The sequence below is a fragment of the Vibrio sp. LaRot3 genome (genome assembly GCF_027587025.1).
GTDB lineage: Bacteria > Pseudomonadota > Gammaproteobacteria > Enterobacterales > Vibrionaceae > Vibrio.
In genome coordinates this window covers 1-115,343 of sequence record NZ_JAPPTI010000006.1, presented here as the reverse complement: position 1 = coordinate 115,343, position 115,343 = coordinate 1, and the positions used below count along the sequence as shown (strand labels likewise).

The 115,343-nt window shown below is 43.8% G+C and carries 103 protein-coding genes, 1 tRNA gene and 1 riboswitch (1 of these 105 running past the window's edge); of the genes, 47 read left to right on the top strand and 57 right to left on the bottom strand.

The window, feature by feature from the left end:
• The 3 genes from OH461_RS13560 to metF form a co-directional block, all read left to right on the top strand.
• Nucleotides 1–590: the 3' portion of an O-succinylhomoserine (thiol)-lyase gene (locus OH461_RS13560; RefSeq protein WP_270021141.1), read on the top strand. 574 nt of this gene lie to the left of the window's left edge; only the last 590 of its 1,164 coding nucleotides appear in the window; its start codon lies off the left edge, out of view; its stop codon occupies nt 588–590.
• Between the two features lie 3 nt (nt 591–593).
• Nucleotides 594–3,005, top strand: coding sequence for a bifunctional aspartate kinase/homoserine dehydrogenase II (locus tag OH461_RS13555; protein WP_270021140.1), 2,412 nt, complete (start codon nt 594–596; stop codon nt 3,003–3,005).
• A 209-nt stretch (nt 3,006–3,214) separates the two neighbouring features.
• A complete protein-coding gene (gene metF / locus OH461_RS13550; protein WP_270021139.1) occupies nt 3,215–4,111 on the top strand; it encodes a methylenetetrahydrofolate reductase in 897 nt (298 codons plus the stop codon).
• A 75-nt stretch (nt 4,112–4,186) separates the two neighbouring features.
• On the opposite strand, the gene zapB is transcribed toward metF, so the two are convergent.
• Nucleotides 4,187–4,429: a cell division protein ZapB gene (gene zapB, locus OH461_RS13545; protein WP_270021138.1), complete on the bottom strand. Its 243-nt coding sequence runs from the start codon at nt 4,427–4,429 to the stop codon at nt 4,187–4,189.
• Between the two features lie 320 nt (nt 4,430–4,749).
• On the opposite strand from zapB, the gene glpX reads away from it, so the two are divergent.
• Nucleotides 4,750–5,757: a class II fructose-bisphosphatase gene (gene glpX, locus OH461_RS13540; protein WP_270021137.1), complete on the top strand. Its 1,008-nt coding sequence runs from the start codon at nt 4,750–4,752 to the stop codon at nt 5,755–5,757.
• 177 nt (nt 5,758–5,934) lie between these two features.
• Here glpX and groL read toward each other — a convergent pair whose 3' ends face one another.
• From groL to murB, 6 genes are all read right to left on the bottom strand, one after another.
• Nucleotides 5,935–7,581 (bottom strand): chaperonin GroEL, encoded by a 1,647-nt coding sequence (gene groL / locus OH461_RS13535; protein ID WP_270021136.1) that lies wholly within the window; start codon nt 7,579–7,581, stop codon nt 5,935–5,937.
• A 70-nt stretch (nt 7,582–7,651) separates the two neighbouring features.
• Nucleotides 7,652–7,942: a co-chaperone GroES gene (locus tag OH461_RS13530; protein WP_270021135.1), complete on the bottom strand. Its 291-nt coding sequence runs from the start codon at nt 7,940–7,942 to the stop codon at nt 7,652–7,654.
• Nucleotides 7,943–8,126: 184 nt separating this feature from the next.
• A complete protein-coding gene (locus OH461_RS13525; RefSeq protein WP_270021134.1) occupies nt 8,127–8,897 on the bottom strand; it encodes a Wzz/FepE/Etk N-terminal domain-containing protein in 771 nt (256 codons plus the stop codon).
• Between the two features lie 76 nt (nt 8,898–8,973).
• Nucleotides 8,974–9,318 (bottom strand): DUF3135 domain-containing protein, encoded by a 345-nt coding sequence (locus OH461_RS13520; RefSeq protein ID WP_270021133.1) that lies wholly within the window; start codon nt 9,316–9,318, stop codon nt 8,974–8,976.
• A 111-nt stretch (nt 9,319–9,429) separates the two neighbouring features.
• Nucleotides 9,430–10,419 (bottom strand): bifunctional biotin--[acetyl-CoA-carboxylase] ligase/biotin operon repressor BirA, encoded by a 990-nt coding sequence (gene birA, locus OH461_RS13515; RefSeq protein ID WP_270021132.1) that lies wholly within the window; start codon nt 10,417–10,419, stop codon nt 9,430–9,432.
• Nucleotides 10,416–11,474, bottom strand: a complete 1,059-nt coding sequence (murB, locus tag OH461_RS13510; RefSeq protein WP_270021131.1) for a UDP-N-acetylmuramate dehydrogenase — start codon at nt 11,472–11,474, stop codon at nt 10,416–10,418. Before murB ends, birA begins: the two co-directional genes overlap by 4 nt.
• Before the next feature lie 88 nt (nt 11,475–11,562).
• Here murB and OH461_RS13505 point away from each other — a divergent pair, with 88 nt between their 5' ends.
• Nucleotides 11,563–11,997, top strand: a complete 435-nt coding sequence (locus tag OH461_RS13505) for a GNAT family N-acetyltransferase (RefSeq protein ID WP_270021130.1) — start codon at nt 11,563–11,565, stop codon at nt 11,995–11,997.
• Nucleotides 11,998–12,114: 117 nt separating this feature from the next.
• Nucleotides 12,115–13,455: a CDP-diacylglycerol--serine O-phosphatidyltransferase gene (gene pssA, locus OH461_RS13500; RefSeq protein ID WP_270021129.1), complete on the top strand. Its 1,341-nt coding sequence runs from the start codon at nt 12,115–12,117 to the stop codon at nt 13,453–13,455.
• A gap of 28 nt (nt 13,456–13,483) precedes the next feature.
• Here the strand turns inward: pssA and OH461_RS13495 are convergent, their stop codons facing one another.
• The 11 genes from OH461_RS13495 to OH461_RS13445 are packed head-to-tail and all read right to left on the bottom strand — an operon-like array spanning nt 13,484 to nt 27,071.
• Complete coding sequence (locus OH461_RS13495; protein WP_270021128.1) at nt 13,484–15,412, bottom strand: polysaccharide biosynthesis protein; 1,929 nt, start codon at nt 15,410–15,412, stop codon at nt 13,484–13,486.
• A 34-nt stretch (nt 15,413–15,446) separates the two neighbouring features.
• Nucleotides 15,447–15,995 (bottom strand): sugar transferase, encoded by a 549-nt coding sequence (locus OH461_RS13490; RefSeq protein ID WP_270021127.1) that lies wholly within the window; start codon nt 15,993–15,995, stop codon nt 15,447–15,449.
• A complete protein-coding gene (locus OH461_RS13485) occupies nt 15,979–16,953 on the bottom strand; it encodes a UDP-glucose 4-epimerase family protein (protein ID WP_270021126.1) in 975 nt (324 codons plus the stop codon). Before OH461_RS13485 ends, OH461_RS13490 begins: the two co-directional genes overlap by 17 nt.
• Nucleotides 16,950–18,077: a glycosyltransferase family 4 protein gene (locus tag OH461_RS13480; RefSeq protein WP_270021125.1), complete on the bottom strand. Its 1,128-nt coding sequence runs from the start codon at nt 18,075–18,077 to the stop codon at nt 16,950–16,952. Before OH461_RS13480 ends, OH461_RS13485 begins: the two co-directional genes overlap by 4 nt.
• The gene (gene asnB / locus OH461_RS13475; RefSeq protein WP_270021124.1) at nt 18,074–19,996 is read right to left on the bottom strand and encodes an asparagine synthase (glutamine-hydrolyzing); all 1,923 of its coding nucleotides are present in this window, start codon (nt 19,994–19,996) and stop codon (nt 18,074–18,076) included. The genes OH461_RS13480 and asnB overlap by 4 nt, the downstream gene beginning before the upstream one ends.
• Nucleotides 19,997–20,002: 6 nt before the next feature.
• A complete protein-coding gene (locus OH461_RS13470) occupies nt 20,003–21,106 on the bottom strand; it encodes a glycosyltransferase (RefSeq protein WP_270021123.1) in 1,104 nt (367 codons plus the stop codon).
• On the bottom strand, nt 21,103–22,254 hold the full coding sequence (locus OH461_RS13465) for a hypothetical protein (protein ID WP_270021122.1): 1,152 nt from the start codon (nt 22,252–22,254) through the stop codon (nt 21,103–21,105). Before OH461_RS13465 ends, OH461_RS13470 begins: the two co-directional genes overlap by 4 nt.
• A gap of 10 nt (nt 22,255–22,264) precedes the next feature.
• A complete protein-coding gene (locus OH461_RS13460) occupies nt 22,265–23,974 on the bottom strand; it encodes a glucosamine inositolphosphorylceramide transferase family protein (RefSeq protein ID WP_270021121.1) in 1,710 nt (569 codons plus the stop codon).
• A complete protein-coding gene (locus tag OH461_RS13455) occupies nt 23,952–25,055 on the bottom strand; it encodes a glycosyltransferase family 4 protein (protein ID WP_270021120.1) in 1,104 nt (367 codons plus the stop codon). Before OH461_RS13455 ends, OH461_RS13460 begins: the two co-directional genes overlap by 23 nt.
• A gap of 1 nt (nt 25,056) precedes the next feature.
• Nucleotides 25,057–26,310, bottom strand: a complete 1,254-nt coding sequence (locus OH461_RS13450; RefSeq protein WP_270021119.1) for a lipid II flippase MurJ — start codon at nt 26,308–26,310, stop codon at nt 25,057–25,059.
• Nucleotides 26,307–27,071 carry a class I SAM-dependent methyltransferase gene (locus OH461_RS13445; RefSeq protein ID WP_270021118.1) on the bottom strand — a complete coding sequence of 255 codons (765 nt, stop codon included), beginning with the start codon at nt 27,069–27,071 and terminating at the stop codon, nt 26,307–26,309. Before OH461_RS13445 ends, OH461_RS13450 begins: the two co-directional genes overlap by 4 nt.
• A 93-nt stretch (nt 27,072–27,164) precedes the next feature.
• On the opposite strand from OH461_RS13445, the gene rfaD reads away from it, so the two are divergent.
• Genes rfaD through OH461_RS13385 form a run of 12 tightly spaced genes read left to right on the top strand, consistent with a single transcriptional unit; the run spans nt 27,165 to nt 40,081 of the window.
• Nucleotides 27,165–28,106 (top strand): ADP-glyceromanno-heptose 6-epimerase, encoded by a 942-nt coding sequence (rfaD, locus tag OH461_RS13440; protein ID WP_270021117.1) that lies wholly within the window; start codon nt 27,165–27,167, stop codon nt 28,104–28,106.
• Between the two features lie 60 nt (nt 28,107–28,166).
• On the top strand, nt 28,167–29,333 hold the full coding sequence (locus tag OH461_RS13435) for a nucleotide sugar dehydrogenase (protein ID WP_270021116.1): 1,167 nt from the start codon (nt 28,167–28,169) through the stop codon (nt 29,331–29,333).
• 9 nt (nt 29,334–29,342) lie between these two features.
• Complete coding sequence (locus OH461_RS13430; protein ID WP_270021115.1) at nt 29,343–30,305, top strand: lipid A biosynthesis (KDO)2-(lauroyl)-lipid IVA acyltransferase; 963 nt, start codon at nt 29,343–29,345, stop codon at nt 30,303–30,305.
• A 9-nt stretch (nt 30,306–30,314) separates the two neighbouring features.
• Nucleotides 30,315–31,355 (top strand): ADP-heptose--LPS heptosyltransferase RfaF, encoded by a 1,041-nt coding sequence (rfaF, locus tag OH461_RS13425; RefSeq protein ID WP_270021114.1) that lies wholly within the window; start codon nt 30,315–30,317, stop codon nt 31,353–31,355.
• Nucleotides 31,352–32,317, top strand: a complete 966-nt coding sequence (gene rfaC / locus OH461_RS13420) for a lipopolysaccharide heptosyltransferase RfaC (RefSeq protein ID WP_270021113.1) — start codon at nt 31,352–31,354, stop codon at nt 32,315–32,317. The genes rfaF and rfaC overlap by 4 nt, the downstream gene beginning before the upstream one ends.
• Nucleotides 32,307–33,428 (top strand): hypothetical protein, encoded by a 1,122-nt coding sequence (locus tag OH461_RS13415; protein ID WP_270021112.1) that lies wholly within the window; start codon nt 32,307–32,309, stop codon nt 33,426–33,428. Before rfaC ends, OH461_RS13415 begins: the two co-directional genes overlap by 11 nt.
• Nucleotides 33,429–33,430: 2 nt before the next feature.
• The gene (gene rfaQ, locus OH461_RS13410) at nt 33,431–34,516 is read left to right on the top strand and encodes a putative lipopolysaccharide heptosyltransferase III (protein WP_270021111.1); all 1,086 of its coding nucleotides are present in this window, start codon (nt 33,431–33,433) and stop codon (nt 34,514–34,516) included.
• The gene (locus OH461_RS13405) at nt 34,482–35,612 is read left to right on the top strand and encodes a glycosyltransferase family 4 protein (protein WP_270021110.1); all 1,131 of its coding nucleotides are present in this window, start codon (nt 34,482–34,484) and stop codon (nt 35,610–35,612) included. Before rfaQ ends, OH461_RS13405 begins: the two co-directional genes overlap by 35 nt.
• Before the next feature lie 14 nt (nt 35,613–35,626).
• Entirely contained in the window at nt 35,627–36,907 is a 1,281-nt protein-coding gene (tviB, locus tag OH461_RS13400) for a Vi polysaccharide biosynthesis UDP-N-acetylglucosamine C-6 dehydrogenase TviB (RefSeq protein WP_270021109.1), read from the top strand.
• Nucleotides 36,907–37,974 (top strand): glycosyltransferase family 9 protein, encoded by a 1,068-nt coding sequence (locus OH461_RS13395; RefSeq protein ID WP_270021108.1) that lies wholly within the window; start codon nt 36,907–36,909, stop codon nt 37,972–37,974. Before tviB ends, OH461_RS13395 begins: the two co-directional genes overlap by 1 nt.
• Nucleotides 37,971–39,005 carry an NAD-dependent epimerase/dehydratase family protein gene (locus tag OH461_RS13390; protein ID WP_270021107.1) on the top strand — a complete coding sequence of 345 codons (1,035 nt, stop codon included), beginning with the start codon at nt 37,971–37,973 and terminating at the stop codon, nt 39,003–39,005. The genes OH461_RS13395 and OH461_RS13390 overlap by 4 nt, the downstream gene beginning before the upstream one ends.
• On the top strand, nt 39,002–40,081 hold the full coding sequence (locus tag OH461_RS13385) for a glycosyltransferase family 4 protein (protein WP_270021106.1): 1,080 nt from the start codon (nt 39,002–39,004) through the stop codon (nt 40,079–40,081). Before OH461_RS13390 ends, OH461_RS13385 begins: the two co-directional genes overlap by 4 nt.
• A gap of 43 nt (nt 40,082–40,124) precedes the next feature.
• Here the strand turns inward: OH461_RS13385 and OH461_RS13380 are convergent, their stop codons facing one another.
• The 3 genes from OH461_RS13380 to OH461_RS13370 are packed head-to-tail and all read right to left on the bottom strand — an operon-like array spanning nt 40,125 to nt 42,996.
• On the bottom strand, nt 40,125–40,685 hold the full coding sequence (locus OH461_RS13380) for an acyltransferase (RefSeq protein WP_270021105.1): 561 nt from the start codon (nt 40,683–40,685) through the stop codon (nt 40,125–40,127).
• A complete protein-coding gene (locus OH461_RS13375; RefSeq protein ID WP_270021104.1) occupies nt 40,682–41,704 on the bottom strand; it encodes a glycosyltransferase family 9 protein in 1,023 nt (340 codons plus the stop codon). Before OH461_RS13375 ends, OH461_RS13380 begins: the two co-directional genes overlap by 4 nt.
• Nucleotides 41,704–42,996: an O-antigen ligase family protein gene (locus tag OH461_RS13370; RefSeq protein WP_270021103.1), complete on the bottom strand. Its 1,293-nt coding sequence runs from the start codon at nt 42,994–42,996 to the stop codon at nt 41,704–41,706. Before OH461_RS13370 ends, OH461_RS13375 begins: the two co-directional genes overlap by 1 nt.
• 18 nt (nt 42,997–43,014) lie before the next feature.
• Between OH461_RS13370 and waaA the strand changes: the two genes are divergently transcribed.
• Genes waaA through coaD form a run of 3 tightly spaced genes read left to right on the top strand, consistent with a single transcriptional unit; the run spans nt 43,015 to nt 45,525 of the window.
• Complete coding sequence (waaA, locus tag OH461_RS13365; RefSeq protein WP_270021102.1) at nt 43,015–44,274, top strand: lipid IV(A) 3-deoxy-D-manno-octulosonic acid transferase; 1,260 nt, start codon at nt 43,015–43,017, stop codon at nt 44,272–44,274.
• Nucleotides 44,275–44,277: 3 nt separating this feature from the next.
• Nucleotides 44,278–45,042 carry a glycosyltransferase family 2 protein gene (locus OH461_RS13360; protein WP_270021101.1) on the top strand — a complete coding sequence of 255 codons (765 nt, stop codon included), beginning with the start codon at nt 44,278–44,280 and terminating at the stop codon, nt 45,040–45,042.
• A 3-nt stretch (nt 45,043–45,045) separates the two neighbouring features.
• On the top strand, nt 45,046–45,525 hold the full coding sequence (coaD, locus tag OH461_RS13355) for a pantetheine-phosphate adenylyltransferase (RefSeq protein WP_270021100.1): 480 nt from the start codon (nt 45,046–45,048) through the stop codon (nt 45,523–45,525).
• A gap of 78 nt (nt 45,526–45,603) precedes the next feature.
• On the opposite strand, the gene OH461_RS13350 is transcribed toward coaD, so the two are convergent.
• The 7 genes from OH461_RS13350 to OH461_RS13320 form a co-directional block, all read right to left on the bottom strand.
• Nucleotides 45,604–46,608, bottom strand: coding sequence for an NAD-dependent epimerase (locus OH461_RS13350; RefSeq protein ID WP_270021099.1), 1,005 nt, complete (start codon nt 46,606–46,608; stop codon nt 45,604–45,606).
• A gap of 103 nt (nt 46,609–46,711) precedes the next feature.
• The gene (gene mutM, locus OH461_RS13345) at nt 46,712–47,518 is read right to left on the bottom strand and encodes a bifunctional DNA-formamidopyrimidine glycosylase/DNA-(apurinic or apyrimidinic site) lyase (RefSeq protein WP_270021098.1); all 807 of its coding nucleotides are present in this window, start codon (nt 47,516–47,518) and stop codon (nt 46,712–46,714) included.
• 1 nt (nt 47,519) lies between these two features.
• Nucleotides 47,520–48,011 (bottom strand): hypothetical protein, encoded by a 492-nt coding sequence (locus OH461_RS13340; RefSeq protein WP_270021097.1) that lies wholly within the window; start codon nt 48,009–48,011, stop codon nt 47,520–47,522.
• 123 nt (nt 48,012–48,134) lie between these two features.
• Nucleotides 48,135–48,305 (bottom strand): 50S ribosomal protein L33, encoded by a 171-nt coding sequence (rpmG, locus tag OH461_RS13335; protein ID WP_260260108.1) that lies wholly within the window; start codon nt 48,303–48,305, stop codon nt 48,135–48,137.
• A 13-nt stretch (nt 48,306–48,318) separates the two neighbouring features.
• Nucleotides 48,319–48,555 (bottom strand): 50S ribosomal protein L28, encoded by a 237-nt coding sequence (gene rpmB / locus OH461_RS13330; RefSeq protein WP_004728407.1) that lies wholly within the window; start codon nt 48,553–48,555, stop codon nt 48,319–48,321.
• A gap of 277 nt (nt 48,556–48,832) precedes the next feature.
• Complete coding sequence (radC, locus tag OH461_RS13325) at nt 48,833–49,507, bottom strand: RadC family protein (RefSeq protein ID WP_270021096.1); 675 nt, start codon at nt 49,505–49,507, stop codon at nt 48,833–48,835.
• Between the two features lie 117 nt (nt 49,508–49,624).
• Complete coding sequence (locus OH461_RS13320; protein WP_270021095.1) at nt 49,625–51,304, bottom strand: methyl-accepting chemotaxis protein; 1,680 nt, start codon at nt 51,302–51,304, stop codon at nt 49,625–49,627.
• Nucleotides 51,305–51,557: 253 nt separating this feature from the next.
• Here OH461_RS13320 and coaBC point away from each other — a divergent pair, with 253 nt between their 5' ends.
• Both coaBC and slmA read left to right on the top strand, forming a co-directional pair.
• Nucleotides 51,558–52,757, top strand: coding sequence for a bifunctional phosphopantothenoylcysteine decarboxylase/phosphopantothenate--cysteine ligase CoaBC (gene coaBC / locus OH461_RS13315; protein WP_270021094.1), 1,200 nt, complete (start codon nt 51,558–51,560; stop codon nt 52,755–52,757).
• 88 nt (nt 52,758–52,845) lie between these two features.
• Entirely contained in the window at nt 52,846–53,436 is a 591-nt protein-coding gene (slmA, locus tag OH461_RS13310) for a nucleoid occlusion factor SlmA (RefSeq protein ID WP_270021093.1), read from the top strand.
• A gap of 116 nt (nt 53,437–53,552) precedes the next feature.
• Here slmA and pyrE read toward each other — a convergent pair whose 3' ends face one another.
• On the bottom strand, nt 53,553–54,194 hold the full coding sequence (gene pyrE / locus OH461_RS13305; RefSeq protein WP_270021092.1) for an orotate phosphoribosyltransferase: 642 nt from the start codon (nt 54,192–54,194) through the stop codon (nt 53,553–53,555).
• 162 nt (nt 54,195–54,356) lie between these two features.
• On the bottom strand, nt 54,357–55,073 hold the full coding sequence (gene rph / locus OH461_RS13300; protein WP_270021091.1) for a ribonuclease PH: 717 nt from the start codon (nt 55,071–55,073) through the stop codon (nt 54,357–54,359).
• 172 nt (nt 55,074–55,245) lie between these two features.
• On the opposite strand from rph, the gene OH461_RS13295 reads away from it, so the two are divergent.
• Nucleotides 55,246–56,112: a YicC/YloC family endoribonuclease gene (locus OH461_RS13295; protein WP_270021090.1), complete on the top strand. Its 867-nt coding sequence runs from the start codon at nt 55,246–55,248 to the stop codon at nt 56,110–56,112.
• A gap of 404 nt (nt 56,113–56,516) precedes the next feature.
• On the top strand, nt 56,517–57,776 hold the full coding sequence (locus OH461_RS13290; protein WP_270021089.1) for a hypothetical protein: 1,260 nt from the start codon (nt 56,517–56,519) through the stop codon (nt 57,774–57,776).
• A 354-nt stretch (nt 57,777–58,130) separates the two neighbouring features.
• Here OH461_RS13290 and OH461_RS13285 read toward each other — a convergent pair whose 3' ends face one another.
• Entirely contained in the window at nt 58,131–59,501 is a 1,371-nt protein-coding gene (locus OH461_RS13285; protein WP_270021088.1) for an NCS2 family permease, read from the bottom strand.
• A gap of 64 nt (nt 59,502–59,565) precedes the next feature.
• Nucleotides 59,566–59,665: riboswitch (purine riboswitch) on the bottom strand.
• A 308-nt stretch (nt 59,666–59,973) separates the two neighbouring features.
• Here OH461_RS13285 and gmk point away from each other — a divergent pair.
• The 5 genes from gmk (at nt 59,974) to recG (ending at nt 66,160) form a co-directional block, all read left to right on the top strand.
• A complete protein-coding gene (gmk, locus tag OH461_RS13280) occupies nt 59,974–60,597 on the top strand; it encodes a guanylate kinase (RefSeq protein WP_270021087.1) in 624 nt (207 codons plus the stop codon).
• Between the two features lie 118 nt (nt 60,598–60,715).
• Nucleotides 60,716–60,988 carry a DNA-directed RNA polymerase subunit omega gene (gene rpoZ, locus OH461_RS13275; protein WP_260260118.1) on the top strand — a complete coding sequence of 91 codons (273 nt, stop codon included), beginning with the start codon at nt 60,716–60,718 and terminating at the stop codon, nt 60,986–60,988.
• Between the two features lie 39 nt (nt 60,989–61,027).
• A complete protein-coding gene (gene spoT / locus OH461_RS13270) occupies nt 61,028–63,151 on the top strand; it encodes a bifunctional GTP diphosphokinase/guanosine-3',5'-bis pyrophosphate 3'-pyrophosphohydrolase (RefSeq protein WP_270021086.1) in 2,124 nt (707 codons plus the stop codon).
• Between the two features lie 85 nt (nt 63,152–63,236).
• Nucleotides 63,237–63,920 carry a tRNA (guanosine(18)-2'-O)-methyltransferase TrmH gene (gene trmH / locus OH461_RS13265; RefSeq protein WP_270021085.1) on the top strand — a complete coding sequence of 228 codons (684 nt, stop codon included), beginning with the start codon at nt 63,237–63,239 and terminating at the stop codon, nt 63,918–63,920.
• 161 nt (nt 63,921–64,081) lie between these two features.
• Nucleotides 64,082–66,160 carry an ATP-dependent DNA helicase RecG gene (gene recG / locus OH461_RS13260; protein WP_270021084.1) on the top strand — a complete coding sequence of 693 codons (2,079 nt, stop codon included), beginning with the start codon at nt 64,082–64,084 and terminating at the stop codon, nt 66,158–66,160.
• A gap of 123 nt (nt 66,161–66,283) precedes the next feature.
• Here recG and OH461_RS13255 read toward each other — a convergent pair whose 3' ends face one another.
• From OH461_RS13255 to OH461_RS13235, 5 genes are all read right to left on the bottom strand, one after another.
• Entirely contained in the window at nt 66,284–68,929 is a 2,646-nt protein-coding gene (locus OH461_RS13255; RefSeq protein ID WP_270021083.1) for a beta-N-acetylhexosaminidase, read from the bottom strand.
• 545 nt (nt 68,930–69,474) lie between these two features.
• Nucleotides 69,475–70,302, bottom strand: a complete 828-nt coding sequence (gene cysQ, locus OH461_RS13250; RefSeq protein WP_270021082.1) for a 3'(2'),5'-bisphosphate nucleotidase CysQ — start codon at nt 70,300–70,302, stop codon at nt 69,475–69,477.
• Between the two features lie 27 nt (nt 70,303–70,329).
• Nucleotides 70,330–70,878, bottom strand: a complete 549-nt coding sequence (nudE, locus tag OH461_RS13245) for an ADP compounds hydrolase NudE (protein WP_270021081.1) — start codon at nt 70,876–70,878, stop codon at nt 70,330–70,332.
• A 140-nt stretch (nt 70,879–71,018) separates the two neighbouring features.
• Complete coding sequence (gene nfuA, locus OH461_RS13240) at nt 71,019–71,606, bottom strand: Fe-S biogenesis protein NfuA (RefSeq protein ID WP_270021080.1); 588 nt, start codon at nt 71,604–71,606, stop codon at nt 71,019–71,021.
• 86 nt (nt 71,607–71,692) lie between these two features.
• Entirely contained in the window at nt 71,693–72,418 is a 726-nt protein-coding gene (locus OH461_RS13235) for a ComF family protein (RefSeq protein WP_270021079.1), read from the bottom strand.
• A gap of 65 nt (nt 72,419–72,483) precedes the next feature.
• Between OH461_RS13235 and bioH the strand changes: the two genes are divergently transcribed.
• A complete protein-coding gene (gene bioH, locus OH461_RS13230) occupies nt 72,484–73,281 on the top strand; it encodes a pimeloyl-ACP methyl ester esterase BioH (RefSeq protein WP_443088462.1) in 798 nt (265 codons plus the stop codon).
• A 108-nt stretch (nt 73,282–73,389) separates the two neighbouring features.
• Entirely contained in the window at nt 73,390–73,860 is a 471-nt protein-coding gene (locus OH461_RS13225) for an ATP-dependent Lon protease (RefSeq protein ID WP_270021078.1), read from the top strand.
• A 114-nt stretch (nt 73,861–73,974) separates the two neighbouring features.
• On the opposite strand, the gene OH461_RS13220 is transcribed toward OH461_RS13225, so the two are convergent.
• Nucleotides 73,975–76,302 carry a Tex family protein gene (locus tag OH461_RS13220; RefSeq protein ID WP_270021077.1) on the bottom strand — a complete coding sequence of 776 codons (2,328 nt, stop codon included), beginning with the start codon at nt 76,300–76,302 and terminating at the stop codon, nt 73,975–73,977.
• Between the two features lie 270 nt (nt 76,303–76,572).
• On the opposite strand from OH461_RS13220, the gene OH461_RS13215 reads away from it, so the two are divergent.
• Entirely contained in the window at nt 76,573–77,124 is a 552-nt protein-coding gene (locus OH461_RS13215; protein ID WP_270021076.1) for an NAD(P)H-dependent oxidoreductase, read from the top strand.
• The gene (locus tag OH461_RS13210) at nt 77,121–78,326 is read left to right on the top strand and encodes a NupC/NupG family nucleoside CNT transporter (RefSeq protein WP_270021075.1); all 1,206 of its coding nucleotides are present in this window, start codon (nt 77,121–77,123) and stop codon (nt 78,324–78,326) included. Before OH461_RS13215 ends, OH461_RS13210 begins: the two co-directional genes overlap by 4 nt.
• A 60-nt stretch (nt 78,327–78,386) precedes the next feature.
• Here OH461_RS13210 and greB read toward each other — a convergent pair whose 3' ends face one another.
• Together greB and OH461_RS13200 are read right to left on the bottom strand one after the other, a co-directional pair.
• Nucleotides 78,387–78,866 carry a transcription elongation factor GreB gene (gene greB / locus OH461_RS13205; RefSeq protein ID WP_270021074.1) on the bottom strand — a complete coding sequence of 160 codons (480 nt, stop codon included), beginning with the start codon at nt 78,864–78,866 and terminating at the stop codon, nt 78,387–78,389.
• A gap of 95 nt (nt 78,867–78,961) precedes the next feature.
• Nucleotides 78,962–80,950: a methyl-accepting chemotaxis protein gene (locus OH461_RS13200; protein WP_270021073.1), complete on the bottom strand. Its 1,989-nt coding sequence runs from the start codon at nt 80,948–80,950 to the stop codon at nt 78,962–78,964.
• Nucleotides 80,951–81,325: 375 nt separating this feature from the next.
• Between OH461_RS13200 and ompR the strand changes: the two genes are divergently transcribed.
• On the top strand, nt 81,326–82,045 hold the full coding sequence (ompR, locus tag OH461_RS13195; protein ID WP_260260134.1) for an osmolarity response regulator transcription factor OmpR: 720 nt from the start codon (nt 81,326–81,328) through the stop codon (nt 82,043–82,045).
• Nucleotides 82,046–82,139: 94 nt separating this feature from the next.
• The gene (gene envZ / locus OH461_RS13190; protein ID WP_270021072.1) at nt 82,140–83,456 is read left to right on the top strand and encodes a two-component system sensor histidine kinase EnvZ; all 1,317 of its coding nucleotides are present in this window, start codon (nt 82,140–82,142) and stop codon (nt 83,454–83,456) included.
• A gap of 31 nt (nt 83,457–83,487) precedes the next feature.
• On the opposite strand, the gene OH461_RS13185 is transcribed toward envZ, so the two are convergent.
• The 12 genes from OH461_RS13185 to gspC all read right to left on the bottom strand — a co-directional run bounded on the left by OH461_RS13185 (nt 83,488) and on the right by gspC (nt 94,764).
• Complete coding sequence (locus tag OH461_RS13185) at nt 83,488–84,249, bottom strand: type II secretion system protein N (protein WP_270021071.1); 762 nt, start codon at nt 84,247–84,249, stop codon at nt 83,488–83,490.
• Between the two features lie 4 nt (nt 84,250–84,253).
• Entirely contained in the window at nt 84,254–84,745 is a 492-nt protein-coding gene (locus tag OH461_RS13180; protein WP_270021070.1) for a type II secretion system protein M, read from the bottom strand.
• A gap of 10 nt (nt 84,746–84,755) precedes the next feature.
• Nucleotides 84,756–85,964 (bottom strand): type II secretion system protein GspL, encoded by a 1,209-nt coding sequence (gspL, locus tag OH461_RS13175; protein ID WP_270021069.1) that lies wholly within the window; start codon nt 85,962–85,964, stop codon nt 84,756–84,758.
• Nucleotides 85,933–86,943: a type II secretion system minor pseudopilin GspK gene (gene gspK / locus OH461_RS13170; protein WP_270021068.1), complete on the bottom strand. Its 1,011-nt coding sequence runs from the start codon at nt 86,941–86,943 to the stop codon at nt 85,933–85,935. Before gspK ends, gspL begins: the two co-directional genes overlap by 32 nt.
• Nucleotides 86,933–87,595 (bottom strand): type II secretion system minor pseudopilin GspJ, encoded by a 663-nt coding sequence (gene gspJ, locus OH461_RS13165; RefSeq protein ID WP_270021067.1) that lies wholly within the window; start codon nt 87,593–87,595, stop codon nt 86,933–86,935. The genes gspK and gspJ overlap by 11 nt, the downstream gene beginning before the upstream one ends.
• Nucleotides 87,582–87,938, bottom strand: coding sequence for a type II secretion system minor pseudopilin GspI (gspI, locus tag OH461_RS13160; RefSeq protein ID WP_270021066.1), 357 nt, complete (start codon nt 87,936–87,938; stop codon nt 87,582–87,584). Before gspI ends, gspJ begins: the two co-directional genes overlap by 14 nt.
• Complete coding sequence (gene gspH, locus OH461_RS13155) at nt 87,925–88,509, bottom strand: type II secretion system minor pseudopilin GspH (RefSeq protein ID WP_270021065.1); 585 nt, start codon at nt 88,507–88,509, stop codon at nt 87,925–87,927. Before gspH ends, gspI begins: the two co-directional genes overlap by 14 nt.
• A 54-nt stretch (nt 88,510–88,563) precedes the next feature.
• Nucleotides 88,564–88,998, bottom strand: coding sequence for a type II secretion system major pseudopilin GspG (gspG, locus tag OH461_RS13150; protein WP_270021216.1), 435 nt, complete (start codon nt 88,996–88,998; stop codon nt 88,564–88,566).
• 76 nt (nt 88,999–89,074) lie between these two features.
• Nucleotides 89,075–90,298, bottom strand: coding sequence for a type II secretion system inner membrane protein GspF (gene gspF, locus OH461_RS13145; protein ID WP_270021064.1), 1,224 nt, complete (start codon nt 90,296–90,298; stop codon nt 89,075–89,077).
• The gene (gene gspE / locus OH461_RS13140) at nt 90,298–91,791 is read right to left on the bottom strand and encodes a type II secretion system ATPase GspE (RefSeq protein ID WP_270021063.1); all 1,494 of its coding nucleotides are present in this window, start codon (nt 91,789–91,791) and stop codon (nt 90,298–90,300) included. Before gspE ends, gspF begins: the two co-directional genes overlap by 1 nt.
• Nucleotides 91,791–93,821: a type II secretion system secretin GspD gene (gene gspD / locus OH461_RS13135; protein ID WP_270021062.1), complete on the bottom strand. Its 2,031-nt coding sequence runs from the start codon at nt 93,819–93,821 to the stop codon at nt 91,791–91,793. Before gspD ends, gspE begins: the two co-directional genes overlap by 1 nt.
• Nucleotides 93,822–93,855: 34 nt before the next feature.
• A complete protein-coding gene (gspC, locus tag OH461_RS13130; protein WP_270021061.1) occupies nt 93,856–94,764 on the bottom strand; it encodes a type II secretion system protein GspC in 909 nt (302 codons plus the stop codon).
• Between the two features lie 244 nt (nt 94,765–95,008).
• Here gspC and hslR point away from each other — a divergent pair, with 244 nt between their 5' ends.
• From hslR to OH461_RS13110, 4 genes are all read left to right on the top strand, one after another.
• On the top strand, nt 95,009–95,395 hold the full coding sequence (gene hslR / locus OH461_RS13125; RefSeq protein WP_260260148.1) for a ribosome-associated heat shock protein Hsp15: 387 nt from the start codon (nt 95,009–95,011) through the stop codon (nt 95,393–95,395).
• Nucleotides 95,396–95,410: 15 nt separating this feature from the next.
• A complete protein-coding gene (gene hslO, locus OH461_RS13120; RefSeq protein ID WP_270021060.1) occupies nt 95,411–96,301 on the top strand; it encodes an Hsp33 family molecular chaperone HslO in 891 nt (296 codons plus the stop codon).
• A 336-nt stretch (nt 96,302–96,637) separates the two neighbouring features.
• On the top strand, nt 96,638–98,266 hold the full coding sequence (gene pckA / locus OH461_RS13115; RefSeq protein WP_270021059.1) for a phosphoenolpyruvate carboxykinase (ATP): 1,629 nt from the start codon (nt 96,638–96,640) through the stop codon (nt 98,264–98,266).
• A gap of 113 nt (nt 98,267–98,379) precedes the next feature.
• Nucleotides 98,380–100,305: an AsmA family protein gene (locus OH461_RS13110; protein WP_270021058.1), complete on the top strand. Its 1,926-nt coding sequence runs from the start codon at nt 98,380–98,382 to the stop codon at nt 100,303–100,305.
• Here OH461_RS13110 and OH461_RS13105 read toward each other — a convergent pair.
• The 3 genes from OH461_RS13105 to OH461_RS13095 form a co-directional block, all read right to left on the bottom strand.
• On the bottom strand, nt 100,269–101,198 hold the full coding sequence (locus OH461_RS13105; RefSeq protein ID WP_270021057.1) for a bifunctional GNAT family N-acetyltransferase/hotdog fold thioesterase: 930 nt from the start codon (nt 101,196–101,198) through the stop codon (nt 100,269–100,271). The genes OH461_RS13110 and OH461_RS13105 overlap by 37 nt on opposite strands.
• A 77-nt stretch (nt 101,199–101,275) precedes the next feature.
• Nucleotides 101,276–101,710 carry a D-aminoacyl-tRNA deacylase gene (gene dtd / locus OH461_RS13100; protein WP_270021056.1) on the bottom strand — a complete coding sequence of 145 codons (435 nt, stop codon included), beginning with the start codon at nt 101,708–101,710 and terminating at the stop codon, nt 101,276–101,278.
• On the bottom strand, nt 101,682–102,611 hold the full coding sequence (locus tag OH461_RS13095) for a virulence factor BrkB family protein (RefSeq protein ID WP_443088461.1): 930 nt from the start codon (nt 102,609–102,611) through the stop codon (nt 101,682–101,684). The genes dtd and OH461_RS13095 overlap by 29 nt, the downstream gene beginning before the upstream one ends.
• Before the next feature lie 46 nt (nt 102,612–102,657).
• On the opposite strand from OH461_RS13095, the gene OH461_RS13090 reads away from it, so the two are divergent.
• The gene (locus tag OH461_RS13090) at nt 102,658–103,299 is read left to right on the top strand and encodes a DUF2959 domain-containing protein (RefSeq protein WP_270021055.1); all 642 of its coding nucleotides are present in this window, start codon (nt 102,658–102,660) and stop codon (nt 103,297–103,299) included.
• A 7-nt stretch (nt 103,300–103,306) separates the two neighbouring features.
• On the opposite strand, the gene OH461_RS13085 is transcribed toward OH461_RS13090, so the two are convergent.
• Nucleotides 103,307–103,834, bottom strand: a complete 528-nt coding sequence (locus OH461_RS13085) for an AAA family ATPase (RefSeq protein ID WP_270021054.1) — start codon at nt 103,832–103,834, stop codon at nt 103,307–103,309.
• 116 nt (nt 103,835–103,950) lie between these two features.
• Nucleotides 103,951–105,780, bottom strand: coding sequence for a translational GTPase TypA (gene typA / locus OH461_RS13080; protein ID WP_270021053.1), 1,830 nt, complete (start codon nt 105,778–105,780; stop codon nt 103,951–103,953).
• Nucleotides 105,781–106,374: 594 nt separating this feature from the next.
• Here typA and glnA point away from each other — a divergent pair.
• The 6 genes from glnA to add all read left to right on the top strand — a co-directional run bounded on the left by glnA (nt 106,375) and on the right by add (nt 114,933).
• The gene (glnA, locus tag OH461_RS13075) at nt 106,375–107,784 is read left to right on the top strand and encodes a glutamate--ammonia ligase (RefSeq protein ID WP_260260158.1); all 1,410 of its coding nucleotides are present in this window, start codon (nt 106,375–106,377) and stop codon (nt 107,782–107,784) included.
• Between the two features lie 113 nt (nt 107,785–107,897).
• Nucleotides 107,898–108,455 (top strand): DUF4124 domain-containing protein, encoded by a 558-nt coding sequence (locus tag OH461_RS13070; RefSeq protein WP_270021052.1) that lies wholly within the window; start codon nt 107,898–107,900, stop codon nt 108,453–108,455.
• Nucleotides 108,456–108,580: 125 nt separating this feature from the next.
• Entirely contained in the window at nt 108,581–109,627 is a 1,047-nt protein-coding gene (gene glnL / locus OH461_RS13065; protein ID WP_270021051.1) for a nitrogen regulation protein NR(II), read from the top strand.
• Nucleotides 109,628–109,662: 35 nt separating this feature from the next.
• Entirely contained in the window at nt 109,663–111,066 is a 1,404-nt protein-coding gene (gene glnG, locus OH461_RS13060; protein WP_270021050.1) for a nitrogen regulation protein NR(I), read from the top strand.
• 223 nt (nt 111,067–111,289) lie between these two features.
• Nucleotides 111,290–113,830, top strand: a complete 2,541-nt coding sequence (locus OH461_RS13055; protein WP_270021049.1) for a bifunctional diguanylate cyclase/phosphodiesterase — start codon at nt 111,290–111,292, stop codon at nt 113,828–113,830.
• Between the two features lie 98 nt (nt 113,831–113,928).
• Nucleotides 113,929–114,933: an adenosine deaminase gene (add, locus tag OH461_RS13050; RefSeq protein ID WP_270021048.1), complete on the top strand. Its 1,005-nt coding sequence runs from the start codon at nt 113,929–113,931 to the stop codon at nt 114,931–114,933.
• Between the two features lie 235 nt (nt 114,934–115,168).
• On the opposite strand, the gene OH461_RS13045 is transcribed toward add, so the two are convergent.
• Nucleotides 115,169–115,259, bottom strand: a tRNA-Ser gene (locus OH461_RS13045).
• Nucleotides 115,260–115,343 lie beyond the last annotated feature (84 nt).

Sequence of the window (115,343 nt, the reverse complement as noted above, 5' to 3'; positions counted from 1 at the left end):
TTGTCATTCACTCAACCACGAAATTTATCAATGGTCACTCTGATGTCATTGGTGGTGTGGTGATTACTAAAACAGAGCAGCACGCTGAAGACTTAGCTTGGTGGGGCAATTGCATCGGTGCAACGGGGACACCATTTGATAGCTACATGACGCTCCGTGGTATTCGCACTTTGGGAGCTCGAATGAAAGTGCATGAAGAAAGCTCTGCTGAAATTCTCGAGTTTTTAAAATCGCATCCTCTAGTCGAAACCATCTATCACCCTAGTCTGCCTGAACATCCTGGCCATAAAATTGCCCTAAAACAGCAAAGTGGATTTGGCTCAATGCTCAGTTTTGAGTTTGCCGGTAGCTTTGAACAGCTAAAGCAATTTGTCACCAACCTAAAGCTCTTCTCTTTGGCAGAATCATTAGGTGGGGTAGAAAGCTTGATATGTCACCCAGCTTCGATGACACACAGAGCAATGGGTGAAGCAGCACTGGCAGAAGCCGGTGTATCGCAACAATTATTGCGCTTATCGGTCGGTCTAGAAGATCCCAAAGACCTGATTGCCGACTTACAACAAGCATTCAGCTCAGTGCAGGAGGGCTAAACCATGACCGTTGAACGTCAACTGCATAAATTTGGCGGCAGCAGCCTAGCTGACCCAGAATGCTATCGCCGCGTCGTGAGTATTCTTAAAGAGTATTCAAATCAGGAAGACCTCATCGTGGTATCCGCCGCCGGAAAAACCACTAACCGCTTAATTGAGTTTCTTGAAGGGCTTAATAAAGATGGTCGATTAGCTCATGAAGCTTTGCAAGATCTGCGTCAGTTTCAATCAGAGCTGATTGAGTCATTAATTGAAGAACCTGTGCAACAAGATCTTTTAGCGCAACTCAATGATGAAATCAGCACATTAGGTGAACTCACTGCTCCACTCGATAATGCCGAGCAAGCAGCTGTACTTGGCCATGGTGAAGTATGGTCTTCTCGCTTGTTAGCCGCGCTACTTAACCAGCATAGTTTGTCCGCAATTGCCCAAGATGCCCGAGCTTTTCTTCGCGCAGAAGCTGGCACACAACCAGAGGTTGACCGTGGTGCTTCTTACCCATTATTAAAGGAAGTATTAGCCCAGCATAGCCATCATCGCGTTGTTATTACCGGGTTTATGGCACAAGACTCACAAGGCTACACTGTCTTGTTAGGCCGTAATGGCTCAGATTACTCAGCGACCGTCATCGGCGCATTGGCACAGGCCTCTCGCGTGACCATTTGGAGTGATGTCGCCGGGGTCTACAGTGCCGACCCTCGCTTAGTCAGCGACGCATGCCTACTGCCATTACTGCGTTTAGATGAAGCCAGTGAGCTAGCCCGGTTAGCTGCGCCAGTTCTACATAGCCGCACACTCCAACCTGTGGCGCAGAGCACGATGGACTTACATCTGCGTTGCAGCTATCAGCCTGAATCTGGCTCGACACGCATCGAGCGTGTATTGGCCTCAGGCCGCGGAGCGAAAATTATCTCTTCACTCGATGAAGTGATGTTGATACAACTGAATTTCTCTTCAGGCCATGATTTTGCTCGCTTACAAAAAGAAACATTAGCCGCTTTAAAGCGAGCCCAGTTAGAACCTTTGGCGTATGAAGTGCAAGACGATAAACACTCACTTCGCCTCGCCTATACCGCTGAAATCGCATCCGGCGCTTTAAGTTATTTACAAGACATCGCGACAGAAGCAGAAATTAAACTCAAAGAAGGCTTCTCGATGGTGGCAGCCGTCGGCGCAGGGGTAACCAAAAACCCAAACCACTGTTACGGCTTCTATCAGCAGCTAAAGCACCTGCCAGTCGAGTTTATTAGTGAATCGCAATCAGGGTTAAGTTTGGTTGCGGTGCTGCGTAGAACTGAAACTGAGAAGCTAGTGAAAGGCATCCATAGCCAGCTGTTCCAAGCGCAAAAGCGCGTTGCAGTGGCGCTATGTGGCAAAGGAAATATAGGCACGAGTTGGTTAGAACTTTTCGCAGAACAAAAAGCTGAGTTAGAAAAGCGCCGCGGCATGAACTTTGAATTAGTCGCTGTAGTCGATAGCCAAACCTATTGGTTTAACCAAGATGGGATTGATGCGTCAACAGTAAGTGCCCACTTTGATGAAGAAGCCTGCGAATACGATGGTAGTGAATGGATTACTCAGCTTGGTTCCATCCAAGGCTATGATGACGTAGTTGTACTCGATGTCACCGCAAGCCAAGAACTCGCTCATCGCTATTTAGACATCGCCGAGCAAGGGATGCACCTTATCTCAGCCAATAAAGTCGCAGGTTCAGCATCAAGTGAGTATTACCACCAAGTGCAAGATGCATTCGCTAAGATTAATCGTCACTGGCTTTACAATGCGACTGTTGGCGCGGGTCTACCGATTAACCACACCGTACGAGACCTGCGTGAGAGTGGTGACGAGATTGTCGCACTCTCGGGGATTTTCTCAGGCACTCTGTCATGGCTTTTCCAGCAATATGACGGTTCAGTGCCATTTGCAGAGTTAGTCGATCTTGCTTGGCAACAAGGCTTAACCGAGCCTGACCCTCGCCACGACCTTGATGGCTCAGACGTGATGCGTAAACTGGTTATCATCGCCCGTGAATCAGGCCTAGCGCTTGAGCCTGAAGCGGTCAAAGTTGAGAGCTTAGTGCCAGAAGAGCTTGCTAACCTACCACTTGATGATTTCTTAGATAAGAGTCAGCTGCTAAGTGAGTTGCTAGCGGAGAGATTAGAAAAAGCACAACGTGAAGACAAAGTACTGCGCTATGTTGCTCGCCTTGAAAAGAACGGCAAGGCTAGCGTTGGTGTTGAGGCGCTACCACGTGAGCATGCACTCGCTAACCTACTCCCTTGTGACAATATCTTTGCTATTGAGAGTAAATGGTACAAAGATAATCCATTAGTTATTCGTGGCCCTGGTGCAGGTAAGGAAGTCACCGCAGGTGCAATTCAATCAGACCTAAACTTGCTTTCTAGCCAACTATAAGCCAAGCACAATGGCCTCACTATTAAGTGAGGCCATTTCATTTCCATTGTTTAAACTTGAACAAAGCTAATTGTGAAGTTGAAAAAAATTCATAATTGTATTGTTGACATTAAACCCCATTCATTACATTCTGTGGACATATAGACGTCTAAACGTCAAAAAGGATTTCAATTTGATAGGGTGGCAAAGGTAGCCACAGGGAGAGCAAGATGGGTTATACGCACGCCAGCCATATAGACGCTTTGAATCAGAACATTGCCGAACTTTCAGGCAATGACAACATCAACGTATCGTTTGAGTTTTTTCCTCCAAGCAGTGAAAAGATGGAAGAAACACTATGGAACTCCGTTCACCGCCTTAAAACCCTTAAGCCTAAGTTTGTTTCTGTTACCTACGGCGCTAACTCTGGTGAGCGTGACCGCACTCACTCCATCATCAAAGAAATTAAATCAGAAACAGGCTTAGTCGCGGCGCCTCACCTCACTTGTATCGACGCAAGCCGTGAAGAGTTAATTCAAATTGCGGATGACTATTGGTCAAACGGCATTGAAAGTATCGTAGCCTTGCGTGGTGATATTCCGCCGGGTGGCGGTGCACCTGATATGTACGCGTCTGACTTGGTTGAACTACTCAAATCTCGCCATGATTTTGATATCTCAGTGGCGGCATTTCCAGAAGTTCACCCAGAGGCGAAAAGTGCTCAAGCAGATTTGCTGAACCTAAAACGTAAGGTAGACGCTGGCGCCAACCGAGCGATCACACAATTTTTCTTTGATGTAGAAAGCTACCTAAGATTCAGAGATCGCTGTGTTGCGGCGGGTATTGATGTGGAAATTGTTCCAGGCATCTTGCCAGTATCTAACTTTAAACAAGCTTCTCGCTTTGCGGCAATGAACAACGTAAAAGTTCCGGGCTGGATGGCCAAACAGTTTGATGGTCTAGAGGATGACCCGACAACACGTCAGCTAGTCGGTGCTAGCCAAGCCATCGACATGGTGCGAATTCTAAGCCGAGAAGGAGTGAAAGACTTTCACTTCTACACCCTAAACCGCGCAGAAATGACTTACGCACTTTGCCATACGCTAGGTGTGCGTCCACAAGTGTAAGCTAGTAAATACCACTTGATAAAAGAAAGGCTGAACATGATGTTCAGCCTTTTCTGTATTCTTAGTTCTGTAGAATTATTCTACTTCATCCATCTTACCTAGTAGGTTACGGATGCGATCTTGCCATGCTGCATGCTCTTGCTGCATTTGCTGAGATTTCTGTTCTAGCTCTTCACGGCTTGAACGCAGTTCGTTCGCTTCCGTTGCTAATTTTTCTTTCTCTTCTTTCAGCTCTTCTACTTCCATTTGTAGAAGTGCGATTGTATCAACTGCAGTTTGAATTTTTGCTTCTAGTTGTTCTAGTACTTCAAAAGACATCGTAGCCTACCTTTTAAATTTAATCGGTTGAGGTGAAGATTGGTTCACACTTCACATATTGCCTTCATTCTACTCAGCGCGAAGAAGATAAACACGCCCTATATTTGATATTTTGCGCTATTCGGCTAAAAAACCGACGCTTATTGACAATCACCTAACGTAACAAGGCTTTGCTCAGGTGAAACGGCGCTTCGTAGTCACTTTACAGTGCTTCATTGATCGAGTTCAATCTCCTGCTGGCAAAAAAGCAAACGTTTCCTTTGCGATATGATAGAATCGCGCCAAATTTTACTCTTCCCTCTTAATTGTTTGGAGTCATCATGAAACGCGATTTAGCAATGGCATTTTCTCGAGTTACAGAAGGTGCTGCATTAGCTGGTTATAAATGGTTAGGCCGTGGCGATAAAAATGCTGCGGATGGTGCTGCTGTTGAAGTTATGCGCACCCTATTGAACAAAACAGAGATCAGCGGTGAAATTGTTATTGGCGAAGGCGAGATTGATGATGCGCCTATGCTTTACATCGGTGAAGAAGTCGGTGTCGGTGGTGACGCTGTTGATATTGCAGTTGACCCTATTGAAGGTACACGCATGACAGCAATGGGCCAATCCAACGCCCTAGCCGTTCTAGCTGCAGGTGAAAAAGGCAGCTTCTTAAAAGCACCTGATATGTACATGGAAAAGCTAGTTGTCGGCCCTGGCGCGAAAGGCTGCATTGACCTAAACAAACCACTTAAAGAGAACTTAGAGAATATTGCTAAGGCGCTCAATAAGCCTTTAGATACTTTGGTTGTTACCACGCTAGCTAAGCCTCGCCACGATAAGGTTATCGCTGAAATGCAAGCGATGGGCGTACGCGTTTACGCAGTGCCAGATGGCGACGTAGCAGCCTCTATCCTTACTTGCATGCCAGATAGCGAAGTAGACGTAATGTACTGCGTTGGCGGCGCTCCTGAAGGTGTCGTTTCTGCTGCTGTTATTCGTGCACTAGATGGCGACATGCACGGCCGCTTACTTCCTCGTCACGAAGTGAAAGGTGAAACTGAAGAGAACCGCATTTACGGCGCTGCTGAGCTAAAACGCTGTGAAGAAATGGGCGTTACAGCAGGTATCGTGCTAAAGATGGATGACATGGCGCGCAGCGATAATGTGGTATTCGCCGCTACAGGCATCACCAAAGGTGACCTACTTGATGGCATCACTCGTAAAGGCAACATCGCAACAACCGAAACGTTACTGATTCGTGGTCGCTGCCGCACGATTCGTCGCATTCGCTCAACTCACTACCTTGAGCGTAAAGACCCAGAAGTACGCGATATTATTCTTTAATCACAATGCTTTAGCTTAAAACAACAAAGGCTTCCTGATGGAAGCCTTTTCTATATCTATCCATTTAGTCTGTAAGCAAAACAAAAAACCAGAGCCTTAGGACTCTGGTTTTTATCAGTATAGATATGGCTCTAGCTATTTTACTTCAGAGTAATTAGCAAAGAGTCAGGAGCATGATTACATCATACCGCCCATGCCACCCATACCGCCCATGCCACCCATATCAGGCATCGCTGGAGCATCTTTAGCTGGTAGATCTGTCACCATTGCTTCAGTTGTGATCATTAAACCTGCAACTGATGCAGCAAATTGTAGTGCGCTACGAGTTACTTTTGTTGGATCTAGGATACCCATAGCAATCATATCGCCGTATTCGCCTGTTGCAGCGTTGTAGCCGTAGCTACCTTCGCCGCCTTTCACGTTGTTAGCAACAACTGACTCTTCGTCACCTGCGTTGCGTGTAATTTGACGAATCGGAGCTTCCATTGCTCGTAATGCAACACGGATACCAACGTTTTGTTCTTCATTGTCACCTTCAAGGTCAACAATCTTAGATGCTGCGCGGATTAGAGCAACACCACCACCAGCAACAACGCCTTCTTCAACCGCTGCGCGAGTTGCGTGTAGAGCATCTTCTACGCGATCTTTTTTCTCTTTCATTTCAACTTCAGTTGCTGCGCCAACTTTGATTACTGCAACACCGCCTGCCAGTTTAGCAACGCGCTCTTGTAGCTTCTCTTTGTCGTAGTCTGAAGTTGCTTCTTCGATTTGCTGACGAATTTGAGCAACGCGACCTTGGATCATCGCTTCTTCACCAATACCATCGATGATGGTCGTGTTTTCTTTAGTAATCGCAATACGCTTAGCTTGACCTAGATCTTCTAGCGTTACTTTTTCAAGCTCTAGACCCACTTCCTCAGAGATAACTGTACCACCAGTTAGAACTGCGATGTCTTGTAGCATAGCCTTACGACGGTCACCAAAGCCAGGCGCTTTCACAGCTGCAACTTTCACGATACCACGCATGTTGTTCACAACTAGCGTTGCAAGCGCTTCACCTTCAACGTCTTCAGCAAGAATAAGTAGTGGACGAGATGCTTTCGCTACAGCTTCGAGAGTTGGTAGAAGTTCACGGATGTTTGATACTTTCTTATCGATAAGAAGAACAAATGGGTTCTCTAGATCAACAGAACCTGCTTCTTGGTTGTTGATGAAGTAAGGAGATAGGTAACCACGGTCGAACTGCATACCTTCAACAACATCTAGCTCATCTTGTAGAGCTTGACCTTCTTCAACAGTGATAACGCCATCACGGCCTACTTTTTCCATTGCTTCTGCAATGATGTTACCTACGCTTGCGTCAGAGTTCGCAGAGATAGTACCAACCTGAGCGATCGCTTTAGTATCTGCACATGGAACAGAAAGCGCTTTTAGCTCTTCCACTGCCGCAACTACTGCTTTGTCGATGCCGCGTTTAAGATCCATTGGATTCATGCCCGCAGCAACTGCTTTAAGGCCTTCGTTAACGATAGCTTGAGCAAGTACTGTTGCTGTTGTCGTACCGTCACCCGCAGCGTCGTTTGCTTGAGACGCGACTTCTTTAACCATTTGCGCGCCCATGTTTTGGAACTTATCTTCAAGTTCAATTTCGCGCGCTACAGATACACCATCTTTAGTGATAGTTGGTGCACCGAAAGATTTATCTAGTACTACGTTACGACCTTTAGGGCCTAATGTTACTTTTACTGCGTCAGCTAGAACGTTTACACCTTCAAGCATTTTTACACGTGCGTCATTACCAAATTTAACGTCTTTAGCAGCCATTTTTTATTTCCTTTCTAAATTCTATTCGATTTCGTTTTATTGAATCAGAGTAAATTACTCAACGATTGCTTTACTCGACGATAGCCATGATGTCGTTTTCAGACATAATTAGAACTTCTTTACCGTCGATTTTCTCAGTTCTCGTGCCGTAGCCTTCTGCGAAAATAACAGTATCACCAACTTTAACGTCCAGTGGCTGTACTGAGCCATTCTCTAGGATGCGGCCTTTACCTACAGCTAGAACCACACCGCGAGTCGATTTTTCCGCAGCAGAACCAGTAAGAACGATGCCACCCGCTGACTTAGATTCAACTTCTTGGCGCTCTACGATAACTCGGTCATGTAATGGACGAATGTTCATTGGTCGTCTCTCCTGAATATTTGTTTTTATGGTAATCCGTTTCAAACTCAACAGAGTTGAAGCCTTATGAACACTATATGAGGGACAACAAAATCAAACCCAAGGGGGCAAAAGGGATTTTTTTGTGAGAAAGGCAACAAAAAGGGCTCAAATCAGAGCCCTTGGTTTTCATAGAAAAGTAATGCTATTCGGTTTCTAGCTCTTCACGGCGGAAAGCAAAACGGATAAGGACGATGGCAATGCCGAACATTGCGCCAAGCATGGTGCCCATAATAACTATTTTAGCCCTCTTCGGCTTAATATGTGTTGTTGGCTTAACAGGGGGGGTTATAACACTAATAAGTTGAGTCTCTGGACTTTCTAAAATTGCTTTTTGAAACAATAATTCAGCATACTTTTCTGCCAACGCATCTCTAATTGAACCAGTTTGTTGTTCAATAATACCTTGGGTTGCTGCTAGGGTGACCTCAATTCTACTTAAGAGTGTTGTTTTCAGTGCATCATTTACTTCTTCAGCATAAACCTGAACGGGATCAAGTGACTTTTCAGGAGAAAGGGATGAATTAGAAATGAATATCTCCCCATTTTTTGACACTGAGATAGACAGGCCGGAGAAAACGACAGTTGAATTATTTGCATTCTTCCTTATCATTTGATAAACATCTTGACCTGTCAGAATGGATTGCAATTGAAAATAACTAGAAATGATTTTTGAGCTTGGAATTCCACCACTGGTTTGAACCACAAACTTTGCATTAGACTGGTAAATATTAGGTTGTTGGTAAGCATATAAAACCGAAGCAGCACCGAACAACATTGTCGCTATGGTAATGATAAATTTACCTTTCCAAAGCGCTACAAATAGTTCTCTGAGGTCAATCTCATAGTCTTGTTTTTGAAAATTAGGAAAAGAATGTTGATTTGATGGGTAGTTTGTTGAATTTGATTGACTCACATTAATCCCTTAAAAACATTAAACTCTGATTTTATGATAAGAGATTATCATACAAACACCCTGCCCTATGCTAACTTTATTTGCTTTTTCTACCAGTACCAAGGTGTAAGAGAACAACATTCTCATCATTTATGTTCGCAGATTCACAGTCATACAAAGTATCTTGAAACTTACCCACTTGCTTAACAAGCTCTTGCATCAGAACGACATTAACGTGATTGGGGTTTTTGCAGTGACCGACAAGCCGATCGATATGGCTTTGTTGTGCCCAGAGTCTATCTCGCATCACGGAAGAAGCCGAGCGAATCATCTCCTCGCATTTTTCTCTTTTTAACTGCTCAAAGGCTGATTCATCCTCTTGCACAAGCTTAACAAGTTCATCAAAACTTGGCAGCTTCTGATTTAATGCTGATTGGCTCATAGTGGCTTCCATATGCTTTATTGCTCAATAATATTGAGCCTAGTTCATATGTTAGCCAGTTGCGTATACTGACAGTCTTATTTTTAAGACAACTTAAGCAAGGAAGCTGAATCAAACAGAAGGACGTAACGAAATTTCACCGCCAATGTAGCTCTCTAACCCCTTCGAAGTTTCAATTAAAATAGCACCTTGCTCATTGATACCTTGCGCAATACCTTTAATCTCTTTGTTACCCATAATTAAACGCACTTCGCGACCGATAAAGTTATCTAAGCGATTCCAACGAGAAACGAAACCTGTCATTCCACAGTCTTCGTACTCTCTTAATGCACTATCGAGCGTATTGATTAACGTCGCTGCAAGCTTATTCCGGTCAATGCTATCCGTTCCAATCGCTTCACTTAAACTTGCCCAAGGCTGCGTAATACCCTGTAAAATAGTGTAATTTGACGACGTCTGCTGATTGTTATGCATCATCAAATTCATGCCCATACCAATCACTAAGTTTGCAGCAGCTCCCGCCTGACCAGACATTTCAACCAAAATGCCGGCTAGCTTTCTGTCTTCAAAATAAAGATCGTTCGGCCATTTAAGCTTAATCCCCTCAACGCCCATTTTTTCCAAAGCTTCGACAATAGCCACCCCAACGACAAGGCTCAGCCCCATGGCAGCGGCCATTCCTGCATCAAGGCGCCAATACATAGACATGTATAAATTAGAACCAAATGGCGAAACCCACTCACGCCCGCGTCTTCCTCGCCCTTTTTCTTGATACTCTGCGATACACACTTGCCCCGATGGCAAGCTATCCGCGCGATCCAACAAATATTGATTGGTAGAATCAATCACCGAAATAAGCTCTACAGGAACATCAACTAGCTCTGACAATCGCTGTTGATCAAGCAACTGCATCGGTACGGCAAGGCGGTAGCCTTTTCTTTGGACGCTAAATACATCCACTCCCCAGCCTTGTATTCCCTTAATATGTTTACTCACTGCAGCTCGCGAGATTCCTAATCGTTCACCCAAATCTTCACCGGAGTGAAATTCACCATCAGATAGACATTTAAGTAGGCTTAATTTAGCGCTGTGCTCTTTCACTCAAGCTCTCCTAACAACTGGTTAAGGTTGGTTTCAGCTGTTTCTCCCATGAATCTCACTTCATGCTCCAACGCAACATGGTATTTTTGCCAAACGGATTGGCGCACAAAGTCAGCCAGGCTAATGACATCCTGAGCTGATGCATTGTCGGCGTTCACCAAAACTAATGCCTGATTAGGATGAACCATTGCGCCACCAATCTGATGCCCTTTAAGGCCACATTGATCAATCAACCACCCAGCGGCAAGCTTTACAGGACTCTCTGCCTCACTACCTACCGAGTAACCAACGATGCTAGGGTATTGCGATTGAAGCTCGGTAAATTGCTGTGCACTGATCACGGGGTTTTTGAAAAAACTACCTGCATTACCAATCTGAGCAGGATCTGGTAGCTTCTCCATTCGCACCTGACAAACTTGGTCAAAGATCTCCTTCGCTGTTACTGTTCTGACCGAAAAGGATTGTAATGGGCCATAAGCTAAATTTGGTTGCCAATCTTTAGCGAGTTTCAAGCCGACGGCGACAATAATGACTTTTTCAAACAACGCATGTTTAAAAATAGAATCTCGATAACCAAACTGACACTCGATTGCAGATAAACGCTTAACCTCAAAAGACTCAAGTTCGAGGACATCGACATATTCACATACATCTTTAAGTTCAAGGCCATAAGCGCCTATATTTTGAATAGGGGCAGAACCAACACAACCGGGGATTAACGCCAGATTTTCTAGACCATTGAACCCTTGCTCGACAGTCCAATGTACTAAACGAGGCCAATCTTCACCTCCAGCAACATGCAAATGCCAATGTTCTTCGCTTTCTCGCACATCAATACCTTTCAATCTATTGATGATAGCGACGCCACGATAAGGAGCAGTAAAAAGCATATTACTGCCACAACCCAACATCAGCTTAGGCAGATCTAACCAATCGGTTTTCGAATAAATCTGTTTAATGTCATCAATAGATTCGACTGTCACAAGTAGTTCACTAGGCTGCTCTATTGCAAAGGTATGGTACTTACGGAGACTGGCATTGGTTTGAATTTGCATGAGTTCGAATTGCACCCGATCGGTTATGTCATTTACACTGCGGCTATTCTACATAGTTCCTAATGCAGATCATACTAAGGCCTAGAAAATGAGCGAGCTGACTATTGCTTCCCTTGAGCCAATTAAAATCCCTCTGATTTCCCGTTTATATAAAGCGCACTACCCATCGGGTAAAGCCAAGAAAAACGAACTCACCATAGTAGGCTACAAGTTAAATAGCATTGCGTGTGTGGTTCGCTTTCGCCCTATAGAGCAATTTCAGTTGCTAACCGGTATGCTAGTTGTTCCAGAGCACAGAGGAGAGGGTTATGCTCATCAATTGATGAGTTACTGTCGTCAACATACATTATCTGAAGTGACATACTGTTTTGCGTATAGCCATTTAGAACCCTTTTATCAAAAACATGGCTTCGCAACTATTGAACAAGAAGCGCTGCCAAACAGCCTAAAATGCCTTTATCAGCGGTATGTTAAGAGTGGGAAAGATCTCATTCCAATGCATTATCTACCAGATTTATCATGAACTCAGCGTGATTTCTGGTAAAGCTAGGTTTAGATTTGGTAATATCCGTCTTCTGCTTAATTGTAGGCTTATGTTTGCCAATGCTAACACTTGCCAATAAAAGGTTTACTAATCGACATGATCGCTAACAGGCACTCTTTCCAGCACCTTCCTACTCTCGCACAAGATCCTTCACAATTTGAAGTGCTCTTTTCAGCAGTAGATTTTAGACATCGTTTAATAAAAGCGATTCAGGAAGCGAGCAAGCGTATCTATATTGTTGCCTTATATTTGGAAGATGATGAGGCAGGACGAGAAATCCTAACTGAGCTGTATGAAGCGAAGCAGCGTAACCCTGGGTTAGACATCAACATCTGTGTCGATTGGCACCGAGCTCAGCGTGGACTGATTGGAGCAGAAGCCACTCAAACCAACGCATCTATGTATCAAGCGTATCATAGTCGCTATGAACATAAAGTCCCGACTTATGGTGTACCTGTTCGTGGCCGTGAAGTCTTTGGCGTTCTTCACCTAAAAGGCTTCATCATCGATGATACGGTAATCTACAGCGGTGCAAGCCTAAACAACATTTACCTTAACTATAAAGATAAATACCGTTTTGATCGTTACCACACGTTGCAAAATAAAGCGCTCGCTGACAGCATGGTGCAATTTGTTCAAGAAGAGATGATCGCTCACCCTGCGGTCAATAATCTTGCTTGCCCAGCTAGACCAGAAACAAAAGAAATCAAAGCCCGAATTCGTCAGCTTCGAGCTTCGCTCGCTAGCTCTAAATACAAGTTCGAACACCAAGAAGCCACTCCTGAGCAAGTCGCTATCACACCGCTTGTCGGAGTGGGTAAGAAACGTAATCGACTGAATCAAAACGTCAATCATCTGCTAGCTCTTGCTAAAGATGAAATCGTGATTTGTACGCCTTACTTCAATTTCCCACGCAGTGTGGCTAAGGAAGTAAAAAAAGCAATCAAACGCGGCGTTAAAGTCACAATTGTTGTTGGCGATAAAACCGCAAATGACTTCTTTATTGCGCCAGACAAAGAGTTTAAAACCATTGGTGGTTTGCCTTACCTATACGAACGTAACTTACGCCAGTTCGCAAAGATTAACGAAGCAAACATCGCAGCACGAAAGCTGTCTATACACTTATGGAAGCATGAGGAAAACAGTTTCCACCTAAAAGGTATTTGGGTGGACAAGCGCTACATGCTACTAACAGGCAATAACTTGAACCCTCGAGCATGGAAACTCGATCTTGAAAATGCACTGCTCATTCAAGATCACTACGATCACCTGACGAATAAGTTCGAAAGTGAAATCGACAACATCCTCCAACATACTCAACTGATCTGTACATACAAGCAATTGGAAAAAGTGGAAGACTACCCAGAAGTAGTACAGAAGCTAATGCGTAAAATTACGAGGGTGAAAGTAGATAAGATTTTGAGACAAATTCTTTAATAAAAAAGCGCCTTTAGGCGCTTTTTTATTAATGGACACTTTGAGCTTCATCCGAATGGTACTGCTTCCAAACTAAATCACCAATGCCGTCTGTGGGACTAAAATCAGTTGGAGCATCTAGAAGCAGCTGACGTATTTTTTCGTGTTCAAAGTTATGACATGCATTGTCCAATGCCGAGAGCAGCACTTGATATTCTTCCATTGGCAAAAAGCGTTCATTCGCAGTTAAGATCCGCTCATGCGCCGTTTTCTCGACATTATCACCAATCAATAATTCTTCGAACAACTTCTCACCAGGGCGTAAGCCTGAGAACTGAATCTCAATATCACCATGTGGATTGGTTTCATCTTTCACATCCAAGCCAGACAGTTGAATGAGGTTGGTGGCCAAATCAGTAATTTTAACAGGTTCGCCCATATCCAAAACGAACACATCACCACCTTTACCCATTGCACCAGCTTGAATTACTAACTGTGCCGCTTCTGGAATAGTCATAAAGTAACGAATAATCTCAGGGTGGGTAACAGTAACAGGCCCTCCAGTCGCAATCTGCTTTTTAAACACAGGTATCACGGAGCCAGAAGAACCTAAAACATTACCAAAACGAACCATACAGAATCGAGTTCCTTTGGACTTAGTATTTTCTTGCTGAGCTAACGCTTGAAGAGCCAACTCTGCAACCCGTTTAGTCGTGCCCATAACATTAGTTGGCCTCACTGCTTTATCTGTAGAGATCAGCACAAACGACTCGACATTCGCTTCGATCGCAGCTTGAGCAGTATAAAAAGTCCCAAATACATTGTTGCGAACGCCTTCCACGACGTTGTATTCCACAAGAGGCACGTGCTTATATGCAGCTGCATGATACACAGTTTGAACAGAAAAGCTTTTCATAACCGTAGCTAAACGATTAATCCGCTGAACTGAACCTAAAAGTGGAACAATCTCTACATCTAACGATTCTCTTTCTACTAAAGCATTTAGCTCTCTATCAATCTGATAAAGACCAAACTCAGAAAGCTCAAACAAAACTAGTTTGGTTGGTTTATTACGTAGAATCTGCCGGCAAAGCTCAGAACCTATAGAGCCCCCAGCTCCCGTGACCATTACCGTCTTTCCTTTAATGTTTGCTTCCATCAATACTTGTTGAGGCGCAACAGCATCACGGCCAAGTAAATCTTCTATTGCGACATCTTTTAGCTCGTCAATCTTAGCTTTTCCATCAACAATGTCCTGCATATCAGGAACGGTTAAAACTTCAGCAGAAAGATGAACTAACGAGCTTAATATTTCTTTACGGCGAGCACGTGAAGCACTCGGAACAGCAAGTAAAATCTGCTCGACATTGTATTTATCAACCAAAAATTGGGCTCGATTAACTTGATGCACAGTTAAGCCCATCAAAACTGTATTCTTTAATGTCTTATCCTCATCAATAAAGGCAACTACCTTGTGAGTCTCGGAATTTCGAAGAGCAAGAGCTAACTGACGACCTGCAGAACCTGCTCCATAGATCAATACGGCTTTGCGCCCTTTCTTGTTTGTTTCAGCAATCAACACCCGAACTATGAGACGTGAACCACCACACAACAGGCAAAGAAATGCACCATAAATTATAGGGATAGATCTAGGAATAGGAGCATCAAAATAAAACGCCAACGTAGCAACTGATATGGCCGATATAACCGTACCAACACTAACGACCGCTAAAGCATGAAATGTAAGATATCGTAATACTGCACGATACAACCCTAACTTTGTAAATATTAGGGTCGTAATTATAACCGTACCACCAAGCACCATACCTACGGAGGGCATGGTAACGATCTCTATAGAGCCAACTCGAGTCCAATAAGCAATATAAAAGGAAGAAATAATAAAAATAGTATCAATTAAGACACTGATTAATCGCTTATGGAGTCGAGATAAGCCCCATATATAATTTAGCCTAGACATAAAAGATCATCATAATTTTTTGAATAAGTAAAAACTACTTCACTGCATCACCGGAACCACTGCCTGTAACGGTCATAACAATATATTTAAAGTAGTTTTCTATTGTCAAAGAATCAATCATTTGTTTGTCAGTTTGAGCCAACAAATCAGGAGTAGACATATCTATATTTTGAACTTGAGCGAGTCCTGTGATACCTGGTAAAACGTCATATATACCCTGCGCTTGACGAGCTGCAATCAACTCTTCTTGATTGAACAAATTTGGACGAGGCCCGACGAGGCTCATTTCCCCTTTCAAAACATTAATTAGCTGCGGTAATTCATCAATCTTTGTTTTACGTAAAAAAGAGCCTAATTTAGTAATAGATGTATTGCTGGCTAGATGGCTCGCAACTGATTTAGTTTCCAACGACATAGTCCTAAACTTAATTAGTTTGAATGGCTTTTTATTGCGCCCTACTCGTTCCTGAACAAAAATCGGCGAGCCTGTATCAAACAAACCGATGACGGTAACGAAGAGTAATACTGGCCATAAAAAAAGCAAACCAACAAAGGCTGCAAGGAAATCAATTAAACGGATCATTTTTACCACAATTTGTTGGTTGTAAGAATGCTTGGGCAGTTTCTTTAAATCCATCTTCTATAGATTGAGATGGAGACCAACCAAGCGTCTCTTTTGTATGGGAAATATCGACTTGAAGTGAACCAACTAAACGATTTACAAGATCCGACTTGCCGAATATTTTTCCAAGGAACTGATAACACCAAACTGGCACCGATAATTGCCAATTTGGTTTACCCAACGCCGCACTCATTTGTCGAATAATTTCATACGTTGATAAATCATAATCATCAGAAACAAGAAACACTTGATTGGTCGCTTTAGGGTGCTCAATGCAAGTAATAATCAAATTAACTAAATTAGTTATAGACACTAAGCTTCTTCGATTATCTTTAATACAACCAAACGGCAAAGGAATCCCTTTGGATACTAAATTCATTAACGAAGCAAAGTTTGCTTTAGCACCAGGCCCATAAACTAATGTAGGCCTAATAATAACAACCTCTAAACCCGTCTCCGCAGCTAACTCTAATAACTTTCCCTCTGCTTCCGCTTTTGACTCAGAATAAGCGTCGTTCGGGTTCAAAGGGCTCTTACAAGTAAAAGGATTTCCATTCTTAGTATTTTCTCCATTAACTTTGATAGAGCTAACAAAAACAAACCTTCGAACACCACACTGCGCGGCCTGTCTAGCTAAATTTAAGGTTCCTAAAACATTTGTTTCTCTATACTCATTCTTTGGGTCTAAACTGTTATCTTTCATGACATGTGCACGGGCAGCACAGTGAACAACAACTTCTTGTTCCAATAACGCCTCTATATATGACTCTTTGCCATTAATTGAACTCACATTATAATGAAAAGCACTCTCGGCAACTAAAGTTCGCCCTAATGTCGAAACTGTGTAGCTTTGTTTCTCCAAAAAACGCATTAAATGAGAGCCAACAAAACCAGTAGCTCCTGTCAAAAGTACTTTCAATGTTTACCTCTCGACATAACGTTTAGATAAATATTTATATGGGTATTAACTACATCACTAATATCAAAACTTGATTCTGCTAACTTCCTGCCTTCTCTAGCCATATCTTTCCTTTGGTCAGAGTTTTTGAGCATCAACATCATTGCATCCACAAGTGGACGAACCTTTTTTACGGGAACTAAACTACCCGTGACTGAAGGCTCGATCGCATCTCTACAACCTGGCACATCCGTTGTAATTACAGCCCTAGCACATGCTGCCGCTTCTATTAAAACTTTAGGTAAACCTTCTCGATATGATGGTAAAACGATGATATTAGACTTTGAAATAGTTTCGGATGGATTAGAAGAGAAACCCCAGTATTCTACTACTCCCTCATTTATCCAAGAATTTAGTTCTGGCTCTGTAACTGAGTTAGGGTTATCTGGGTCAACATTACCCACTAGCACAAACCTAGCACGCTCCTTCATTTTTACCAAGCGAGCAGCTTCAACAAACTCTCTAATACCTTTATCGAGTAATAACCTAGACATGAACATTACTACGGGAGGTCCCTCAGGTTCATCGCACGGAACATAGTCATCGAGACAAATTCCAGAGCCACGAATTAACACTACTTGAGAATCTTTGACTGCAGAAATCCGCCTCAAATCTTCGACATCCGAACTATTTTGGAAAATGACTTTTTCACAGTTGCCTAAAGCGAATTTATAGACCCAACTGACAAGGGATGCAAGCATCCTAGCTTTCCATCCTTGAGAAATATAAACATAACCTAACCCTGAAATCGATGAAACTCTAGGAATACGAAGTATTCTAGATACAAGATTCCCATAGATTACAGGTTTAATTGTAATTGAATGAATAATATTCGGCCGAATCATCTTACAAATGAAAAACAAACGAGTTAAAGTCCGTAGCTCTACTAAGGGATTAGTTCCACTACGCTTTATATCTAAATCATGAAGCGTGATACCTTTTGACTCTATCAAAGCTCGCTTATCTGTAACTTTGCATATTAGGTGTACATCAAACCCATTGCGTTGGGCTTCCAACGCAATGGGTAAACGATGAGACAGGAAAAACCAATCAACGTTGACAATAAATAATAACTTCGTTTTCACTTATGATGACGCTCATACCAAAGTTGAAACATTAAAATATCCCACAATAAATATTGCCAGTTTCTCTTTCCTGATAAGTGCTCTTTCCAATAAGTTCTAACTGTTGAAACATCGAAAAAGCCCTCTTCTGTTAGACGTTCCTCACTCAACAGGTCCTCTGCCCATGCCTTCAAAGGCCCCCTTAACCATTCAGCTAAAGGTACTCCAAAACCAGTTTTAGGTCGTTCAATAAGGTTTTGAGGAACATACTTATAAAGGATCTCTCTCAGGCAGTACTTGGTTGTTGTACCACTTAACTTGAGCCTTTTGGGAATAGACCATGCCATTTCAAAAATTCGGTGATCAAGAAAAGGAACTCTGACCTCTAAAGAATTGGACATCGCAGCCCGATCTACCTTCACTAAAATATCATCCATCATGTATGACATTGTATCTAGTGCCATCATTTTTAAAATAGGGTCATCAAGCGTAGGGTGCTTGTCTCTATCTGAAACAATCGTCTTAGGCTCTTTCGCACCTAAAACAAGGGATTCAGGGTCTTGCCAATGAGAAACTAGAGACAAATATAATGCTTCAATATCACTGCACTCTAGTACTTTTGCAGCTTTATATAATCTATCCCCTAGACTAAAGCCTTTATATTTAGAGGGTAAGAAGGAACCTAGAGAATCCCACGCTGTCACAGGGACAAAAGATATTAATCTTGCTAGAGTTTTACGCAAACTTAAAGGAATACAAGAAAGTTTTTTCCAAAGCTGTTCTGTAAACAAATACCTATTATATCCACAAAATAATTCATCTCCAGCATCCCCGGATAAAGCAACCGTTACATGTCCTTTAGCCAACTTTGAAACTAAAAAAGTTGGGATTTGAGAAGAATCTGCAAATGGCTCATCATAAATATCAGGAAGTAGATGTACTACTTCTAGAGCATCTTCAGCTGAGACATAAAACTCAGTATGATCGGTGCCTAAATGCTCTGCTACCTCTTTGGCAAAGTGAGCCTCGTTAAACTCCTTTTCATTGAAGCCAATAGAAAATGTTTTTACTGGCTTATCACTAATACTTTGCATTAAAGATACTATTAGCGAAGAGTCAATCCCACCAGATAAAAACGCCCCTAAGGGAACATCTGCAAGCATTTGTTTTGATATAGCATCTTTAAGCAGACATTCTAATTCCGATACCTTAAACTCCTCAGATTCTTTCTGTTCATCAAAAGCGTTATAAGGTGACCAGTATTTTTCTATTGATATTCCAGACACACCATAAGTCAAAATACATCCTGGAGAAAGCTTCATCACGCCTTCATAGATCGAGTACGGTGTCGGGATATAGTTATGCCTCATCAAAAGTGATAAAGAATTTCTTGATATCTCGCAACTAAAATCTTTATGTGCACGAAATGACTTTAACTCTGACCCAAATATAAAGAAATCTTTACCCTCTGAATAATAAAGCGGTTTTTCACCAAATCTATCACGAGCTAAATACAGCTTGCTTTCACTAGAGTCCCATAGAGCCAAAGCAAACATTCCGATACATTTTTCTAGGGTTTCTTTAAGTCCCCAATTAACAATCGCAACCAGAAGTGTCTCTGTATCTGATTCGCCATTCCAACAGTAAGGTACATCCGAAAGTTCATTTAACTCCTTGCGAACGTCCAAATGGTTATATATTTCTCCATTAAATACTAAAGTATAGTTGCCACAAGATGACGACATCGGCTGTGCACCAGCGGAAGATAAATCAACTATTGAAAGCCTCTGATGGCAAAGGCCAACACCCTCTTGCTGACTAACCCAAATCCCGTTCGCATCAGGGCCTCTTAAAACGATTGCGTCTGACATCTGCTGCAGTATAGCTTCCGCGCTTTCAGGAGTATTGAAAGGATATTTAAATCCGGCAAATCCACACATATAACCTCAGAAATGTTCTTTTAATATATTATTTACAAATTTATCAACCGTTCTACCCTGAACGTAGGATAGCATTGCTTTTTGCCTTTGATGAGACTCGAGCAACGGTTCTTCAAATGAATCTTTGATAGCTTTCTCTAAACCAACAACATCATCAGGATTACATACCCTTATACCGGGTATGGTCTCTACACCATCCGCACATAATGTGCTGACAACTCTGCGAGATAAACACATCTTTTCTAACAAAGTATTAGGAAACCCTTCTAGCCTAGACGAAACTACGGACAAGTCTGCACGTTTAACAAAAGGGTAAGGGTTACTTATGTACCCTAAAAAAAACACTCTCTCAGCGCAACCTAACTTCTGCGCAAAATCTAATAAAGCCTTCTTTTGGGGTCCATCGCCCAGCACTACCAGGGCAAAGTCATCGTCTAGTCTACTGAAGCTATCTATCAATACGTCGATAGCCTTTTCTTCTACGAGCCTAGCAACAGTAACAATCACCTTATAAGAAGCATCGAAAACAGGAACCTTTTCTTCTATCAGGTCTGATTTCATGGAAGATTTCTCAATAACATCGTTCATATCAACAGGGTTACTGACAACCGAAAGATCATGATGAAGAAATTTAGGTAAGTTAAATAGCAACTCGGATTTCATTCTTTCGGTTTGGCAAATCACGTGTGATTTCGGATGATAAAAACAATAAAGAGCTTTAATTAGCTTCAACTTCCACCCAGAAAACCATGAAAACACATTAGTGGACTCCCTCAAAACTATCTGCTTTGCATTCAAAATTTTTATTCTAGACAATAGAGACACATATGCATTGGTATGCGTATGGCTACAAATTACAGTGCTGCAATGATAATTAGGAAACAAATATAAGAAGAACATTAAAGCACCAACACTCTCCCTACGTGCATTCATATAGACCAAATCCACCCCCTTTAACTCATTCCATATAGACGCACCCTTTGCTCTACGAGACAGAAATACAATTTTAACAGCCTTATTACGCATACTTAAAAATCTAGCTATTTTAAGCAAATTAGCCTCAGCCCCACCCATGAGATCAGAGGGAAGAACAATCAAATATTTATTCATAAAGGGGCCTTAAGAATCTTATACCTTTGATGTATTGAAGCACTATAAATACCAATAAAAAAAGTAACCAGAAACGGAAATTTATACCGGGATGCAGTCCCTTCATTGAAAACAACCAAATCATAGATACCAAGAGAAAAAACTAAATATGCAGTCCAGGCAAGAATCAAAGAAACAGGAACTTTAATGACAAAACTTCTCACTATACAGCCAGCCGCGAACATCGTAATAACCAAGTTCTCAAAAAATTGCACAAACTCAAAAAAAGATTCAATATCATTAGGTAAAGGCTTAAGCAAAAAGTTTAAAGCTCCAAGCGGCAACATTAATATCAAATCAAACAAAGAATCAATTGTTGGTAAATACCCGACTCCACCATCTTCCGCGTACATTGTCTGTCTATAAAAGTTAATCTTATCTATAAAGTAACCTGACTTTAGTGCTAGCATAAAAAAAGCAAGCAGAATAAAAATTTTCAAAACATTATTACCACCTACAGACAAATAATATACAGAAAATAAAAACGACATCATTACAAAATTCTGAGGTTTCAATAAAATAAGAAAAGAACAAAGAACAAAAGCTCTAAAATAATTAGACTCAAGCATCGAAAGCAAAGAGAAAACCATAAAAAACAGAATCAAACCATCCCTCAAAGAGAGCGATGTATACAGTGCTAAACTCGGATACAGGAGATAAAAAATCAATAAATTATTATTAAAAAACGATTTTTTGGTTAGAGCATACAATATAATCAAATATAGTAAAACATTAAAAAAACCCAGACTATTTATAGTAAAAGAAAACGGTAAAGGAAGGATTGATAATAAATAAGACGCAGATAACACTGTATAAGAAGAGTTTGCATAGTTAAAGGTTAAACCACGAATCTCGTTAACATTTTTCCAATATAAAAATTGATCGCTCATATATTCCGGAGAAAATAGGACACCATTAATAAAGAAAGGAAAAGTACAATGAACAATAAGCAAAGAAAAAACAAGTAAACCTACTTTCCTATACTTCCAAAACATTAAAGATGTAATCACAATCAAAATAAAAAAATTGGGAATATCTAATACTCTCCAGTAAAGTAGATTACTATCCCAATTTAAAACGTCAAAAATATCTACAATGTAGCCTGTCATCCTAACCTAACTATTTACTGTTTTTTTCAAGCGTTGCATAGTCCAGAACTTTATAATAATCACTACAATGAAAATGATGTGTGCTAACAATATCTTCTTTGAACTTAGCTTGAACTGAAGTTACTTCTCTCTCCTCGTAAGAATCTTTTGATAAGTTGACAACTTCATTGATCGCAAAAGATTTCCCATAATGCCCGATATCTTGAACCTGATTTACTCGATATATTTTACCTTCGCGCTGAAACAACCCAGCATTTCTCGCCTTTCTCGAATCAAAAACAACAGGATTCCCCGAAGAAATTGGCAACCATTTACCATTAATCAAGTCATTCGAATAATACACATGTAACTCTGCACTCGCATCTCCAATATCAGATGAACATATATTTGTTAACATATACCACATTCCATCCTTTTTCAAAATACAAGTATCAACAGCGGCTACATCGTTTAATATGACCTCTTCTAGTTTCCATTTCATAGGAAAATCTATCGCTTTATAAAGACGAATTTGGCGATTTTCGCTAGACTCAGGAACTAAATAGTGCTCACCCTCACTTTCAAAAACATACGGAAAGGATAAATGGAAAGGCTCATCTAGTATAACGCCAAGAAACTTGTAACTGCCTTTATCAAACTCAAGAACTGATACTTTTCCTTTATGCTCACTGTAAAAGTAGTCTTCAACGAAACAATAATGTTTACTACCGTTCGTAACTAGAAATGGGTCTGCCAAAAAACGTCCCGTTGGATTATCAACACTAGTATAACGAAATAGAGAGTCGTTTAAGTTATTACCTTCTTTAAAAGCAACATGCCACTTTAAATCTTTATAGCCAGAGAAAACACGTCTAAGTCTATTAAATATAGAAGGAGAGTAAACAACAAACATATATTTTAATAACACACTGAAAGAGCCATGTTTATATAAAACATTATCATAAAGGAAAACTTCATTCTCAAACTTTAGGGTTCTGTTCGAGACATCTAGCAAAGCCTTCTTCATAAAGTACTGTGACTTTTCTAACAAGTGTGCGTTATTTAAAAACCAAAACGGTTTTGTTGTTGTATTCCCTCGCATTATAACTCGACCACCATCTAACTCTTCTGTTAGTTGTTGCAAGGTAAAACCGCTACTACTCTCTCTGTTAATAACCTCCCAAAACCCTGAAGGCCCTCCTCGATTAACCCTATTATCACCGTGATGGAAAGAAAACACCCCAAACTTAGAACTTTTAAGTATATCGCCCTTTAAAATTCCACTTCCGCATCGAACGATAACATCTAAATCCAATTCTCTTATCTTTTCAATATCTTCAGATTGAAATCTAACAACCAAACCACTGCTTGACCACTTTCCGCAAACTTCTATTAAATCATATCTATTTCGATCAATAGATACACTTCGACCATACTTGCTGTATTGAAAATTTGCTCTCTTAAACTCTATAACGCTAATTAACTTATAAAGAAAATAGTACAGAACCGTATTTATAGACGATATAACATTCTTGCCTTTGAGAATTTTTTTTAATTTGGAGACAAAGCCTACGCTACCTACCTCTCGCCTATAACCAGTAATTATTACTGGTGAATCAAATTCATTCCTCTCTTCTACAAACTTGATCCAATCATGCGTATATGCACTAACAGAAAGGTCGTCAACTAAAAAACCAACTTTAGCTCTGGCCACCATATTAATAACCTTTATCATAGTCATGAAAACAATCTAACCATTTCTGCATCACTTTATCTTCAGAATATTTAATGCTCGATATAATAGCTTGGTTAGACAACTCTTTTCTTCTTTTTTTACAATTTATTAGTTCAAATATACTTTTTGATAACAAATCTATATCTCCATTTGGAACCAATATACCATTTACGTGTTGTTCAATTATTTCTTTGGGGCCAGTCTGACAATCAAAGCTAATGACTGGTAAACCATGCCCTAAAGCTTCGACCAGTGAATTAGGGAAACCTTCGTTTCTCGAACTCATGACATATATGCTACTTCGATAGTACCACTCAGAAATATTACCAGACTTACCTAGCATTAGAACTCTGTTTTCAATACCTAACTTTTTACTCAATTGAGTCAGTAGCTCTCTATCTTCACCCTCACCCAAAAGAACTAAAACCCAATCATCATTTAACTCGTTCAAAAAATACAAAGCTGCTATTAAACGATCAAATCCTTTATCGTTACATAATCTACCAACACCCAACACGACTTTTGTGTTTTCGCTAAGAGTATCTTTAGGATCCAGCTTAGGACTTCTTATATCTAAAGGCATCTTTAAGGGGTTAGGAACTACTTTAACATTCTTTAACCCTAATTCACTCTGCAACCACTCTTTTCCACGCTTGGTCTGCACAATAACCCCTGTAAGAAAACGATATGAAATAAACCTAAGCATTTTCCAAGGTAAAGAGACCGGACTATTTGGAGGAAAAGTCCTTTCCGCTCCAAATGCACGCACTTTCAAACCTAAGGATGCCATAGCAACAATAACAGCAGACGTTGTAGTCATACCCAACACTACATCTGGAGCCTGTTCTTTTATAATTTTCCGAACTGCAAAAACTCGCCTGAGGTTGCTGCCTGCTATTCCATGATATCTACTATGCATGTGAATACGAACTATAGATTCGTTTACTTCATAGAAATCCTCATCGTCTAAATAGTTGACGATTAAGACTTTCACACCTAACTTGTCTAGGTAGTTAGCTAAGTTTGCCGATACCCTTTCAGCTCCACCAGATGTTATTGAGTGCACTACAATCATTATTTTTTTCAAACTAAACCTTCATTCTAAATAAAAAAAACAAGAAAAATAAAACAAAGTTAGCTGTATACATGACAACTGTTGACCAAGATATAGATAACACCCCATACTCATCAAGATAATAATTATTAAATACAAGTTTAATAAGTAAAGCTAGAAAAGCAGAAATAAGCAAAGGGTAATAATTCTTTTCACTGGAAAAATAGGAGGTAAGAACCAAACCACAAAAATAAAACGGATATTGCATCGAGGAAACTTCAAATATTTCTTGAACAGAAATTACATCATCCAAAGTGAATCCCCCTCTGAAATATACTATTCTCACTATCCATTCTGAACAATAAATTGAGAACATGGATATAACCACCCCAGAAAAGAACATTAAGCCAAGCCATTTCATCAAATCCCTATGTTTTGAATTTGAATTTGAAAACATAGGCAATAACGTCCTAGTTATAGCAACGCCACCTAATGTCAAGACTAAAGAAATAATTTTATTAGAATAGTTAAGTGCAGATAGACTCCCCTGGCTAACAAGCGATGCAAAATATTGATCAAACAGTATCGTTATTGACATTAAAGCTTGAGCAAATGCCAATATACCAATACCATTTAACAATAACTTCCATAGCTTTTCATCATACCTAGATAACGCAACTAAATTTACCTTACCAACATCTAAAGGAATCAAAACAAAAGTATAAAAAGCAAAACCAATTAGTGTCCCATAAACCAAAACTTCTATCGTTGTTTTATCTTTAAACAAAAAAATCGACAACACCAACATTACAGAAGGAACCCATTCAAGAGCTGAATTTCTATAGCCATTTCTAGACATTATAAATGCAGAAAACAAGCTAAACAGCATACCAAAAGGGATTGTTGCTACCATTAAAACTGATAAATAGAACTCGTCACTTACCAAAACAATATTTGATTTTGAAATAAAAACATATGTCACAATACAAACAGGCAATGAAAGAACCAATGTCGATATAATCAGTTGCCATTTGAAAATATTAACATCACTAATACTTTTATTCCCACCAACTAAAGTGGGAATTAATGTCATTGTAATGATTGTGAAGAATATAGAAACAGGTGTATTAACGACATTAAACATGTAGTAATACAAATCAACATCAGGCGATATACCAAATTCCTTTGCAATAATGATATCTTTAAACGCACTCAAAACTTTGGACACGCCTAAAATAAAAACCATAATCACAAATGAATAATATGGATTTCTTTTTATATAACTCATTTTCTTATGACAGAGTATATGTAAGGGGAAAACAGTTTACTCTTAGGTAATGGAAAAACATTATCCTCAAACCACCATAAGCACCTTGAAAACCTCGAAAGTTGCTTGTACAAGAACGTTGAAAAACCATTTTTACTTATAAAGCAGCTAGATAGTATGCAAAAATTATTACTACACAAATAACCAGCCTCAGCAATATTTACACCATCATGTCCAGATAAAAAAGATTTCAAGTCATGCGGATTATGTATATCATATACAGGCCGATTAAAAACCTTCGTTAACCAACCTAAAACCCCAGACATATTGGGTATAAAATTAAATGCAATGCCATCTTTATTTAAAAACTTCGATATAACTTCTAATACAGCTCCCAAATCATCGAAATGTTCAACGACACCTATGCTATATATCACGTCGAAGCGGCCATACAAGTCATCTGCATGAAACATATCCTTGTTAATTACTTTTATATTTTTAACGTTGTTATCATCTATATATTTAATTAGCTTATCACACCCTTCCGTCGAATAATCTAACGCATAGAATTGAGAGTTAGGGTATTTTTCTGCCAAAAACGTAATCCATTTCGAACCGCCACCACCAACTTCTAAAATTTTCTTTCCATCTAATTCCGTTTGGCTCAATATTTTAAAGTGCTGACGATCACAGTAAGAGTAGTTTCCGTCTAGAGATATAGGTACCAGCTCTTCTCTAACCTCATATGTCGTGTCCCAATAATCTTTATTACTTAGTTTCATACTAGACCTATATATTTAAAGAACTTACTTCTTAGCTATTCTACACTTCTACAACTTGTTATACTAAAAAAAAACCACTCGAGATAGATAAAAATGATCATCGTAACCGGTGGCGCTGGCATGATTGGCAGCAACATTATCAAAGCGCTAAATGAAAAAGGCATTAGCGACATCTTAGTCGTCGATAACCTTAAGAATGGCAAGAAATTTCAAAACCTTGTCGATCTAGACATCGCGGACTACATGGACCGTGATGACTTCCTAACACAAATCATGGCTGGCGATGACTTCGGTCCAATCGAGGCTGTATTCCACGAAGGCGCATGCTCTGCGACAACGGAGTGGGATGGTAAGTACATGATGCTCAATAACTATGAGTATTCAAAAGAGCTACTTCATTACTGCTTAGACCGTGAAATTCCATTCCTATATGCATCATCCGCGGCGACCTATGGTGAAACCGACACTTTCATCGAAGCAAAACAGTATGAAGGTGCACTAAACGTTTATGGTTACTCAAAACAGCAATTTGACAACTATGTACGTCGCGTATGGCAAGATGCTGAACAACATGGCGAGAAGCTGTCTCAAGTAACAGGTTTCCGTTATTTCAACGTATACGGTCCTCGGGAACAACATAAAGGCTCAATGGCATCTGTTGCTTTCCATCTAAACAATCAAATGAATGCGGGCGAGAACCCAAAACTTTTTGCGGGTAGCGAAACGTTCAAGCGCGATTTTGTCTATGTGGGTGATGTAGCAGCAGTAAACCTTTGGTTTATGGAAAATGGTGTTTCTGGCATTTTCAACCTAGGTACAGGTAATGCAGAGTCCTTTGAAGAAGTCGCTAAAGCAGTAATTGAATATCATGGTAAAGGCGAAGTGGAGACAATCCCATTCCCTGAGCATTTAAAAGGTGCATACCAAGAGTTTACTCAAGCTGACCTGACTAAACTTCGTGCTTCTGGCTGCGACCATACATTCAAAACCGTAGCACAAGGTGTTTCGGAGTACATGGCTATCATTAACCGATAGGCCTCTCCGTTAGATAACAGCTAAAATAACTTATAATAAATATCGTTTGAGGATCTTACTGTGAAGATTGCAGTCGCAGGTACAGGCTATGTTGGTCTGTCGAATGCCATGTTGTTGGCGCAGAATCATCAAGTAATTGCGCTTGATATCATTGCTGAAAAAGTTGAGATGTTAAACAACAAACAATCTCCAATTGTTGATGCAGAAATTGAACACTTTCTGTCTAACAAAGGACTCAACTTCAAAGCCACAGTTGATAAACACGAAGCCTATAAAGATGCGGACTTCGTTGTGATTGCAACCCCAACTGACTATGATCCTCAAACGAACTACTTCAATACTTCCTCCGTGGAAGCTGTCATTCGTGATGTTAAAGAGTTGAACCCCTCTGCTGTTATGATCATCAAGTCAACTGTTCCTGTTGGCTATACCGAGAACATAAAACAAGAGCTAGATTGCGAGAACATCATTTTTTCTCCCGAGTTCTTACGTGAAGGCAAAGCTCTGTATGATAACCTACACCCATCTCGCATCATTATCGGCGAGCAAAGTGAACGAGCAGAGGCATTCGCAAACCTACTCGTTGAAGGTGCTGAAAAACAAGATATCGATGTACTGTTCACTAATTCAACTGAGGCAGAAGCCGTAAAACTGTTTTCTAACACCTACCTAGCGATGCGTGTCGCTTACTTTAATGAACTGGACTCATATGCTGAAGCTCATGGCCTCAATAGTCGCCAAATCATCCAAGGTGTTGGTCTAGACCCTCGTATTGGTAACCACTACAATAATCCATCGTTTGGCTATGGCGGTTATTGCTTACCAAAAGATACTAAACAACTTCTGGCTAACTACGATAGCGTGCCAAACAACATTATTGGTGCCATTGTTGACGCAAACCGCACTCGTAAAGATTTCATTGCCGATAGCATCCTTAAGCGCTCGCCGAAAGTAGTAGGTATTTACCGCCTTATTATGAAAGCAGGCTCGGACAATTTCCGTGCGTCTTCAATTCAAGGCATTATGAAACGCCTGAAAGCCAAGGGCATCAAAGTTGTCGTATTTGAGCCAGTGCTTGAACAAGAACACTTTTTCCATTCTGAAGTGATCAAAGATATCGAGAAATTTAAGGCGATGTCTGACGTTATCGTATCTAATCGCATGGCAGAAGTATTAGAAGATGTAGCTGAGAAAGTTTATACTCGCGACCTATTTGGTTCAGATTAATACAACTTTATGACGGTAAAACGCAACGACTTTGACCCGCAAATCTACAATCCTCAGTTCCAATGGGTGTTTTTATCACCTAAATATTGGGGTACTTGGCTAGGACTGCTGGTTGGAGTCGTTATATCTTTGCTGCCACATGCAGTTCACAAAGCGATCGCTAATTTTCTTGCACACTTCATAGTCAAAGTGAAAGGCGGCAGCGTTAAGCGTGCTCGCATTAACCTACTACTCTGTTTCCCTAAAAAGTCAGTAGCAGAACGAGAAGAGATTTTAAAAAAGCAATTTACAGTTGCAATCTGTTACTTGCTTAACTTCCCATCCGTAACACTTCGCAGCAAAAACTGGCTAGCTCGCAACGTAGAGTTAATCGGTGATAAGCATCTCCTGCAAGACACTTCGCAAAATACCATCCTGCTAGTCCCGCACACTTGGTGTATTGATATTCCAGCGATCTATCTCGCTTCTACAGGGCTACCGGTTACGGGCTTTGTGAAAACTCAGAGTAATGCACTGTCTGATTGGTTAATGCATAAACAGCGTGTGCAGTATGGTGGTAAGATATACGAACGCAGCCAAGGTATTAAGCCATACATCAAGGCCATTCGTGACGGTTATTTAGGCTATTATCTACCCGATGAAGATTTGGGTGAAAAAAACAGCGTATTTGTTGATTTCTTTGGTACACAAAAAGCGACAATGGCAGGGCTCAACAAGTTTGTCCGTCTTGGCAAAGCTCGTGTTGTGCCATTATTTTCCGTAATAAATATGGAAACGGGAAAATTTGAGATTCACATTGCACCTGAAGTAACGCTGACTGGTGATGAAACGAAAGATGCTCGCACACTCAATGCATACATTGAGAACTGCGTCGGCAACCAGCCAGAACAATACATGTGGATCTTAAAACTACTCAAGACTCAACCACCTGGCATAGAAGAGCCATACGTTTCCGATCAATATAAGTTTTAAGGGTAACTGATGAACATTCTAATTATTGGGCCATCTTGGGTTGGCGATATGGTGATGTCACAGAGCTTGTATCGCACCCTTAAGCACTTACACCCAAACTGCAAAATTGATGTTATGGCACCAGATTGGTGCAGAGCAATTCTGTCCAAAATGCCAGAGATTAATCAAACGATCCCTATGCCTATCGGCCATGGCTCATTGCAATTAGGCTTACGCCGTCAAATGGGTAAGCACCTAGTAGGTCAATATAACCAAGCAATTATATTACCTGGCTCGCTCAAATCCGCATTGATTCCTTGGTTTGCTGGCATTAAGCAGCGCACCGGCTGGCTAGGAGAGATGCGTTATGGGCTACTGAACGATTATCGCAAACTCGACAAACAAGCCTTCCCTCTCATGGTAGAGCGATATGTTGCACTGGCTTATGAAAAACCAAACTCAGCGAATGAACTGCCGAAGCCACTACTTTACCCAAAACTTAGCGTAAACAGTGAAGATACCGCTACAGCTCAGCATAAATTCAATATTGATACCTCTAAGCCGACTCTCGCCATATGTCCGGGAGCGGAGTTTGGCCCTGCAAAACGTTGGCCACATTATCATTACGCAGAATTATGCAAACAGATCATCGCTCGCGGTTGGCAGGTCATTATCTTTGGTTCTGAGAAGGATCATGCTGTTGGTGAAGAGATTCGCCAACAACTTAATCAACAAAATAGTGAGCGATGCTTCAACCTAGCTGGCAAAACTTCATTAGAACAAGCTGTAGATTTAATGGCTGGGTGTCACGCAGCTGTAACAAATGATTCTGGCCTGATGCATGTTGCTGCTGCTGTTGATCTTCCTTTGGTGGCGGTTTATGGACCTTCATCGCCAGATTTTACGCCTCCACTATCCAATAAAGCGAAAGTAATTCGACTTATCGATGGCTATCTTAAAATCCGTAAAGGTGATGGTGAACAAGGTTACCATCAAAGCTTGATCGATATTCAACCAGACATGGTCACTCAGGCCTTGGATGAATTATTAGCCCAAGAGGATGACGAGTGAGAGTTCTAATCGTTAAAACCTCCTCTATGGGAGATGTTATTCACACACTACCGGCACTAACTGATGCGGCCAAAAACAACCCTGACATCATCTTCGATTGGGTGGTTGAAGAAGGTTTCAGTCAAATACCGAGCTGGCACCCAAACGTGGGAACAGTGATTCCGGTTGCAATTAGACGTTGGAGAAAACAGCTTTTTAGCCAACAAACCCGAAAAGAGTGGCAGACATTCAAGCAAGCAGTAACTCAACATAATTACGACCTAGTTATTGATGCTCAAGGATTGATAAAAAGCGCTTTTCTCACTCGCTACTGTCAATCACCAGTACATGGCTATGACAAAGGTTCTGTTCGAGAACCATTAGCCAGCCTGTTCTATCAACACAAACACAGCGTATCGACCCAATTACACGCAGTGGAACGTATACGCCAGCTATTTGCTTTAGCTATCGGCTACCCAATTCCAAGTGATAAAGGGGATTATGCTATTGCTCATCGCTTCTTAACAGACGAAAAGCGAGCAAGCTATTTGGTGTTTCTCCATGCGACAACTCGAGATAGCAAACATTGGCCAGAAACACATTGGCGAGAAGTGATTGCTAAGGTAAAAGAACTCGGTATTGAGGTTCGACTGCCTTGGGGAGCTCCTCATGAAAGAGAGCGTGCTGAAAGGCTTGCAAAAGGATTTGACCACGTTACTGTATTGCCTAAGCTCACCTTAGAGCAAGTAGCGGTTGAGCTAGCGAATGCAAAAGCGGTTATCTCAGTCGATACAGGCCTAAGCCATCTTGCAGCCTCATTAGATAAACCCAACATTACGTTATACGGCCCAACTGACCCTGGCCTAATTGGTGGGTATGGTAAACAACAAAGCTACTTAATTAGCCCAACTAAAAACATAGGTGACAATACGCCTGATTTGGTGATTCAAAAGTTAAAAGAGATTGAGAACAATGGAAAATAAGCCGCGCTTAATACTTGTGACTGATCTTCCCCCTAACTCAGAACACTCAGCCATTGATGGCATATACAAATCATCCCTTAAAGAATGGTACGACGTTTACACGGTCTATTTTGGGAAAGATATCGGCGGGCCTTTGCTAAAAGAAAACAAAGATATTTTTATACCTTATAGAAACCGAAAAAGAGATCTCATCAAATCTTTAGGAGCAATCATAAACCTTGGTTCTATCGATCATTTTGTTGTTAGAAATTTATTCGACTCACTAAAACAAGTTATAAATGCAACCAACTCTTTCAACTTCAAAGTTGGATTTTGGGAGTCCTTCCCTCATAGCTATCGTCGATTACACCAAGCTAATGAAGAACAGAAGTCCATAATACGTAAAACTATTGAATTTGCTTACAAGTCGCGTAGAGAAAACAAATTGATAAATCGATGTGACTACTATTTCCCTATCACTAGTACATTTAAAAAAACATTTAGAGAACTCTGCAATACACCTTGGATGCCAGTGCCTATGGGATTTGACTTTTCTATACCTGTAGACAGAAGCCAAAGCCACGATCATACACCTGTAAAGCTTGTTTATATTGGAACGATAGATCCTCTGAGAAGACTGGATGATGTCATACAGGGCCTCATAGACAGTACTCATAACTTTGAACTGCATGTTTACTCCAAGAGCAAAAATAGAGCAGTTGATGCAATTAAGAAATTCGCAGACCCTAGAGTTATTTTCCATGATGCGCTGCCTCGAAAAGAACTACTTCAACGAATACAAAACTATGACATAGGAGTAAGTATCATACCTAGGGGTAAGCTTTATGATGTCTCTTCTCCAACCAAAACTTTTGAGTATTCAGCTTTAGGTCTTGCGGTTATGATCAACGACTTGCCGGAACATCAAGAAGTTTATGACCAAAGTTCAGCTTTTTTCTGTCCTTTTAATAAGCAAGGGGTCACTAACTGCCTCAACGATATTTTAAACTTAAGCGCCAAGCAAATAGCAAATGTTGGCTACAAGGGACAGAAAAAAGTCCAGCAGAAAAGAAACTATCAAACAACCGGTGAATCAATTCACCAATTCATAAGCAAAATAAGTTGTTCGTAAAGATGAAAAGAGTACTAGTTATCAAGCTACGACATCATGGCGATGTACTTTTAACCAGCCCGGTCTTTAAGTCCATTAAAGCAGCCTTTCCAGACTGTATTGTAGATGCATTGGTTTACCAAGATACAAAACCTATGCTCGATAAAAACCCCTATATCGATAATATCTATACCATTGATAAAAAATGGAAAGCATTAGGGATAAAAACACACCTTAAGTACGAACTGGATTTATTAAAGCAGTTGAAGCTTAACCGCTATGATACCTCTTTGCACCTAACCGAAAGTTATCGTGGTATGTGGATCAATTGGTTCTGTGATATACCACAAGGCGTGACTCCACAACATAGAAAAAGAGATAAAAATAAGTTGTGGAAAAAATTTTTCCAACATAGATACCCTGTGGTTCCATTGCGTCATACAGTAGAAAAGCACTTAGACTCACTTCGCTGTATAGGTATTCAACCGAATCAAGAAGACCGTAAACTCGGGATCTACAACATTGATACCTCTTTCTTGGAAGAATTATATAGCCACGGTCAATTAACTAAAGAAGATGACTATATACTTGTGCACCCTACCTCTCGCTGGCTATTTAAGTGCTGGGACGAAGAGAAAGTAGCTAGGACAATTAATCATCTTGCTAAAGATGGCTACAACATAGTTTTATCTGCTGCTCCAGACAAAAAAGAAATGCAAATGATTGAAAAGATAAAACAACACATTAAATGGCCTATCATCGACGCTTCAGGACAACTAACATTGAGTCAATTAACAGGCCTCATTGCAAATGCTAAGCTTCTATTCGGAGTAGACTCTGTTCCCATGCATATTGCAGCCGCTACACAAACACCGTCTGTCTGTTTATTTGGCCCCAGCGGAGATAAGGAGTGGGGGCCTTGGATGACAAAATCTACCGTCTTAACTTCTCCTTACCATCATTGCCGACCATGTGGGAAAGATGGTTGTGCGGGCTCTAAGATTAGTGACTGTATTACTAGTATTTCTGAACGTACTGTTCTAGAAGCAATCTACAACTATTTGGATATTCAAAATGTCGAAGTTAGCGATTATCCGCCAGCAATATAGGCCTGATGGCGGAGCCGAAAGGTTCATTGAAAGAGCATTAGAGCAGATGGGCCAACAAGATACATTAGATGTATCTATATTAACAAGGCAATGGCCCAAAGAGAAAAAAGCTAGTTTTAACGTTGTAGCAGTTAATCCCCCTAAGATATCACGCATTGGACGAGAAAAACTTTTTGCAAATGAGTGTCAAAAGCATTTTAAGAGCTTCGACCTAATCCAAAGTCACGAAAGAATCCCAGGGTGCCATATTTTCCGTGCAGGCGATGGCGTTCATAGAGTATGGCTAGAACATAAGAAGAGAGTTTCATCAGGATTTCAATCTTGGTTGATTGATCACAGTCGCTACCATAACTATGTTAAACGTGCGGAAGAAAGCATGTTTAACCACCCAAGCTTAAAGAGTGTAATTTGTAACTCACAGATGGTCAAAGACGAAATCACGCAACACTTTAATCTTGAGAGTGATAAAATATCCGTTATTTATAATGGTGTAGACCAAAGTAAATTCTCTCCAAGTAATCGCTCTTTTAGAGAGGAAATTCTCAGGAAACACTGCATTCCTACTGATAGTAATATCTTAATTTATGTAGGCTCTGGATTTGAGAGAAAAGGGTTAAAACAGGCGATTTGTGCCCTTGCGAAAACTTCAAAAGATTGGCATCTATTGATTGTAGGCAAAGATAAATCAGAGAAATACTACCAAACTCTGGCGAGTAAACTAGGAATCGGTAACTATGTACACTTTGTGGGTAAGCAAACTGAAACTCAGCTATACTATGGCTGCGCAGATGTTCTTATTATTCCAACTCTGTACGACCCTTTTCCCAATGTAATACTTGAAGCTATGGCGACCGGACTACCAATCATTACTAGCACATCTTGCGGTGGAAAGGAATTTGTAGAGAAAGCCGACTGCGGTTATGTTTGTGATGCTTTAGATGTTAAAACTATAGCCAGAGCTATCGATAAGTTAGATGACATTAATATACGGAAAGCCATGAGTAAAAATGCACTGACTTACATCAAACCTTTTACTTTAGAAAGAGTAGTGGAACAACTGCTCGCCTTGTATAATCGATTAATAAATAACTCTTAACTCGGAACGAAAATATGTTTCAAATACCTTCAGAATTAAATATAGCCGTTATTGGCTTGGGTTATGTGGGCCTGCCACTTGCAGCAGAGTTCGGTAAAAACCAAAAAGTACTAGGCTTCGATATCAATATCCCTCGAATTGAGGAACTGAAAGAAAACTATGACTCTACATTAGAATGCTCTAAAGAAGAACTAGAAGCAGCCATAAATTTAACATTTACGGCTAACTCCGAAGAACTTAATTCTGCAAACTTTTTCATCGTAACGGTTCCAACACCTATCGATGACAACAAACGCCCTGATCTTTCCCCACTCATTTCAGCATCTAACATGCTGGGTAAAGTACTAAAAGAAGGTGATATTGTTGTCTACGAGTCAACCGTTTACCCAGGAGCGACAGAAGAAGTCTGTATTCCAATTCTAGAAAAAGTTTCAGGACTAACATTCAACAAAGACTTTTACGCAGGCTACAGCCCTGAGCGTATTAATCCTGGCGACAAAGAGCATCGAGTAGCAAACATTGCTAAAGTAACCTCTGGCTCTACACCAGAAGTCGCTGACTATGTCGATAGTGTATATGCCACAATAATCACAGCTGGAACATTTAAAGCTAGCTCAATCAAGGTAGCAGAAGCTGCAAAAGTTATTGAAAACACTCAACGTGATGTAAACATTGCGTTAATCAACGAACTTGCACTGATTTTTGAGAAACTAGACATTGACACTTCGGAGGTACTAAAAGCCGCCGGGACTAAGTGGAACTTTTTACCATTTCGTCCAGGATTAGTTGGTGGACACTGTATTGGTGTTGACCCATATTACTTAACGCACAAAGCACAAGAAATCGGCTACAACCCTGAAATAATTTTGGCTGGGCGCCGTATTAATGACCAGATGGGAAGCCACATTGCAAAGCAAACTATTAAGTTAATGCTTCAACGTAAAATCAATGCCGCGGAAGCAAATGTATTAGTACTTGGTTTCACATTCAAAGAAAACTGTCCAGATATACGCAATACAAAAGTTATCGATGTGATACAAGAGTTTATTGATACTGGAATCAATGTAGATATTGTAGACCCATGGGCTACGCCAGAAGATGCAATGGAAGAGTATGGTATCGCCTTAAAAAATAATTATACGGATAAGAAGTATGATGCCATCATTTTAACTGTGGGACACAATGAATTCAAATCGCTAAGTGTGGAGCAAATACAATCTCTTATGAACGATAATTGTGTCATTTTCGATGTTAAAGGAGCCCTACCAGAAGAGGTGGTAACCAAAAAACTATAATGAAGAAGTTGATAAATAAAATCCTTTATTTTTTTATCACTAAATACTGCGCTTATAATAAGCGCAGTATTTGCTACGACAACAACAAAAAAATAAATAACATCCTAATTTTTAGTAATACTGCGTTAGGCGATTTTCTCTTCAACACTCCAACTATACGCTCTATTCGAAATAAACATCCTGATGCCAAAATTATTTTGGTTGGCAATCCGAAAAATAGCGATTTTATCAAAGATTACCCACATATAAATAAGACTATCTATTGGCGTAACAAGTACAGAAATTTTATCAGTACTTGCACAAAGATCAGAAAAGAGAAAGTTGACATTGCGGTACTACTGCATAGCCACTCACCTCAAGACATCTTCTTAGCCTGGCTTTCTAACTGTCAGTATATCATCAAAGACCGAGCAAACCATGAAGACCTCAGTTTGCTTCATGGCTATAGTCTTCAAAGTGAAAAGCACTGCATACAAAGAAGGCTAGATTTAGCCCATAAGTACTTAGGCGCTAGTCCTACTGAAATCCAAATGGATATTCCATTCAAAACTGAAGCATCAAACGTATTGTTTGGTTCAAACAAGTATAATGTCGCCTTTCAGTTAGGAGCATCAAAAGAGTTTAAGACTTGGCCAGTCGAACTGTTTGTTCAACTAGCAACAGACTTAAGTAAAAAAATACCTAATATTCATTTTTACCTAACAGGAAGCCCGAACGAGTTGGGATTAAGTGACTCATTTTTATCCAAGTACTCTGGAATAAATGTCACTAAAGTTACAGGAAGCCTATCTTTAAGGCAGTTACCAGATTTTATTCAATCGTGTGACTTACTTGTAACTAATGACACAGGGCCCCTTCATATTGCAATAGCGACGAAAACTCCAACTGTAAGTATGTATGGCATGACCAAACCCAATTTAACGGGTCCATATCAAGATAAACATCTACATTCTGTTGTGGTATCAAAAGAACCTGGTGATGAAAACAGCATCAGGAAAATTACCGCAGAGCAAGTGCTTGCAGAATGCTTAAAACAATTTGATACCTACAAAGCGAATCAATTATGAACATTGAAAAACTGAATTTCTCGGAAGTATCCCAGCACCTAAAATCAAACCCACGAACTTGGATGCTAACTGGCTGTGCTGGTTTTATCGGCTCCAATCTACTTGAGTATCTACTTAGCCACGATCAAAAGGTCATTGGTTTAGACAATTTTGCAACAGGACATCAACACAACTTAGATGATGTTCAATCTATAGTTTCTCCAAGTCAGTGGCAAAACTTCGAGTTCATTAAAGGTGATATTCGTGAACCAAATGACTATGCCCACATGCTAGAAAAAGTAGACTACGTACTACATCAAGCTGCACTAGGCTCTGTACCTAGATCTATTAATGATCCCGTGACATCAAACAATGTAAACATTGATGGCTTCCTAAACGTTCTAAATGCAGCTAAAGATGCAAAAGTCAAAAACTTTGTCTACGCCGCTTCTAGCTCCACTTATGGGGATCATCCCGCGCTTCCAAAACTAGAAGAAAATATTGGGAAACCACTATCCCCCTACGCTGTAACAAAGTACGTAAATGAGCTCTATGCTGATGTTTTTTCCAGAACTTACGATTTTAATAGCATTGGGCTGCGCTATTTTAACGTCTTTGGTCCACGCCAAGACCCGAATGGCGCATATGCAGCTGTAATACCCAAATGGGCCGCTGCGATCATTGAAAATGATACGATCTATGTCAACGGTGACGGGGAAACAAGTCGAGATTTTTGCTTCATAAAAAACGTTATTGAAGCCAATATCCGTTGTGCTCTTTCAACACCGGATAGCGCAAAAGTCTATAATGTCGCAGTTGGTGATCGCACTAGTCTCAATACTCTTATTGATATTATGATAAGCGAAGCAAATCAATGTGGTACCACTTACTCTAAAGATCCGGTTCATCGAGATTTTAGGGCTGGAGATGTTAGGCATTCACAAGCTTCAATCGAAAAAATCACAAACGATGTTGGATATAAGGCAAGTTATAGCATCCGACAAGGGCTTGCTATTGCAATGAAATGGTATATTGAAAAGGCTAGAAAATGAGAATCTTACACACGGAATCCTCTTGTGGTTGGGGAGGACAAGAAATACGTATCTTAACCGAGTCACAAGGTCTTATTGAACTTGGCCATAGCGTAGAAATATTATGTGCTGAGAACTCAAAAATTTACGAGGAAGCTTTAAAACGGAAAATACCTGCTTTTAAAACGAACATAAACAAGAAAAGCTTGGCCGCTTACCAAGCCATGTCCAACCACCTTAGAACAAATGAATATGATGTTATCAATACACATAGTTCCACAGACAGCTGGTTGGTATCTCTGTTCTATGCGTTTAAACGCAACCGACCTAGAATCGTCCGCACACGCCACTTATCGACAAAAGTACACAATAACTTAGCTTCAAAATGGCTATATCAAAAAGGTAGTGACTTTATTGTAACGACAGGCGAAAAAGTAAAAGAGCAACTTCATAAAGAAAATGGCGTTTCTCTAAATAAAATGCAATCGGTTGTCACTGGTATCGACGATTCTTTGTTTTATCCTTATAATGATAAAACTAGTACAAAAGAATCATTAGGCATTCCAGAAAACAAATTTATTATAGGAATTGTTGCCACTATCAGGAGTTGGAAAGGACATTTCTTTTTGCTTGAGGCTCTAGCCAAAATTAACAACCCTAACCTACACCTTATTGTTGTAGGAGATGGTCCAAACCGACAGCTTACTGAAGACAAGGTAGAGCAATTAAATTTGACCAACTCAGTTTCATTCGTAGGTAACCAAGACAATGTTCCAGATTGGCTAAATTGCATGGATTTATTTGTATTGCCATCTTATGGAAATGAAGGCGTCCCTCAAGGCCTAATGCAAGCGATGCTTTGTAAAGTACCTGTTATTTCGACCCCAGTTGGTAGTGTTGAAGAAATTGTTATTCACCAGAAAACTGGATTGATAGTACCAACTAAGCAAAGCGACATCTTAAAGCAAGCTATTGAGAGTTTAGTATCCAATCAACGACTGCGCTGTGAATATAAAGAAAACGCATTTAAGCTAGCTAAAGAAAAGTGTACTAAATCTGTTATGTGTCAGAATATGCTAACTATATTTAGTAAATAACATAAATGTAGATATCACCTAGAGTTTCCACTTTCTTTGATATCTACTTTCTATACTTTTTGATTTTTGCCGGAGCCCCAGCTACGACAGCGTTATTAGGGATATCTTTAGTTACGACGGAACCAGCAGCAACAACAACGCCGTCGCCAACGGTCACTCCTGCTAATACGACGCTATTTGCGCCCAACCAGCAACCTTTACCTATAGTGACTTCCTTCGCAATGCTTCCTTGTTCTTTTATAGGACGAGTCACATCGTCAAAATTATGGTTATAGGCAACAATCTTAACTCCTGGACCAATAAGAGTATCTTCTTTTATGGTTACTGGTGCATGCCCATAAATCGCTGTACCATCATTTATTTCGACACCGTCTGCAATCTGAATATGAGATAGTGAACGCTCGGAATAAAGAATAACATTTCGGTTCAGGTGAACTCTGTCTCCGATCGTAATTTTTCCTCTCGAAGCAATAAGGTGACACCCATCTAGTATCTTTGAGCGTGCCCCCAGAGAAATATTTCCAGTATTTTTGAGTTTTACTGTAGGCCAAATTCGTGACTTGTTTTTTAGACGCGCTTTTAACTTAAATAAAAACTTGTTCATTTGTACTCACACTCCATGCTACCTCTCGAAAGTTTCAAATCAGAGGCTTCATACTCCAAGTCCAAAAATCCGTCTACAAATAGGTCATTAAAACACTTAGGGTCATCGCAGCTCTTTCGTAAACAATAAATATTCTGCAACGCTTTATTGTGTATAACCTGAATCTTACTAAAATCTTGGTCAACTACTGATTCGGGTAAACTCCCACCAAACAACGCGATTACTGGTTTATTTATAGCCATAGCGAGATGTAGGGGCCCACTGTCAACGCAGACCATCAGACCGGAGCTTATAGTTAGTTGAGAAAAAGCTTCTGAAGATTGTTCTGTCTTATAAAACTTAAAGAAATCACATGACGCTATCTTATACGCTTCAGTGCTGGCCGCTATCGTTATTGACTCAGGGTTGAACTTCTTTCTCAGCTCGTCTACGACCAAAAATAAAGATTTAGGGTTAACGGTTCTCTTTGTTTCTGATGACTCCGGACAAATTAGTATTCTGGAATAACCTTTATTAGAAAGGACTAAAGAGTTTATTTTCTGTCTACTAAACTCTAAACCAAGATACCTCTTCGCTTTTAAATAGTAATTCTCTAAAAAGTCATACTCTCCCTGCCCAGTAAATGACTTAAAAAAACTGAATTTTTTTGCAAAAGAAATATAGTACTCGCTTTCTTCACTCCAGGAATATGGATTGAAACCTATATCAAAATTATTTCTTTTCAACCAATAAGTCTTATATATCAGATCAATAGGATTACGTTTACTAATTGTTATTGTGTTTGCTTTTGGGAGTACAGTCTTAACGTAGGGCCTAAAGTGTGAGGTTGTCACGATGGTCGGTGTGAGATGTGTATGCTTATCAAGATACTTTCTGATTGTAGCAAGACCTATCAAGCTATCACCAAAACGTCCAAAGAGTGAAAATACTACTGTTTTCGCATTTTCCGCATCACTACTTTTAATGAAATGATCTTCTACCTGACCAAAAGTTCTGCCTCGCATTATCCACTTATGCATTAGCATCGCTCTCCTTTCGCCGTTCTAACCCTACCTACCATGCCTGCCATAAAGAAGAGCGTAAACATAGATTGCTCGAACATATGATCTCTTACTGTAGAATCAAGAATCGAACGCATAAAGATATCGGCTAGTAATAATATAAGAGCATATTTAAAGAATGAACTATTTGCCATTATGGCGGTTCTTCCTAGTGCGACAAACAGGAGAATATATAAAGTCAACCCGACAAAACCTAGCGATAATAGAACATCCATTACACCGCTGTGGCTGTGGCCGCTACCTTGTCCATAGTATTGTTGAAACGCTTGGCCCATTGGACTTTTCGATAACCCAAGCCCCATTGGGTACTCAATAGCCATCTTGCTACTTTCTTTTAGCCAAGCGATTCGTAGATAGTTAGAAGCATTAACCGGTTGTCCGTTTTCTAAACGAGGGTAATCCTTACCATCTAACCACGCTGTGTAAGTTTCCGTATGGAGAGATAAAGGCACACTTTCTGCGAATGTTTTCCAACGAACATCATCTTTCGCCCAATCACCAATTGCGGCAATACTAATAAAAACTATAGCAAGTAAAAGCGCTTTTTGTTTTATGGTTATTTCCTTAAACAAAACCATAGACATCAACACGAACAAAAATACCAGCGTTATCATCCCATTTCGCATATTTTGAGTGATTTCTAAAACCAACAGTACCATCAAAAGGAAAATAAGAACGGCGTTATTAACTTTTAAAAAGCTTCGTTTTTTGAATCTCAATATCACTTCAGCCAGTAAGAAGCACCAAGCAAAATGGTTGATATAATTAAGCTTATCGACGTTTTCTAACATGCCATAATAACGTGTTACTAAAACCCCTCTATCGATATAATTTATTGCAATTTCATATAAGCCAGATGAAGCAATTAGAGCGATAGGGACTAAAAAAATGATCGCAATTACACGAAAGGATGTAGGAAGGAAAATAGCAGCTAAAGCACCAAGGACACCCGCAGCAAATGCCCGACCGGTTAACGAACTAATGTTACTAACAGCAACTTCCGATTCAATAGCGAACAGATAGGAATGCAAGACACTCCAAATGAAAAATAGAGTGAGAGGAACCAATCCTTTAAAATCGAGCTTATTGGTAGATTTGGTATACGCAATAAAAAACGCAAAAAGCAAACCAAATAGTAAAGTATTTCTAATACCTATCGTTCCGCCAATTGGCCAAACAAAGTACAATACTCCCAGAAAAAAAATCGCTAAACTGTAAAGTACAGTTTCTCTGCGTAAATCAAACAACATTAAAAACCTAATTTAACTATGAGAGTAATTTATACTTTTCTTCTAATCATCATTCAGCCTCTTGTCTTAGCAAAACTACTGTACAGAAGCCTTCGTAATCGCTCATATAAAAATCGTATTCTAGAGCGCTATGGTTTTTATCAATTCAATCAGCAAGGTGGAATCTGGCTCCATTCAGTATCGGTCGGAGAAACGATTGCTGCAGTCCCTCTAATCCGAGAGCTACAAAACAAATATCCGCATAAAGCGATTACCATTACTACCATGACACCAACGGGCTCAGCTCAAGTCACCAAAATTTTCGGTGACACAGTTCAGCACTGCTACCTACCTTACGACTTACCTTGCGCGATGCAACGCACAATAAAGCGATTAAAACCTGAACTGGTGATTATAATGGAAACCGAACTCTGGCCCAATATGATTCACCAATTAAAACAAAAGGAAATTCCAACTTTACTCGCCAACGCACGTTTGTCTGCTCGCTCAGCTAAAGGCTATGGTAAAGTCAGTAAGCTCGTCAAACCAATGCTGGGTGAAATGACAGCAATTGCCGCGCAATACCAAGCGGATGGTCAGCGCTTCCTTGACCTTGGCTTACCAGAAAATAAGCTGCATGTGACTGGTAGCGTAAAATTCGATATTGAAGTAACAGAAGCGATCACCACACAAGTAACTGCACTTAAAACGCAGTTAGGTGACCCAAGACCAACTTGGATCGCGGCAAGCACCCACCAAGGTGAAGATGAAATCATTCTTGAAGCGCATAAAGAAATCCTAAAGCAGTATCCAAATGCTTTATTGATTCTTGTGCCTCGCCACCCTGAGCGGTTCAACAAAGTATCGAACCTGATAACTAATCAACAGTTGACCTCGCAGAACAAAAGTGAACTACAATCTCTTTCAGCAGAAACTCAAGTACTCTTAGGCGATACTATGGGGGAAATGATGAGTATGTTTGGCGTGTCCAATGCTGCATTTATTGGGGGTAGTTTAATCGAACGCGGTGGTCATAACCCGTTAGAGCCTGCAGCATTCGGCTTACCTCTCACAATGGGCCCTCATGTGTTCAACTTCGCTTCCGTGTGCGACATGCTAAGTGATAACCAAGCTCTGGCAACCGTAGAAAACTCTCAACAACTTACTGAGCAGATTCTAACTTGGTTCAATGACCCAACTCTTGCTCAACAAGATGGTGAAAAGGCCTTAAATGTATTGAAGCTGAATCAAGGCGCACTAAAAAGACACTTAGATATTATTGATGAGTTGTTAAACTAAATTATGAACACATTATCCATTGTCCTAATTGCAAAAAATTCACAAGAGACCATTACTCAGGCTATTGAATCAGCAGCATGGGCTGATGAAGTCATCCTTCTCGACAGTGGCAGTGATGATGACACCGTCTCGATAGCCCAAAGTTTAGGCGCCAAGTGCTTTACTCATAAAGATTGGCAAGGCTATGGTAAGCAGCGTCAAATCGCCCAATCTTACGCCAGTTGCGATTATGTATTCATGCTAGATACCGATGAGAAAATTACGCCAGAGCTCAAGCAAAGCCTTCAGAAAGTCTTGCAAGAACCACCTAAAGCTAACATTGCGTATCAATGCCCTCGCCGCAATTGGTTTATTGGCCGCTATATGATGAACTGCGGTTGGTATCCAGATAAAGTGATTCGCCTCTACCTAAGAGAAGAGCGTCAATACAATGATAATTTAGTGCATGAAGCGCTTGATACTACTAATGCGGCTATAGAAGATCTTAACGGAGACTTATTACACCGCACTGCGCCGGATTACATTGATTTTCAGTATAAACAACTTAAGTACGCTGATAGCTGGGCAAAACAGCGGTTTGAAAGTGGCAAACGATGCTCTTTATTTAGTGCATTCAGTCATGCAACAGCTGCTTTTCTAAAGAGTTACATACTGAGGAAAGGCTTTTTAGATGGCAGCCATGGCTTGCTTCTTTCACGAGTGATCACTCAATATACATTTAATAAATACGCTGCGCTTTGGGCGCTCGGACAATCAGAAAAGAGTTAATACATGCAGCACGTTCTATACCCAGGTACTTTTGATCCTGTAACCAACGGTCATTTAGATATCATTCATCGCGCAGCTAAAATGTTTGATAACTTAACGGTTGCCGTTGCTGCGAGCCCAAGCAAAAACACCATGTTTAGTCTTGATGAGCGCGTAGACATTCTTCGAGAAACATTAGCAGACTTACCCAATGTTAAAGTGGAAGGCTTCTCTGGATTACTGGTTGATTTTGCGAAACAGCAACAAGCAAACTTGCTAGTGAGAGGTCTACGCACCACTATGGACTTCGAATACGAGTTTGGTTTAACCAGCATGTACCGCAAACTGCTACCCAACCTAGAAAGTGTATTCCTTACACCTGGTGAAGAGTTCGCGTTTTTATCATCGACTATCGTACGCGAAGTTGCTATTCACGGCGGTGACATCTCTCAGTTTGTACCTCAAGCAGTCGCCGATCGCATTCACAAGAAACTCGCACAGTAACTCTAGCGAGTGAATTCATACGAAAAAGGCGAGCTATCATGCTCGCCTTTGTTGTATTAAACTGCGGTTTAGTTAGTGCTAGATGTTGTAGTAACTCTTATACCAATCAACAAAGGCTTTTACGCCTTCACGCACTTTCACTGCTGGTTTGTAACCCGTCGCTTTGAATAAATCTTCCGTATCCGCATAAGTCGCGTACACATCGCCCGGCTGCATTGGCATAAAGTTTTTCTTCGCTTCAATACCTAATGCTTCTTCGAGTGATTCAATAAATTCCATTAGTTTGACCGGGCTACCGTGGCCAATGTTGTACACCTTGTAAGGTGCGGAACTGGTCGCCGGAGAGCCTGACTCAACGGTCCAATCACTGTTTTTCTCAGGGATGACATCCTGAATACGAAGAATACCTTCCACAATATCATCGATATAAGTGAAATCACGACGCATATCGCCGTTGTTATACACGTCAATCGTCTCACCTTTCACAATGGCATTGGTAAATTTAAACAGTGCCATATCTGGACGGCCCCACGGTCCATAAACAGTAAAGAAACGCAGGCCTGTTGTTGGCACACCATAAAGATGAGAATAAGTATGAGCCATCAGCTCATTAGATTTTTTGGTTGCTGCGTAAAGAGAGATTGGATGGTCAACAGAATCAGCCGTGTCAAACGGCATCTTTTGGTTTAGGCCATAAACCGAACTTGAAGAGGCATACACGAGATGTTCAATCTTATGATGACGACAACCTTCAAGGATAGTTAGGTGGCCAACTAAATTACTGTCAGCATAGGCCATTGGGTTATCGATTGAATAACGCACACCCGCTTGAGCAGCTAAGTGAATCACGCGATCAAACTTCTGCTCAGCAAACAGATTCGCGATACCATCTCGATCCGCCAGATCTAACTCAATAAAAGTGAAATTGTCGTGCTCAACTCGCTTTAGACGATCATGCTTTAGCGATACTTGGTAGTAATCATTTAAGTTATCAATACCCACCACTTGGTGGCCTGCTTCGCATAAACGCTCGGATACTGCAGAGCCAATAAAACCAGCAGCACCTGTCACTAAATATTTCATGTCAGATTCTCTTAAAATTCGTTTGTTGCATTGTATGTGATTGCCTAAGGCTTAAGCTAATGCTTTTCTCTAATATATCAGAACAATCCAAAGCACTATGTTTTCATTTTTGGCACTGGGAGCAGAAAAAGGTATTGCGCTGGCCAATTTTGAGCTCTTCAATAAGCTCTCCGCATACTGGGCAAGGCTGATCGGCTTTGCCGTATACTTGTAATTCTTGAGCAAAATAGCCCGGTTTACCATCCGCCTGCGCAAAATCTTTCAATGTGGTACCACCTTGCTTTATTGCGATAGCGAGCACTTGCTTAATTTCATGCACCAAACGTTGCCAATCTCTCGAGCTTAAACTCCCTGCGCTGCGGGTTGGGTGGATGCGTGAACTAAAAAGCGACTCGTTGGCGTAGATGTTCCCCACTCCTACAACCACCTTGTTATCCATAATGAACTGCTTTACCGCAATGCGTTTGTTGAGTGCTTTAGTCTCAATATATTCAGCATTAAATACTTCAGTTAAAGGCTCAGGGCCCATATTACCTAATACTTTATGCTCACCATCTTCAGACCATAGCCATGCACCAAATCGTCGCGGGTCGTTATAGCGTAAGACTTTTCCATTGCTCAGCTTGAGGTCCACATGATCGTGCTTTTGCGGAGCAATATTGGCATCCAATACTCTCAATGAACCTGACATCCCCAAATGTATGATTGCGCAGCCAATATCGGTTTCGATAAGTAAGTATTTCGCTCGGCGTGAAATATTACGTATCACCTGGCCTTCAAGTTGCTTAAGCTCTTGTGGAATATCCCAACGCAGTTTCGGTGTACGAAAAGTCAACTGAGCAATAGTTTGCCCAACTAGGTGAGGGGTGATTCCCATCCGGCTCACTTCTACCTCAGGTAATTCAGGCATACTATTGCTCCTCCTGCGAGTTGAGAAGCAAATACTCAGCCTCAACCGTGACGGCAATCCAACGATCTTGCCAATTTTTTAATAACCAATATTGCGGCATTTGATAAACGGTGATCCTTTGCGGTTCTTCCTGATCGACATACCAAACTTCGAGACTATTTGGATTCCGTAACCTAGGTTTAATCGCAGCATAGGTCTCTTCATCGACCTCTGTGCCTTCAAGTTCTTGCCAACGCTGAGCGAATTCTTCAGGTTCAACACCAAACTGCACACTCAACTGCCAAGTACCATTGATGTTTTCGAGAGACCACTGATTGGAATGAAGAGCTTGTAACTCTAGACTAGGATTGAGTAGTGTAGGAAATTGAGCATCTACTGGTTGCTCAATTAAATAGGATTTGATGATCGTAGGTAGATTGAGTAAGGCCATAAAGGCAACAATACCCAAGATAATAATGTTATTCCAACGACGACGTCTTGAGCGAGTTCGCATGGTAAATACCTAAATTCAAACGATGTCTTTGGAGTATAAGTAAGTTTTAGATAATAAAAAACCCAGCTCGAAAGCTGGGTTTTCTAATTCAGACTTCTGTTAAGAAGCGAGAAACAAAATCAATTACTTGATTTTAGCTTCTTTGTACATAACGTGCTTGCGAACTACAGGATCAAATTTTTTGATCTCGAATTTGCCAGGCATGTTACGCTTGTTCTTATCAGTAGTGTAGAAGTGACCAGTATCAGCAGATGATACTAGACGAATTTTCTCACGTACGCCTTTCTTTGCCATTGTCTATTTCCTCTTAAACGTTTTCGCCGCGTGCACGGATATCAACAAGAACAGCATCGATGCCCTTCTTATCAATGATACGCATACCTTTTGCAGTAAGGCGTAGTTTAACAAAACGTTTTTCGCTCTCTACCCAGAAACGATGAGTTTGTAGGTTCGGCAGAAAACGACGCTTAGTAGCATTTCGTGCGTGTGAACGGTTGTTACCCGTTACTGGACGCTTACCAGTTACTTGGCATACTCGTGACATGAATGTCTTCTCCAAAATCGTTTCAGCTCGATATCAACCTTGGTGGCCGAACCTCTTCTATTTCTAAACAGAAGGATAGAGGTTAAGAGCCGTTATAGAAAATCTATACAAGGCTATCAAAGGTCGCGCATTATACTAACTTGACTAGCATTGCTCAAGACCCGAACAGATCCTTTTTACAGGTTTTCGTGATCTTTTTTTAAGCAGAGCTGAATTTAGTCTAAAAAATGTCGGGGGATTGTAGCAGATTTCGATTAACTCACAACAAAAATGTGATTCAAATCCATCCGCGTTCGGCAAAAGAGACCACTTCGCCGTCTCCAACCACAAAATGGTCCAGAATTCGAATGTCCACCAGCGCAAGCGCATCAACTAAACGGCGCGTAATTCTGCGATCGCATTGACTAGGCTCTGCCACACCCGAAGGATGGTTATGAGCTAAGATTAAAGCCGCGCTATTGTGCTCTAAGGCTCTTTTCACCACTTCTCTGGGGTAAACTGAGGCTGCATCAATTGTCCCCTCAAACATCACCTCACTAGCAATTACACGATGCTGATTGTCGAGAAACAGCACATAGAAAGCCTCTCTTGGCCTGTCTCTTAATAAACTCGATAAATACAGCTTGGTTTGTTGTGGGCTAGTAAGCGCATCACCACGATGCAAAGTTTCAGCTAGATAGCGCTGGGTCATCTCTACAATCGCCTGCAACTGAACATATTTAGCTTCGCCTAATCCTTTATATTGGCAAAACTCTTGCTGACTCATGGCAAACAGTTTTCTCAGCGACCCCAATTCACGTAGAAGGTAGTCAGACAGCTCGAGTACGTTCATCCCTTGCGTACCGGTACGAAGAAAAATAGCCAACAGCTCAGCATCCGTTAATGAATTGGCTCCCTGATTCATCAACTTCTCTCTTGGCATGGATTGAGTGGGAATAGTTTTAATCGCCATCGTAGCTATCCTATTAGCTTGCAGAGACTAACAACAAGACAAAATAAAAAGCGGAAGTCGATACTGACCTCCGCTTTCTTAGCTTCATATAAAACTTAACTGTAACTACGCTGCGAGTTAAAGTTTAAAATTTCCGACTAAATTACGCATTTCTGCACCAGAGGTGGTCAGCTTCGAACTAACAGAATCGGACTGCTGCAGCGTCTGATTGATTTCATTTACGATTTGCTGAATCTCAACCAAATTTTGATTGATGTCTTCAGCAACTACACTCTGCTCTTCGGCAGCCGAAGCCGTTTGAATCCCCATATCACGAATGGTAGAAACCGACTGTTGAATTGAAACCAGCGAATTTTGCACCTGAGCAGACTCCTGCGCGGTTTGCTGGCCACGCTCTTGACTGGTTGCCATCGTCGTTACTGCACGCGCTACGCCATCTCGTAGCTGCTTGAGCATATCGCCAATTTCAAGCGTAGAGTTTTGTGTGCGGCTAGCAAGATTACGCACTTCATCTGCCACAACCGCAAAACCTCGTCCTTGATCACCCGCGCGGGCGGCTTCTATGGCCGCATTTAACGCCAGCAAGTTAGTTTGCTCAGCAATTTCACCAATTACTTCCAGTACTTTGGTTATTTGCTCCGTCTGCAAACTTAAATCCGCCACAGCCTCAGAGGTGGTGTTGACCTCATACACTAACTGCTCAATGCCTGCTATCGCTAGATTCACATCATTTTGCGCATCACTGATTTGATCATTGGCATCATCAATGGCCTGCGCAGTTGCGTTGGTGTTACTTGCCACTTCTTTTGCCGTCATGCTCATTTCTGTCACTGCTGTCACCACTTTATCGGTTTCCAAACAGTGTCGCTGCATTTGCCCGCTAGCTTGACTGGTTTGCTGATCCAAACTTTGCACAGCAGACTCCACCACTTCCGCCGTACCTCGAATTTCTTTGATTAACGGATGCAGCTTATCCATGAAATGGTTGAACGCCTGCGCGACTTCTCCCACTTCATCTTGGCTCTCCACTTTTAGTCGTGCAGTCAGATCGCCATCCCCTTCCGCAACATCTTTGAGTGACTCTGCAATATGCTGCAATGGCTTTATCCCACGGGCAATAATCACGCTCAGTAAAATACTTGTCAGCAGTACACCAATAAAGGAGACACCTATGGCGGAAAGTGTATGGCTATTAAGCTCGCTTTCACGCTTTGCTCGTGTTGCGGTCACTTGAGCATCAACATCGTCAATATAAATGCCAGTGCCTAGCACCCAATCCCACTTTTCAAGATATTCTGCGTAGCCAAGTTTTGGCGCTTGAGCATCTATGGTTGGCTTGTGCCATGAGAAATAGAGAAAGCCATCGCCAGATTTAGAGGCATCAATCAAGCCCGCTATCACTGCCACACCATTTTCATCTTTCATTCCGTAAAGATTTTTTCCCTCCAGTTGAGGCTTAATGGCATGCAGCGTGTTAACCCCTTGACTATCGTAAGCAAAGAAATAACCATCACTCTCAAAGCGCATCGCTTTAAGTATCTCTTTCGCTTGCTGTTTGTTACTACCATTAATGTCAGAGTCATAGAGTGGCTTAACGGCCGTCGCCCCCATCATTAAGTGCGCTTTCAGCTCACTCTTTTTGGTTTCTATTAACTCGTTACGATAATCAACCAGTTCATCCTCTAAACTGCGTAACCCATTAAAATAATAAAGCGCCGTAATCAAAGTGCTGATCGCCACCAAAGGAATTAAGGTCACCAATAACAACTTACTACGACTTTTGAGAGATATTCCCATAAACTCACCTGCATTATTGCTTTCAATATCGGTACATAAAAATGCAAGGCGTTGAAATAACAAAACTTGCACACCTTTATGCATATAATGCTTTGGTATGAAATTATATCTGTGAACTTGGCGGTGATTTTTCGTTCAACAGCATAACTATTCGTTGCTTGTTTGATATAGATTCACATACGTCAAAACAACGGCACGTATTCCGCCAATTCATTGTGGTAATATCAGCCACAGAAATTGGGAGAAACAGATAATGCAGACACTCGCAGGCAAAAAAATTCTACTTGGTATTAGTGGCGGTATCGCGGCTTACAAATGTGCAGACTTAACAAGGCGCTTAATAGAGCGCGGCGCACAAGTACAAGTAGTGATGACCCATGCCGCTAAAGAATTCATTACACCATTAACCATGCAAGCGGTATCGGGCCGCCCTGTATCTGACAGCTTACTCGATCCTGCCGCTGAAGCGTCCATGGGCCATATTGAGCTAGCTAAGTGGGCCGATTTAGTTTTGCTTGCTCCGGCGACAGCCGATCTTATCGCTCGCATGGCAGCAGGAATGGGCAATGACTTACTTACAACTTTAGTGCTAGCGACTGACGCTCCCATTGCAGTTTCTCCGGCAATGAATCAGCAAATGTACCTAAATCAGGCCACGCAAGAGAACATCGCAACACTCTCACGCCGCGGCATGCACATTTGGGGCCCTGCCGCAGGCGAACAAGCCTGTGGTGATGTTGGCCCGGGCCGAATGCTTGAGCCAATGCAGTTGGTGGCACATTGCGAAGAGTTCTGGGGTGATAAACCTTTACTCGGTAAGTCAGTCTTAATCAGTGCTGGCCCGACACGAGAAGCTATTGACCCTGTACGCTACATCAGTAATCACAGCTCAGGGAAGATGGGCTTTGCCCTCGCCAAAGCAGCGCAACAACTTGGCGCAAACGTCACTTTAGTGAGCGGTCCGGTAAGTCTAGCAACGCCGAGCAACGTCTCTCGTATTGATGTTGAAAGCGCAACTCAAATGCACCAAGCGGTATTAGAGAAAGCAATTAACCATAACGTATTCATCAGCTGCGCTGCGGTTGCTGATTATCGCCCTGAAACGGTAGCAGAGAACAAGCTGAAAAAGACTGATGACAACGACCATATGACGGTCAAAATGGTCAAAAACCCTGATATCGTTGCGTCTGTGGCTGCATTAACTAAAAATCGTCCGTTGACTGTCGGCTTTGCCGCAGAGACACAAAACGTTAAGCAATATGCGCTAGGCAAGCTAGAACGCAAGAATCTCGATCTCATCTGTGCGAATGATGTCTCTGTAGAAGGGCAAGGCTTCAATAGTAACGACAACGCCATTACCGTATACTCAAAAGATGGTGAGCAATCACTAACCCTTGCACCAAAACAACAAATTGCAAAACAAATTATTCAGATTATTGCCGACAAGTTGTAATCAATATTTATGAGCTAATCGCTGCCGTGTATTACCTTCACGGCAGCCAGCATTTCTTTGCTAAAAGTGGTAACAAAAGGAATCGTTCATGGCTGGAACAAGAAAAACAAATCGCCGAGAAGAAATCTTACAAGCCCTAGCGCAAATGCTAGAGTCTAACGACGGTGCTTCACGCATCACTACTGCCAAACTGGCAAAACAGGTGGGTGTATCAGAAGCGGCGCTTTATCGTCATTTCCCAAGTAAAGCACGTATGTTTGAAGGGCTGATCGAGTTTATTGAAGAATCATTGATGTCACGCATCAACCGCATTCTTGATGAAGAAAAAGATACGTTAACTCGCCTCCGCTTAGTGCTACAACTCATTCTCGCATTCTCAGAACGTAACCCGGGGCTAACGCGTATTCTTTCTGGCCATGCGTTAATGTTTGAAAACGAACGTCTACGTGAACGTATCAATCAATTATTCGAGCGCATTGAAACCTCAATCCGCCAGATCTTACGTGAGCGTAAACTGCGTGAAGGCAAATCTTTCCCAGTTGATGAGAACATTCTTTCTGCTCAGTTGTTGGGTCAGGTAGAAGGCAGTTTAAATCGCTTTGTTCGTTCTGATTTTAAATATCAGCCAACGGCAAACTTTGAACAATATTGGGAACTGCTCAGCGCGCAAATTCAATAACAGCAACGAATGCAGAATAGGGAATGTTCACATTCAACAAGCGAAAAACAAAACCCCGCTTAAGCAAGCGGGGTTTTCATATCAAACCGAGTATTTTCAATCGCTAGGCGTTGAACTTAGATGCCGTACTGAGCGCGGTACGCTTTCACAGCTTCTAAATGCTCTGTTGAATTACCTTTCTCTTCTAGGTAAGTCACAAGGTCGCCAAGGCTTACAATTGAAATCACAGCGCAGCCAAAGTCACGTTCAACTTCTTGAATCGCAGATAGCTCACCTTTGCCTTTTTCTTGGCGATCAATAGCAACCAACACACCCGCAAGGTCAGCACCATTGGCTTTGATGATTTCCATCGATTCGCGGATTGCTGTACCTGCCGTAATCACATCATCCACCAACATAATGCGGCCTTCTAGTGCGCTACCGACTAGGTTGCCACCTTCACCGTGGTCTTTGGCTTCTTTGCGGTTAAAACAGTAAGGCGTGTCAATGTCATGATGGTCAGCCAACGCAACCGCTGTAGTCGTTGCAATTGGAATGCCTTTGTATGCAGGGCCAAATAGCACGTCAAACTCAATGCCAGAATCTGCCAAAGCTGCAGCATAGAAACGACCCAAACGCGCTAGGTCACGGCCTGTATTGAAAAGACCAGCGTTAAAGAAATACGGGCTCTTACGGCCAGACTTTAAAGTAAACTCACCAAACTTTAGAACTTCTTTCTCAAGTGCAAACTCAATAAACTCACGCTGGTATGCTTTCATTACTCTCTCTCTAAATTAGCTTCTAGTTCCCAATCATGGTTCCTAGAAAAATGACATAAACTCTCGAATATTTCCCTAGATAGACAACCTTTCACTAACAACGCAGTGAAACCCATCTATAAAGAAAATAAAAAAATAGCCCCCAATTGGGAGCTATCAAAATCAACTTTCTAATGCCGCTTTCTGCGCCGCGACAATTTCTGCAATGCCTTTATTTGCCGACTCAAGCAGCTTCAGCAATTCTGCATGGCTAAACGGTTCGCCTTCTGCAGTGCCTTGCACCTCAATCATTCGGCCATCTTCTGTCATGACAACGTTCATGTCGGTGTCTGCTGCGGAGTCTTCTACATACTCAAGGTCACACAGCACATCTTCACCTAGAATACCCACTGACACTGCCGCTACATGGCCTTTCATTGGGTTGCTCTTAAGCTTGCCGTTATCGATGAGATGTTGGAATGCATCCGCCATCGCTACACTCGCACCAGAAATAGAGGCAGTACGCGTACCGCCATCGGCTTGGATTACGTCACAGTCAACCGTAATCATAAACTCACCCATCGCTTTTAAATCCACGACAGCACGCAGACTACGAGCGATCAGGCGTTGAATTTCCATCGTACGGCCGCCTTGCTTACCACTTGCCGCTTCACGACGAGTACGCGAATGGGTTGCACGTGGCAGCATGCCGTATTCAGCCGTCACCCAGCCTTTGCCCTGACCTTTAAGCCAGCGAGGCACATTCTCTTCTACTGTTGCGTTACACAACACCTTGGTATTACCGAACTCAACCAATACAGAACCTTCAGCATATGCTGTGTATTGACGAGTAATTTTGATTGGGCGAACTTGATCCGCCTTGCGATCGTTTGGACGCATGGGCACATACCTTATATAGAAGGGGAGACGTTTTTGGTTGGAGCAGGATTATAGCGGAAAACTCCATCAGTAGCGAGTCGTGTATTTGATCTCAACGGCTGAAAAATCAAAGCTGAACTATGCTACTATCTGCGGGTTAATTTTCAGCAAAGTTAAAAGACAGGAAAATTCGATGATTTATAGTATGACGGCATACGCTCGTAAAGAGATCAAAGCTGATTGGGGCACTGCCGTATGGGAAATTCGCAGCGTTAACCAACGTTACTTAGAAACTTACTTCCGCATGCCAGAGCAATTCCGTGGCTTAGAACCAGTGCTACGCGAGCGTTTTCGCAAGCGTCTAGCACGCGGCAAAGTAGAATGTAACTTACGCTTTGAAGCCAACCCTGCTGCTCAAGGTGACCTTTCAATAAATGAAACCTTAGCAAACCAAGTAATCAATGCCGCTAAACAAGTCATGACGTTAACTGGCGACGAAAATCGCATTAACCCATTCCAAATCATGCAATGGCCTGGTGTGATGGAAACACCAGAACAAGATATGGATGCAATCAACAAAGACCTTCTGGCAGGTTTTGATGCAGCGCTAAGCGAATTCATCGAAGCGCGTGGCCGCGAAGGCGACAACATGAAAGCGCTGATTGAGCAGCGCCTAACAGCGATTACTGAAGAAGTGGTAAAAGTACGCGCTCGTATGCCAGAAATCTTAACGTGGCAACGCGAACGTCTACTAGGTAAGTTTGAAGAAGCGAAAATCGAACTAGATGCTTCACGTGTTGAACAAGAGCTTATCTTACTTGCACAGAAATCAGATGTAGCCGAAGAGTTAGACCGTCTAGACTCTCACGTGAAAGAAGCAACCAACATCCTGAAAAAAGGTGGCGCTGTTGGTCGTCGTCTCGATTTCATGATGCAAGAGTTCAACCGTGAGTCGAACACTCTAGCGTCTAAATCTATCAGCACCGACATCACCGCTTCTGGCGTCGAGCTAAAAGTGCTTATCGAGCAGATGCGCGAACAAATTCAGAACATTGAATGATGTTTCACCCTGTTTCAGGGAAACTCTCCATCAACTCTAAACCCATGTCTAACATGGGTTTTTTATTGCTTGTTATTTATACTTATTCCACTTTGTTTCATCTAGAATCGTGAACATTGATGGCACAATCCAACACTATCAGATTGATATCATAGTCCTTTTTATTTCGAGCACGCTCCCGCATTTTACTCAAACGTTCAGAAAAGAAATGGAAGCGAAGGACTGCTATAACGGTGTTCCTTAGCAATAATCATCAAGACCCATCCGGAGATAGACTATTAAATAATGCGTGAGAAACACGCATTAAACTCTTGAGTTGAATTCATAGCTGAATTAGTGACGAGTGTAGTGTAAATTATGGTTTTCGCACAGGAAATTAAATTTGATTAATTAGGGATATAAGTATGAAACCGAATCGAATAAAAGCTTTATCTACGGTTCCTCTTATCGCAGGAGTTATGTTTTTACTACGCTCAGTAAGTGGTTTCTTTTCATTCTTCAATCGGTTTACAGAGGAAGATTTGGAAATAAAATCGGAAGTTGAAATAACAACACATGATCAACTTGGTAGCGTTGTTGATAAACGAAGAGAAACTAGATACGGAACAGGTCTTCCTGGATTTCTGGCTTTGGCATTCATAGTATTTAGTTTCTTTTTTGGCGGTAAAGTAATAGATATCTCACAATTTATTATATTTGAAACTCCTTATCTAATGCTATCACCAATATTTATTGCTGGGTTTATTGCATCTTTATATAAAAAGGACCTCCAAAGTGCTGATACAGGTCTTTCTTTTGGCGTCAAAGGATACTCTTGGCATTATGTAGTTGGTTTTATTTTATCTTTCCCATTAACTTACTGCCTATGGGTTTTAGATGCGTTTGAAATTGACCCAATTAACGCCTTTACAATTGGTATTTTAGCGTTACCGCTAACATTCTTTGTTTTTGTATCATTCGTAGCACCTCTATCCCTTTGTATAACTGCTATCTTTACCCATTTAAGAATTAAAAAACTAAGAGCCTTATACAGCCCCGTTCTACCGGTTTTTATTCTTTCAGCATACATATTACACACAGGTCACACATCAAAGTTAAACGAACTTGGAGTTGGTAATCTAATAGAGCAAGTTAGGCTTTTTGATTATAGAAATAGCAGACCTTCTTCAATTCCTTTGTGGTCTGAAGAATACAACAGTTATTACGCTGAGCGCGCACTATTTGATGGTACTGGTAATAATTATTCAAAAGCTTTAAAAAATGTCTATGTGGATATAAAAAATAAGTTCATTAAAAAACAGGAATACTTTGAAGTCCTTAATGTTTATAGTGGATATTTAAGTTATGAAATGTTTAAGGAATTCCAATCAACAAATGAATATAAGGTATTCAAAAACCAAACGGCTCTTCCGGAAAACCGTGGCTCTCTTTTTCTTGATATCACTCCTTACACCAATTATTACAGTAGTAGAAGAGTAAAACTTTATTTCGGTAAAGATGGCAAAAGACACAGCATATCATACAAACCCGGCATGCTTTTACCTTCTGGTTACTATAAAATAGTGGCTACTCAGAATGGATATAGAGACACCCGTGAACAAGTATACGTTAAGAACCAGGAAACAATTATTCAGAGTATTCACCTCAGTGAAAGCAGACGGTAACCTTCCTATCTTTCACATTTTTTGAGTGCTTGCAGAGTGAAAGAATTGCTGATATCACACGATCACAGATGTTTTGTGGTTACTTTGGTTACTTAACGAAAGGGGATTGCTAGCGAGCAATCCTCTTGGTGAATCTTTGGTTACTAGGATCACTATCATAGTTTCTTTAAGCTAGTATTTAAGTGGCGTGCGTTCATTGGCATGGCTGATTCTTTAGGGCAACTTAATAATCAACACCAATACGTTCTGGAAGCAGCATGTTCTCGTGAGCAGCCCACATTGAATAATCGCTATTCGGTCATAAAAAATCCCGCTTGAAGCGGGATTTTTTGTATCGAGCAAACCTTAATCTCTTTATAGCAAAACTAAATAGGTCATAAAGATTGCAGACAGCGCGTATATCACTGGGTGTACTTCTTTACCCTTGCCTGCAACAACCATAGAGAAGCTGTAGCTAATAAAGCCCATTGCCATACCGTTCGCTGGCGAGAAACTCAGTACCGTGAACATAATGGTGAAGAAGGCTGCAATGCGAGACTCTTTTTGCTCCCACTGAATCTGACCAAGACGGCCAATCATGTAGATACCAACCACCACCATCGCAGGGGCAACCATTGCCGCAGAGAAGATTGAGAACAGTGGATACAAGAATAGAGAAACAAGGAATAGACCCGCAACCACTACCGCTGCCAAGCCTGTCTTCGCGCCTTGTGAAGAAGCAATGCCCGACTCAGAGAAAGCAGTAATAGAAGTGGTACCTAATACAGAGCCAATCACTGTACCGCCCGCATCAGCAACTAGGGCAGAACGCGCGTTTGGCACTTTGCCATCTTTATCAATGATGCCCGCATCACGACCAACACCGACAATCGTGCTTAAACCATCAAAGAAATCGACGATTAAGAAGATGACAACAATAAACAGTAAGTCAAACATCTTATCAGCCGTAATACCTGATAAATCAAACACGGCACCAAAGCTGCCAGCCATGCTTGGCGGCGCTGAAATAAACTGGTCTGGAATCGGCGCATTGTTTGTGCCCAAGAACATATCCGCTAGGACAGTCAGCACAATCGCAGAAACAAAAGAGATGAACGTCGCCAGCTTAATATCACGAACCATACAGCCAAGCGCAACAAAGATACTGATGTAAGCAATAATCACCTTCGGATCAGCAATGTTACCCATACTGACCAAAATAATTGGGTTAGAAACGATGATGCCCGCGTTCTTCAAACCCAAAAAGGCGATAAACAAACCGAGTGAAACAGTAATCGCTAATTTCAAATCTTCCGGAATCGACTCGATCATCGCTTTACGAATGTTGGTCATTGAGAGAATCAGATACAGCACACCAGAAAGGAAGATACCAAAAAGTGCTTCGTGCCATACTAAAGCCACCGAGCCACTTAGCAGCATGCCTTTAAAGAAGCCGTTCATGCTCATGCCCGGAGCAAGCATCACTGGGTAATTACCCCAAATCCCCATAATCAGCGTCGCAATCGCCGCAGAAATCGCCGTCGCGGTAAACACGGCGCCCTTGTCCATGCCCGGAATGCCACCCAAGATTGCTGGGTTAACGGCCAAAATGTAAGTCATGGCTAGGAAGGTAATAAAGCCAGCATACAATTCAGTACTGACGGTGGTTTTTCGTTCTGAGATCTTAAAGACCGACTCTAGAACGCCAGAAGATTTCTGAGCTTTAAGGGTTGATTCGAGACTCACAATGTAACCTTTACAACTTGATAGGTGGTTGACGGATACACGTGCAGACAGACAAAGAGAAAGGCTCTTAGCAAGAAGTTACTGTAGTCATCAAGATAGGCTTGATGGTAGAAACGACTAGACCATAACTCTAGACATATACAGCACGTAAACGTTTGCGCGGATTGTATAGATCTAGAGTAAAACTTCAACGATTTTCGCTCTCACCCAGTAAAATAAACCTAACTGCACCGAAAAAGCGCCATCTTCAGTTTAATCACATATTCAGCCAGTTACTTATTGCGTATGAAAGCGCCTTACCCGCACGCTCTCATATCGTTTTACTTGTTTAGATCCTTAAGATCGTGATACTCTTCCGCTCCATTTTTCTGACCTAAAAATCACCATTTCGTGTTACTTCTTGGTCAGTGCTATCTTTAAACGGTCGACTCTTCATCTCGGCAACCATCCAACCAAATGTGGAATTGTACATATGGGCAAAGGTACTCTTTATATTGTTTCTGCACCAAGCGGCGCAGGAAAATCTAGTCTGATCTCAGCGATGTTGGAAAAGAACCCAACTTACGCAATGAAGGTATCTGTATCGCACACTACGCGTGGCATGCGCCCAGGTGAGCAAGATGGTGTGCATTACCACTTTGTGCAAAAAGAGCATTTTGAAGAGTTAATTGAGAAAGGTGAATTCCTAGAGTATGCCGAAGTATTCGGTAACTACTACGGCACCTCTCGCGTTTGGATTGAGCAGATGCTTGAAAAAGGCATTGATGTCTTCCTTGATATCGATTGGCAAGGTGCGCGTCAGATCCGCGAACAAATGCCACTAGCCCAAAGCATCTTCATTCTGCCACCGTCAAACGGTGAGCTAGAACGCCGTCTAACCGCTCGTGGTCAAGATAGCGAAACTGTTATTGCTAAACGCATGGCAGAAGCGAAATCAGAAATTTCTCACTATAACGAGTATGACTACGTTATCGTGAACGATGACTTCGATACTGCATTGATGGACTTTAAAGCCATCATTCGTGCAGAAAGATTGAAGCAAGACAAGCAAACTGCTAAATATAAAGGCATGCTTGATGCTCTTTTGGCGGAATAAGGTCTAACCTGAATTTCACCATTACACCGATGAGTGCAGTTCGCCGCTAGTATATAGTGGCCGAAGCCTGTATAATTTCTCGTCATTCAAAATTTTAGTTAACTAATTTGGAGTCCTCATGGCACGCGTAACTGTTCAAGACGCTGTTGAAAAAGTTGGCAACCGTTTCGACCTAGTACTGATTGCGGCTCGCCGCGCACGTCAAATGCAATCTGGCGGTAAAGATTCACTTGTGCCAGAAGAGAACGATAAACCAACGGTTATCGCTCTACGCGAAATCGAAGAAGGTTTGATCACTAAAGAGATCCTTGATGCACGTGAGCGTCAAGAGCAACAAGAGCAAGAAGCAGCAGAGCTAGCAGCAGTAAGCAGCATCGCTCACACTCGCTAATCTGATCTTCTCCACAACAATCTTTTTCGGGCCTAAAGTTTGTATCTATTCGATAGCCTAAAAGACGTTGCCCAAGAATACCTCCCAGAGCCTCAAATTGAGGCTCTGCGTCAATCTTTTGTGGTAGCGAAAGATGCCCATGAAGGGCAAACCCGCTCAAGCGGTGAACCTTATATTATCCACCCTGTAGCTGTTGCTCGTATCTTGGCTGAAATGCGCCTTGATATAGAGACCTTGCAAGCAGCCCTTCTTCACGACGTGATTGAAGACACTGAAGTCACTAAAGAAGAACTCGAAGAACAATTTGGCACAACCGTGGCTGAATTGGTGGATGGTGTATCTAAGCTGGATAAGCTTAAATTTCGTGATCGCAAAGAAGCTCAAGCAGAGAACTTTCGTAAGATGGTCCTTGCCATGGTGCAAGACATCCGCGTTATCCTGATCAAGCTGGCTGACCGAACTCACAACATGCGAACGCTAGGCGCACTTCGCCCAGACAAAAAACGTCGCATTGCCCGTGAAACCCTAGAAATTTACTCTCCTTTGGCACACCGCCTTGGTATCCACAACATCAAAACAGAGCTCGAAGAGCTAGGTTTTGAAGCCTTATATCCAAACCGCTATCGCGTACTAAAAGAAGTAGTACGTGCTGCACGTGGTAATCGTAAAGAGATGATCCAGCGCATTCATAGCGAGATTGAAGGCCGCTTAGAAGAAGTTGGCTTAAAGGCTCGTGTGGTCGGACGCGAAAAGAACCTGTTTTCTATCTACAACAAGATGAAAACCAAGGAACAGCGCTTCCACACCATCATGGATATCTACGCATTCCGTGTCATCGTTGAAGAACCAGATACCTGTTATCGCGTACTTGGCCAAGTTCACAGCTTGTATAAGCCACGTCCGGGCCGAGTAAAAGACTACATTGCGGTACCAAAAGCCAACGGCTACCAATCTATTCACACTTCTATGGTTGGCCCTCACGGCGTACCTGTTGAAGTCCAGATCCGTACAGAAGATATGGATCAAATGGCGGACAAAGGTGTGGCTGCGCATTGGTCTTACAAAGGCAATGGCGAGCGCACAGGTACTACCGCACAAGTAAAAGCTCAGCGTTGGATGCAAAGCCTGCTAGAGCTACAACAAAGTGCCGGTAACTCGTTTGAATTCATTGAAAACGTAAAATCCGATCTGTTCCCAGATGAGATTTACGTCTTCACGCCAAAAGGTCGTATCGTTGAACTGCCAGTGGGCGCTACTGCGGTAGACTTCGCTTACGCCGTTCATACTGACGTTGGTAACACCTGTGTTGGTGCTCGTGTTGATCGTAACCCTTACCCATTAAGTAAGGCGCTGAAAAACGGTCAAACCATCGAGATTATCTCTGCACCCGGCGCTCGACCAAATGCAGCATGGCTAAACTATGTGGTGACTTCTCGCGCACGTACTAAGATTCGTCAAGTACTGAAAACCATGCGCCGTGAAGAGTCGATTACCCTTGGCCGCCGCCTGCTCAACCACGCACTGGGCGATCAGAACCTTGGTGACATCAACCAAGAAAATGTCGACTACGTGCTGAGCGAACTAAAGATCGCAACGGTTGAAGATCTGTTAGCGGATATTGGCCTTGGCGAGCTAATGAGTATCGTCATCGCACGCCGTCTATTAGGTGATGCAGACGAACTGACAGAAGTGACGGAAGCAGAATCAGACAAGCCGAAGAAGAAGCTACCTATCCGTGGTGCGGAAGGTATTTTGCTGACCTTTGCTAACTGTTGTCACCCAATTCCGGATGATCACATCATCGCTCACGTCTCTCCGGGTCGTGGCCTAGTGGTTCACCGTGAAACCTGCCCGAACGTGCGTGGTTATCAGAAAGAACCTGATAAATACATGGCGGTCGAATGGTCAGACGATTACGAACAAGATTTCAGCACCGAGCTGAAAGTCGATGTCCAAAACCGTCAAGGTGCTCTGGCTGAACTGACTAACGTGATTTCTAAGACCGGCTCGAATATTCATGGCCTATCGACAGAAGAGCGCGATGGTCGTTTGTACACAGTGACTGTGCTACTCACAACCAAAGATCGCGTTCATTTAGCTGGCATCATGCGCCGCATCAAAGCGATGCCGCATACCTTGAAAGTTCGCCGTCGTAAGAACTAAGCCAATCCTGAACAAAACTAGCCCTTGAACCCGCTTCAAGGGCTTTTCTTTTTAGCTAGCCTTCAAAGATTAAAGAAAGACACCAATGAATTTAGAACGTTACAATCGCATTCAACAAGTACTGAAAGCGCGCCAAACCGACCTGACTTTTTGTTTAGAAGAAGTTCATAAGCCTAACAACGTTTCTGCGGTTATCCGTACTGCCGATGCGACCGGCATCCATAAAATTCACGCTGTATGGCCAAACGAAATGCGTACTCTAGGCCACACATCCGCAGGCGCTCGCAACTGGGTAGAGGTAGAGACGCACGACACCATTGAAGAAGCGATTGGCGAGCTAAAAGCACAAGGTATGCAGGTTTTAGTGACCAACTTATCGGATACCGCCGTCGACTTTCGCGAGATAGATTACACCAAGCCAACTGCCATCATTCTTGGTAGCGAAAAGATTGGGGCATCTGAAAAAGCGAAGCAACTGGCCGATCAAGACATCATCATTCCTATGATTGGCATGGTGCAATCCTTGAACGTTTCCGTTGCCAGTGCTGTCATCATGTATGAAGCACAGCGCCAGCGCGAAGCGGCGGGCATGTACGACAAAGAAAAGAGCTCGATTCCAGAAGAATCTATTCACCGAGTTTTATTTGAACGAGGCCATCCGGTATTAGCGAAAGTAGCTAAGCGCAAAGGTCTGGCTTACCCTCCACTCGATGAGCAAGGTCAAATCGTTGCAGACGAATCTTGGTGGCAAGAGATGCAAAAGAAATAAGCGTAATTACAAGGGCTAGCATGATGTGCTAGCCCTTTTTTGTCCTTAACCTAACGAAGTTAACCCAAAAGGTTGAATCAACGGAATTTGCTGTACAAAAACACAGCCCAATGGTTAACTATCTAGATTCGAGATAAACCAACATGCTGGGCTAAACCACTATGTCACAACTACTTTCTGCTATTCCTCTCACTTCACTAACTGGCGTTGGTGCAAAAGTCGCAGAAAAACTGGCGAAAGTAGGCCTCAATAACGTCCAAGATTTACTCTTTCACCTTCCGCTGCGCTATGAAGACCGCACACGAATTTACCCTATCGTAAAACTGCATGCTGGTTTATGGGCAGCGGTACAAGGCAAAGTCATGAGCGTTGATACCATTTTCGGTAAACGCAAAATGCTGGCGGTGAAGATCAGTGATGGCAATGGCACCATTACCCTGCGTTTTTTCAACTTTACCGCAGCGATGAAAAACAATTTTGCTCAAGGCAAAACCGTTCATGCCTATGGGGAAATCAAACGCGGTGGTATCGGTTTAGAAATCATTCATCCCGATTACAAGTTTTACTTTCCAGAACAAAAGCCTGATACTGAGCAAACCTTAACGCCGGTGTATCCAACCACCGATGGCCTAAGGCAAATCACCTTACGTAACCTAACCGAGCAAGCACTACAGCTTCTCGATAAGTCGGCAGTGCAAGAGTTATTACCTAGCGGTTTGTACGATCACCAAATTACCCTTGGCCAAGCACTGCACACCATTCATCGCCCACTACCTAGTTTGGATATGGAACAGTTTGATGAAGGCAAGCATCCGGCGCAGATCCGTCTGATCATGGAAGAATTGCTCGCGCAAAACCTGTCAATGTTAGCGGTGCGCAGTAAAGGCCAACTAGACAATGCCTTACCACTGGCAGAAGTAGACTCACTTAAACAGCAACTCTTAGCGCAGCTGCCTTTCTCGCCCACCAATGCACAAGCAAGAGTGGTCAAAGAGATTGAGCAAGACCTTGTAAAGCCTCACCCGATGATGCGTCTAGTGCAGGGAGATGTCGGCTCGGGTAAAACCTTAGTCGCCGCTTTGGCCGCTGTACGCGCCATCGAACATGGCTATCAAGTGGCACTCATGGCCCCCACTGAGTTATTGGCTGAGCAGCACGCCATCAACTTTGCGAACTGGTTTGAGAAAATGGGCATTCAAGTTGGTTGGCTGGCTGGCAAGCTAAAAGGCAAGGCCAAAGAAGCGGAACTGGCGCGTATTGCAAGCGGTGAAGCAAAAATGGTGGTAGGCACCCATGCACTCTTCCAAGAGCATGTTGAATTTCATAATCTCGCCCTTGTGATCATCGATGAACAACACCGCTTTGGTGTCCACCAGCGTTTAGAGCTTCGAGAAAAAGGGGCCAAGCAAGGCGCTTACCCACATCAATTGATCATGACAGCGACACCGATTCCCCGAACTTTAGCCATGACAGCTTATGCCGATTTAGAAACCTCGGTGATTGATGAACTACCACCGGGGCGAACGCCGATTCAAACAGTCGCCATTCCTGATACAAAACGCGATGATATTGTCGAGCGAGTTCGAAATGCCTGCCTCAATGAAGGCAAACAAGCCTACTGGGTGTGTACCTTAATCGATGAATCGGAAGTGCTTGAGGCGCAAGCCGCCGCAGATACCGCCGAAGAGCTGCAACGCATCTTGCCGGATGTGAAAATCGGTTTGGTTCATGGCCGAATGAAGCCGGCAGAGAAACAAGCAGTAATGCAGGATTTCAAAGACAACAAACTGCACTTGTTAGTTGCGACTACCGTAATTGAAGTAGGTGTCGACGTGCCCAATGCCAGTTTAATGATCATTGAAAACCCTGAACGCCTCGGCCTTGCTCAATTACACCAATTAAGAGGCCGTGTAGGCCGTGGTAGCGTCGCAAGTCACTGTGTGTTGCTGTATCACTCTCCATTATCAAAAACCGCTCAGAAGCGCTTAGGCGTATTGCGTGAAAGTAACGATGGCTTCGTGATTGCCCAACGTGACTTAGAAATTCGTGGCCCGGGTGAACTGCTTGGTACTAAGCAAACCGGTATGGCCGACTTTAAGATTGCCGACCTAGTTCGCGATCAGCGCCTTATCCCAGAAGTTCAGCGCATAGCGCGCTACATTCACGACAATTACCCATCCAATGCAGCATCAATTATCGACCGTTGGCTAGGCGAGCGCGACGTTTACTCCAAAGCTTAGTTCAGCGATCAATTCGTGAATCGAACTTCCCGTTCAAAACAGTTCATTCAATCAAAACAAAAAAAGACCCAGCGATTAAGCTGGGTCTTTCGTTTCAATCTTAGCCGTTTGGCAGTGGTAAGATTATTTAACTGATGTTACTCGGCTGGCTTTTTCACCGCTTGCAGAGATAGAGCGAATGAAGACTTCACCAGTCACTGCTGGACGCTGGTCATCCGCATAAGTTAGCCAGTTTTCACCGTCTACTGAGTATTGCAGCTCAACACCTGGGAATGCGCTGTTCATCGCTAGTTGACCATTTTCCACTTTCGCACCCGGTACTGGTAGGCGGTAATCAATACCTGCTTTTTCCAGTTTCGCTAACTCACGTTGACCAAGGACGTTCGCAAAGCGGTTGTAGTCTTGGTTAAGCGCTGCTTTATCGACTAGATTAGTCTCTAGTGAATATTCAACACCTGCTTTGTACTCGTTTTCCCAGCTTGCTTCGTGCCATGCACGCTCTGCCGCTGCTAGCACACGTGGGAATACCATGTATTCATATTGCTCGTCAGTACGAACGGTTTCAGACCAAAGCTGCGCAGACAGACCGTAGAATGGCTTAGCTTCAACTTCGCCTTTACCAGTAAAGCCATTGCCGTCACGGTCTACCGATGTTTCAGCGTTCTGCGGCATGTTTTCCGGTGCAAAGCCAAACATCTTACGCGTATCTGTTGCACGTGTTGCCCAGTAGTAGCCACGCTCTTTCGGGTCAACTTCGTATGGCATGTCCATGTATACGTAATCCGGGTTAGATACCACTACGTCGTAGCCTTTCTTCGCCCACTCGTATACTGAACCTGTACCGCCCCAATAAAGAACATCCCAGAAGTTCACGCGAGTCGCTTCAGAAGCAAATGTTTCTGCACCACCCTCGATGTACTTAAGACCGTCTTGCCATGCTTGGAAGTGAGGAATGCCATTCTTAACCGCAATCTTAGACACTTCTTGAGCAAAGTAACCCGGCAGCTGGCCAAAGTCGTTCACTGTACCGTTAGCCACTAACGCCTGACATTGAGGTGATTTTGCAAATGGCTTGTCTTGTTTGCTTAGGTCGATGTTACCTTTCCACGCCACTGGATCAGCGGCATTGTTGTCTTGGAAACCTGCGCCTAACTTGATGTTCTTCGCTTCGTCACCGCCGAAGTGCCAAGTTGTTAGCGGCATACCCGCTTCGTTGTGCATTGCTGCCACTTCTGAAATCACTTTATCAACAAAGCGCGATGATGATTCCTGACATGGGTTTACAAAGCTGTGCTTATCGTAGAACTGAATCGTGGTTACGTTTGACGTATCTTGTGGGTCAGTCAGACGGTACTCATTCGCACCCGCTTCATCACCCGCCGCCATTAGGCGATCGTAACGCGCTTCCATCGAGATGATTGCTGCACGAGCGTGCGCTGGCATGTCGATTTCTGGAATCACTTCAATATGGCGAGCTTTAGCGTATTTTAGGATTTCAACGTAATCCGCTTTGCTAAAGTAGCCTGAGCCGAAATTGTCAGTAGATGGACCAGAGCCTAACTGAGGTAGCAGACAGTTTTGTTCATCAAGGTCAAAACAACGCTGGCCGCCGACGTCTGTTAACTCAGGTAAGCCTGGAATTTCTAAACGCCAACCTTCATCATCCGTTAGGTGAAGGTGTAGCTTGTTCAGTTTGTACGCTGCCATTTGGTCTAGCGTCGCTAGAATTGCGTCTTTCGTGTGGAAGTTACGCGCTACGTCCACCATCACACCGCGGTAATCAAAACGCGGAGCATCCACAATTAAAATTTCTGGTAGTGTTTCATCTTCACCCATTAGACCAAACACAGATTGTACTGCATAGAATAGACCTGCTTGGTCATAACCTTTGATGTCGATGCCTTGCTGAGTGATTTTCAGCTCGTACGCCCCCGCTTTGCCTAGCTCTGCAGGGAATTCAGTAGGAATAATTGATGTGCTCACCTTAACCGCACCATTTAGGTCGATATCAAGTACGTTTGCACGAGTGTTTAGTGCTGTTAGTTGCTCAGCCGAGAAAAGTTCACTTGGTAGTGCAATGCCTTGAGCTGCCGAGATTTTACCCTGACCTGCTTCAACGTGTAGTGGCGTTGGTACAAGTGTTGTTGATACATCTTGCTGAGCCAGATCAGAGTTTTTCTCAAAGCGAGTGACTGCTGTTGCGAACACGTTGTTGTCACCCGGAGTACGTTTTAGCTTTTCGCCTTCTAGACCAGAAACCACTGACGCCATGTCTTGCACATCCAATGAAGCGATCATCTTAGGTTCGGCATCAGGTGCGGTAACAAATGCGCCTGGCATAAAGTCCGTTTCAAATAACTGCCAGTATTCGCCAATCAATGGGATCTCTACTTTCTCACCCGCAGCAAAGCCATCAAACTTTTCTGTTGGTTCCAGTTTGTGTAGGTCGCCCGTTACGCGAGTGATTTTGAATTGGTCGTTATCTACATCAAGAATGAGACGAATACTATGGAAGTAAATCGTCCAATCTTTACTGTTTACTGCTTCACCTTGGTTTTCTAACGTCATCAGAACTTTATTACATGATGCCCATTCCGCACCAAGATCCTGGCACGCTAAACCTTCGTTAGCACCGTGGTTAGTTAACACTTCGTAGTTCACATCCAAATTGTCTGCGAGCGTATTAACTACTTGTTGAGAGTTTTGAATAGAAGAGCAACCGGCCAAAGTTGCTAGAACAGAAACAGCGATCAAACTTGGTTTCAACATCTTACTTACCCTTAAAAACACTTACCTAGTCATCAGCAAAAAAAGCGCTGAACTAAAAATCAAACTTCAATGACGTCAAAATATAAGTAGTTATTTTTAAGCGTAAAATTAATCGACCAAAATCAGTGATCTGCTTCAAATCAGCAGGGGGAATAGAAAATATAAAAACAATAAAATCAAAAACTTAAGCAACACGTCAAAATCTAAAAAGTTTTTTTAACGTTATTGTTGCGATCTAGATCACTACACATTCAGGGTCAATCAAGCACTTAGTGTTAAAAGCTCTGCTGCAAAAGGTAAAGCAAATCTTCCCTGGTAAACAATTAGCGACAAAAACGTGAATATGTTCGCAGTTTCTCTAACGTCAATGCACGTTAAAAATCTGAGTTTTGACAATTTTCCCAGTGATAGAAAACAAGTCTTCGCAGTTTTTCGATTGCCTATTACAAAGAAATAAAGCGATGTTGGCTACACAATCACTCATCGCAGATACAAAAAAGCCAGCGTGATGCTGGCTTTTCGATGCGAGGTAAAGGAGTAAACCGTTAATCTTTTATCTGCAGAATGTCACCCCATGGTAACTGCTCATCACCAAGCACAATAAAGTTAGGGTTCTCTAAGGTTTCTCGTTCATTGTAAGAAAGCGGCTCTAACTGGGTGCTCAAAATACGCCCTCCCGCTTCTTCCACAATACATTGCGTTGCAGCGGTATCCCACTCACCAGTGGGGCCTAAACGCAGATAACAATCCACTGCACCTTCGGCAACTAAACATGCTTTTAGCGCCGCAGAGCCTAGTGGCACTAAATCGTAGTTCCATGCAGTACTCATGCGACTCGTGATTCGATTGATATCTTGGCGGCGGCTAATCGCAATCGCAATTGGGTGTTGCTGCCCTTGATGTTGATGAGTGGTAATACGAACGCTCTCACTCATATCAGGGATCTTCCAAGCGCCTTTTCCTTGATAAGCATAATACGTCACCCCAGAGACTGGGCCATAAACCACGCCCATCACTGGCTTGTGATTTTCAATAAGCGCAATGATGGTGGCAAAGTCACCGCTACGCGCAATAAACTCTTGTGTGCCGTCCAATGGGTCGACTAACCAGTAACGATCCCATTGTGCACGCTTGTCCAAACTAATATCAGCGGCTTCTTCAGAAAGCACCGGAATATCAGGCGTCAACTCAGAGAGTTTTTCAACAATGAACTTATGTGCCGCGAGATCAGCGCTAGTCACCGGCGTCTCATCGCTTTTGGTAAATTCTTCGTACTCTTTCTTTTGGTAAATATCCAAAATCAATTGCCCGGCTGAGCGAGCAATTTCAATCACTGCAGGTAGATGGTGAGATAAATCTTTTGTTATAGGCATAATGGTTCCTTGATTACTCTACTCTTATTATGGTTTTAAATGTCGTAGAGCGAGTAACAATGCGGTAATGCTCCGCGCTTCATTAAAATCGAGATGGGTCAGCAACTCTTCCGCTTGTGCTAAAGGCCAACGGACAATCTCTAGGGGCTCAGGCTCATCCCCTTCCAGTTGTTCAGGGTACAAATCTTGAGCAACGAACAAAGTCATCTTGCTTGAAAAATATGAGGGCGCTAAAACCACTTGCTTAAGCGACGTTAGATCATGCGCGCCAAAACCAATCTCTTCTTTTAACTCTCGGTTGGCTGCTTGCTCCGGCGTTTCGCCTTCATCAATTAAGCCTTTAGGAAAACCAAGCTCATAACGCTCAGTGCCTGCGGCATATTCTTTTACAAGTAGAATCTCACCTTGCTCTGTAACAGGAACCATCATCACCGCATGGCGACCACTTGGGCGCATGCGCTCATAGGTACGTAGCTCGCCATTACTAAAGCGAAGGTCTATCGCTTCAATGGCAAACAAACGTGATTGAGCAACCGTATTTTTATCCAGAATTTCTGGTGGTGTTTTATTGGTCACTGTTGGCTCCTACTTAGCTATAGATTCATTTAATATATGAAAAAAAAGCCGCGAATGAAAAGCAAACCTCGTAACGAAGTGGCAAAACGAGATATAAAAAAGGGCTGGCCTAAGCCAACCCTTCATCAATCTAGCACTGATTAGTAGTAAGAGTGATCACCGCGATCGTGTTCTGTTGCGTCACGAACGGCGGTTAACTCACCTTCAAACTGCTGAAGAAGCTCTTTCTCGATGCCTTCTTTCAGTGTTACGTCAACCATTGAACAGCCATTACAACCACCACCAAATGAAACGATCGCTTCACCTGCGTCAGTAATTTCCACTAGGTTTACGTGACCACCGTGGCTTGCTAGCTGAGGGTTAACTTGAGTTTGAATTGCGTATTCTACACGCTCAAGTAGCGGCGCATCGTCTGCCACTTTACGCATTTTTGCGTTTGGCGCTTTCAACGTTAGTTGAGAACCCATTTTATCTGTCACGTAGTCGATTTCTGCATCTTCCAAAAACGGCAGGCTCAGCTCATCAACATAAGCAGAAAATGCACTGAATGCGAGTTCAGTATCAGTAGCTTCAACCGCTTCAGGTGGGCAGTAAGAAACGCCACACTCAGCGTTTTGTGTTCCTGGATTAACCACAAACACTCGAATGTTAGTGCCTTCTGGTTGCTGAGCTAGCAACTTGGCAAAGTGTTCCTGGGCGCTTTCAGTAATAATAATTGTATTTGACACGACGAATACCTGAGTAAATTTGTAGGCTATTTGTTCACCATTCTACTCCTGAAAATTCTGAGATCTAGTTCTTTAGGCAGAATTCATCATTTTGATGCCATGTGAACAAGGTCAGGAGTGCGGCATATGCAGTAAATATCGACGCTTTTTACGCCAGCATCAAGCAGTAATTTGCATAAATGATGCACTGTACTGCCTGTGGTTACCACATCATCAACAATCGCAATCCGATCCCACTTAGGCGCTGTATTTAAGACAAACGCATCGCGCATATTGACCAGCCTTTGTCGACGGTTAAGCCCTTGCTGAGCCGGTGTCGCTCTAACCCGACGAAATACACCTTCGCAAGGCAGGTTCATTGATTGCGCTATATAACGCGCCAACCATTCGCTTTGATTAAAACCGCGCCACAATTGACGCCGCCAATGCAGAGGAACCCAAGTGATTAACTGACAATCCGCTTCAACTTGCGGCATAAACCAATCCACCAACCAACGGGCTTGTTGAATTTGCCTGCCATGCTTTAAGGCATGGATAGAACTCGACAGTGGAGGTTGATAGTCGCTCACACAATACAAAGCGCGCCACGGCGGTGGGGTTTGTAAACACTCACCACATTGATCGACGGCTCTAACCGAAGGCAATCCGCAGCGCCGACACCTCGGAGTCTCAGTTAGTTCTGCATAACAGCCATCGCACACATGCCAAGGTAGCCCTGTATAGGCTTCTCGCTGCTGTATCGGTTTGTCACACACCTGACAGGTATGAGCAATCAGTCTCAGCCTGTTTTTCTGCCACCATTGCGCTAACATGTTCGACCTAATGAGTGAGTTTGCTTCATTGTGTGAAGCATTACGCAGACGAAAGGATGATTTAAGTGGCAGAGAATGGGACAACGCAAACAGGCTTATACTGGCAAGTATTAGAACCAAACCATCAAAAACAAGACTTAGTGCTGATTCATGGCTGGGGAATGAATGGCGCGGTTTGGCAACAAAGTGCAGAGATTCTTAGCCAGCATTATCGAGTCCACATGGTTGACCTGCCCGGTTTCGGTCATAGCCACCAGCACAGCTTTAGTGATCTTGAACATCTAACTCAGCAAGTACTTGCTCACGCACCAGACAAAGCCATCTGGCTTGGTTGGTCATTAGGTGGGTTAGTGGCTTCACAGATTGCACTTCATCATCCAGAAAGAGTCAGCGGCCTCATTACCGTGGCGAGCTCGCCTTGTTTTGCCGAACAAAGACCTTGGCGCGGCATCCAACCCAAAGTATTAAAAGCATTCACCGCTCAGTTGGTAGAAGATTTTCAACTGACTATCGAACGTTTCATGGCTCTGCAAGCCATGGGTAGCCCATCGGCTCGCCAAGACGTAAAAATACTCAAAAAAGCGGTCTTATCGCGCCCAACACCCAATCAAGAAGCGTTACTCAAAGGGCTGAATTTGTTGGCCGATGTGGATCTTCGTCAACAGTTGTCTTCCGTTTCGGCACCGACACTGCGCTTGTATGGTCGATTAGATGGTCTGGTGCCTATTAAAGTGGCAGACGATGTGAGTTCGTTAATGCCAACCAGTGAAAAGCACATTTTCCAAAACTCTTCTCATGCACCGTTTATGACTGAATTAGAAGACTTTTGTCAGCAAGTGATTACGTTTGGAAATAAGCATTAACAAATTATTTGCATAAAGCGCTAAATTTTTGACTCTCGCCGTCGATAATATAACCAACTGACAAAACGATTAGCCATGTCAGTGGGCGGTGCTGAGGAGGTCTCGGTTATGATCGTGTCACCCACCAATGTGAGTGTGCCACTTATCGCCCCATCGGTTAATGTGCAAACGGAGCAAGCAGCCCGCGACAACAAAGTTCGCGAGCCGATTGTCCCCGCTGTCGCACTAGCCAAAAGCAATGCTGAACGTAAGATCAACGCAGACGATAAAAGGCGGAAGAATGCCGCGTGGGACCCGTCTGAACATCCAAGTTATGGCGACGACGATGAGCACGCAATTCAAGCATCTCAACATGACCCGCCAGAAAACCCCTTGGATAGGTTGTTCAAGTTGCTATCGATTGATAGTTACAGCGACCAGCAAGGAAAAGGCTACGCAATGCGGTTTCGTTTACCTAAGCGCGTAATCGATGCAGCGATAACAGAAGGTCAAATGGCAAAGCGACGAGTCGTGATTAAGTTTCACTACGGCCATGCCACTGCGCCAAACACACCTTCAGAAGTCATTGCGGTGTTGTAGTCGCCCTTTATCCTCTTGGGATAAAAGGTGAATATCCAGAAAAGACAAAAGCCCCACTCTATGAGCGGGGCTTTTTATTTCAAGCTATTCAAACAGCTCTAATTGAGGCGAGGGTTAGCGTTTCGCTTTGGCAAAAGCAGCGGCAAAGGCACCGCCCATCGCATTATTTGAAGCATCATCTCGGCGGCGCTGTTGGCCTTGAGCACGAGATGGACGATCGTTGTTTCGGCTTTGTGTTTGACCACGTTGCGAACGGTTATCTTGTCCCGGCTCATCTTTCAAACGCATGGATAAAGCAATACGCTTACGCTGCACATCCACTTCCATCACTTTCACTTTGACGATGTCGCCCGCTTTCACCACTTCACGCGGATCAGAAACAAAACGATCAGTGAGCGCCGAAATATGTACTAGGCCATCTTGGTGAACACCGATATCCACGAAAGCACCAAAGTTTGCCACGTTAGAAACCACACCTTCTAGCACCATCCCCACTTCAAGGTCACTGACTTTGTTCACGCCATCTGCAAATGTCGCGGTTTTAAACTCAGGACGCGGGTCACGACCCGGTTTGTCTAGCTCTTTGATGATGTCAGTCACCGTTGGCACACCAAAGTTTTCATCCGTGTAATCGACAGCATGCAAACCATTTAGGAAAACAGAGTCACCAATCAGAGCTTTCACCTGCTTGCCACTTTTCTCTGCAATCGCTTTAACCACAGGGTAAGCCTCAGGGTGAACCGAAGACGCATCCAATGGGTTTTTGCCATCCATAATACGCAAGAAACCAGCACACTGCTCATAAGCCTTTGGCCCCAAGCGCGCGACTTTCTTCAACGTAGTACGTGATTCAAAACGACCATTTTCATCTCGGTAAGTCACGATGTTTTGCGCGATGGTGGTAGATAGACCCGCAACCCGTGTCAGTAGGGCTGGAGAAGCGGTATTCACATCTACACCCACTGCGTTTACACAATCTTCGACAACAGCATCAAGGCGTTTAGCCAACATGGATTGACTCACATCGTGCTGGTACTGACCCACACCAATGGATTTCGGGTCAATTTTCACCAGCTCAGCCAGTGGGTCTTGCAGACGACGAGCAATAGAAACCGCACCACGTAATGATACGTCTAAATTCGGGAACTCGTTCGCAGCCAGTTCAGAGGCTGAGTACACCGATGCCCCCGCTTCGCTCACCATGATTTTCTGCGCTTTTAAGTTGCCGCGTTTAATCACATCAGCCACAAAGCTGTCTGTTTCACGTGAAGCGGTACCATTACCAATCGCAATCAAATCAACATTGTATTTACGCACCATCTGCTCAACTACTTGGGCTGATTTATCGTATTGATTCTGCGGCGGGTGCGGGTAAATAGTCTCTGTTGCTAACACCTTACCAGTCGAGTCTACGACTGCGATCTTTGAGCCTGTTCGCAGACCCGGGTCAAGGCCTAATGTCGCACGCGGTCCTGCCGGTGCAGCCATCAACAAATCTTTTAAGTTGGTAGCAAACACTTCGATGGCTTCAATTTCAGCACGCTCTTTCAATACGCCCATCAATTCGGTTTCCATGTGCATTGACACCTTGATACGCCATGCCCAACTGATCACTTGCTTACGCCAACCATCCGCCGGAGCTTGGCTCAATGAAATACCGTAATGATCGGCAATCAATGTTTCACAGTACGACTGGCGAACACCTTCCGCTTGCTCAGGATCGGCATTCATTGCCAAAGTTAGGAAGCCTTCGTTACGACCACGCAACATAGCTAACGCACGGTGAGACGGTACTTTGCTAAGTGGCTCATTATGCTCAAAGTAATCTTTAAACTTCTCACCTGCGTGCTCTTGGCCTGCAACAACACTCGACACTAACTCCGCGTTACGTGTTAAGTGGCGACGAATCTTGTCCAATAGATTGGCATCTTCTGCGATACGCTCCATCACGATCGCACGCGCACCATCTAAAGCGGCTTTACTATCTGCGATACCTTTATCTGCATCGATATACTGCGCAGCTTCGCTTTCTGGCTCAGTTTGAGGTTCATTCCACAGCTTATCTGCCAGTGGCTCAAGCCCTGCTTCAATGGCAATTTGCCCCTTAGTGCGACGCTTAGGTTTGTATGGCAGGTACAGATCTTCTAGACGAGTTTTACTATCTGCTTGCTGAATCTCTTGCTCAAGTTCAGCCGTCAGTTTGCCCTGATCTTGAATCGATTTAAGAATGGTTTGGCGGCGATCATCAAGCTCACGCAGGTACGATAGACGACTGTCTAGATTACGCAGTTGAGTATCATCTAAACCACCTGTCACCTCTTTACGGTAACGCGCAATAAATGGCACCGTGTTGCCATCATCAATTAGGTTTACAGCAGCAGTTACCTGCTCTGCACGCACATTCAGTTCCTGTGCGATCAATTTACAGATAGCTTGGCTCATCCGTTGAATCTCTTATTGAAGTCAATGCTCCATACATGGGGTTAGAAGAGCGATTTTTCTACCTTTACGCCGCTATTTCTTCCCTTCGTGACCACGATCTCTTTGTGCTACACCCGCTTTGTGAGTCCCCTCTTTCATAGGGGGACAAATGTCCTCCTATCTATCGACTCCTGCTGATTACAATTCAATCAATAAATATAACGAACAAAAACATCACATGTTTAATGGCTTTCAGCCTAATACCGTGAACTTACCCCCAGGAAACTACAAATGAATATTTTGGTGATAGACGGCCACCCAGACCTAACCAAGTCGGTAGCCAACTCAACCATTCTTAACGAACTTTCTGCGCAAACGAATTGGACAATCAAACACGCAGCGCAGTTTGATGGCGAGCTAACACAAGAACACTCTGCACTGCTCAATGCTGATGCGATAGTTATTCAGTTCCCCCTATACTGGAGCACCTACCCTGCGGTGTTAAAACACTGGGTAGATGAAGTGTTTACCTATGGTTTTGCTTTTGGCCCACAAGGCAGTCAGCTAAAAGATAAACCTGTTCTGTTCTCGATTACTGCTGGAGCAACAGAAGAATCGTACAGCGAAACAGGCTTCAACTTTTTGCCTTTCTCGGCTTATCAAGCGGCTTACGAACATCCATTCAAAGCGGCTGAAATGAACATCGTCGACACCATTATTACCTTTGAAATGAACTCAACCCCAGAAGAAGGGGGAGATAAGTCTTTGGTACTCGACCTATCTAAACAGCATGCAAATCAAATCATCCAAGCCGTAAATCAGTTAACCGAGGCCGCACAATGATTCAATCACTTATTGGTATTTTCGTTCTATTGGGTGTCGGTTTTGCTTGCTCAGAAAACCGCAGCCAAATCAGTTGGCGTGCTGTTGGCGGTGCGTTCGTAGTGATCCTATCTGTTGCTGGTTTTGTATTAGCAACCGATGTCGGCGGTGGCGTTTTACTCTCTGTGTCTGGTACGGTGGGTAAAGTGTTTGGCTATGGTGTTGAAGGCATTCGTTTTGCGTTTGGTAGCCTCGTGAACTTTAGTGTAGAAGGTATTGGCTTTATCTGGGCACTCCAAGTTCTGCCGCAAATCATTTTTACCGCCTCTCTCACTTCTTTACTTTACTACATGGGTATCATGCAGTGGTTTGTCCGCATCATTGGAGGCAGTTTGCAGCGCATCCTCGGTACTTCTCGCGCTGAATCGATGAATGCGGCGGGTAACATTGTCCTTGGCCAAACCGAAGCACCTTTGCTTGTTAAGCCATACCACCGTGTGCTGACTCGCTCACAGATCTTTGCCGTCATGGTTGGTGGTCTTTCTTCTATCGCAGGCTCTATCCTTGCTGGTCTTGCTGGGATGGGGGTCGACCTGAACTACTTAATCATGGCTTGTTTTATGTCGGCTCCAGCCGGTTTAATGTTTGCCAAACTGCTGATCCCTGAAACTGAAGAGACCATCGACGAAGTACCAGAGCTTCCTGATGACGAGAAACCGAGTAGTTTCATTGATGCTGTCGCTAAAGGGGCAATTGCAGGTGTCGGTATCGCAGCCATCGTTGGTGCAGTCATCATTTCATGTATTGGCCTAATGGCAATGCTTAACGGCTGCCTTGGCGCTGTAGGTGAATGGTTTGGTCAACCTAACCTTACTGTAGATGTTATCCTTGGTACACTTTTCTCACCAGTGGCATGGCTACTTGGCATTCCTTGGGAAGAAGCAGGAGTGGCGGGCTCATTCCTAGGTCAAAAAATCGCACTGAATGAATTTGTCGCCTTTGCAAGCATGGGTAATGTAGAAATGTCTCCACGTTCTACCGCTATCATGACGATTGCACTCTGTGGCTTTGCCAACATTGGTTCTGTCGCGATGGTGTGTGGCGCACTCAGTAAGATGATTCCTCAACGCGCAGGGGTGATTGGCAAGCTTGGTATGAAAGTATTATTAGCGGCCACCCTTGCCAACTTGATGAACGCGGCAATTGTTGGTTTGTTCGTTTAAATGAAGAACAAATACAGATAGCAAAGCAAAAGAGCTGCGATGATTCGCAGCTCTTTTTGTTTATTCTTGTGTATAGCGTATCGAGTTAACAAACCATTCTTTGTAACCCTCTGGGGTTTTTACGCTGAACTCATCATCCACTTCTTTTTTCAGTAAAGCGCGTGCCATCGGTGAATCGATAGAGATGTAGCCTTTGGCGTCTCCATAGATTTCATCAGGGCCGACGATGCGAAATGACTTACTATCACCCTGCTCATTTTCAATTTCCACCCAAGCACCAAAGAACACTTTACCTTCTTGCTGTGGCGAGTAATCGACAACCGTCACTTGCTCTAATCGCTTACGTAAATAGCGTACTCGTCGGTCAATCTCACGCAGACGCTTCTTATTGTATTGATAGTCAGCATTCTCACTGCGATCACCCAAGCTAGCCGCCCAAGTCACCTTTTTAGTGACTTCAGGACGCTCTTCTCTCCATAAGTAATCGAGCTCTTTTTTTAAGCGGTCGTAGCCTTCACGCGTTATTAGATTGGTTTTCACGCTTTAATTCCATTGTTTCTAAAGTTGGTTCGCTCTGACAATTTGACACAAAAAAGCGCCCTGTAAAAGGACGCTTTAGCCTTATGACATCACGCTTACATATTGACTAACTTATGCAAGGTATCAATGTTACTGTCAATCATGCTCATCTCTTCTTGTGCGCTGCGAGCTTGTTCTACCCCGCCTTGCGCTAAATGAGCCGAGTTATTGGCTGCCGAGGTCAGCTCTTCAAGCTGTCCGCTTAGCTCTGTCGATTGCTCGATGATTAATGAAATCACTTGGTTAACGTCTTCTATCGATTCTTCAATTTCCCCAATCGATGAAGAGACATTATCAATGGTCTCACCCGTCTCATTTAAGCTTTTTTGGGTATTCAGCGACAGTGCGCGCACTTCATCAGCCACCACAGCAAACCCGCGCCCAGCATCACCAGCACGAGCCGCCTCAATGGCTGCATTCAGTGCCAACAAGTTGGTTTGCTCCGCAATGCCTGAGATCGCATTTAAGATGGCAACCACCTTCTCAGAGCTTTGCTGCAACGTCGCAATACGGTGATTCAGACGGTCACGATGTTCCGCTTGCTGATCCACTTGAGTAGTAAATGACGAAAATTGCTGCTGAATTTCTGTCAACTGCTGAGCAGAGTGCTGCGCTTGAGCCCCGATATTTTCCAATTGCGAACTCGACTCTTGCACCATAGGGCGGTAATGCTGAAGCTGATCGATTAGCGACTGCTGAATCTTTTCAATACACTCAGCACTGTTGATGCGACGAGCAAGGAAATGTTCTCGATAGTGGGCGTAATTAACTGGATAGTGATCCGCGATAGCATCGCTAAACGACTCCCCTAAATCCACTTTAAAGAAAGCCAGTGCTGTTAGGGTTTCGTTCATGTGAACGCCCAATAACTCACCAAAAGTTGAGAAGCCCGATATATCAATACCATCAAAACAACGAACATCGTTTAAGTGTGCGCTGTTGTTCAAACGACGCAAAATACAGTCGTTGGCAATCATGGCGACCGGTTTACTCGACTTACCATGCATGAATCGATCAAAATCGCGTGAGGTTGCTTGGGCGATATTTTCACTGCCCAACAAATGCAGCTCATCGCCAAATGCCATGTCACAGAAGAAAGTAATCGCTCCGCTGTCCGTATCAATGCCGGCAATCGAACGAATGAACATTTCATTATTGATCGGCACACCAAACGAGTGACCAGCGAGATAGGTTTGCAGTTGATCGGCACTGCAACGGAAATGCTGACACAAGGCTTCCACTGGCGTAACTAAGGCTTTACTGACTGGGTTGTATAAACTGCGCAGTACACGAGTGTTGGCGTCAAATTCCGCTACCGTTAGCTTAAACTGACTTTGCGTAAAGTTGTGAGTGCGGAACACACCATAACGATACTCAGGAGCAAGAGACACAAACGCAATCAAAGCTTTGTTTTCGAGCTCAGTGCCATTGTAAGCCACTTTTGCTGAACCAAAATCTAACTTGCCACCAGCACTGCCACCAACAAAATAACAAGGGAATTGCTCATTTTTGTACAACGCCTGCATGAAAAAGTTTTCACTGGCAGAGAGGCCGTCAAAATAGGTCAATGCAATGGTGTCAAAGTAATTGGGTGCGCGGCGCGGCATCACTTTACGCAGCTCTGATGAAATCGCTTCAATACGTTGCTCTGGCGTTAAGCGTGGCGAGCCTGATTTGATGTCATCACAATGCAAAGCCACCGTATGTACGTCAACATCCGCGAACATTTGTTTTGAAAAAGCATGCAGCACGATGTTGTCCCACATACCATCCGCCGGCTGATAAAACCGCGAGCCACCGAGCTCACCCGCGGTTTGAATGGTGACCAAATGCTCAACGCTAGCAAGATGTGATTTTAAACTGCGGCTAATTTGATCAAATGGCAAATGCGGAGAAATATAAGCAATGACGAAGTTTGCTTCGCCTTGCAATAAGAGAGGCGCTAAAGTTTCAGCCGAGATATCACGACTCGAAACTTGCACGACTTGGCTGGGTCGAGCTTGCTGTTGTACGTCTGGTTGACGATTGAATAGACCTTTAAACATATTACTTACCTGTAAAAATAAACCTTTTTATTATGTGGTCATTTAACCATACGAAAACCGCTTTAACTGAATAAAAAAGCAACGACATAGCAAGGTTGTGACACCGCTTGCACTTCAACCGCAAACTGTGAATCGCATTTAGCAGTGCAAAGTCGATAAATTCAGGAAATTGCTATATCACCAATCGAAAATCGGCAATGTAAGAATGAAACAGAGATTTCGCTCAATAACGGATAATGTTTAAAGAGATGAATAAAACGACCTAGGTTTCGCTATAAAAATCGGGCGTAGATAAAAAGAGTAACAATTTGGTCAAGCGTAAGTGCACAAACAGTGATACATTTTTGCTAAATGCTTTTTCTATAAGGTGTGGCAATGCAAGAAAATCATAAAATTCTGGTGGTGGATGACGACGCTCGCTTACGAGCACTGTTAGAGCGTTACCTTTCAGAGCAAGGGTTCCAAGTGCGCAGTGTTGCGAATGGCGAGCAAATGGATCGCCTGTTAACGCGTGAAAACTTCCACTTAATGGTACTGGATCTTATGTTGCCGGGCGAAGATGGCTTATCCATTTGCCGCCGTCTGCGTAATGCCAACAACGTACTACCGATATTAATGCTCACCGCAAAAGGCGATGAGATCGACCGTATTGTTGGCCTTGAAGTGGGTGCAGATGATTACCTACCAAAACCATTTAACCCACGCGAGTTGCTAGCACGCATCAAAGCGGTTCTGCGCCGTCAAACCACCGAGTTACCGGGCGCGCCAAGTTCAGAAGAGTCTGTGGTTGAGTTTGGTGATTTCCGCCTTAACTTGGGCACTCGTGAAATGTACCGTGGTGATGAAGCGATGCCACTAACCTCTGGTGAGTTCGCCGTACTCAAAGCGCTAGTCACCAATGCACGCGAGCCATTATCTCGTGATAAGTTAATGAACATGGCACGCGGCCGAGAATATTCAGCGATGGAACGTTCGATTGATGTACAGATCTCACGTTTACGCCGCATGCTAGAGGTAGACCCTAGCAAACCGCGTTATATTCAAACCGTATGGGGCTTAGGTTACGTATTCGTACCAGACGGCAAAGAGGCGTAATACGCCGCGTCTTACCCCAATCAAGTGCGAGATTTTATCTCGCACTTTTTGTAGATACCTCCCCAATTAACGCCAAGCACTATAGGGGCTTACTATGCGAATTCGCAGCTCTCTTACTCAATCCATCTTATTGTTCGTGACGCTTTTAGTCGCTAGCCAAGTCTACTCATACTACGCGGTATTTAACTACGCCTTGCTCCCTAGCCTACAGCAGTTCAACAAGATTCTGAGTTACGAAATTAACTTGATGCTAGACGACTCAGAAAACCCTGAAAGTGGTCTTGTCATGGATGCGTTGACTCGACGTCAGGTATTAGAGCAATTGGGCGTCACCATCCACAGTACTGATAGTGAGATTGCCAACGAATTCAATCATGCGTTATCCATTGATCTGATGAGCGAAGAAATGAGCCACAAGCTCGGCACACCAACTCATGTTCGGATGGCGTTGGGCGATGAAAGCTATGTACTGTGGATGAAGATCGATACCCTGCCGGATTCGCTGATTCGTATTCCGTTATCAGAACTGCAAGAAGAAGACTTTGCGCCGCTGTTTCAAAACAGCTTGATCATGGCACTGCTGATCATTGCCGGAGGCTGGCTGTTTATCCGAATGCAAAACCGACCATTGGTCGATCTGGAAAAGGCAGCCAAAGGGGTTGGCCGTGGTGAAATCCCCCCTCCTTTACCAGAAAGAGGCACTTCTGAGATTCGTTCCGTGACGCATGCGTTCAACCAAATGTCGAAAGGCATTCAAGCATTAGAAGAAGACCGAGCACTGCTCATGGCTGGGATCAGCCACGATTTACGTACTCCTCTTACTCGAATTCGTCTTGCCACCGAAATGATGTCGCCTGAAGACAGTTACCTAGCAGAAGGCATCATCAGCGACACCGAAGAGTGTAATGAGATTATCAGCCAATTTATGGATTACCTAAAGCCGGTCAACAAGCAGTCTTTTGTCGAGGTTGACTTGAATACCATCGCACAAGATCTGGCGAACTCAGAAGGAGGGCGTCACCACATTGATATTGAAACCCAACTGCAACCACTCGCGTCGGTATTCGGTAGCCCTATTGGTATCAAACGTGCGGTGAGCAATTTAGTGGTCAACGCTGTGCGCTATGGCAACGGATGGGTCAAGATAAGTTCGGGAATGACCGCCGACAAGAAGCTCGGTTGGTTATGTATCGAAGATAATGGCCCTGGGATTGCGAAAGATCAGGTCGCCAAGCTGTTTGAACCATTTACCCGTGGTGACACAGCTCGCGGCAGTGAAGGGACAGGGCTCGGGCTTGCCATCGTTAAGCGAATCGTCAGTCAGCATAATGGCTCTGTGGTGGTCAACAACCGCAGTGAAGGCGGCCTAAAGGTGCAAGTCAGCTTCCCCACCGACTCAAAATATAACTAAAAAAATACCCCAGCCTAAGCTGGGGTATTTTTTAAAAGCGTCCGTTATAGCTAAATTGATAGCGCCCTTGCCCATCAGGCTTAGGTAGCCATTTTAGCTGTTCGGATAAAGCGCTTGGCATATCTGGCTGCGGCGTAAACCATGCTTTCGCTTGGTAACGCTGTTTATCATTCAACACCACATCAAACTCAGCCGAAACTTGGTCACTTTGCTGCTTACCTTGCAGTGTGATTTCATTCTGCTGGCAATTAATATCGGCAACAACCGGGCCAATGACTAATTCAGCCAAAGGTGTGCCGACACTATCGGTATTCCACACCAATTGCCCCTTGCCTGATTGGCAATATGGCTGCGCGTACTGCCATTGATTAATAGATAACTCTAAGTGACCAGTGATGCCCAATGGCACTGGCAACGCAGGCGATAGAGCCACTACCTGCTCGGCTGGTATCGACGCAATCACATTGTTAGCGTAAGCACCGGAGAAACCATAACCGACGTTACCACGACCTTTCAGTTGCCAATCACTGCCGCGTCCAAATCGCACATTGGCTTCAAGCTTACCGGTAAACAATTTACTGCTCTCAAGCTGCCAACGAAATTCACCTAGATTACGGCCCTGCCATGTCACTTGATTAGCATGGCCTTGCCACAACGACCCTGACACACCATTCAGCTTAAGCTGTGCAGGTAATGGCGCATAATTTAGTGCCACGCTCACAGGCAAGTGTACTAATGCACTGATGATAAAAGTCAGCACTAAAACCAAAATTAGTAATAGTTTTTTCTTCACTCTCTTACCCTTTGCTTAACTGTAAGCGTTTTATTTCGACTTCACCTGAGCGCGCTGTTTTATCAATATCAAGGAAGATCACATCAATCGCATGATTGGTATTCAAATAATCAAGCCAGTTAACCAACTGATTAAACGCCACGGGCTGAACCCATACTTGCATCTCTTCGCCTCGTGGTTGAACACGAACTAACTCAATCTTAAAACGTCGAGCCGAAGAAGAGATCGCCTGATTAAATGGCAAAGGTGAAATAGACTGCCCCCCCGCCGCTTTTAGAGACGAGATGGTATCGGCTTGTTTTTGTACCCAACTTAGCAACTGCTTTTCGTTTTGGATGCGTTGCTGAGCCTGTGCCGCACTGTCGGCAATTGGCTGGTAAATACCCCAATAAATCACACCAAATAGCAATGCAGCACCACCAATACTGACTAAGCGTTGTTCGCGCTGAGTAATGCTACTCCACCACTGATTGAATGAGGCTAGTAATTTATTCATCGCTTCAACCTCACTTTTTGCTTAATTCTAGAGAGCCAAACACTAAACCATCTTGTTTGTTCAGCTGCCCTTGTTTAACGGTAAATTCTTGTTCTAAGGTTGAGCGCATTTTTTCAAAGGTTTGAAAATCTTTACTAGTCACTTCTAAACTGACGACGTCGCGCTGACTGTCGAACTTAAAGCCCAATAACTTCGAATCGGGTGCAGCCTTAAATGCTTCAGGCAATTTCACTAACCAATCTAAAACCGTATCACCACTACGACCACCTGATAGGCGTGTGACTTCTCTTTCAAGTTCACGTTTTAAATAGCTAACCGTTGGGATTTTTTTCTTACCTGATACAGCTCGGAAAATGCGTTCGCTTTCAGCACGGTATGCCGCTGCTTGCGCCTCAGCTTGGTGTGTATGAAGCATGTTTTGCGTGATGAGTACCACCAGTAACACCACCGCCGCGATAGCTGCTTTACGCCATATTTTAAGGTGCTTCGTCACGGTCGATTTCGGTTTAAACTCACCAGTCAGCAAGTTAACTTTGCTTGCAATCGCCTGCGTTGCCAGCATTTGCATCACTAACTGCGGCTCAGCCTGTTGCCATTCCTGCTGCTCATTGAGTGCGAGTGACGGCAACGAAGAAAACGCCTGTAGCGGTAGCCACTGCTCATCCTCTTTTACCCAATCAGACTGCGCCATCATTGGCAGCCAAGCTGACTCAACAGACACGGCTTGATACTGCTGTTTTTTAAGCAGCCATTGACCTGCAAGCTCAACCGCTGAAATGCCTTCACTATCAGGCAATGCTAACGCATCAGGCAGCACCTTACGCACGTTAAAGCCAAACTCACTTAACTGTGCTAATTGCTGAGACAGCCATTGCTTGTCAACCGCACACACATTCGCTTGCGCGCCTTGTTTCGCCAATACGGTGAAATGCAGTTGTTCGACATCTTGAGCGACATCGTCCTCAACTAAATACGGCAACATGGTTTCAAACTGACGAGCACCGCCCGCTGGCACCGTCACTTGTTTAAACAACACATCTGCCGCAGAGAGCAAAACGATGGTTTGACGCTGCTTTGCGTAGTCAGCAATCACAGACAGCTCTTGATCTGCTGGCACCGCGCCACTGGCAATCACTTCTTTTTGGCTTTCAGACCAAACCAGCCATTGCTTCTCTAATTGGTGATTATTACTCAGCCGAACGATCAGGTACTCGCTCACCGATTCCTCCAAAGCGACGGCGTACGACCGTCGCAGTTTCTCGATTATCACTGTGTAGTAGGCTACGAATTCGTACTCGTGATTCTTGCACCACTACTTGTGCATCCAATTCAAAATACGCGCTATCAACGCCCAAAAAGCCTTTCGCCTGCTTTTTCGCAGCGTCGTTCACACCACTTAACTGTGGCTCGGCAAAAAATTTGTCGATATCACTCCAGCCATCATAAGGTCGATTGTTCAATATGGCTTCGGCATCACTGAGCGACAATTGCTGTAAAAATATTGCCGAAAGCAGCGCTGCATGTGACGGCTGTAGGGTATTCACATTCAAACGAAAATCTGCCGTAGGCAGCGCACAGACATAAGGCGCTAGTGCGGTCATTACATCCCCAGACACCTGATACACGGCGCGTAGTTCACTCGCATCGGCTAACATGCCATTCGCTGCCATGTACGCCGGCGACATTGATTCATACACACTGTCTTCAACACCAGCCACAGAATCTATCCGATTATTGGTATCGACGTACTCCCAGCTCGAATGCGCGACCACTTCAGCAATATGAGTATCCATATCCAAGGCTTTCATCAGCTCTTGCAGCACATTAACCAAATACGGTGTGCTAGCTGAGTTAGCCGTTGATTCTGTTTCAGCGAGCGCATTGAGGTTATAACACGCCTGTTTGTCCACTAACCTGCCGGTGAGCGAACCAAAGTCCAACGGATAGGTTTGCTCATCCAATGCCCATGGCTGAGAAAGGTTGATGGTATCGCTGTCATCGTAACTTTGCTCAATACCTTCAATAGCAATGGCTTCTGCACCAACCGCATACCAATAGGCCTGCTGGTAGTTAATTTGATTGTTAGAACGTTTGAACTGAGTGAACAGACGTTCTGACATGGTCGCCGCAATCGTCGCCATCATGGCTAAAATGAGCAGAACAACAATGAGCGCGACACCGCGCTGACTAGCTTTCATTGCTGCTCTCCAACTGAATCTTTCCACCAGAGGTGAGGTAAATTCGCTCTACTTTGCCAAAGTCTTCAAACGTTAGACTCACGGCGACAGCTTGAGGCAATTGCATGCTTTTATCCCAAGCGTTTCTCCACTGCTGACCATCGAAAAAGCGCATTTCAAATGCCTCAACGCCATCTATTAACGGCATCACAATGCCTTCTTGCCCAACCGGGGTGTCCACATAGCGCCACCACACACGTTGCAGCTCGCCCTCTTTAACGCGATAACCCACTTTGGTAACTTCACCACGAGGAAATTGTTGCTGCGGGTTATGCCACCCCAAACGGCTGAACAGTACGCCTTTAACATCAGAGTCGAGCAGATAGTCCTGCCAATAAAGCAAACGGGTACTTGGCTCTTCACCATTGGTGCGCATTTGACGCGTCGCCATCTGACGAAAATCATTGTCAAGAAACACCAAAGTACGCTGAAACGTTTTTAGCCGCTCACCGCGCTGCAATGAGATCTCGTTGCTACGCTGAACTTGATTTAAGACTTGCTGCGCGCCTAGGCTTAGAAAAGCAAAAATAGCCAAAGCCACCAGCAGCTCGATAAGAGTAAAGCCAGAGCGTTTTACGTTTGAGCGTAAAGAGAAGCCACTACTTAGGGACATAACCACGTACCGACACAATCGGTACCCCCTTCTTCGTATCTGACACCGACACTTCAAACGCGCGAATCAGGCCATCTTGGGTTTTAAGTGGCGTGATCGTCCAATACCAAGTTCGGTTAGCCATCTCTTCTTTGCCTTGTTTGCTGGCGAGTCCTTTCGGTTGCAGCACCACTTTCGCCATTTGGTTATCAGCAACCATGGCTGCAAAGGTTTTGTTTTCCATTAACGTCAGGGTATTAATGTGCTGACTTACCGAGCGTACGATCGCCATGGCAGAGAGTGCGAAAATAGCCAATGCCACTAAAACTTCTAGCAGTGTCATGCCTCGATTATTTCGCTTCATCTTGCTCTCCCGGTGCGAGTAAGAGCACTTGGCCATTTTCTTTTGCCACTACCTGCCATCCACTTTCTTCCACATCACTGTTGGATGGATAAATAACAATAGAAAATGGCGTCACTTCACCACTTGAAGTAATAAAGACCTGCGGTGGTGCTTGCTTTTTCTCTTCCTCAAACTCAGCAAACATTTGCTCGTCGAATAAGCTTGATGGCTCAAACAAGCGCTCTTGGTCTTGCCATACGCTGCCACCTAAATTGAGCTCTATCGCCACGCTATCATCCAATGCAGCTTCTGCACTGATGCGATCCATAGAGAGTAATTGCCAGCCATCCTCATTGAGTTGAAGTAAGGTATAACGCGATTTCTCATCATCAATTCTTAAGCCAAAATCACGCCCACTCAGCATCGCTTCTTCATTCAGCAACTGCACTCGAAACCAAAGCGATTTCGCCTCTTGCTCAGCAATGTCACGACCATTATTAGGCAAGGACAGCACCACAGCCGTCACTGTGACGGCCAGCAAAGCGACCACCAATAACAGTTCGATTAAGGTAAACCCTTTTTGCTTTGTCACAGCTGTCTTCTTGAAACGAGGAAAAGGCTGGCGACCTAAGCCGCCAGAGAATGATTATTGAAAATCTTGTAGGTTCCAGTTGCCGATATCAGCATTGACACCTTCACCACCTTCTTGGCCATCAGCGCCTAAGGTAAAGATATCAACTGAGCCATTATCTCCTGGGCTCAAGTACTGGTAGTCGTTGCCCCACGGGTCTTGTGGCAAACGTTTAATGTAACCATCTTTCGGATAGTTGCGTGGTGTTGGGTTGGTTGGCTCAGTAACAAGCGCTTCTAAACCCTGATCCGTTGTTGGATACACGTTATGGTTTAGCTTGTAGGTATCTAGCGCTGTTTCTAACGTTCTGATATCTACTGCTGCTTTTTTCTGAGCGGCGGTGTCTTTGCTGCCTAATAGGTTTGGCGCAACGACACTGGCCAAAATACCAAGAATCACAACCACAACCATCAGTTCAAGTAGAGTAAAGCCGCCTTGTTTGGCTTTCATAAGTTTATTATTGCGTTGGTTTTTCATTGTTTTCTCCAATAACACAATGTTTGATGAGCCACTGCCAGACTATACGCTAGCGACTCATTAAATTATTCATTTCTAATATCGGCATCATGGTTGCCATTACGATAAACAGCACCAAACCCGCCATCACAGCAATCATCAATGGGGTAAAAATCCCTAACGAGATGTTCACCATCGACTCAAAATTGTCGTCTTGGTTATCTGCTGCGCGGGTCAGCATGCTTTCCAACTCACCACTTTGTTCCCCTGACGCGATCATGTGCAGCATCATCGGTGGAAACAATTTGGTTTGATCGAGCGATTTACGCAAACTCGCACCTTCACGGACGCGATCAGCAGCCAACGTCACTTGCTGTTTCACAAACTGATTCGACATTACGTCAATCGCAACTTTCATCCCCTCTAAGATAGGAATGGCACTGGACGTACAAATCGACAACGTGCGAGCAAAGCGCGAGGTATTCAAACCACGAGCAATCTTACCCACTACAGGCATGTTGATGACTTTTCTATCCCACGCTAGACGTACGTTTGGCTTTGACAGCGCGAACTTAACGCCATAAGTCACAGCAATAATCGCGACTAAGATGTACACCCACCAATGCTGCACAAAATCACTCGACGCGATCAGAACACGGGTCGAAAACGGCAGCTCTTGCCCCATCTGCACAAACTGACCCACGATTTTAGGTACTACTGACGCAAGTAAGAAGGTCACAATCGCAATAGAAAACACCACCAACACAATGGGGTAAATCAGCGCTTGTTGCAGCTTATTACGCATCTTTTGTCGATTCTCAGCATAATCTGCAAGACGCTCTAACACAGAGTCTAAATGGCCAGATTTTTCACCGGCGGCAACCATGGCGCGAAACAGTTCGTCAAAGATATGAGGGTAATCTGCAAGACCGTCAGCCAATGTATGACCTTCGACCACTTTAGAGCGAACCGCCGCTAACATAGTTCGAATACGAGGCTTCTCAGATTGCTCAGACACCGCTTTTAAACACTCTTCCAGCGGCATACCCGATTGCACTAGGGTAGAAAGCTGACGAGTAATCAAAGCCAAATCTGGCGTGCTGATCCCCCGCTTAAACTGCAACGTGTTTGCGGCTTGCTGCTTACTGGCTTTTTGACGCGTCTCAATCACATCAACCGGCACTAGGCCTTGCTCTTTCAGGCGAGCACGAACTTGGCGGGCATTATCACCTTCGATAACGCCTTTTTGCGCTTTACCTCGGGCGTTGAGTGCTTTGTATTCAAACGCTGCCATTAGCCTTCCTTGGTCGCCCGCATCACTTCTTCAAGCGAAGTAATGCCTAAACGTACTTTCTCCAAACCATCATCACGAATGCTTGGGGTATGTTCACGTACAGCAGCTTCAATCGCTTGCTCGCCCGACTCGTTGTGAATCAACTCTTGGGTTTTGCTATCGACCACCAATAGCTCATAGATACCAGTACGGCCGCGATAACCTTTGTTATTACACTTCTCACAACCTTGGGGTTTATACAAAGTTAATGAGTCAGATTCCGCCAGATTGAACATCTGCTTTTGTGTCACATTCGCTTGGTAAGGCACTTTGCAGTCTTGGCATAATGTTCTTACTAAACGCTGCGCTAACACGCCTAGCAATGACGACGAAATCAAGAAAGGTTCGATACCCATGTCACGCAGACGAGTGATCGCACCCACTGCGGTATTAGTGTGCAAGGTCGACATCACCAAGTGACCAGTCAATGAGGCTTGAACGGCCATTTGCGCGGTTTCTAAGTCACGAATCTCACCCACCATCACTACATCTGGGTCTTGGCGCAAGATAGCACGCAGACCACGAGCAAATGTCATGTCTACTTTAGGGTTAACTTGAGTTTGACCCACGCCATCAATATCAAATTCGATCGGGTCTTCAACGGTCAGAATATTGCTTTCGTTGCTGTTAAGCTCTTGCAAGCCAGCATAGAGAGTGGTCGATTTACCTGAGCCGGTAGGGCCCGTTACCAAGATGATGCCGTGCGGGCGCTCAATCATGGTTCGGAACTGATCATGGGTACGTTCGGTCATCCCCAAGCTTTTCAGATCGAGTCGGGTGGCGTTTTTATCTAGCAAACGCATGACCACGCGTTCGCCGTGAGAAGATGGCATAGTAGAAACACGGACATCTACCGCGCGGCCACCAATACGCAACGAGATACGACCATCTTGTGGTACTCGTTTCTCGGCAATATCCAGCTTAGCCATGACTTTCACCCTTGATACCAACAAAGGTGCGAGTTTACGGCTTGGTGATAGAACATCACGTAATACGCCATCGACACGGAATCGAATCAGCAGCGCTTTTTCAAACGTCTCAATGTGAATATCGGAAGCGCCCTCTTTGATGGCTTCGCCTAGCATCGCATTGATCAATTTAATGATTGGCGCGTCGTCTTCCGATTCCAACAAATCTTCATCTTGCGGTAAGTCTTCGGCTAATGAGAAGAAATCATCACTGTCTGCGCCAATGTCTTCCATCAGTTGACGCGCTTCCGAAGAATCGCGTTGATAGGCTTGAGTGAGCTTTTTCTCAAATTCAGCTTTGCTGATCGACTGTAAATCAAAGTGTTGATTCACCGCTCGCTTCACTTCAAGCAGAGACTCCATCGCTAACGGTTCAACGTAATAAAGGGTTAAGCCATTCGACTCTGACTCCAACACCAAGTTAAAGCGTTTAGCGAAACCAAACGGTAAGCGGCGATGAGACATCTCCCTTGCAAACTCACTCATTAGTTGGTTTCCATCTGATCAATGAAGGCTTGAATCTCAGGTGGGTGACGAAGCTCCTGACCAAACTCTGGCAACACAGGAATATGACCATCATCCATCAGTTTCAAACCTTTTTCCGCGTTGTACAGCTGCTCAGCACGGATAAAGTTGTATTTACGCTGAGTAATGCCATCCGCAGTCACTCCTTCACGAATGATGGTTGGCTTGATGAACACCATCAGGTTTTTCTTCTCAACCTGAGTACTGGTCGACTTAAACAAGTGACCAAGCACTGGGATATCACCTAGCAGCGGCACTTTAGACTCACTCTCTAGCGCACGTTCATCTATCAAACCACCTAATACAATCATTTGGCCATCTTCGATAATCACAGACGTATTTAGCTGACGCTTGGCAAAACGCACGTCCACCGCGCCATTTGCACCCAACACGTTCGATACTTCTTGCTCAATGTTAAGTTGAACTGAGTTACCTTCGTTGATCTGTGGAACGACTTTCAGCTTGATGCCCACTTCTTTACGATCCACGGTTTGGAACGGATTATCATTGTTTGAGCCAGCAGCAGAGCCCGTAATAACCGGCACTTCCTCACCCACAATGAATGACGCTTCACCATTATCCATCACGGTAATGCTCGGGGATGAAAGAATGTTTGAGTTCGAATCTCGCGATACGGCGTTAATCAGCGCTGTCCAATCACCCATTACTAGGCTGACAGCCGCGCCATTTACGCCTGCAAGAGCGGAAGCTAACGTATCGTAATTACCAGACTCTGTAACTTGGTAAGGAACACGATCACCGTTGCTATCGGTGTAATATTCGGTACTGGTTTGGTCGCCGGCTTCTTCCAAGCCAACCATCACTTGACCGATAGAAGGTGCACCGCCAGTACCACCACCATATTGAATCACTGCACCAGTTTCTAACGAGCCCCACTGTACGCCAAGGTCAATACCGTCACCTTCGGCCATTTCCACAATCAGTGCTTCAATCAGTACCTGCGCTCGGCGAATATCTAGCTGAGAAATGACATCTTGAAGTGCTGCCATAATGTCTTGCGGCGCGGTTAACACAAGCGCGTTGGTTGCAGGGTGAGCAGCAATCACCACTTCTGCGCGCTGCGCTGAGTTAGATGACTTTTTACCGCTGCCTTTTTCTGCTTGTAGGTTGTCTGAAACGCCTTTCAGTACGTCCACTAATTCTTCTGCTTTCGCATATTTAAGGTAAACCACGCGGTTATTACCTTTTGTCGCCATTTCAACATCCAGTTGCTGAATCAAACGACGCAGGCGCTTACGAACTTGTGGATCACCAGAGATAAGAATCGAGTTGGTGCGATCATCAGCAACCAGTTTAGGTTGTAAGAAGGCCGGAGCATTTTTGTTTTCTGTGCTCTTATTTAGCGCATCAACAATGCGTACCATTTCAGCCGCAGATGCGTTTTTCAGATCCACCACTTCAATTTCTTTGTCGCCAGCTTGGTCAACACGTTTAATGATGTCCGCGAGGCGATTCACTACAGCCGCTCGACCAGTAATCAAGATGATGTTTGCTGGATCATAGTGAACAACGTTACCCGCACCCGCGTTATCATTCAGTTGACGTAACAAAGGCGAAAGCTCACGTACTGACACGTTGCGCACCGCAACCACTCGCGTGACCACTTCATCGCCTGAAACCTTGCCATCACCAACCACTGGCACTGCCGACGTTTTAGCATCTTTAGCTTTAATGACCTTAATAACACCGTTATCCATCTCGACTACTGCGTAGCCGTAGACTTCGAGTACGTTGAGGAAAAAGCTGTAATACTGCTCTTCGGAAAGAGTGTCGTAGCTACGCACATCAATCTTTCCACGCACGGATGGGTCGACAATGATCGTCTTTTCTAAATTTCGACCGACGATATTAATAAATTCTTGAATATCAGTACCTTTGAAACTAGCACTGTATTCGTTTGCCGATGCCATTGGTGAGGCAGCCAAACTTGCTGCCAAAAGCCATGCGCTTCTCTTAAGCCAATGCTTCACTCTTTACTCCTTCAAGGATAACTGTCTGCGCGAGTTATAATTCGATATAAATATCGTAGGGCTGACCATCGCGCTCTACGGTTAAATTCAATTCAGTTAATTCAGATAAGCGACTAAAAATATCCCCCATCGCTGAGGGTTCACGTAAGTCTTGACCATTTAGGTGCGTCGCAATATCTCCGTCCTGTAAGCCTACAGATTCAAATAGTTCTCGGCTCTTCCCTGCCGATAAGCGGTAACCCATAATGGCGTCACCTTGCTTGAACTGAGACATACGAACGTATTGGAAAATTTGTTTCGGGTCTTTGTTAATTTCAGCTCGCACCTTGGCAAGCTGATTTTTTGTTTGATTAGAGAGTGTAGGGGTCGTTTGATTATGGGGTTTGCTTTTTGCTGAGCTATTCTGCACTGGGCGCGAATAATCAATCCCTTGAAGCATCACAGTTTCATTACGACCTGCGTTATCAACAATAACGCGATCGCCTTGCACTTGAACCAATTTCGCGCGCGTACCTTTAATGGTCTCGTTAATACCATACGTGGCCTGCTGCCCGCCTTGAGCAATCACCGCAAGGCTCTTTTCGGCTTGCGTGCTAGTCACAACGCCCACCAAAGTCACATTCAAACGACTTTTTGGCGCGTCTTCTAATTTTGGCTTGGTGGCCACCACTGGCTGAGTGGTTTTGAACTCACCAAATAGATGGCTATCTTGCAGCTGCGTGATATTAAGTTGCGGTTCAGAGCTTACCGAGCGGTTTACTTTGGTAGGTTGCCATGTCGCAACTTGAGGTGAAACCAAAGGCTTCCACACCAACTGACCTAAAATCCATGCGGTCAAAATCAATAAAACAGTGGTCACCCAAGCGCTAATTCGGCCTTGGTTATGCTTTAACACATTAATAATTTTAAGCCCTTGTGATGAGCCTAAACGAAGTTGATTCACTCGTTTTCCCTGTATCCGTCTTTGCTATTTTTTCTAGCTATCTAACGCCAACTGCCCAATTTAATTACAAAAAAGTAATCAAACTGCCAACACATTATTCTATCAAATTATGAAACCTGTCTGTACCTAAAAATAGACATACAGTATAGCATTCATCCTTAATGTTCACTTGAACCTTGAAAAATGAGCACTCCATCACCATTGTTAATGCCGATGTAGCTCCTATTAGAGGGTAAAAGGCGAAATGGGTTCCCAAACTGAAGCAGTAAGATTAGATAAATGGCTCTGGGCCGCGCGTTTTTACAAAACACGTTCTATTGCGCGAAATATGGTCGATGGTGGCAAAGTCCACTATAATGGCCAACGTAGCAAACCGAGTAAAACCGTCGAGCTGGGTGCGGTGATCACTTTGCGCCAAGGGCACGAAGAGAAGACAGTCACGATCGTGAAAATTTCCGATCAACGCCGTGGCGCACCAGAAGCTCAAACTCTCTACACAGAAACTGCGGAAAGTCTGGCTAAGCGCGAAGATAACGCTCAGCGCCGCAAACTTCATGCTCATAACCCTAGCCCTGATCGCCGCCCTGATAAAAAGCAGCGCCGCGACATCATTAAATTTAAACACCAATAAAGCTGGAATGTTCTAATGACTGACACTGTAAACACGAGCAATGTTTTAAATCGTTACCTATTTGAAGACCTTTCGGTACGTGGCGAACTGGTACAACTGGATGAAGCGTACCAGCAAATTATTTCCAGCAAGGAATATCCAGCACCACTACAAAAGCTGCTGGGTGAGCTGCTTGTATCAACCACTCTTTTAACTGCGACGCTAAAATTTGAAGGTTCTATCACTATGCAATTGCAAGGTGATGGCCCTGTATCTCTAGCGGTTATCAATGGCGACCACGATCAGAAGATCCGTGGTGTTGCACGTTGGGAAGGCGATATCGCAGACGACGCTAGCCTGCACGACATGATGGGTAAAGGTTACCTAGTAATCACCATCCAACCGAAGAAAGGCGAACGCTACCAAGGTGTTGTGGGTTTAGAAGGCGATAACTTAGCGCAAGTGCTTGAAGGTTACTTCGCAAACTCTGAACAGCTAAAAACGCGTCTTTGGATTCGCACTGGTGAATTTGAAGGCAAGCCACACGCTGCCGGTATGCTTATCCAAGTGATGCCTGACGGCACGGGTAGTGCTGATGATTTTGAGCACCTAGAACAGCTGACTGCGACCGTTAAAGATGAAGAACTATTTGGCCTTCCTGCTAACGAACTGCTTTACCGTCTATACAACCAAGATACGGTACGTCTATTCGAACCTCAGCCAGTAGAGTTCTACTGTGGTTGCTCTCGTGAGCGCAGTGGCGCGGCGATCATTACCATCGACCGTACTGAAATTAATGACATTTTGAAGGAAGTTGGTTCAATTTCTTTACATTGTGATTACTGCGGCACGAATTATACGTTCGACGAACCACAAGTCGCTGAACTGTTCAGTGAAGCAGAAAAAGGTAACAAAACAATTCATTAATTTGCATCACATAACAAGCATATTAATCCCTTATAAAGCCAGCGTTACGCTGGCTTTTTTTGTGATCAAAACCCAGCAATAGCCTAGCCTCACCACACAGAATGCCATACTTAATTTCTATGTATTAATAATATTTATGCACTAGCGCAATGGTTTGCGTGCACGATAAAATATCCGAGCCAATATGTGACGAGTCACCTAAATCCATAAGATAATAGTGGGTAATTTTTGAACTATCTCGCTGTTTTATCCCCGGCCCGTTGCTAGCATGGTGAGCAGATAAAAATAAAACATTCTTACAAAATCCCTACAAAAACTTTCCACAAAGGAGCACCTATGACCGTTATGGAACATACAAAGGCTGCAACAATTGATCTAACCAAGCACGGACTTCATAACGTAAAAGAGGTTGTACGCAACCCTAGCTACGAAATGTTGTTTGAAGAAGAAACTCGCGCAGATTTGGAAGGCTATGAGAAAGGCGTAGTCACTGAACTTGGCGCAGTAGCGGTAGACACAGGTATCTTTACTGGTCGCTCACCTAAAGATAAGTTCATCGTCAAAGACGCTACCACAGAAGAACACATGTGGTGGACAACTGACGCAGTTAAAAATGATAACAAGCCTCTTTCCCAAGAAGCATGGAGCGATCTGAAAGAGCTCGTCACTAACCAGCTTTCAGGCAAACGCCTATTTGTTATCGACGGTTACTGTGGTGCAAACCCAGACACTCGCCTAAGCATCCGTATTATTACTGAAGTTGCTTGGCAGGCTCACTTTGTGAAAAACATGTTCATTCGTCCAACAGAAGAAGAGTTGGCAACGTTTGAACCAGATTTCGTCGTAATGAACGGCGCTAAGTGCACGAACCAGAAATGGGAAGAGCACGGCATGAACTCTGAAAACTTCACCGTATTCAACCTAACTGAACGCATGCAATTGATCGGCGGTACTTGGTACGGTGGTGAGATGAAGAAAGGTATGTTCGCGATGATGAACTACTTCCTTCCTCTAAAAGACATTGCATCAATGCACTGTAGTGCCAACATGGGTGAAGAAGGCGATGTTGCCGTATTCTTCGGCCTATCTGGCACAGGTAAAACAACACTATCAACAGACCCTAAACGTGCACTAATCGGCGATGATGAGCACGGCTGGGATGATGATGGCGTCTTCAACTACGAAGGTGGTTGTTACGCGAAGACCATCAAGCTTTCTAAAGAAGCAGAGCCAGATATCTACAATGCAATCCGTCGTGATGCGCTGTTAGAAAACGTAACGGTTCGTAATGATGGCTCTATCGATTTTGATGATGGTTCTAAAACAGAGAACACTCGTGTTTCTTACCCAATCCATCACATTGAAAACATCGTTAAACCGGTATCAAAAGGTGGTCATGCAAACAAAGTGATCTTCCTATCGGCTGACGCGTTTGGTGTATTACCTCCAGTATCGAAACTGACACCGGAGCAAACTAAATACCACTTCCTATCAGGCTTCACTGCGAAATTAGCGGGTACAGAGCGTGGCATTACTGAACCAACACCAACCTTCTCTGCGTGTTTCGGTGCAGCATTCCTAACGCTACATCCAACTAAGTACGCTGAAGTATTAGTGAAACGTATGGAAGCAGCAGGTGCTGAAGCATACCTAGTGAATACGGGTTGGAATGGCAGTGGTAAGCGTATCTCTATTCAAGATACTCGCGGCATCATTGATGCGATCTTAGATGGCTCAATTGAGAAAGCAGAAACTGCGCATATTCCAGTATTCAACTTGGAAGTACCAACGTCGCTACCGGGTGTTGACCCTAGCATCCTAGACCCGCGTGATACTTATGTTGACCCTCTACAATGGGAAAGCAAAGCTCACGACCTAGCTCAGCGCTTCATCAATAACTTTGATAAGTACACTGATAACGCTGAAGGTAAGGCGCTAGTTGCAGCTGGTCCACAACTGGATTAGTGACTTAGTCTCAAATTAGTTGACCAAGCCCCTCTATTGAGGGGCTTTTTTGTTGCACCAAACCCAATTGCTAGGTTTAATCATCAAGATGATCGTTTAAGGATAGCCACGCTGTGAAAAAACCGATTCGCATTACTTTAATTGCTCTAATAGCTCTGGTTGTGATTACCAGTGCTGTGCTGTTTGGCTTATTGCAAAGCCGCTACGCTACGCCAATAGTGAACCAAGTTCTCAGCCAGCTTTCTGAGCAAAAAATCCATGTGGAATCGGCAAATTACACCCCACCACTTCAATTAGCCCTTGAAGGCGTCACGATTGGAGAGCAGCAGCCGCTTTACCTACCCAAAGTAGAACTTTGGCTCACTCAATCACTCCCAAACCAAGATCAATGGCAGTTTGATGCTATCGTCATCGAGCAAGCCAATATCGATCTAAGCCAACATTCGCTCGCTTCATTTAAAGCGTTTGAGGTAAAGCAGCTCGCATTTAAACAAAGTGAATTTTCGGGCCAACATTGGTCAGCACGCGGCGTTGACCTGCAAATTGATGAGCCACAATGGTCGAGCCAACAGCTAATCCCATTTGGCAACATTCAACTTGCCGCGGAACAGTTGTACCTGCATGGTCAGGCACTCGACAACCTACTGGTCGATATCGATTACAAGGCTCAAGACAGCACTGTGTATGGTGCTTCATTTGAATGGAACAAAGCCAAAATATCAGGCCAAGCGGAGCAATATGCTAAGGGTTGGTCTTTAGTCAATGTCACGATTGATCAACTCTCACTCAATAAAGAGCAGCCAATAGAAAACTGGATTAAGCAACTATCACCGCTTTCCAGCCATATCCAAAGCATCAATAGCCTCGATATTCTCAAAAGCAATTTCACTCTTCATGGCGCGAGTTTCACTAATGTCGACGCCTCATTGGAGAACGTCTTAGTCAAACATTCCATTTGGCAGCAAGAGCAAGCCTACCTCTCCTTTAACGCGGATTCGATTCGCTACCACCAGCAACAATGGGTTGAGCCAACCGCCACCCTAACGCTAACACCACAAAAAATAGCCATTGAAGAGCTCGACAGTGATTGGCAGCAGGGGCGCGTGCAACTTAAAGGGGATATTCAACCTAATAGCATTGATCTTGAGTATTTAAACCTCACGAGGATGAAGTGGCTAGAACAAGCCCAAACAGAACTGTTGACAGTGTGGCAACAGGTCAAACAACTACAAGCTCTGCACATCCAAAATTTGGATATCAATAACTTACAAATCATTCAACTCGAGAAAAAACCATTCTGGCAGCTATCAGGACTGAACTTAGATGGCGAGAAGTTAGAGCTGATTCGCGATGGGCAATTTGGTCTATGGCAAGGTAAGGTGACATCCACCGTCAACAGTGCAAGTGTGGATAAATATCTCACTACTCAAGCCGCGATAGATATGAGCGTCAACAATAACCTCTGGACTCTAGATCGTGCGCTATTGCCTTTAGAACAAGGCTACATTAGTGCCAATGGTCAATGGCAACGCAACAGCTTGAGCGCACCATGGCAGATCTCGATTGAACTCGATGGCTTACCATTTAATCAAACACTCAGCACAGAAAAACAACCGCTAAAAGTGAGCGGTATTGTTGATTTTTCAGCTGAGTTGTCTGGTTTGGCGGGAGATTATTCGATGTTGGCGCATTCACTATCCGGTGAAATATCCGCGAATATTCGTCAGGGCTATCTCAGCCTTGGAAAGCATGCTGAACAACAAACATTTGAGCAGAGTTTTGCCTTAGATGACATTACAATTAGTGCCGATAGAGGCCGAATCTCCCTGCATAGCCCATCGAACAGCGATCAGCCAATGCTTGCAGGTAAAGTCGACTTAACCAAGCCAGAGCTGGCAACCTTTATATTGGAATCTCAGCACCTTTGCCAACATCTTCAATTCGAGGCAATTTCAGGTGTGCTCAACTTACGCAACCTTTGCCAAATTCAATCAACGCCGACTCAGCAATCGAGCCTTGAATCGAGCACTGCTTTGTAATTGGGCAATAGCATGTAAGTACCGACAAAATCGACGGCTGCGACATCACCACTGAAAATCGTCACGTGGATAACGATCCTCGCCTTGCGCCCAGAAGCCAACCGATCTAAGTCACCACTGATGCCATCCAGAGAGGTACTAGCAATCGGGTTTTGTTCGACCGGTTTTCGGTAACGAATCTGACTGTCGGCGAGCACAATATCACCATGCAGATTGCGCTCTTTCATTAACAGCCAAGTCATTCCCCAGCCAGTCAACGTCGCTAAGGTAAAAGCTGAGCCAGCAAACATAGTATTGTGGGGGTTCAAGTTAGGGTTTAGCTGAGCACCACATTCAAACTGATAACCGGTGTATTGGTTTATCTTAATGCCCATCTTATCGCTGATCGGAATATGGTGTTCCCAACGCTCTTGCAGCTCACTACACCATTCCGGCTTTCGCAATACGTTAGCCATTGGGTCAAGCGGTTTAACCATCTGTAAGTGGCGTACAGGGCCACGCTCATCGGTCAACTCACCACGGCGCTCAAAATTGTTCTTCTCGTAAAAGGAGATGGCATCTTCACGGGCGTTACACACCAAACGCTTAACGCCTTCTTGCCGTGCTAATGACTCTAGCGCCACCAGCACAAGCGATCCCATGCCTTTAGCTCTACGATTGCCCTTTACCGCCATATAGCGAATTTGGCCTTCGTGATCGGGGGTAATGTACAAGCGACCAATAGCAATAGGCCGACCACGCCCATCAACAATCATGCGATGGTAACTCATCGCATCAAACTCATCTTTTTCCGAACCTTGCGGCATGCGCCATGGTTCGCGCAGCATTTGCCAGCGGAAGTGATAATACTTGTTGAGTTGGTTATCTGTTTTAGGCGTGATTAATTTAAACATAAATTCCCTTTTAAATTAGAACCTTAAATATCCAGTTCTGGCTCGCTAAATCCATTAGCTTGTTGTGTTGAAACCTATTATACCTGCAACCAGAAAGTGACTGGTCCGTCATTCACTAACGAGACTTTCATGTCCGCAGCAAAACGTCCACGTTGTGTCGGTAACACTTGCTCACACAGGTCAGCAAAGTAGTTATACAAGCGCTCTGCATCAACAGGGTGTGCACCACGAGAAAAACCTGCACGAGTGCCCTTTTTTGTGTCCGCAGGTAAAGTAAACTGAGACACAACCAGTACCTTACCATCGACTTGCTTAACGTTGAGGTTCATCTTGTCCTCATCATCACCAAACACGCGGTAAGTCGTGACTTTTTCCATTAAGCGTTTGGCTTTCGCTTCATCATCGTCTTTCTCTACACCAAGCAAGACTAATAACCCTTTATCGATCTCTCCGACCACTTCGCCATCGACTTTTACTGCTGCTTCACTTACTCGTTGGATCAGAGCTATCACTGCGATTTCCTTCTGTTGATTCTTGATTTAGCGCTAATGAGTTTATCACTTCTGGTGGTGTGCTCCAGTGTTCTTTCTCGCCTAACGCAGCTGTTACTTCAGCACCAATCAGAACAATTAGCCAACATAGATAAACCCAAATAAATAGGATAGGAATCGTTGCTAGTGCGCCGTAAATCACCTGATAAGAAGGGAACTGAGTAATGTAGGCAGCAAAGCCTTTCTTACTTAGCTCAAACAAAAACGCAGCGATAATAGCCCCTAACATGGCATGAGAAAGTTGCACTTTTTTGTTTGGCACCAACATATACAAACCAGCAAAGGCCAACAGTGACAAAATAAAAGGTAACCAACGCAACAAAGCTTGGTATGCAGAAGAAAAGACTTGGCTATCTAGCACTTGCAAAGAGGTGACATAAGAGGTCACCGCAATACTCGCTCCAACTAAGATAGGGCCTAGTGTTAACACCATCCAGTACATTGAAAAAGAAAACACCGCGCGGCGTTTACTTTTCACTCGCCAAATGTAATTAAGGTTCTTATCGATGTTAGAGATCAGCATTAATGCGGCGATAAACAAGAAAGCACCACCCACCGCCGTCATCTTACCAGTATTGGAAACAAACTCGAGTAGCGCTTGCTTCACCACATCACCAGCGGTCGGGACAAAATGCGTAATGACAAAATCTTGAATCACTCCGCCTACATCAGCGAAGATCGAAAATGAAGAAAGCACCGACAGCAGTACCGTCAGCATAGGGACAATAGAGAGCAAAGTGATATAAGCCAAATACCCCGCATTGACGTTAATTCGATCATGGGACATTCGATTTAAGAGATAGCGCGCAAACTGCAAGCTACGCTGCACATAGGGTTCTATTTTCAACTTGTATCTACCCATTATCTGATTCATCCTTAACATCTCGATGTTATACAGGGAAGTGACGATGCGTTATCTATTCGCTTTACTCATTGCAGTGACCACTCTAACAGGCTGCCAATCCACTTACTATGCAGCAATGGAGCAGGTCGGCATCCATAAACGCGACATTATGGTCGATCGCGTCGAAGACGCTAAAGAGTCTCAACAAGAAGCTCAGCAAGAGTTTACTAGCGCCTTAGAAGCCTTATCAGCTCTGACCAACTTTGATGGTGGGGAGCTGGAAACCGTCTACAACCAAATCAACGACAAATACCAAGACAGCGAGAAAGCCGCTCAGCGAGTCAGTGACCGCATCGAAGCGATTGAAGACGTATCACAAGCGCTATTTGACGAATGGCAGCAAGAGCTCGACCTCTACACCAGCGAATCTTTGCGCCGCTCTAGTGAACAAAAGCTGCGTGACACTCAAGCGTCGTACTCAACCATGGTCAAGGCAATGAAACGGGCAGAGCAAAAAATGACACCTGTGCTCAATACGTTGCGCGACAATACCTTGTACCTAAAGCATAACCTAAATGCGAGTGCTGTTGGCTCATTACAAGGCGAGTTTATTTCGCTCGAAAGAGACATTGAGTTTGCCATTGAGCAAATGAATGCTGCGATTGCCGAATCGGATAAATTCCTCTCTCAGCTCAACGCGAAATAACCCACCTTTATCGCAGCGCGAGTGACTGCTCGATAAACGCAGCGCGCTGCGCAACACTGCCCCATGGCACTTCTTTTATCTCAAAACCGAGTTGCTGGTAGACAGCCACCAGCGACTCGTGAATATCTAGCGCTCCCTCAAATGGATAAGGCCTTACCTCATCCTGCACATAAATCTCTGAGTTCGGTCGGCACATGAACACCATTGGATGATAGCCCCGACTGCCCTCGATGTATTGCGGTTCAATTGCCAACTCAGCTTGAGCCAAGTAACCGCAGATATCGGGAATAGCGCGATCAACAAACGCCACATCATGCTCACTTGCCTGCTGCTTTTGCTGGCTCATAACATCAAGGCACAGCTGCGCAAACTTAGGCAAATCGACCCAAGGTAAGATGCCATCAGGCAACGCCGCTTGCTGCTCAATCAAGGTGCGTGAGACTTCCGCATAGGTTTGATAACCACACTCAGCAAGCGCATTGATCAAAGTGGTTTTGCCAGCTCCTGGGCCACCAGAGATGATAATTGGCTTCATCCAAATTCTTCCATTTATTTGCAACTGGATGAATTATATCTGATTTGCATTAAACAGATACAAAAAAGCCCTGAGTCAAACTCAGGGCTTTTCATTACTTCAATCTAGCGTGGCAATCATTTTGCTGCGCGTGAAGCACGTTTACGATCGCTTTCCGTTAGGAACTTCTTACGGATACGGATGCTTTCTGGCGTTACTTCTACTAGTTCGTCATCATCGATGAACTCTAGCGCTTGCTCAAGAGTCATCTTGATTGGCGGAGTAAGAACCTGTGCGTCATCTGTACCAGATGCACGAACGTTGGTTAACTGCTTACCTTTCAGTGCGTTCACTGTTAGGTCGTTATCGCGGCTGTGAATACCGATAACCATGCCTTCGTACACTTCAACACCGTGGCCGATGAATAGACGACCGCGTTCTTGTAGGTTGAATAGTGCGTTTGTTAGCGCTTTACCCATCGCGTTTGCGATTAGTACACCGTTTACACGTTGACCAATGTTACCGCCTTTGTGTGGGCCGTAGTGATCAAATGTATGGTATAGAAGACCAGAACCAGACGTTAGCGTCATGAACTCAGTTTGGAAACCGATCAGACCACGAGATGGCATTTCGAAGTCCATACGTACACGACCTTTACCATCTGGAGACATGTCTTTCAGCTCACCTTTACGTAGACCGATGTTCTCCATGATACCGCCTTGGTGCTCTTCCATAACGTCGATAGTTACCGTCTCGAACGGTTCCATTAGCTGACCATCTTCTTCTTTGATGATTACTTCTGGACGAGATACTGCAAGCTCGAAGCCTTCACGACGCATGTTTTCGATCAGGATAGATAGGTGAAGTTCACCACGACCTGATACGCGGAATTTGTCTGGATCGTCTGTTTGCTCTACGCGCAGTGCAACGTTGTGTACCAGTTCTTTCTCTAGACGCTCAAGGATGTTACGTGACGTTACGAACTTACCTTCTTTACCCGCGAACGGAGACGTGTTTACTTGGAACGTCATCGTTACTGTTGGTTCATCAACAGACAGTGCTGGAAGCGCTTCAACTTGAGTTTGAGCACAGATAGTGTCAGAGATTTTTAGCTCGCCAAGACCAGTGATCGCAATGATGTCACCTGCGTTTGCTTGCTCAACTTCGTGACGCTCTAGGCCTAGGTAGCCCATTACTGTGCCCACTTTACCGTTACGCTGCTTACCGTCAGCACCAACGATAGTCACTTGTTGGTTTGGTTTCACGCTACCACGAGTTACACGAGCAACACCGATAACACCCACGTAAGAGCTGTAATCAAGCTGAGAAACTTGCATTTGTAGTGGACCGTCTAGGTCAACTTCTGGTGCCGCTACTTCTTCAACGATAGTTTCGAATAGTGGTTCCATGTTTTCGCCAGTTTCGCCTTCTTCTAGAGAAGCCCAACCGTTCAGTGCTGAAGCGTAAACTACTTTAAAGTCTAGCTGTTCATCAGTTGCACCTAGGTTGTCGAATAGGTCGAATACTTGGTCCATAACCCAGTCAGGACGCGCGCCAGGACGGTCAATCTTGTTGATTACAACGATTGGCTTAAGACCGTGAGCAAATGCTTTTTGCGTTACGAAGCGCGTTTGAGGCATTGGGCCATCTACTGCGTCAACGATAAGTAGTACTGAATCTACCATCGACATGATACGTTCTACTTCACCACCGAAGTCCGCGTGTCCCGGAGTATCTACGATGTTGATGCGGTAATCATTCCAGTTAATTGCTGTGTTTTTAGCAAGAATGGTAATACCACGTTCTTTCTCGATGTCGTTCGAGTCCATGACTCGCTCTTCAGCTTCACCGCGAGACTCAAGCGTGCCTGATTGCTGTAGCAGCTTATCAACCAAGGTAGTTTTACCGTGGTCAACGTGCGCGATAATCGCGATATTTCTTAATTTATCAATCTGTGGAGTAGCCATGGATTATGATTCACTTAATAGATGAAATGCCCCCATGCTGAGAACAGTGGTTCTCTGGCGACATTTACTGATTAAAAAAACGGCCATAATGTACCAGATTTTGGCGAAAAACCTAGAAATATGTGATCCGCACCTGATGTTTTCGCTTCTTTTCCATCAAATTTGCCATGATTTTCTCACCCTCATGACTCACCAACGCTAAGCATAGCTGAGATTGCTCAATACACCCGCTTCGGCCACTGCAATTTCGCGTAAATTTCACTCGAAATTCATGGCTTAAACATTGACAACTTCATCAAACATCGGCTGAATGAGAAAGCTGTGTTGCATCACACTTGTGCAAGACGAACCTAGCGCACCAAAATGGTGCAATAACGTTCCAAGTTAGTGCAAAAATAGTGACGCAAACATAGCAATCAAGCCTAATGCATTGAAATTAATGGATTAATTTATTTGGCACGAAATTGGCTTTATAGAAATCAGCATCGATTAAACAAACTCAAGATTTAATCAATGCTGGATTTTAGAAGCATTACTTCATCAAGTAATAAAATCGAGCCATTACCGCTTTAATAACACTGGAGGTTATCCAAGATGTCAGTAGAAAACGTTTTATCTCTTATCCAAGAAAACGAAGTTAAGTTTGTTGATTTGCGCTTTACCGATACTAAAGGTAAAGAACAACATATCTCTATCCCTTCACACCAAATCGACGCTGATTTCTTCGAAGAAGGTAAGATGTTCGATGGTTCTTCAGTTGCTGGCTGGAAAGGCATCAACGAATCTGACATGGTAATGATGCCTGACGCATCATCTGCTGTTCTTGACCCATTCACAGAAGACGCAACACTAAACATCCGTTGTGACATTCTTGAGCCTGCAACAATGCAAGGCTACGACCGCGACCCACGTTCTATCGCTAAACGTGCTGAAGACTACATGCGCGCTACAGGCCTAGCTGACACTGTTCTTGTTGGTCCTGAGCCAGAGTTCTTCCTATTTGACGACGTTAAGTTCGCGACTGACATGTCTGGTTCTTTCTTCAAGATTGATGACGTAGAAGCTGCATGGAACACAGGCTCTGATTACGAAGAAGGTAACAAAGGTCACCGTCCTGGTGTTAAAGGTGGTTACTTCCCAGTAGCTCCAGTTGATTCATCACAAGATATCCGTTCTGCTATGTGTCTAATCATGGAAGAAATGGGCCTTGTAGTAGAAGCGCACCACCACGAAGTAGCAACTGCGGGTCAAAACGAAATCGCAACTCGCTTCAACACGCTAACTGAGAAAGCGGATGAAATCCAAGTTTACAAATACGTAGTACACAACGTTGCACACGCATTTGGTAAAACAGCGACCTTCATGCCTAAGCCACTTGTAGGCGATAACGGCAGCGGTATGCACGTTCACCAATCTCTTGCTAAAGACGGTGTTAACCTATTTGCGGGTGACAAGTACGGCGGTCTATCTGAAATGGCGCTTTACTACATCGGCGGTATCATCAAGCACGCTCGCGCAATCAACGCATTTGCTAACGCTTCAACTAACTCGTACAAGCGTCTAGTACCAGGCTTCGAAGCGCCAGTAATGCTAGCTTACTCTGCACGTAACCGTTCGGCTTCTATCCGTATCCCAGTAGTACCAAGCCCGAAAGCACGTCGTATCGAAGTACGTTTCCCAGATCCAACAGCAAACCCATACCTAGCATTCGCATGTATGCTAATGGCTGGTCTTGACGGTATTAAGAACAAGATCCACCCAGGTGAAGCAATGGATAAAGACTTGTACGATCTACCAGCAGAAGAAGCAGCAGAAATCCCAACAGTTGCTGAATCTCTACAACAAGCGCTTGATGCACTAGATCAAGATCGTGAGTTCCTAACGGCTGGCGGCGTATTCTCTGATGATTTCATCGACTCTTACATCGCTCTAAAAGCGCAAGAAGTTGAGAAAATCAACATGACAACTCACCCACTTGAGTTCGAACTGTACTACTCAGTTTAATCAGAATTACATGTTAATTCGGCTCGCCTCGCAGGCGAGCCTTTTTTTTGTGCGGTGTCAGATAGGATTCTCTAATATAGACATATCAATGATCGGGTAAGAAGAGATGAACAATGACGATTTTCCTTCGCAGCGTGTTACTTGGTTTATTATTAACGAGCTACTGCCATGCTCAAACCGCCTACACTTGGGTGGACGACAAAGGCGTATTGCACTTTAGTGATAGCCCCGACAACCCTAACGCGACTTCTCTCGATCTACCCAAGCATCAACAAGCAGCGCCAGCCCCTGAACTGTTACCGGAAACTCCGCCACCCAACGCTGACACTCCTGAACAACAAGCTCAAACAGACCAACCGCTAGAGCTTACCCCAAAACCTCTCACTATCTCTTTTCTACAACCAGCGCATGATCAAGCCATTCGCAGCAATAGCGGAAAGCTCACTATTCAAGCCCAAATTAACCGTGACCTTGCGGTGACTGAACACCTGCAACTGATGTTTGATGGCAAACCTTATGGCGCGCCACAAATCGAACCATTATGGCAATTAAAAAACGTTGATCGCGGTAGCCATGTCATTGCCATTCAAGCCATAAGAGACGGCAAGCAAATTGCATTATCTCCTACCATTACCGTGCATGTGCAAAGAGCGAAGGTAAAACCGGCCTAACCCTCTCTCTTTGCGGCTTTTTAAGCTCTATTTTTCTTTCTCTTATAAGAAGAATGAGCCATACTTAAGCCTTATGCACCAGATTGGTGCAAAGCAAGGATGCACGCAGCCGCAGGAGACAACGGGTGAGCCAAGAGCTAGACAAGATCATTCTTAACCACCAAGTCACAGCGATTCTGATCATGAATGAATCGCTACAAGTCCGTTACGCGAACCCAGCCGCAGAGCAACTGTTCTCGCAAAGCGCTAAACGGTTGGTCGCTCAACCGCTTGGTAACTTAATTCAGCACGCTTCGCTCGACCTTGCGCTACTCTCGCAACCTTTACAAAGTGGTCAAAGCATTACCGATAGTGACGTCACTTTTATTGTGGATGGCAAACCATTAATGCTCGAGGTCACCGTCAGCCCTATCTCTTGGCAAAAAGAACTGCTGTTGTTAGTCGAAATGCGCAAAATTGACCAACAACGTCGCTTGTCACAAGAGCTCAATCAACACGCTCAGCAACAAGCAGCAAAACTATTGGTTCGTGGCCTCGCCCACGAAATCAAAAATCCGCTGGGCGGCCTTCGCGGCGCGGCGCAGCTATTAGAACGAATGCTGCCAGAACGCGACTTAAAGGAATACACGCAGATCATCATTGAGCAAGCCGATCGACTGCGTTCATTGGTAGACCGGCTACTTGGACCACAAAAGCCCGGGGTAAAGAAATCAGAAAATTTACATCTGATTTTGGAAAAAGTTCGCCAACTGGTGGAGTTAGATATTGGCCAACAAGTCATCATAGAACGAGATTATGACCCTAGCTTGCCCGACATTGAGATGGATGTAGACCAGATTGAACAGGCACTGCTGAATATTGTCAGCAACGCCGGTCAGATTCTAGCCCCACAACCCGATGGAAAAATAACAATACGCACCAGAACGGTGCACCAAGCCAACATCCATGGCCAACGCTATAAGCTTGCAGCTCGCATCGAGGTCATCGACAACGGACCGGGCATTCCTGCGGATTTACAAGACACCTTGTTCTATCCGATGGTGAGCGGGCGACAAGGCGGCACTGGGCTTGGCTTATCTATTTCGCAAAATCTAATTGATCAACATAAAGGCAAAATTGATGTCGAAAGCTGGCCGGGGCACACCTGCTTTACCATCTACTTGCCAATTTAATAACGATAACAACGCATTGCTGTGAGGAAGAGAGTATGAGTAAAGGATACGTTTGGGTCGTCGATGATGACAGTTCAATTCGCTGGGTAATCGAAAAGACCTTATCCTCAGCCAACATCAAATGCGAGACCTTTGCCGATGCTGAAAGTGTGCTTCTGGCTTTAGAACGCGAAACACCAGACGTACTCGTTTCGGATATTCGTATGCCGGGCATCAGCGGGATGGAACTGCTCAATCAAGTACATGAGCGCTCCCCGGACTTGCCCGTCATCATCATGACCGCTCACTCCGACCTTGATGCCGCCGTTAACGCTTATCAACAAGGGGCATTTGAATATCTTCCAAAGCCTTTTGATGTCGACGAGACGCTGACTTTAGTCGAAAGAGCACTGGCTCACAGCCAAGAACAGAAGCAACATCAAAGCAAAGTCGATCCGGAGGTCAATCCTACCCCAGAGATCATTGGCGAAGCGCCTGCGATGCAAGAAGTGTTTCGAGCGATCGGCCGATTATCGCGCTCTTCAATTTCTGTACTGATTAATGGCGAATCTGGCACAGGTAAAGAATTAGTCGCCCACGCCCTACACCGCCACAGCCCAAGAGCGAAAAACCCATTTATTGCACTGAACATGGCTGCGATTCCAAAAGACTTAATTGAGTCGGAACTGTTTGGCCATGAGAAAGGGGCATTTACTGGCGCTAACAGTGTGCGCCAAGGCCGATTTGAACAAGCGAATGGCGGTACGCTCTTCCTCGACGAAATTGGCGATATGCCGCTGGATATTCAAACTCGATTGCTACGCGTACTGGCTGATGGCCAGTTTTATCGCGTCGGTGGGCACTCACCCATCAAGGTGGATGTCCGCATTGTCGCGGCGACACACCAAAATTTAGAGAGCCTCGTTCAGCAAGGTGATTTCCGCGAAGATTTATTCCACCGCCTCAACGTGATTCGTATTCAAATTCCTGCGCTCAGAGAGCGTCGCCAAGATATTGAGAAATTAGCGGTTCACTTCCTACAATTAGCTGCCGAAGAACTAGGTGTTGATGTTAAAACCTTGCACCCAACCACCAGTGAAACTCTCACAAAACTAGCGTGGCCAGGAAACGTTCGTCAGTTAGAAAACATCTGTCGCTGGCTTACTGTTATGGCCAGTGGTAGTGAAGTTCTCCCTAACGACCTTCCGGATGAGTTACTTGAAGCTAAAGTGGTGCAAGCTCAATCAGGACAAGGAAGTTGGCAGGTGCAGCTAGCAAGCTGGGCAAAAGAATCGCTCGATAACGGTGATTCAGAACTGCTCAATTACGCACTTCCCGAGTTTGAACGTATACTACTAGAAGCAGCCCTTGAGCACACAAATGGTCACAAGCAAGATGCGGCGAAGGTGCTCGGCTGGGGTAGAAACACACTGACAAGAAAGCTAAAAGAGTTGTATTAGTTCCATTTTGAACAGTGAGATAGTGCTTTTGATAGTATTAATGACCTAGCGCAAAGCTATAATTGTGTTGAATAATGATATTTAACTAACTTTACTACTTTGATAGTTAGATATTTTTGACTATTTACCAAGCTACTAGCTGCTACTTTTTGACCAAAAAGTACTCGCCCGTAACTATAAAAAAATATAATATTACAGTACATCATTTCTCAAGACGCTTAACATGCCTGCAACTAAGTACATAACATTGAGAACCGCAGTCGTTTTACCCTTTGTAATCGTCTTTTTGTTTACGATTGGGGTTATTGTCGCTGTTCAAAAAACCAGTTATGAAGAAATGGTGCATGACATCAGTGGTAAGCAGCTTTCATCACTTACCGACAATGTGACTCTCGAGCTAGATCGTTTTCTCAATACCCCTTTTCAAGCTAGCTTGGTTCTCCGCCATAACATTGAATTTAACCGCCTATATCGGACAAACGACCTCTCTTCCATTCAAACTTTATTATTGAAGAGCTTTCAAGATCTCTACTCTAATGTCAGTCAACTCGATAACATAGGCTTCGGCGGTGAAGGTGGTGAATACGTAGGAATGCGTAAAGAAGACACCAATGACTTCACGTTAATGCTGCAAGACCAGCGTACTTATAACAACCTTGTGATCTATCAAGGTCATGAAGTCAGCGATAGCATTCGCTCTGTTATTGAGGGGTATGACCCTCGCGTGCGTCCATGGTATCAACCTGTAGTGGGCAGCTACCAATCTCATTGGTCATCTATCTATGCGAATGCGGATGAACGACAAGAAGTTACGCTATCGGCCATCACTCCGGTTTTTTATGACCAAGATTTTCAAGGCGTCGTTGTCAGCGATGTAAAAATCGACACCTTTAATGACTTCCTAAGTAAACAACAAGAAAAAACCAGTGCTGCCATTTTCATTTTTGATGGCGAGCAACGTCTGATCGCTCACTCCGTCGGTGGCAGCGTAATCTCTTGGGGAACAGAATTAAGTGAGAAAGGGCAACGACTGCTGACGGTAGAAAGCGCTAACCCTGTGATTAAGGCGAGTGCTGAATACGTCGCGCAACGTGAATTACCCGCCGACAATGAAATCAACCGCTTCAGTAACGCCCTTTCAGGCGAACGCTATTTCAACCACATCACGCCTTATACCGATCAATATGGCCTTAAGTGGTACATCGGCGTGTCCATTTCAGAAAGCGACTTACTGGGTAAACTACCAGAAAGCCAACGTGATAGCTGGATTCTTGGTCTGATAGCCAGCTGTATCGGCATCATCATCGGCTTATTTGCCTTCAATCGTATCGTTGCCCCCATCACTTCAACCGCAACAGCTGCCAAGCAGCTCGCCAAAGGTGACTGGGATAGTGCGCTACCAAAACCGGGTAGCATCTATGAAACCTCAATGTTGGTGCACGCGTTTAATGAGATGACCGACAACTTAAAGGCATCATTCAGAGCGATTCGAACTCAGCTTCTGTATGACTCGCTGACTAAGCTGTATAGCCGACAAGGCTTGATTGATACATGCGATAAGCTAGACGCATTAGATGGTTGCTTGATCCTAGTTGGCATCAACAAATTCCGTGATATCAATGACAGTATGGGGCATCACAGAGGCGACCAACTCCTTGTCATCATCGCTGAGCGTTTACGTGCCCTATTCGATGAAGAGAATATGATCGCACGTATTGGTGGCGATGAATTTGCAATCTACCTGCCTCGCCAACTCTCTGATGAAGAGATCTCATTAACCGAGAATCGCATTCGTCAAATGTTTGCCTCTCCATTTGTCATGGGACAAGACAGCATTGTGGTTCAAGTCTCTCTTGGGGTGGTAAAAGAGAACAAACACAACAGCATGACGTTATGGCTACGCAATGGCAGTATCGCCCTAAGCAATGCGAAGCTAGAGCCAACGTTCACTAGCCATTATCGTCCAGAGATGGCAGACATCTCTCGCAAGCGCACGTTAATGCAATCCAAAATTAAGACTGCATTAGAACAAGGTGAATTTGTCCCTTTCTATCAGCCACTGATTGACCTAAACACCGGAAAAGTCGTGGGCGCAGAAGCACTGGCTCGTTGGTTGTCACCAACATCAGGCTTAGTTTCTCCCCTTGATTTTATTCCGATTGCCGAAGAGAGCGGTTTTATCGGCGCGATAGGCGAACAGATCCTAATCCAAGCGTGTAACGATACTGTACGTGGCATCCAGCAAGGGAAATGGGGTAAAGACTTCCATCTTCACGTCAACCTATCGGTACACCAGTTATCCCAACCAGATTTGATTGAGGTAATTAAGCGAACCTTAGCTGAATCAGGGCTTGCAGCAGAAAACCTGACCTTAGAGATCACTGAATCCCGCATCGTCGACAACGATCCAGTGACCATCCAAAACATGCAAAGCATTCGTGACTTGGGTGTACATATCGCCATTGACGACTTTGGTACCGGCTACAGCTCGTTAGCCTATCTACACAAACTTCCGTTCGATTGCCTTAAGATCGATCGTACCTTCGTTAACAAGCTCGACAGAGAACAGCTCGATACCTCTATTGTTGCAGCTATCATCAACATGACGAAAAGTATGAAGGTTGAGATCGTCGCTGAAGGCATAGAAACCCCAGAGCAAGCTGAAATGCTCGCTCAATTGAACTGCCCACAAGGACAAGGTTTCTTATACAGCCGCCCAGTACCATTTGAAGAATGGCCAACAGATTTGGTTAACATGAAGTAGAAGTCATCAATTAGTGGCGATTTTGCACCCTTAGTGTACTGACACTCAGTACTTTGATTCTTATACTAAGTGCAACTCACACTATTGGGATTACTATAATGATAACCAAGAACTTACCACTGACTGATTTGCACCGTCACCTTGACGGCAACATTCGCACGCAAACCATCTTAGAACTAGGCCAAAAATTTGGTGTAGCGCTGCCAGCGAATGATATTGAATCGCTTACTCCCCACGTACAAATTGTTGAAGCTGAGCCTTCACTTGTTGCTTTCCTTTCTAAATTGGATTGGGGCGTTGCTGTATTAGGCGACTTAGACGCATGTCGCCGCGTAGCATACGAAAACGTAGAAGATGCCCTAAACGCGCAAATCGACTATGCAGAGCTGCGCTTCTCTCCTTACTACATGGCAATGAAACACAATTTACCGGTTGCGGGTGTTGTTGAAGCCGTTGTAGACGGCGTACAGGCAGGTGTACGTGACTTTGGTATCAAAGCTAACCTAATCGGTATTATGAGCCGTACATTCGGCACAGAAGCTTGTCAGACTGAACTTGATGGCATCCTGACTCAAAAAGATCACATCGTTGCAGTAGATTTAGCAGGTGATGAACTTGGCCAACCCGGTGAGCAATTCGTAAAACACTTTGCTCAAGTAAAAGATGCTGGTCTCGCAGTCACCGTTCACGCTGGCGAAGCAGCCGGTGCAGAGAGCATGTGGCAAGCTATACGTGATCTTGGCGCAACTCGTATTGGTCACGGTGTGAAAGCTATCCACGATCCTAAGTTAATGGACTACCTTGCTGAAAACCGCATTGGTATCGAATCTTGTCTAACATCTAACTTCCAGACAAGTACAGTGGACTCTCTAGCAAACCACCCTATCAAACAATTCCTTGAGCATGGCGTTCTTGCATGTCTAAACACAGATGACCCAGCAGTAGAAGGTATTGAATTACCATACGAATACGAGGTAGCAGCACCGCAAGCAGGCCTCTCTCAAGAACAGATTCGCCAAGCACAGAACAATGGTCTTGAGCTTGCGTTTCTTTCTGATGCAGAGAAGCAAGCACTACGTGATATTGCCGCTAAACGTGCTTAATTAGCCGTTATGACTTTGGCCGACGCACTCGCGTCGGCTTTTTTGTACCTGTTGTTCACGCAGCATAGGCAAAGAATAGAGATCATCGATAACACCGTTCTGGACGAAAGATTAAACCCATTTCAGGACGGGACAGTAGAAATGAAAAAGCCTCGCTATTTCTAGCGAGGCTTTTTCATTTTTCGCGTGGAGCAAAAGTAAAAAACCCGCTAATTGCTTAGCGGGTTTTTTAATGTGGCGGAGAGATAGGGATTTGAACCCTAGATACGCTATTAACGTATGCCGGTTTTCAAGACCGGTGCTTTCAACCACTCAGCCATCTCTCCACAAATTGTTACTAAAATATAGTCTTACACTAATGATGCTAAATTCTAGTTTTACTTTCAGATTAAATCTGAAAGTTTTATTTA

Bases quoted from the DNA above. Each gene is read 5' to 3' on its own strand.
- glnA (WP_260260158.1), top strand. From the start codon at position 106,375: ATGTCAGTAGAAAACGTTTTATCTCTTATCCAAGAAAACGAAGTTAAG.
- OH461_RS13055 (WP_270021049.1), top strand. From the start codon at position 111,290: ATGCCTGCAACTAAGTACATAACATTGAGAACCGCAGTCGTTTTACCC.
- OH461_RS13350 (WP_270021099.1), bottom strand. From the start codon at position 46,608: ATGAAATATTTAGTGACAGGTGCTGCTGGTTTTATTGGCTCTGCAGTA.
- murB (WP_270021131.1), bottom strand. From the start codon at position 11,474: ATGCAAATTCAAACCAATGCCAGTCTCCGTAAGTACCATACCTTTGCA.
- OH461_RS13470 (WP_270021123.1), bottom strand. From the start codon at position 21,106: ATGAATAAATATTTGATTGTTCTTCCCTCTGATCTCATGGGTGGGGCT.
- gspE (WP_270021063.1), bottom strand. From the start codon at position 91,791: ATGAGTGAGTTTGCAAGGGAGATGTCTCATCGCCGCTTACCGTTTGGT.
- pyrE (WP_270021092.1), bottom strand. From the start codon at position 54,194: ATGAAAGCATACCAGCGTGAGTTTATTGAGTTTGCACTTGAGAAAGAA.
- OH461_RS13415 (WP_270021112.1), top strand. From the start codon at position 32,307: ATGGAAAATAAGCCGCGCTTAATACTTGTGACTGATCTTCCCCCTAAC.
- OH461_RS13490 (WP_270021127.1), bottom strand. From the start codon at position 15,995: ATGATCCGTTTAATTGATTTCCTTGCAGCCTTTGTTGGTTTGCTTTTT.
- OH461_RS13095 (WP_443088461.1), bottom strand. From the start codon at position 102,611: ATGGGTAGATACAAGTTGAAAATAGAACCCTATGTGCAGCGTAGCTTG.
- OH461_RS13235 (WP_270021079.1), bottom strand. From the start codon at position 72,418: ATGTTAGCGCAATGGTGGCAGAAAAACAGGCTGAGACTGATTGCTCAT.
- OH461_RS13385 (WP_270021106.1), top strand. From the start codon at position 39,002: ATGAGAATCTTACACACGGAATCCTCTTGTGGTTGGGGAGGACAAGAA.
- OH461_RS13220 (WP_270021077.1), bottom strand. From the start codon at position 76,302: ATGAGCCAAGCTATCTGTAAATTGATCGCACAGGAACTGAATGTGCGT.
- OH461_RS13105 (WP_270021057.1), bottom strand. From the start codon at position 101,198: ATGTTTAAATTAATCACGCCTAAAACAGATAACCAACTCAACAAGTAT.
- OH461_RS13390 (WP_270021107.1), top strand. From the start codon at position 37,971: ATGAACATTGAAAAACTGAATTTCTCGGAAGTATCCCAGCACCTAAAA.
- pssA (WP_270021129.1), top strand. From the start codon at position 12,115: ATGATCGCTAACAGGCACTCTTTCCAGCACCTTCCTACTCTCGCACAA.
- OH461_RS13530 (WP_270021135.1), bottom strand. From the start codon at position 7,942: ATGAACATTCGTCCATTACATGACCGAGTTATCGTAGAGCGCCAAGAA.
- OH461_RS13090 (WP_270021055.1), top strand. From the start codon at position 102,658: ATGCGTTATCTATTCGCTTTACTCATTGCAGTGACCACTCTAACAGGC.
- rpoZ (WP_260260118.1), top strand. From the start codon at position 60,716: ATGGCACGCGTAACTGTTCAAGACGCTGTTGAAAAAGTTGGCAACCGT.
- add (WP_270021048.1), top strand. From the start codon at position 113,929: ATGATAACCAAGAACTTACCACTGACTGATTTGCACCGTCACCTTGAC.
- glnG (WP_270021050.1), top strand. From the start codon at position 109,663: ATGAGTAAAGGATACGTTTGGGTCGTCGATGATGACAGTTCAATTCGC.
- OH461_RS13320 (WP_270021095.1), bottom strand. From the start codon at position 51,304: ATGGGAATATCTCTCAAAAGTCGTAGTAAGTTGTTATTGGTGACCTTA.
- rpmG (WP_260260108.1), bottom strand. From the start codon at position 48,305: ATGGCAAAGAAAGGCGTACGTGAGAAAATTCGTCTAGTATCATCTGCT.
- typA (WP_270021053.1), bottom strand. From the start codon at position 105,780: ATGGCTACTCCACAGATTGATAAATTAAGAAATATCGCGATTATCGCG.
- OH461_RS13255 (WP_270021083.1), bottom strand. From the start codon at position 68,929: ATGTTGAAACCAAGTTTGATCGCTGTTTCTGTTCTAGCAACTTTGGCC.
- hslO (WP_270021060.1), top strand. From the start codon at position 95,411: ATGACTGACACTGTAAACACGAGCAATGTTTTAAATCGTTACCTATTT.
- zapB (WP_270021138.1), bottom strand. From the start codon at position 4,429: ATGTCTTTTGAAGTACTAGAACAACTAGAAGCAAAAATTCAAACTGCA.
- hslR (WP_260260148.1), top strand. From the start codon at position 95,009: ATGGGTTCCCAAACTGAAGCAGTAAGATTAGATAAATGGCTCTGGGCC.
- ompR (WP_260260134.1), top strand. From the start codon at position 81,326: ATGCAAGAAAATCATAAAATTCTGGTGGTGGATGACGACGCTCGCTTA.
- tviB (WP_270021109.1), top strand. From the start codon at position 35,627: ATGTTTCAAATACCTTCAGAATTAAATATAGCCGTTATTGGCTTGGGT.
- OH461_RS13360 (WP_270021101.1), top strand. From the start codon at position 44,278: ATGAACACATTATCCATTGTCCTAATTGCAAAAAATTCACAAGAGACC.
- OH461_RS13210 (WP_270021075.1), top strand. From the start codon at position 77,121: ATGATTCAATCACTTATTGGTATTTTCGTTCTATTGGGTGTCGGTTTT.
- OH461_RS13340 (WP_270021097.1), bottom strand. From the start codon at position 48,011: ATGCGAACTCGCTCAAGACGTCGTCGTTGGAATAACATTATTATCTTG.
- OH461_RS13370 (WP_270021103.1), bottom strand. From the start codon at position 42,996: ATGTTGTTTGATTTACGCAGAGAAACTGTACTTTACAGTTTAGCGATT.
- gspI (WP_270021066.1), bottom strand. From the start codon at position 87,938: ATGAAGCGAAATAATCGAGGCATGACACTGCTAGAAGTTTTAGTGGCA.
- OH461_RS13290 (WP_270021089.1), top strand. From the start codon at position 56,517: ATGAAACCGAATCGAATAAAAGCTTTATCTACGGTTCCTCTTATCGCA.
- rpmB (WP_004728407.1), bottom strand. From the start codon at position 48,555: ATGTCACGAGTATGCCAAGTAACTGGTAAGCGTCCAGTAACGGGTAAC.
- OH461_RS13200 (WP_270021073.1), bottom strand. From the start codon at position 80,950: ATGTTTAAAGGTCTATTCAATCGTCAACCAGACGTACAACAGCAAGCT.
- coaBC (WP_270021094.1), top strand. From the start codon at position 51,558: ATGCAGACACTCGCAGGCAAAAAAATTCTACTTGGTATTAGTGGCGGT.
- OH461_RS13520 (WP_270021133.1), bottom strand. From the start codon at position 9,318: ATGAGCCAATCAGCATTAAATCAGAAGCTGCCAAGTTTTGATGAACTT.
- OH461_RS13380 (WP_270021105.1), bottom strand. From the start codon at position 40,685: ATGAACAAGTTTTTATTTAAGTTAAAAGCGCGTCTAAAAAACAAGTCA.
- OH461_RS13450 (WP_270021119.1), bottom strand. From the start codon at position 26,310: ATGAGTTATATAAAAAGAAATCCATATTATTCATTTGTGATTATGGTT.
- OH461_RS13555 (WP_270021140.1), top strand. From the start codon at position 594: ATGACCGTTGAACGTCAACTGCATAAATTTGGCGGCAGCAGCCTAGCT.
- mutM (WP_270021098.1), bottom strand. From the start codon at position 47,518: ATGCCTGAATTACCTGAGGTAGAAGTGAGCCGGATGGGAATCACCCCT.
- cysQ (WP_270021082.1), bottom strand. From the start codon at position 70,302: ATGCCTATAACAAAAGATTTATCTCACCATCTACCTGCAGTGATTGAA.
- OH461_RS13430 (WP_270021115.1), top strand. From the start codon at position 29,343: ATGACGGTAAAACGCAACGACTTTGACCCGCAAATCTACAATCCTCAG.
- coaD (WP_270021100.1), top strand. From the start codon at position 45,046: ATGCAGCACGTTCTATACCCAGGTACTTTTGATCCTGTAACCAACGGT.
- envZ (WP_270021072.1), top strand. From the start codon at position 82,140: ATGCGAATTCGCAGCTCTCTTACTCAATCCATCTTATTGTTCGTGACG.
- OH461_RS13295 (WP_270021090.1), top strand. From the start codon at position 55,246: ATGATTTATAGTATGACGGCATACGCTCGTAAAGAGATCAAAGCTGAT.
- rfaF (WP_270021114.1), top strand. From the start codon at position 30,315: ATGAACATTCTAATTATTGGGCCATCTTGGGTTGGCGATATGGTGATG.
- gspK (WP_270021068.1), bottom strand. From the start codon at position 86,943: ATGAAAGCTAGTCAGCGCGGTGTCGCGCTCATTGTTGTTCTGCTCATT.
- pckA (WP_270021059.1), top strand. From the start codon at position 96,638: ATGACCGTTATGGAACATACAAAGGCTGCAACAATTGATCTAACCAAG.
- groL (WP_270021136.1), bottom strand. From the start codon at position 7,581: ATGGCTGCTAAAGACGTTAAATTTGGTAATGACGCACGTGTAAAAATG.
- OH461_RS13465 (WP_270021122.1), bottom strand. From the start codon at position 22,254: ATGACAGGCTACATTGTAGATATTTTTGACGTTTTAAATTGGGATAGT.
- rph (WP_270021091.1), bottom strand. From the start codon at position 55,073: ATGCGTCCAAACGATCGCAAGGCGGATCAAGTTCGCCCAATCAAAATT.
- recG (WP_270021084.1), top strand. From the start codon at position 64,082: ATGTCACAACTACTTTCTGCTATTCCTCTCACTTCACTAACTGGCGTT.
- OH461_RS13225 (WP_270021078.1), top strand. From the start codon at position 73,390: ATGATCGTGTCACCCACCAATGTGAGTGTGCCACTTATCGCCCCATCG.
- gspF (WP_270021064.1), bottom strand. From the start codon at position 90,298: ATGGCAGCGTTTGAATACAAAGCACTCAACGCCCGAGGTAAAGCGCAA.
- rfaD (WP_270021117.1), top strand. From the start codon at position 27,165: ATGATCATCGTAACCGGTGGCGCTGGCATGATTGGCAGCAACATTATC.
- glpX (WP_270021137.1), top strand. From the start codon at position 4,750: ATGAAACGCGATTTAGCAATGGCATTTTCTCGAGTTACAGAAGGTGCT.
- OH461_RS13375 (WP_270021104.1), bottom strand. From the start codon at position 41,704: ATGCATAAGTGGATAATGCGAGGCAGAACTTTTGGTCAGGTAGAAGAT.
- slmA (WP_270021093.1), top strand. From the start codon at position 52,846: ATGGCTGGAACAAGAAAAACAAATCGCCGAGAAGAAATCTTACAAGCC.
- rfaQ (WP_270021111.1), top strand. From the start codon at position 33,431: ATGAAAAGAGTACTAGTTATCAAGCTACGACATCATGGCGATGTACTT.
- radC (WP_270021096.1), bottom strand. From the start codon at position 49,507: ATGGCGATTAAAACTATTCCCACTCAATCCATGCCAAGAGAGAAGTTG.
- asnB (WP_270021124.1), bottom strand. From the start codon at position 19,996: ATGTGTGGATTTGCCGGATTTAAATATCCTTTCAATACTCCTGAAAGC.
- OH461_RS13505 (WP_270021130.1), top strand. From the start codon at position 11,563: ATGAGCGAGCTGACTATTGCTTCCCTTGAGCCAATTAAAATCCCTCTG.
- OH461_RS13085 (WP_270021054.1), bottom strand. From the start codon at position 103,834: ATGAAGCCAATTATCATCTCTGGTGGCCCAGGAGCTGGCAAAACCACT.
- metF (WP_270021139.1), top strand. From the start codon at position 3,215: ATGGGTTATACGCACGCCAGCCATATAGACGCTTTGAATCAGAACATT.
- OH461_RS13070 (WP_270021052.1), top strand. From the start codon at position 107,898: ATGACGATTTTCCTTCGCAGCGTGTTACTTGGTTTATTATTAACGAGC.
- trmH (WP_270021085.1), top strand. From the start codon at position 63,237: ATGAATTTAGAACGTTACAATCGCATTCAACAAGTACTGAAAGCGCGC.
- OH461_RS13445 (WP_270021118.1), bottom strand. From the start codon at position 27,071: ATGAAACTAAGTAATAAAGATTATTGGGACACGACATATGAGGTTAGA.
- gspJ (WP_270021067.1), bottom strand. From the start codon at position 87,595: ATGTCCCTAAGTAGTGGCTTCTCTTTACGCTCAAACGTAAAACGCTCT.
- OH461_RS13395 (WP_270021108.1), top strand. From the start codon at position 36,907: ATGAAGAAGTTGATAAATAAAATCCTTTATTTTTTTATCACTAAATAC.
- OH461_RS13405 (WP_270021110.1), top strand. From the start codon at position 34,482: ATGTCGAAGTTAGCGATTATCCGCCAGCAATATAGGCCTGATGGCGGA.
- waaA (WP_270021102.1), top strand. From the start codon at position 43,015: ATGAGAGTAATTTATACTTTTCTTCTAATCATCATTCAGCCTCTTGTC.
- OH461_RS13180 (WP_270021070.1), bottom strand. From the start codon at position 84,745: ATGAATAAATTACTAGCCTCATTCAATCAGTGGTGGAGTAGCATTACT.
- OH461_RS13215 (WP_270021076.1), top strand. From the start codon at position 76,573: ATGAATATTTTGGTGATAGACGGCCACCCAGACCTAACCAAGTCGGTA.
- OH461_RS13460 (WP_270021121.1), bottom strand. From the start codon at position 23,974: ATGACTATGATAAAGGTTATTAATATGGTGGCCAGAGCTAAAGTTGGT.
- gspG (WP_270021216.1), bottom strand. From the start codon at position 88,998: ATGAAAGCCAAACAAGGCGGCTTTACTCTACTTGAACTGATGGTTGTG.
- OH461_RS13495 (WP_270021128.1), bottom strand. From the start codon at position 15,412: ATGTCTAGGCTAAATTATATATGGGGCTTATCTCGACTCCATAAGCGA.
- gmk (WP_270021087.1), top strand. From the start codon at position 59,974: ATGGGCAAAGGTACTCTTTATATTGTTTCTGCACCAAGCGGCGCAGGA.